Source organism: Rhizobium sp. BK379 (assembly GCF_014193955.1).
In the GTDB taxonomy this organism is placed as follows: domain Bacteria; phylum Pseudomonadota; class Alphaproteobacteria; order Rhizobiales; family Rhizobiaceae; genus Rhizobium.
The window spans coordinates 288,358-399,839 of sequence record NZ_JACIAD010000004.1; the positions used below are offsets into that span (position 1 = coordinate 288,358).

111 protein-coding genes and 1 pseudogene (2 of these 112 only partly in view) are annotated in these 111,482 nt (G+C 61.0%); 51 read left to right on the forward strand and 61 right to left on the reverse strand.

Annotated elements, in window-relative coordinates; all coding sequences use genetic code 11:
- Positions 1–25 carry the 3' end of a Crp/Fnr family transcriptional regulator gene (locus tag FHT93_RS20275; protein ID WP_348649797.1) on the forward strand. It extends 542 nt beyond the left edge of the window, so only the last 25 of its 567 coding nucleotides appear in the window; its start codon lies beyond the left edge, outside the window; the stop codon is at positions 23–25.
- 60 nt (positions 26–85) lie between these two features.
- Here FHT93_RS20275 and FHT93_RS20280 read toward each other — a convergent pair.
- Together FHT93_RS20280 and FHT93_RS20285 are read right to left on the reverse strand one after the other, a co-directional pair.
- Positions 86–801, reverse strand: a pseudogene (locus FHT93_RS20280) (Crp/Fnr family transcriptional regulator).
- Between the two features lie 37 nt (positions 802–838).
- The gene (locus tag FHT93_RS20285; RefSeq protein WP_112971344.1) at positions 839–1,021 is read right to left on the reverse strand and encodes a hypothetical protein; all 183 of its coding nucleotides are present in this window, start codon (positions 1,019–1,021) and stop codon (positions 839–841) included.
- Positions 1,022–1,164: 143 nt separating this feature from the next.
- Between FHT93_RS20285 and glgX the strand changes: the two genes are divergently transcribed.
- Positions 1,165–3,258, forward strand: a complete 2,094-nt coding sequence (glgX, locus tag FHT93_RS20290) for a glycogen debranching protein GlgX (protein ID WP_112971345.1) — start codon at positions 1,165–1,167, stop codon at positions 3,256–3,258.
- Positions 3,251–5,053: a malto-oligosyltrehalose trehalohydrolase gene (gene treZ / locus FHT93_RS20295; protein WP_112971420.1), complete on the forward strand. Its 1,803-nt coding sequence runs from the start codon at positions 3,251–3,253 to the stop codon at positions 5,051–5,053. Before glgX ends, treZ begins: the two co-directional genes overlap by 8 nt.
- Positions 5,054–5,131: 78 nt before the next feature.
- On the opposite strand, the gene FHT93_RS20300 is transcribed toward treZ, so the two are convergent.
- A complete protein-coding gene (locus FHT93_RS20300; protein ID WP_246781662.1) occupies positions 5,132–7,318 on the reverse strand; it encodes an EAL domain-containing protein in 2,187 nt (728 codons plus the stop codon).
- Between the two features lie 210 nt (positions 7,319–7,528).
- Between FHT93_RS20300 and FHT93_RS20305 the strand changes: the two genes are divergently transcribed.
- The 3 genes from FHT93_RS20305 to FHT93_RS20315 all read left to right on the forward strand — a co-directional run bounded on the left by FHT93_RS20305 (position 7,529) and on the right by FHT93_RS20315 (position 9,016).
- Entirely contained in the window at positions 7,529–7,666 is a 138-nt protein-coding gene (locus tag FHT93_RS20305) for a hypothetical protein (RefSeq protein ID WP_183849135.1), read from the forward strand.
- Between the two features lie 400 nt (positions 7,667–8,066).
- Positions 8,067–8,378: a PepSY domain-containing protein gene (locus FHT93_RS20310; protein WP_112971347.1), complete on the forward strand. Its 312-nt coding sequence runs from the start codon at positions 8,067–8,069 to the stop codon at positions 8,376–8,378.
- Between the two features lie 29 nt (positions 8,379–8,407).
- Complete coding sequence (locus tag FHT93_RS20315; RefSeq protein ID WP_112971421.1) at positions 8,408–9,016, forward strand: general stress protein; 609 nt, start codon at positions 8,408–8,410, stop codon at positions 9,014–9,016.
- 455 nt (positions 9,017–9,471) lie between these two features.
- Here FHT93_RS20315 and FHT93_RS20320 read toward each other — a convergent pair whose 3' ends face one another.
- On the reverse strand, positions 9,472–9,831 hold the full coding sequence (locus FHT93_RS20320; RefSeq protein ID WP_112543762.1) for a response regulator: 360 nt from the start codon (positions 9,829–9,831) through the stop codon (positions 9,472–9,474).
- Between the two features lie 487 nt (positions 9,832–10,318).
- Here FHT93_RS20320 and FHT93_RS20325 point away from each other — a divergent pair, with 487 nt between their 5' ends.
- Complete coding sequence (locus FHT93_RS20325) at positions 10,319–10,702, forward strand: response regulator (protein WP_112971348.1); 384 nt, start codon at positions 10,319–10,321, stop codon at positions 10,700–10,702.
- 915 nt (positions 10,703–11,617) lie between these two features.
- Here FHT93_RS20325 and FHT93_RS20330 read toward each other — a convergent pair.
- Both FHT93_RS20330 and FHT93_RS20335 read right to left on the reverse strand, forming a co-directional pair.
- Positions 11,618–11,938 (reverse strand): hypothetical protein, encoded by a 321-nt coding sequence (locus FHT93_RS20330; RefSeq protein WP_112971350.1) that lies wholly within the window; start codon positions 11,936–11,938, stop codon positions 11,618–11,620.
- 498 nt (positions 11,939–12,436) lie between these two features.
- Positions 12,437–12,970, reverse strand: a complete 534-nt coding sequence (locus FHT93_RS20335) for a response regulator (RefSeq protein ID WP_112543832.1) — start codon at positions 12,968–12,970, stop codon at positions 12,437–12,439.
- Between the two features lie 87 nt (positions 12,971–13,057).
- Here FHT93_RS20335 and FHT93_RS20340 point away from each other — a divergent pair, with 87 nt between their 5' ends.
- Entirely contained in the window at positions 13,058–13,471 is a 414-nt protein-coding gene (locus FHT93_RS20340) for a hypothetical protein (protein ID WP_113146700.1), read from the forward strand.
- Between the two features lie 21 nt (positions 13,472–13,492).
- Here the strand turns inward: FHT93_RS20340 and FHT93_RS20345 are convergent, their stop codons facing one another.
- The 8 genes from FHT93_RS20345 to FHT93_RS20380 form a co-directional block, all read right to left on the reverse strand.
- Positions 13,493–14,575 (reverse strand): exo-alpha-sialidase, encoded by a 1,083-nt coding sequence (locus tag FHT93_RS20345; RefSeq protein ID WP_113115999.1) that lies wholly within the window; start codon positions 14,573–14,575, stop codon positions 13,493–13,495.
- 16 nt (positions 14,576–14,591) lie between these two features.
- Positions 14,592–14,861 carry a SemiSWEET transporter gene (locus FHT93_RS20350; RefSeq protein WP_112543757.1) on the reverse strand — a complete coding sequence of 90 codons (270 nt, stop codon included), beginning with the start codon at positions 14,859–14,861 and terminating at the stop codon, positions 14,592–14,594.
- A gap of 4 nt (positions 14,862–14,865) precedes the next feature.
- Entirely contained in the window at positions 14,866–18,201 is a 3,336-nt protein-coding gene (locus tag FHT93_RS20355; RefSeq protein ID WP_246781663.1) for a DEAD/DEAH box helicase, read from the reverse strand.
- A 228-nt stretch (positions 18,202–18,429) separates the two neighbouring features.
- Complete coding sequence (locus tag FHT93_RS20360; protein WP_112971351.1) at positions 18,430–18,618, reverse strand: hypothetical protein; 189 nt, start codon at positions 18,616–18,618, stop codon at positions 18,430–18,432.
- Positions 18,619–18,926: 308 nt separating this feature from the next.
- Entirely contained in the window at positions 18,927–19,238 is a 312-nt protein-coding gene (locus tag FHT93_RS20365) for a hypothetical protein (protein ID WP_112543755.1), read from the reverse strand.
- Positions 19,239–19,370: 132 nt separating this feature from the next.
- The gene (nadE, locus tag FHT93_RS20370) at positions 19,371–20,198 is read right to left on the reverse strand and encodes an ammonia-dependent NAD(+) synthetase (RefSeq protein ID WP_112971423.1); all 828 of its coding nucleotides are present in this window, start codon (positions 20,196–20,198) and stop codon (positions 19,371–19,373) included.
- Between the two features lie 27 nt (positions 20,199–20,225).
- Complete coding sequence (locus FHT93_RS20375) at positions 20,226–20,483, reverse strand: hypothetical protein (protein WP_183849137.1); 258 nt, start codon at positions 20,481–20,483, stop codon at positions 20,226–20,228.
- Positions 20,484–20,521: 38 nt separating this feature from the next.
- Positions 20,522–20,767 carry a hypothetical protein gene (locus FHT93_RS20380; RefSeq protein ID WP_112543753.1) on the reverse strand — a complete coding sequence of 82 codons (246 nt, stop codon included), beginning with the start codon at positions 20,765–20,767 and terminating at the stop codon, positions 20,522–20,524.
- A 113-nt stretch (positions 20,768–20,880) separates the two neighbouring features.
- Here FHT93_RS20380 and FHT93_RS20385 point away from each other — a divergent pair, with 113 nt between their 5' ends.
- Complete coding sequence (locus tag FHT93_RS20385; protein ID WP_112543752.1) at positions 20,881–21,411, forward strand: DUF4142 domain-containing protein; 531 nt, start codon at positions 20,881–20,883, stop codon at positions 21,409–21,411.
- Positions 21,412–21,474: 63 nt separating this feature from the next.
- Here the strand turns inward: FHT93_RS20385 and FHT93_RS20390 are convergent, their stop codons facing one another.
- The gene (locus tag FHT93_RS20390) at positions 21,475–22,068 is read right to left on the reverse strand and encodes a cysteine hydrolase (RefSeq protein ID WP_281413465.1); all 594 of its coding nucleotides are present in this window, start codon (positions 22,066–22,068) and stop codon (positions 21,475–21,477) included.
- Positions 22,069–22,277: 209 nt separating this feature from the next.
- On the opposite strand from FHT93_RS20390, the gene FHT93_RS20395 reads away from it, so the two are divergent.
- The 4 genes from FHT93_RS20395 (at position 22,278) to FHT93_RS20410 (ending at position 24,892) form a co-directional block, all read left to right on the forward strand.
- Entirely contained in the window at positions 22,278–22,691 is a 414-nt protein-coding gene (locus FHT93_RS20395) for a CBS domain-containing protein (protein WP_112543750.1), read from the forward strand.
- A gap of 726 nt (positions 22,692–23,417) precedes the next feature.
- Positions 23,418–23,753 (forward strand): hypothetical protein, encoded by a 336-nt coding sequence (locus FHT93_RS20400; RefSeq protein ID WP_112971424.1) that lies wholly within the window; start codon positions 23,418–23,420, stop codon positions 23,751–23,753.
- A 154-nt stretch (positions 23,754–23,907) separates the two neighbouring features.
- Positions 23,908–24,180: a hypothetical protein gene (locus FHT93_RS20405; protein ID WP_112543748.1), complete on the forward strand. Its 273-nt coding sequence runs from the start codon at positions 23,908–23,910 to the stop codon at positions 24,178–24,180.
- 211 nt (positions 24,181–24,391) lie between these two features.
- Positions 24,392–24,892, forward strand: a complete 501-nt coding sequence (locus FHT93_RS20410) for a ferritin-like domain-containing protein (protein ID WP_112971354.1) — start codon at positions 24,392–24,394, stop codon at positions 24,890–24,892.
- A gap of 353 nt (positions 24,893–25,245) precedes the next feature.
- Here FHT93_RS20410 and FHT93_RS20415 read toward each other — a convergent pair whose 3' ends face one another.
- Entirely contained in the window at positions 25,246–25,728 is a 483-nt protein-coding gene (locus FHT93_RS20415) for a pyridoxamine 5'-phosphate oxidase family protein (RefSeq protein ID WP_112543745.1), read from the reverse strand.
- 185 nt (positions 25,729–25,913) lie between these two features.
- Here FHT93_RS20415 and FHT93_RS20420 point away from each other — a divergent pair, with 185 nt between their 5' ends.
- The 4 genes from FHT93_RS20420 to FHT93_RS20435 all read left to right on the forward strand — a co-directional run bounded on the left by FHT93_RS20420 (position 25,914) and on the right by FHT93_RS20435 (position 31,212).
- Positions 25,914–26,366 (forward strand): hypothetical protein, encoded by a 453-nt coding sequence (locus tag FHT93_RS20420; protein WP_112543744.1) that lies wholly within the window; start codon positions 25,914–25,916, stop codon positions 26,364–26,366.
- Between the two features lie 32 nt (positions 26,367–26,398).
- Entirely contained in the window at positions 26,399–26,665 is a 267-nt protein-coding gene (locus FHT93_RS20425) for a hypothetical protein (RefSeq protein WP_112971355.1), read from the forward strand.
- A gap of 386 nt (positions 26,666–27,051) precedes the next feature.
- Positions 27,052–28,836: a thiamine pyrophosphate-requiring protein gene (locus tag FHT93_RS20430; protein ID WP_113115997.1), complete on the forward strand. Its 1,785-nt coding sequence runs from the start codon at positions 27,052–27,054 to the stop codon at positions 28,834–28,836.
- A gap of 939 nt (positions 28,837–29,775) precedes the next feature.
- Positions 29,776–31,212, forward strand: coding sequence for a phospholipase D-like domain-containing protein (locus FHT93_RS20435; RefSeq protein WP_112543741.1), 1,437 nt, complete (start codon positions 29,776–29,778; stop codon positions 31,210–31,212).
- On the opposite strand, the gene FHT93_RS20440 is transcribed toward FHT93_RS20435, so the two are convergent.
- Positions 31,213–32,175 (reverse strand): lysylphosphatidylglycerol synthase domain-containing protein, encoded by a 963-nt coding sequence (locus tag FHT93_RS20440; protein ID WP_112971357.1) that lies wholly within the window; start codon positions 32,173–32,175, stop codon positions 31,213–31,215. It lies immediately after the preceding gene.
- An 84-nt stretch (positions 32,176–32,259) separates the two neighbouring features.
- Here FHT93_RS20440 and FHT93_RS20445 point away from each other — a divergent pair, with 84 nt between their 5' ends.
- Positions 32,260–32,985: an endonuclease/exonuclease/phosphatase family protein gene (locus FHT93_RS20445; RefSeq protein WP_112971358.1), complete on the forward strand. Its 726-nt coding sequence runs from the start codon at positions 32,260–32,262 to the stop codon at positions 32,983–32,985.
- Positions 32,986–33,019: 34 nt separating this feature from the next.
- Here the strand turns inward: FHT93_RS20445 and FHT93_RS20450 are convergent, their stop codons facing one another.
- The 5 genes from FHT93_RS20450 to FHT93_RS20470 form a co-directional block, all read right to left on the reverse strand.
- Entirely contained in the window at positions 33,020–33,820 is an 801-nt protein-coding gene (locus tag FHT93_RS20450; protein ID WP_183849139.1) for an SDR family NAD(P)-dependent oxidoreductase, read from the reverse strand.
- Positions 33,821–34,166: 346 nt separating this feature from the next.
- Entirely contained in the window at positions 34,167–35,648 is a 1,482-nt protein-coding gene (locus FHT93_RS20455; protein WP_112971359.1) for an HWE histidine kinase domain-containing protein, read from the reverse strand.
- The gene (locus FHT93_RS20460) at positions 35,645–35,941 is read right to left on the reverse strand and encodes a circadian clock KaiB family protein (RefSeq protein ID WP_112543828.1); all 297 of its coding nucleotides are present in this window, start codon (positions 35,939–35,941) and stop codon (positions 35,645–35,647) included. The genes FHT93_RS20455 and FHT93_RS20460 overlap by 4 nt, the downstream gene beginning before the upstream one ends.
- 11 nt (positions 35,942–35,952) lie before the next feature.
- The gene (kaiC, locus tag FHT93_RS20465) at positions 35,953–37,665 is read right to left on the reverse strand and encodes a circadian clock protein KaiC (RefSeq protein ID WP_246715664.1); all 1,713 of its coding nucleotides are present in this window, start codon (positions 37,663–37,665) and stop codon (positions 35,953–35,955) included.
- 97 nt (positions 37,666–37,762) lie between these two features.
- Positions 37,763–38,785 (reverse strand): YihY/virulence factor BrkB family protein, encoded by a 1,023-nt coding sequence (locus tag FHT93_RS20470; RefSeq protein ID WP_246781694.1) that lies wholly within the window; start codon positions 38,783–38,785, stop codon positions 37,763–37,765.
- 288 nt (positions 38,786–39,073) lie between these two features.
- Between FHT93_RS20470 and FHT93_RS20475 the strand changes: the two genes are divergently transcribed.
- Genes FHT93_RS20475 through FHT93_RS20485 form a run of 3 tightly spaced genes read left to right on the forward strand, consistent with a single transcriptional unit; the run spans position 39,074 to position 42,723 of the window.
- Positions 39,074–41,278 (forward strand): ATP-binding protein, encoded by a 2,205-nt coding sequence (locus tag FHT93_RS20475; protein ID WP_112971360.1) that lies wholly within the window; start codon positions 39,074–39,076, stop codon positions 41,276–41,278.
- Entirely contained in the window at positions 41,271–41,729 is a 459-nt protein-coding gene (locus tag FHT93_RS20480) for a response regulator (RefSeq protein ID WP_112543826.1), read from the forward strand. The genes FHT93_RS20475 and FHT93_RS20480 overlap by 8 nt, the downstream gene beginning before the upstream one ends.
- On the forward strand, positions 41,716–42,723 hold the full coding sequence (locus FHT93_RS20485) for an HWE histidine kinase domain-containing protein (RefSeq protein ID WP_112543734.1): 1,008 nt from the start codon (positions 41,716–41,718) through the stop codon (positions 42,721–42,723). The genes FHT93_RS20480 and FHT93_RS20485 overlap by 14 nt, the downstream gene beginning before the upstream one ends.
- On the opposite strand, the gene FHT93_RS20490 is transcribed toward FHT93_RS20485, so the two are convergent.
- Together FHT93_RS20490 and FHT93_RS20495 are read right to left on the reverse strand one after the other, a co-directional pair.
- A complete protein-coding gene (locus FHT93_RS20490; protein ID WP_112543733.1) occupies positions 42,720–43,109 on the reverse strand; it encodes a response regulator in 390 nt (129 codons plus the stop codon). The two genes, FHT93_RS20485 and FHT93_RS20490, sit on opposite strands and share 4 nt — an antisense overlap.
- Positions 43,110–43,236: 127 nt before the next feature.
- Positions 43,237–44,898 carry an alpha-amylase family protein gene (locus FHT93_RS20495; protein ID WP_112543732.1) on the reverse strand — a complete coding sequence of 554 codons (1,662 nt, stop codon included), beginning with the start codon at positions 44,896–44,898 and terminating at the stop codon, positions 43,237–43,239.
- A 226-nt stretch (positions 44,899–45,124) separates the two neighbouring features.
- On the opposite strand from FHT93_RS20495, the gene FHT93_RS35605 reads away from it, so the two are divergent.
- The 3 genes from FHT93_RS35605 (at position 45,125) to FHT93_RS35615 (ending at position 46,664) form a co-directional block, all read left to right on the forward strand.
- The gene (locus FHT93_RS35605; protein WP_246781664.1) at positions 45,125–46,021 is read left to right on the forward strand and encodes a cache domain-containing protein; all 897 of its coding nucleotides are present in this window, start codon (positions 45,125–45,127) and stop codon (positions 46,019–46,021) included.
- Positions 46,022–46,143: 122 nt separating this feature from the next.
- On the forward strand, positions 46,144–46,395 hold the full coding sequence (locus FHT93_RS35610) for a hypothetical protein (protein ID WP_246781695.1): 252 nt from the start codon (positions 46,144–46,146) through the stop codon (positions 46,393–46,395).
- A gap of 5 nt (positions 46,396–46,400) precedes the next feature.
- Positions 46,401–46,664 (forward strand): ATP-binding protein, encoded by a 264-nt coding sequence (locus FHT93_RS35615; RefSeq protein WP_348649791.1) that lies wholly within the window; start codon positions 46,401–46,403, stop codon positions 46,662–46,664.
- An 85-nt stretch (positions 46,665–46,749) separates the two neighbouring features.
- Here FHT93_RS35615 and FHT93_RS20505 read toward each other — a convergent pair whose 3' ends face one another.
- From FHT93_RS20505 to FHT93_RS20545, 9 genes are all read right to left on the reverse strand, one after another.
- Complete coding sequence (locus tag FHT93_RS20505; RefSeq protein WP_112543731.1) at positions 46,750–47,145, reverse strand: hypothetical protein; 396 nt, start codon at positions 47,143–47,145, stop codon at positions 46,750–46,752.
- An 8-nt stretch (positions 47,146–47,153) separates the two neighbouring features.
- Positions 47,154–48,020 (reverse strand): TIGR02587 family membrane protein, encoded by an 867-nt coding sequence (locus tag FHT93_RS20510; RefSeq protein WP_246781696.1) that lies wholly within the window; start codon positions 48,018–48,020, stop codon positions 47,154–47,156.
- Positions 48,021–48,134: 114 nt separating this feature from the next.
- Positions 48,135–48,365 (reverse strand): hypothetical protein, encoded by a 231-nt coding sequence (locus FHT93_RS20515; RefSeq protein ID WP_112543730.1) that lies wholly within the window; start codon positions 48,363–48,365, stop codon positions 48,135–48,137.
- A gap of 59 nt (positions 48,366–48,424) precedes the next feature.
- Positions 48,425–49,135 (reverse strand): Crp/Fnr family transcriptional regulator, encoded by a 711-nt coding sequence (locus tag FHT93_RS20520; RefSeq protein WP_112543729.1) that lies wholly within the window; start codon positions 49,133–49,135, stop codon positions 48,425–48,427.
- Between the two features lie 184 nt (positions 49,136–49,319).
- Positions 49,320–51,554 (reverse strand): 1,4-alpha-glucan branching protein GlgB, encoded by a 2,235-nt coding sequence (gene glgB / locus FHT93_RS20525; RefSeq protein ID WP_183849141.1) that lies wholly within the window; start codon positions 51,552–51,554, stop codon positions 49,320–49,322.
- A complete protein-coding gene (treS, locus tag FHT93_RS20530) occupies positions 51,551–54,844 on the reverse strand; it encodes a maltose alpha-D-glucosyltransferase (RefSeq protein WP_112543727.1) in 3,294 nt (1,097 codons plus the stop codon). Before treS ends, glgB begins: the two co-directional genes overlap by 4 nt.
- A 1-nt stretch (position 54,845) precedes the next feature.
- On the reverse strand, positions 54,846–58,052 hold the full coding sequence (locus tag FHT93_RS20535) for a maltotransferase domain-containing protein (protein WP_183849143.1): 3,207 nt from the start codon (positions 58,050–58,052) through the stop codon (positions 54,846–54,848).
- A gap of 160 nt (positions 58,053–58,212) precedes the next feature.
- Positions 58,213–58,620 carry a response regulator gene (locus tag FHT93_RS20540; protein WP_113207849.1) on the reverse strand — a complete coding sequence of 136 codons (408 nt, stop codon included), beginning with the start codon at positions 58,618–58,620 and terminating at the stop codon, positions 58,213–58,215.
- Positions 58,621–58,742: 122 nt separating this feature from the next.
- A complete protein-coding gene (locus FHT93_RS20545) occupies positions 58,743–59,027 on the reverse strand; it encodes a hypothetical protein (RefSeq protein WP_183849145.1) in 285 nt (94 codons plus the stop codon).
- Positions 59,028–59,237: 210 nt separating this feature from the next.
- Between FHT93_RS20545 and FHT93_RS20550 the strand changes: the two genes are divergently transcribed.
- The gene (locus tag FHT93_RS20550; protein WP_183849147.1) at positions 59,238–59,519 is read left to right on the forward strand and encodes a hypothetical protein; all 282 of its coding nucleotides are present in this window, start codon (positions 59,238–59,240) and stop codon (positions 59,517–59,519) included.
- Positions 59,520–59,536: 17 nt separating this feature from the next.
- Here the strand turns inward: FHT93_RS20550 and FHT93_RS20555 are convergent, their stop codons facing one another.
- Positions 59,537–59,914 (reverse strand): response regulator, encoded by a 378-nt coding sequence (locus FHT93_RS20555; RefSeq protein ID WP_112543722.1) that lies wholly within the window; start codon positions 59,912–59,914, stop codon positions 59,537–59,539.
- Positions 59,915–60,101: 187 nt separating this feature from the next.
- Here FHT93_RS20555 and FHT93_RS20560 point away from each other — a divergent pair, with 187 nt between their 5' ends.
- The gene (locus FHT93_RS20560) at positions 60,102–60,299 is read left to right on the forward strand and encodes a hypothetical protein (RefSeq protein ID WP_183849149.1); all 198 of its coding nucleotides are present in this window, start codon (positions 60,102–60,104) and stop codon (positions 60,297–60,299) included.
- Between the two features lie 31 nt (positions 60,300–60,330).
- Here FHT93_RS20560 and FHT93_RS20565 read toward each other — a convergent pair whose 3' ends face one another.
- From FHT93_RS20565 to FHT93_RS20595, 7 genes are all read right to left on the reverse strand, one after another.
- On the reverse strand, positions 60,331–61,191 hold the full coding sequence (locus FHT93_RS20565) for an alpha/beta hydrolase (protein ID WP_183849152.1): 861 nt from the start codon (positions 61,189–61,191) through the stop codon (positions 60,331–60,333).
- Positions 61,191–61,472, reverse strand: coding sequence for a hypothetical protein (locus FHT93_RS20570; protein WP_183849154.1), 282 nt, complete (start codon positions 61,470–61,472; stop codon positions 61,191–61,193). The genes FHT93_RS20565 and FHT93_RS20570 overlap by 1 nt, the downstream gene beginning before the upstream one ends.
- Positions 61,473–61,548: 76 nt before the next feature.
- The gene (locus FHT93_RS20575; protein ID WP_183849156.1) at positions 61,549–61,812 is read right to left on the reverse strand and encodes a hypothetical protein; all 264 of its coding nucleotides are present in this window, start codon (positions 61,810–61,812) and stop codon (positions 61,549–61,551) included.
- A 105-nt stretch (positions 61,813–61,917) separates the two neighbouring features.
- Positions 61,918–62,283, reverse strand: a complete 366-nt coding sequence (locus FHT93_RS20580; protein WP_112543719.1) for a VOC family protein — start codon at positions 62,281–62,283, stop codon at positions 61,918–61,920.
- A 116-nt stretch (positions 62,284–62,399) separates the two neighbouring features.
- Positions 62,400–65,666, reverse strand: a complete 3,267-nt coding sequence (locus tag FHT93_RS20585) for an error-prone DNA polymerase (protein WP_183849158.1) — start codon at positions 65,664–65,666, stop codon at positions 62,400–62,402.
- On the reverse strand, positions 65,663–67,177 hold the full coding sequence (locus FHT93_RS20590) for a DUF6504 family protein (protein WP_183849160.1): 1,515 nt from the start codon (positions 67,175–67,177) through the stop codon (positions 65,663–65,665). The genes FHT93_RS20585 and FHT93_RS20590 overlap by 4 nt, the downstream gene beginning before the upstream one ends.
- On the reverse strand, positions 67,098–67,853 hold the full coding sequence (locus FHT93_RS20595) for an ImuA family protein (protein ID WP_183849162.1): 756 nt from the start codon (positions 67,851–67,853) through the stop codon (positions 67,098–67,100). The genes FHT93_RS20590 and FHT93_RS20595 overlap by 80 nt, the downstream gene beginning before the upstream one ends.
- 831 nt (positions 67,854–68,684) lie before the next feature.
- Here FHT93_RS20595 and repA (FHT93_RS20600) point away from each other — a divergent pair.
- From repA (FHT93_RS20600) to FHT93_RS20610, 3 genes are all read left to right on the forward strand, one after another.
- Entirely contained in the window at positions 68,685–69,878 is a 1,194-nt protein-coding gene (gene repA / locus FHT93_RS20600; RefSeq protein ID WP_112543714.1) for a plasmid partitioning protein RepA, read from the forward strand.
- Positions 69,879–69,882: 4 nt separating this feature from the next.
- Entirely contained in the window at positions 69,883–70,890 is a 1,008-nt protein-coding gene (gene repB, locus FHT93_RS20605) for a plasmid partitioning protein RepB (RefSeq protein WP_112543713.1), read from the forward strand.
- 685 nt (positions 70,891–71,575) lie between these two features.
- The gene (locus FHT93_RS20610) at positions 71,576–71,869 is read left to right on the forward strand and encodes a DUF2934 domain-containing protein (RefSeq protein ID WP_112543711.1); all 294 of its coding nucleotides are present in this window, start codon (positions 71,576–71,578) and stop codon (positions 71,867–71,869) included.
- Between the two features lie 94 nt (positions 71,870–71,963).
- On the opposite strand, the gene FHT93_RS20615 is transcribed toward FHT93_RS20610, so the two are convergent.
- A complete protein-coding gene (locus FHT93_RS20615; protein ID WP_112543710.1) occupies positions 71,964–72,167 on the reverse strand; it encodes a cold-shock protein in 204 nt (67 codons plus the stop codon).
- Between the two features lie 478 nt (positions 72,168–72,645).
- Here FHT93_RS20615 and FHT93_RS20620 point away from each other — a divergent pair, with 478 nt between their 5' ends.
- Complete coding sequence (locus FHT93_RS20620) at positions 72,646–73,044, forward strand: DUF1236 domain-containing protein (RefSeq protein ID WP_183849164.1); 399 nt, start codon at positions 72,646–72,648, stop codon at positions 73,042–73,044.
- A 63-nt stretch (positions 73,045–73,107) separates the two neighbouring features.
- The gene (locus FHT93_RS20625) at positions 73,108–73,734 is read left to right on the forward strand and encodes a BA14K family protein (protein ID WP_183849166.1); all 627 of its coding nucleotides are present in this window, start codon (positions 73,108–73,110) and stop codon (positions 73,732–73,734) included.
- A 754-nt stretch (positions 73,735–74,488) separates the two neighbouring features.
- On the opposite strand, the gene FHT93_RS20630 is transcribed toward FHT93_RS20625, so the two are convergent.
- Together FHT93_RS20630 and FHT93_RS20635 are read right to left on the reverse strand one after the other, a co-directional pair.
- Entirely contained in the window at positions 74,489–75,403 is a 915-nt protein-coding gene (locus tag FHT93_RS20630) for a recombinase family protein (protein WP_112543706.1), read from the reverse strand.
- Positions 75,404–76,231: 828 nt separating this feature from the next.
- Positions 76,232–76,429 (reverse strand): hypothetical protein, encoded by a 198-nt coding sequence (locus tag FHT93_RS20635; protein WP_112543705.1) that lies wholly within the window; start codon positions 76,427–76,429, stop codon positions 76,232–76,234.
- Positions 76,430–76,771: 342 nt separating this feature from the next.
- On the opposite strand from FHT93_RS20635, the gene FHT93_RS20640 reads away from it, so the two are divergent.
- The 3 genes from FHT93_RS20640 (at position 76,772) to FHT93_RS20650 (ending at position 78,553) form a co-directional block, all read left to right on the forward strand.
- Positions 76,772–77,002 carry a hypothetical protein gene (locus tag FHT93_RS20640; protein ID WP_183849168.1) on the forward strand — a complete coding sequence of 77 codons (231 nt, stop codon included), beginning with the start codon at positions 76,772–76,774 and terminating at the stop codon, positions 77,000–77,002.
- A gap of 254 nt (positions 77,003–77,256) precedes the next feature.
- Positions 77,257–77,535, forward strand: coding sequence for an HU family DNA-binding protein (locus FHT93_RS20645; protein WP_112543703.1), 279 nt, complete (start codon positions 77,257–77,259; stop codon positions 77,533–77,535).
- Between the two features lie 706 nt (positions 77,536–78,241).
- Positions 78,242–78,553, forward strand: a complete 312-nt coding sequence (locus FHT93_RS20650) for a DUF736 domain-containing protein (RefSeq protein WP_113207828.1) — start codon at positions 78,242–78,244, stop codon at positions 78,551–78,553.
- Positions 78,554–78,651: 98 nt separating this feature from the next.
- Here the strand turns inward: FHT93_RS20650 and traG are convergent, their stop codons facing one another.
- Positions 78,652–80,562: a Ti-type conjugative transfer system protein TraG gene (gene traG / locus FHT93_RS20655; protein WP_113016851.1), complete on the reverse strand. Its 1,911-nt coding sequence runs from the start codon at positions 80,560–80,562 to the stop codon at positions 78,652–78,654.
- Positions 80,552–80,692 (reverse strand): hypothetical protein, encoded by a 141-nt coding sequence (locus FHT93_RS20660; RefSeq protein WP_183849170.1) that lies wholly within the window; start codon positions 80,690–80,692, stop codon positions 80,552–80,554. The genes traG and FHT93_RS20660 overlap by 11 nt, the downstream gene beginning before the upstream one ends.
- Positions 80,693–81,067: 375 nt before the next feature.
- Between FHT93_RS20660 and traF the strand changes: the two genes are divergently transcribed.
- From traF to FHT93_RS20675, 3 genes are read left to right on the forward strand one after another with little or no spacing between them, the layout of a single operon-like run.
- Positions 81,068–81,637: a conjugative transfer signal peptidase TraF gene (traF, locus tag FHT93_RS20665; RefSeq protein WP_183849172.1), complete on the forward strand. Its 570-nt coding sequence runs from the start codon at positions 81,068–81,070 to the stop codon at positions 81,635–81,637.
- Positions 81,627–82,823, forward strand: coding sequence for a conjugal transfer protein TraB (locus FHT93_RS20670; protein ID WP_246781666.1), 1,197 nt, complete (start codon positions 81,627–81,629; stop codon positions 82,821–82,823). Before traF ends, FHT93_RS20670 begins: the two co-directional genes overlap by 11 nt.
- Positions 82,824–82,839: 16 nt before the next feature.
- Positions 82,840–83,448 carry a conjugal transfer protein TraH gene (locus tag FHT93_RS20675; protein WP_210299353.1) on the forward strand — a complete coding sequence of 203 codons (609 nt, stop codon included), beginning with the start codon at positions 82,840–82,842 and terminating at the stop codon, positions 83,446–83,448.
- 28 nt (positions 83,449–83,476) lie between these two features.
- Here the strand turns inward: FHT93_RS20675 and FHT93_RS20680 are convergent, their stop codons facing one another.
- Positions 83,477–84,175, reverse strand: a complete 699-nt coding sequence (locus tag FHT93_RS20680; protein WP_112543699.1) for an autoinducer binding domain-containing protein — start codon at positions 84,173–84,175, stop codon at positions 83,477–83,479.
- Between the two features lie 383 nt (positions 84,176–84,558).
- Between FHT93_RS20680 and FHT93_RS20685 the strand changes: the two genes are divergently transcribed.
- The 7 genes from FHT93_RS20685 (at position 84,559) to FHT93_RS20715 (ending at position 90,928) form a co-directional block, all read left to right on the forward strand.
- Positions 84,559–85,596: an ABC transporter substrate-binding protein gene (locus FHT93_RS20685; protein ID WP_348649798.1), complete on the forward strand. Its 1,038-nt coding sequence runs from the start codon at positions 84,559–84,561 to the stop codon at positions 85,594–85,596.
- A 75-nt stretch (positions 85,597–85,671) separates the two neighbouring features.
- Positions 85,672–86,505: an ABC transporter permease gene (locus FHT93_RS20690; RefSeq protein WP_183849420.1), complete on the forward strand. Its 834-nt coding sequence runs from the start codon at positions 85,672–85,674 to the stop codon at positions 86,503–86,505.
- Complete coding sequence (locus tag FHT93_RS20695) at positions 86,502–87,305, forward strand: ABC transporter permease (protein ID WP_112543697.1); 804 nt, start codon at positions 86,502–86,504, stop codon at positions 87,303–87,305. The genes FHT93_RS20690 and FHT93_RS20695 overlap by 4 nt, the downstream gene beginning before the upstream one ends.
- Positions 87,302–88,384, forward strand: coding sequence for an ABC transporter ATP-binding protein (locus FHT93_RS20700; protein WP_183849174.1), 1,083 nt, complete (start codon positions 87,302–87,304; stop codon positions 88,382–88,384). Before FHT93_RS20695 ends, FHT93_RS20700 begins: the two co-directional genes overlap by 4 nt.
- 112 nt (positions 88,385–88,496) lie before the next feature.
- Positions 88,497–89,360: a TauD/TfdA family dioxygenase gene (locus tag FHT93_RS20705; RefSeq protein WP_112543695.1), complete on the forward strand. Its 864-nt coding sequence runs from the start codon at positions 88,497–88,499 to the stop codon at positions 89,358–89,360.
- A gap of 24 nt (positions 89,361–89,384) precedes the next feature.
- The gene (locus FHT93_RS20710; protein ID WP_183849176.1) at positions 89,385–90,038 is read left to right on the forward strand and encodes an RraA family protein; all 654 of its coding nucleotides are present in this window, start codon (positions 89,385–89,387) and stop codon (positions 90,036–90,038) included.
- On the forward strand, positions 90,035–90,928 hold the full coding sequence (locus FHT93_RS20715; RefSeq protein WP_183849178.1) for a carbon-nitrogen hydrolase family protein: 894 nt from the start codon (positions 90,035–90,037) through the stop codon (positions 90,926–90,928). Before FHT93_RS20710 ends, FHT93_RS20715 begins: the two co-directional genes overlap by 4 nt.
- A gap of 65 nt (positions 90,929–90,993) precedes the next feature.
- Here the strand turns inward: FHT93_RS20715 and FHT93_RS20720 are convergent, their stop codons facing one another.
- The gene (locus FHT93_RS20720) at positions 90,994–91,257 is read right to left on the reverse strand and encodes a DUF982 domain-containing protein (RefSeq protein WP_112543692.1); all 264 of its coding nucleotides are present in this window, start codon (positions 91,255–91,257) and stop codon (positions 90,994–90,996) included.
- 631 nt (positions 91,258–91,888) lie between these two features.
- Here FHT93_RS20720 and FHT93_RS20725 point away from each other — a divergent pair.
- The 3 genes from FHT93_RS20725 (at position 91,889) to FHT93_RS20735 (ending at position 94,829) form a co-directional block, all read left to right on the forward strand.
- Positions 91,889–92,965, forward strand: coding sequence for an ornithine cyclodeaminase (locus FHT93_RS20725; RefSeq protein WP_112543691.1), 1,077 nt, complete (start codon positions 91,889–91,891; stop codon positions 92,963–92,965).
- Entirely contained in the window at positions 92,953–94,299 is a 1,347-nt protein-coding gene (locus FHT93_RS20730) for an MmgE/PrpD family protein (protein ID WP_112543690.1), read from the forward strand. The genes FHT93_RS20725 and FHT93_RS20730 overlap by 13 nt, the downstream gene beginning before the upstream one ends.
- A 197-nt stretch (positions 94,300–94,496) precedes the next feature.
- Positions 94,497–94,829 (forward strand): hypothetical protein, encoded by a 333-nt coding sequence (locus FHT93_RS20735; protein ID WP_112543689.1) that lies wholly within the window; start codon positions 94,497–94,499, stop codon positions 94,827–94,829.
- 462 nt (positions 94,830–95,291) lie between these two features.
- Here FHT93_RS20735 and FHT93_RS20740 read toward each other — a convergent pair whose 3' ends face one another.
- Both FHT93_RS20740 and FHT93_RS36030 read right to left on the reverse strand, forming a co-directional pair.
- On the reverse strand, positions 95,292–96,683 hold the full coding sequence (locus tag FHT93_RS20740; RefSeq protein WP_183849180.1) for an amidohydrolase family protein: 1,392 nt from the start codon (positions 96,681–96,683) through the stop codon (positions 95,292–95,294).
- A 15-nt stretch (positions 96,684–96,698) separates the two neighbouring features.
- Complete coding sequence (locus tag FHT93_RS36030; protein WP_183849182.1) at positions 96,699–97,397, reverse strand: response regulator transcription factor; 699 nt, start codon at positions 97,395–97,397, stop codon at positions 96,699–96,701.
- Positions 97,398–97,596: 199 nt separating this feature from the next.
- On the opposite strand from FHT93_RS36030, the gene FHT93_RS20750 reads away from it, so the two are divergent.
- Together FHT93_RS20750 and FHT93_RS20755 are read left to right on the forward strand one after the other, a co-directional pair.
- Entirely contained in the window at positions 97,597–98,298 is a 702-nt protein-coding gene (locus FHT93_RS20750) for a response regulator transcription factor (protein ID WP_112543686.1), read from the forward strand.
- Positions 98,299–98,423: 125 nt separating this feature from the next.
- Complete coding sequence (locus FHT93_RS20755; protein ID WP_162710059.1) at positions 98,424–99,122, forward strand: autoinducer binding domain-containing protein; 699 nt, start codon at positions 98,424–98,426, stop codon at positions 99,120–99,122.
- 269 nt (positions 99,123–99,391) lie between these two features.
- On the opposite strand, the gene trbI is transcribed toward FHT93_RS20755, so the two are convergent.
- From trbI to FHT93_RS20810, 11 genes are read right to left on the reverse strand one after another with little or no spacing between them, the layout of a single operon-like run.
- Positions 99,392–100,705, reverse strand: coding sequence for an IncP-type conjugal transfer protein TrbI (trbI, locus tag FHT93_RS20760; RefSeq protein WP_183849184.1), 1,314 nt, complete (start codon positions 100,703–100,705; stop codon positions 99,392–99,394).
- Positions 100,706–100,715: 10 nt separating this feature from the next.
- Positions 100,716–101,144: a conjugal transfer protein TrbH gene (locus FHT93_RS20765; protein WP_183849186.1), complete on the reverse strand. Its 429-nt coding sequence runs from the start codon at positions 101,142–101,144 to the stop codon at positions 100,716–100,718.
- Position 101,145: 1 nt separating this feature from the next.
- Positions 101,146–101,973, reverse strand: coding sequence for a P-type conjugative transfer protein TrbG (trbG, locus tag FHT93_RS20770; protein ID WP_183849188.1), 828 nt, complete (start codon positions 101,971–101,973; stop codon positions 101,146–101,148).
- A gap of 14 nt (positions 101,974–101,987) precedes the next feature.
- Positions 101,988–102,647 (reverse strand): conjugal transfer protein TrbF, encoded by a 660-nt coding sequence (gene trbF, locus FHT93_RS20775; protein ID WP_183849190.1) that lies wholly within the window; start codon positions 102,645–102,647, stop codon positions 101,988–101,990.
- A gap of 10 nt (positions 102,648–102,657) precedes the next feature.
- Entirely contained in the window at positions 102,658–103,824 is a 1,167-nt protein-coding gene (trbL, locus tag FHT93_RS20780) for a P-type conjugative transfer protein TrbL (protein ID WP_183849422.1), read from the reverse strand.
- 29 nt (positions 103,825–103,853) lie between these two features.
- Positions 103,854–104,645: a P-type conjugative transfer protein TrbJ gene (gene trbJ, locus FHT93_RS20785; protein WP_183849192.1), complete on the reverse strand. Its 792-nt coding sequence runs from the start codon at positions 104,643–104,645 to the stop codon at positions 103,854–103,856.
- Positions 104,632–107,064 (reverse strand): conjugal transfer protein TrbE, encoded by a 2,433-nt coding sequence (locus FHT93_RS20790; protein ID WP_183849194.1) that lies wholly within the window; start codon positions 107,062–107,064, stop codon positions 104,632–104,634. Before FHT93_RS20790 ends, trbJ begins: the two co-directional genes overlap by 14 nt.
- Before the next feature lie 6 nt (positions 107,065–107,070).
- Complete coding sequence (locus tag FHT93_RS20795; RefSeq protein ID WP_183849196.1) at positions 107,071–107,370, reverse strand: conjugal transfer protein TrbD; 300 nt, start codon at positions 107,368–107,370, stop codon at positions 107,071–107,073.
- Complete coding sequence (locus FHT93_RS20800; RefSeq protein WP_183849198.1) at positions 107,367–107,738, reverse strand: TrbC/VirB2 family protein; 372 nt, start codon at positions 107,736–107,738, stop codon at positions 107,367–107,369. Before FHT93_RS20800 ends, FHT93_RS20795 begins: the two co-directional genes overlap by 4 nt.
- The gene (trbB, locus tag FHT93_RS20805) at positions 107,728–108,687 is read right to left on the reverse strand and encodes a P-type conjugative transfer ATPase TrbB (protein WP_183849200.1); all 960 of its coding nucleotides are present in this window, start codon (positions 108,685–108,687) and stop codon (positions 107,728–107,730) included. Before trbB ends, FHT93_RS20800 begins: the two co-directional genes overlap by 11 nt.
- Before the next feature lie 10 nt (positions 108,688–108,697).
- Complete coding sequence (locus FHT93_RS20810; protein ID WP_112971377.1) at positions 108,698–109,327, reverse strand: acyl-homoserine-lactone synthase; 630 nt, start codon at positions 109,325–109,327, stop codon at positions 108,698–108,700.
- A 370-nt stretch (positions 109,328–109,697) separates the two neighbouring features.
- Here FHT93_RS20810 and repA (FHT93_RS20815) point away from each other — a divergent pair, with 370 nt between their 5' ends.
- Complete coding sequence (repA, locus tag FHT93_RS20815) at positions 109,698–110,906, forward strand: plasmid partitioning protein RepA (RefSeq protein WP_113016850.1); 1,209 nt, start codon at positions 109,698–109,700, stop codon at positions 110,904–110,906.
- A 72-nt stretch (positions 110,907–110,978) separates the two neighbouring features.
- A protein-coding gene (gene repB, locus FHT93_RS20820; protein ID WP_112971379.1) for a plasmid partitioning protein RepB crosses the window boundary here: on the forward strand, positions 110,979–111,482 show its 5' portion. Its footprint extends 477 nt past the window's final position; only the first 504 of its 981 coding nucleotides appear in the window; the start codon lies at positions 110,979–110,981; its stop codon lies beyond the right edge, outside the window.

Below are 111,482 nucleotides of genomic sequence, written 5' to 3' on the forward strand. Positions count from 1 at the left end.
CCGACGGCTCATTGGCGAAATCTAGGCCTCAGCACCCACCGCGTCGGTCGTCCCCTTTGCTCCAGACGGCTAGAAGGCACGCTTGTTAGAAGACACCCGTCATCAGGCGACGGTAGGCTTCCTCGGGTCTGCCGTAGGCATCCTTGGCGAATTCTTCCAGCCCGGACCTGTTTCGAATGGTGATCATGGCGCGATCGGCTCGAATAAGACCGTTACCCTCCAGCATGTGAAGGGATGTCGTCACGCTCGGGCGGCGAACCGCCAGCATGAGAGCGATAAACTCATGGGTAAGGGCCAGCTCGTGTCCGGAAACCCTGTCGTGGCACATGAGCAGCCAGCGGGCGAGCCTTTGGTTAACATCGTGGATCGCATTGGAAATGGCTGTATAGGCCACTTGAACGGAAAAAGCCTCGGTTGATCGAGCGAGCGGCCTGGCGAAGTTTCGGTTCTGCTCCATCCATTGGCAAAATCGGGCGGAGTCGATCCGATAGCCCTCACCCTTGAGCTTGGACAGAAACGTCATGCGCGCTTAACGCCACGCCAGCGGCAGCTCGTCGGCACGAAGCCGTCAAAGCCAAAGAGGCCAGCCTCTGTCCGATGTCCGTCCGGCGTTGTGACGACGACCGAAGCGATACCAGAGGCCGGGAAATAGACGTGATCGATAAAGCCGCCAGCGCTCGTCAGCTTCAGCCCGCGAGGCAGATCGACGTGCTCGAATTCAGCCGCAAGCTGCGCATAATCTGGCTCCGGCAACAAGGCCAGAAGCTTGTTTCGCATCAGGGACTGCTTGGGAAGGCCCACGGTTTCTCCTTCGGCAGTATCTGCGCCGATCGCAGCATCATTGTGACTGGTTGATCGCGTGAGGAGCCGGTTGTCCTTGCTGCTTTTCCGGCGTGAACACGAAGAAGTAGAGGCCCGCGATCGCCAGGGCGGTGATAAACAGAACCACAATGAATGACAGCATGCCGTGTGAAGCGCGGCGATCGGTGTTTTGACGAGTGGTTTTTTCATGGCGCTCCAACCGCGCCCCACCGCGAAAGTTCCGGGCTTTGCGGCAAAAATCGCTGAACCGGCCTCCACCAGTCCCTGGTACGAAACAGGACAGGCCGGGAACTATCCAGCCCCATGCGGATTTAGAGGCTCGCAACACCACGAGGCGGAAACATGACACAATCAAAGCTGGAAATCTTGCCGGGAGAGCATACGCGTCTTGGCGCCAATTGCGACGACGAGGGCGTCAATTTCGCTGTGTTCAGCGCTCATGCGCAGCGCGTTGAACTCTGCATCTTTTCGGACGACGGAAAGTCGGAGGTCGAGCGCCTTGTTCTGCCAGAATTTACCAATGAGATCTGGCACGGTTACGTCCCCGGACTGAAACCAGGTACCCTTTACGGTTTGCGCGTGCATGGGCCTTACGAGCCTCAGAACGGTCATCGCTTCAATGCCAACAAGCTGTTGATCGATCCCTATGCAAAGGAATTGGTCGGGGACATCCGCTGGGGGCAAGCCCAGTTCGGTTACCAGATGGACAGCGACGACAAGGATCTTTCCTTTGACGAAAGCGACAGCGCCGCATTCATGCCGAAATGTAAGGTAGTGGATCCCTCCGCTTATGACTGGGGAAATGACACCGGGCCAGCGATCCCCTGGGCCAGGACGATCTTTTACGAGACACATGTCAAGGGATTTACGCAACTGCACCCGGCGGTGCCGGAAAAGCTTCGCGGCACGTTCGAAGGGCTCGGGCAGCGGGCAATCGTTGACTACGTAAAGAGCCTCGGCGTCACATCGATCGAACTGCTGCCGGTCCACTGGTTTGCCGATGATGCCCATCTTCTCGACAAGGGTTTGAGAAACTACTGGGGCTATAATAGCCTCGGTTTCTTCGCGCCGGCCTCCCGCTATTTCGGCGCGCAAGGCATTGCCGGTTTTCGTGACATGATCCGCGCCTTTCATGACGCCGGCATCGAAGTCATCCTCGACGTCGTCTACAACCATACTGCCGAAGGCAATGAGTTGGGTCCTACCCTGTGCTTCAAGGGCATCGACAACTTTTCCTATTATCGCACCATGCCGGACGAGCCGCGCTACTACATCAACGACACGGGAACCGGCAACACAGTCAACACCTCACATCCCCGCGTGCTGCAGATGGTCACCGATTCATTGCGCTATTGGGCGCAGGACATGCATGTCGACGGTTTTCGCTTTGATCTCGGCACCATCCTTGGTCGCGAGCCCGAAGGTTTCGACCAGCGCGGAGGGTTTTTCGACGCCGTCGGCCAGGACCCGGTCCTGGCGAAGGTCAAATTGATCGGCGAGCCTTGGGACATTGGCCCTGGCGGCTACCAGGTTGGGGGATTCCCGCCGGGATGGGCGGAGTGGAACGACAAATATCGCGACACCGTCCGTGACTATTGGAAGGATCAGGATGGAACCACGCAGGACTTTGCCGCGCGCGTTCTCGGCTCCGGTGATGTCTACGACCTGCGCGGACGACGACCATGGGCCGGCGTCAATTTCATCACCGCCCATGACGGCTTCACGCTGAACGATCTCGTTTCCTATAACGACAAGCATAATGATGCCAATCAGGAGGACAATCAGGACGGTCACAGCGACAATCGCAGCTTCAATTACGGCGTGGAAGGACCGACCGAGGACGAGGGTATCAACCTCGCCCGAGAGCGACAGAAACGCAACCTGCTCGCCACGCTCTTCCTGTCGCACGGAACGCCCATGCTGCTGGCCGGCGACGAATTCGGCCGCAGTCAGATGGGGAACAACAATGGTTACTGCCAGGACAGCGATCTCAGCTGGGTGCACTGGGACGGCCTGCCTGCAAGCGCCGAAGCGCTGCGCGAATTTACAAAAAAACTGATTGCATTGCGCCATGCACAGCCGATCCTGCGACGCGAGAACTGGCGCGATGGCATGGTCGTCTCGTGGCTCAATCCCGGTGGCGGGGAGCAGACCGACGAACAGTGGGCTGATGCGGGCAGCACGACCATCGGCCTCAGGCTGGAGCGACGCCAGACAGAACGAGACAGCGGACTGTGGGAGGACGTGTTGATCCTGTTCAACCCACATGATGGCGATGTTTCCTTCTTGCTTCCGCAAATCGACAGCGGTTGGACGGTCGTGCTTGAGACGGCCGATCCGGACGGCCACGCCCGAGCGGTCGACGGCTCGAACTACGTTCTGACCTCACGCAGCCTCGTGGTCCTGAAGGCAGGCATCGGTGGCGATCATGACTGAATACGACTTTGGCCCCCGTATCGCCGGGGAGGCCGTGCATTTTCGCCTTTGGGCGCCACTCCAGGCCGAGGTCTTTCTGGCGATTGAAGGTGGCGAAACAGTTCCGATGATGCGCTTTGACGATGGCTGGCACCGCTGCGAGATCGAAGGCGCGACGCCCGGGACCGCCTATTCTTTCATCCTGCAGGACGGTGTGTCCGTTCCCGATCCGGCTTCGCGATACCAGCCGCGCGATGTACATGGTCCGAGCGAGGTCGTCGATCCTAACGGCTTCCAATGGAAAACCGGGAACTGGAGTGGTCGCAGCTTGGAGGATCTCGTCCTCTATGAGCTGCACGTCGGAGCATTTACCCCCGAAGGAACCTTCGCCGCTGCCATCGATCGCCTCGACCATCTAAAATCGCTCGGCGTGACGGGCATACAGATCATGCCGATTGCCGATTTTCCCGGTCGTCGCGGATGGGGCTACGATGGGGTGTTGCCCTACGCGCCCGACAGCAGCTACGGCCGTCCTGAAGAGTTGAAACGGCTCGTCGACGAAGCCCATGCGCGCGACATCTGTGTTTTCCTGGACGTGGTCTATAACCATTTCGGCCCGGATGGAAATTACCTGCCGCTCATGGCGCCGCTTTTTACGGACCATCATAAGACGCCCTGGGGCAACGCCGTCAATTATGATGGGGAAGGCTCCCGGCTGATCCGGGAGTTCGTCGTTCAAAACGCCATCTACTGGATCAGCGAGTTCAGGTTCGACGGTCTGCGCCTCGATGCGGTTCACGCGATCAAGGATGGCTCCAAGGAGCACCTGCTCCACGAGTTGGCGCGGCGCGTGCGCTCGGCAGCCGGTGAACGAAAGATCCATCTCGTCGTCGAGAATGAAGACAATGATGCTTCGCTTCTCGTTCGCGACGACGAGGGTCGGCCACGGTTCTATTCGGCGCAGTGGAACGACGATGTCCATCATGTCCTGCACGTTGCCGCGACCGGAGAAACTTTCGGCTACTATGCCGATTATGCGGATGAACCGGAAAAGATCGGGCGAGGTTTGGCGGAAGGTTTCGTGTTCCAGGGGGAGCATATGCCCTATCGCGGAGACGAACGGGGAACGATCAGCAAACATCTGCCGCCCTCCGCATTCATCTCGTTCATTCAGAACCATGATCAGATCGGCAACCGGGCTCTTGGCGACCGCATGGTCGCCAGCCGGCCCGTCGCCGTGCTTCAGGCAATTGCTTGCGTCTACCTTTTGTGTCCGCAAGTGCCGATGATTTTCATGGGAGAAGAATGGGGTGCTGAAGAACCCTTTCCCTATTTCTGTGACTTCAACGACGATCTCAACGAGAAGGTCAGGTCCGGCCGCCGCCAGGAACTCTCCCGCCTGCCCGGTTTCGACGCCGACGACTTGCCGGATCCGACAGCGGAAGCGACCTTCGCCTCGGCGAAGCTCGACTGGACGAAACGCGAAACGGACAGAGGCAGACAGTGGCTCGAGTTTTATCGTGGCCTGATTGCGTTGCGCCGGAAGCATATCGCGCCGATGGCGACAGGGGCAACCGTTAGCGGGCGATATCGCGCGTCGAACGGGGGCGGCCTGAAAGTCGAGTGGCAACTCTTTGATGGGCGAAAGCTGCAGCTTCGTGCCAACCTCAGCGAACAGGCTGACAAGACCGATGAAGCGGCAGCCGACGAGCAGATCTTCTTCCAGTTCGGCTCGTTCGTGTCGGGTCAGCTGGCTCCATGGTCGGTCGTCTGGTCCTTGGTCTCGTCGCCCCAGGTCCCGAATATGCAGGAATGAGCGATGGCAGCCTGGATAGCGCTTGCCTCGCCGCGGCCTGTCTTTGCTTGGACGACAGTCAAAAGATCCACCGTTGGATCAGGCAAGGCCCGTTAAACGCGCCATATCGGATCCCTCGAGTGCCGGCGTCTTCACCATCGCGTCGATCCCGGCGGATTCAACGGGCCTCGACAGGAAGTATCCCTGGATCTCGTCGCAGCCAAGCTCGGCCAGTCGTCTGCTCTGGCACGCCGTCTCTATTCCCTCGGCCGTGGTCTTCAGGCCTCGGGCATGGGCCAGGTCGACGATCGCATGGACGATTGCTTCGTTGCTGCCGGCATCACCCATCTGATCGATAAAGCACTTGTCAATTTTGATCCGGTCGACGTCGAGCGCCTGAAGCCGACCGAACGAGGAGAAGCCGGTGCCGAAGTCATCGAGCGCGAAGCGCACGCCGAGCCGCCTTAAGGCCTCGATATTGCGTCGGCATGTTCCGTCATCGTCGATCACGGCGCTCTCGGTAATTTCAATTTCAAGCCTGCGGGGATCGAAGGCGTGCCTGTTCAGCGCAGCGGTGACACGCAGCGCATAATTGTCATGGCGAAGCTCGATTGGGGATGCATTGACGGCTAGACCGAGGTCCGGCCAGCGCTTGGCCGCATGGAGCGCCGCTTGAAGCACGAGGTCGCCCAACCGGTCGATAAGCCCCGCCTCTTCAGCAATCGGAATGAAGACGTCTGGGCAAATCATCCCCTTGGCGGGATGTCGCCAACGGGCAAGGGCTTCCACCGAGATCATCCTGTTGTCGCCGGCCAGGTAGACGGGTTGGTAATGGACCTCGATCTGGCGGCCCTCTAAAAGGGCCGTGCGCAGGTCTTGCTCCAATGCGCGTCTAGCGCTGATAAGGCCCTCCATGTGCTGCCCAAAGATCGCGTAGCGGTTTCGTCCTGCCGCCTTGGCGTGATAGAGTGCGATGTCGGCTTGGCGAACGATCGCCTGTGCATCGCTGGCCGCGGCCTCTGCGAAGGCAATACCGATCGTAAGCCCGATCAGGATCGGCTGCCCATCTATTTCGAAGGGCTGGCGGATCGTGCCGATCAGCTTCTCCGCAAGCGCCTCGACGGCGTCTCGTTGTTCGGCCGGCGCCACGGCCGTGAATTCGTCGCCCCCGATGCGCGCCAAGAAGACATCAACCCCTGCAACCGCGCTCAGGCGCTTCGCCACCTCTGCAATGAGCTTGTCGCCGGTCGGGTGTCCAAGCGTGTCGTTGACCTGTTTGAAACGGTCGAGATCGAGGAACAGCACTGCAGCCTGCCCCGCCGCCAGGCGCCGTGATACTTCCGCGGTAAACGAGGCGCGGTTTGGCAAACCCGTCAGGCTGTCAAAATGGGCAAGGTGAAATAGCCTGCTCTGGCTGTCCATGAGACGCTCGGAACGTTTGTGCAGCACCAGCGCAAAGCCTGACACCACGGCAAGCAAGAGCAGCGCACCTGCGACAAAGACGGGTTCCGTTTGCCTGAGCGCACGCGTTCCCGGCCGGAACGGCGTCCAGCTGAAAAAGCCGAGGGGATCGCCGGCGGTCGATTTGATGGGATAATAGAGCCGTTCGGCGTGACCACCCTTGGATCGCTCATAACGCATATCCGCAAAGAGATATTCTGCGCCCATCGTCTGAGCGAAGTCACCATCGAGATAGCGCAGCGCTATATGGATTGCTTCGGTGCCTTTGACCTGCGCCAGATCTCCGGTGTCGGATAGGACAGGTTTTGCGCTAAGGATGGCCGGCCTTCCGGAGATGGCGACGATTTCGGACTCTCCGATACTCAACGTCTGTTCTGTCTTGCCCTGCTCATCTCCCCGAGCCAATCTCTGCCGGAGCTTTTCGGCCAAGGGGACGACATAGGTATCGACCTTCGAGAACGCCTCGGCCGCGCCAGGTGCGTCGGAAAGATAAGAAAAGATCGGTGATCCGCTCGCATCGAGGACGAAGGCACCATCATGGCCGAAATAGGTCTGCATCCACCGACCAAGGTTGGCATCGATCCATTCCTGGTCGCGCGCGGCAACCTTGCGCACGGCGTCGTCCCAGACCGTGGCGCTTTCCTGGTCGTGAGCGATCGCCGCTTGCTGTTTTCCGACAGTCACATCGACAAGCCGCTCCTGGCGGGCAATCGACATCTGGTCAGATTGTCTGGTGGCCCACAGCATCGTGGCATAGATTGAGCCCAGGATCGCGCCCGCAAGCAAGCTCGGCAGGACGATCCGCATCGGCAGACGGGTCTTCATGAATTGCATTGCTGTCGCTCGCATCCCAGTGACGAGAGCAGTAACCGCGATGGGTTAAAAATATGGGCAAATACTAATGTACGAAAGCGTACGTAAGGATCGACAAGCCGCAGGGCGAGATGACAACTGAGGCGAGCTCGGCCTTTGCCGGGTGGGCTCGGCGTTTTTCCTTGCGGGCGCAACCTTCGTTTGATCAATAGTTACGCTGGCATGAGCAATACCGAGGTAAAGACCAGCCGGAGCATGATCAAGTTCGTGCTCACCATCTTCATCATCGCGATCCTTGTCGCACTCACCTATCTCCTGTTTTTCACGCCCGGGAACCGACCCCTGTCGCGCAGAGCGTGAATGAAGTTGCCCGCTGATCCTCAGGAACGAGCGGCACCCGAATGTCTGAGTGCCCTGCCAAAGGCTGCCTAGCTCGTGCGAGGACAGGATCGGCGGCCTCAAACCGAATGACGTTCCCGCATGTCTCACTGCCGAACCCGATATCTCGGCAAGTCCATTGCCCGTAGCAGGGATTGTCTGGTCGACCGGTGGCAGCGGCACCGGAAACCGCCACTTTTTTCGATGCCACGAGCGTGGCCCAGATCATTCCGGAGGCCTTCGTTCCCTTACCTTCGCTGCCGCCCGCTCAATGCTTCCGCCTTTGCCGCGCTACCCCGCAAAGCGCTGTGCAATCAATCGCCTAAGATCTGGAACCTTTTGCTTTTCTTGAAGTTTGTGTTGAGCAAACGAGGAGACCATCATGCATAAGATCGCGCTAGTTTCGCTTGGCCTGCTGCTTTCGCCAATCGCCGCTTTCGCCCAGAGCGAAACCCCGGCGACGTCGCAGACCACACCGGCCGTCAACACTGACCACAATCCTGGCGCGCCCGTCGCTGGCAAGAATAGTTTCACCGAAGACCAGGCCAAGTCCAGGATTGAAGCGGCTGGCTATACCGATGTTTCAGGCCTCAAGCTCGATGACCAGGGCGTATGGCGGGCAAGTGCCAAAAAGGACGGCAAGGAGTCCGGCGTCTCTCTGGACTTCCAGGGCAACGTGACAATGGCCAAGTGACACTCAAGAACCAGATCGAGGATACAAACATGCAGACGATTACGGGACTCTATGACAGCTACGACGATGCCAGGGCAGCCGTTCGGGCGCTGGAGGATGCTGGCATATCTTCGGATGATATCAGCATTGTGACGAATAAGGCCAATGGTGCCGAGGTGGAGGGACAGGGAAGCTATGCTGCCGAAGGCGCGGGCACAGGCGCAGGCGTCGGTGCCGTGGCCGGTGGCGCGGGTGGTCTACTTACAGGCCTGGGCCTGATGGCGATACCGGGGGTTGGACCAGTGGTGGCTGCGGGCTGGCTGGTGGCAACCGCCGCTGGTGCAGCTGCAGGCGCAATTGCCGGCGGCGCGGTCGGCGGGATGGTCGGGGCAATGATCAAAGAAGGTGTTCCCGAAGACGAAGCGAACTTCTACGCCGAAGGCGTCCGCCGCGGCGGCTCGGTCGTTACCGCAAGAGTGGACGAAACTCGGCTTGCTGAAGCCAGGACGATCCTTCATCAGTCTCGGCCGGTCGACTATAACGCACGCCGAGCCAGCTATCAGGCGCAGGGCTGGAGCCGCTTTGACGAGACCGCGCAGCCCTACACGCGCGAGCAGATCGATGCGGAGCGTCAGCGTTACGGCTCGAACCGCGTATAAGCGATAGCGCATCTTCCAGATCTGGCGGCTGTTGCGGCCGCCGCCAGATCATTTCGGGTGAGATCACGGTGCCGAAGCGTGCCTGGAATCCAGATCACGGGGAACGCCTTCGCCCTCTGTTTAAGCCGACGCTTCTTTTCAGGCGCCGCGAAATAGGTTTCAGCTACAACTCCTCCCGCCCCTTCCGCCTCTATGGCATAACCGCGTGCCTCGATCTTTTGCCGCGGACATGACGTCGCCGATATCTCAAGAATCGCAGACCATCAGCCGGCTGAACGTCAATGAGTGCCTTGGACGGGAGTGCGGCCCGTCCGCGTGTTTTTGGCAGGGCCGAAGATGACATGTCCGAGGCTAGCCGGCATGTCCAGATCATTGCCCGGTCTTGGACAAACATGATCCGCATCCTGCCTTTCTCAACATTCAGCTTCTTCGGCGGGGACCGGTCTTGTCTATGCCTATTCGATCGCGGAGCGCTGCGCAAACGCTCTCGCCAGGCTTCGGCGGACAGCGCTGTCGGAGAAGGGCTTTACGATGACGTCGAGCGACCCTTCGCGGCCAGAGCCGACGGCCCCTGGCGCGCCAGTGACGAAGATTACCTTGATCTGGAAACGGTCGATCAGTCGGCGCGCCAATGCAGCACCGCTTGGTCCGTCCGAAAGACTAAGGTCGACAAGCGCGGCATCCGTACGCGGAGCATGGGCAAGAGCCTGCTCCAGCGTCGTAACGAGCCCAACGACCTGGTGCCCCTCCTCCAACACGATCCGTTCAAGGTCCGCGGCAATGATCGGCTCGTCTTCGACGATAAGAACGCGCAATATTTCCTCCCTGACTTCACGCCGCCCGTCCCGTCATTTCCCGTCACGGCATCCGTAGCGATGGACCTCCCCAAGCGGGGCTCGAGCTTATAGCGGCGCACCCTCTCACGGCACTCGGCGAGCGACCGGATCCATAACCTGCACAGCCATTGACTGTTCCCATTCCTCGAGCGTTCAAAGAGATAATTTTGAGGGGCGAACGTGGATCGGCATGTCGCAAAATGTTGGATGGCGGCTTGATGAAAACTGTTTTGTTGGGCGCCAGGGCTGTCGGAGCGCCGCGCTTGCTGTATGTCAGGAGCTTGATCGGATTTTGCCGACTGTCGCGGCTCGCGCGCTCATCGCAGTCACAGGCCCGGGAGGAACTTCTTACGCTTTTCCGGATTAGGCGCTTATCGGCCTTGTGGCTGCGATGTAAAGGACAGAAGGTGGGATTCGGTACGAGTTTTAGAATTCGAGCACTGAAGCGAGACGAGGTTAAAAGCCAATGGGCGCCGAAATCGATCGCCTTCTGAACGGCAAGCGCGTCCTGATTGTCGAGGATGATTATTTCATTGCCGACGAGACGCGACGCGCTTTGGAAAGCGCCGGGGCAATCGTCATCGGCCCGGCCTCGTCAGTCGAAAGCGCACTCGCCCTGATCGACAGCACTACGCCTGATGGCGCCATCCTCGACATCAGACTGGACGGAGAACTGGTGTTCCCAATCGCCGAGCGGCTCCAGGAGACTGGGATTCCGTTCGTCTTCGCAACTGCCCATCTTGGAATCAATATCCCGGAGCGATACGGCGGTTATTACCTCTCTGCCAAACCGGGCGCACTGGATCAGATTTCGATTGCGCTTTTTAAACCTCGCTCTGCCGATCATTGAGCAACACTACTTCCGAGGCCGCACGACATCCAGGTATTCGATCGCCGTGTATTCGATCGCCGTCGCCTCTTCGCTGTGATAGCCTTGGGGCGAGGTTTCAGCTTCTCTGCCCGGATACGTCAAATAGGTCCAATCTTGATGACGTCTTCCGACAAGGTTCCTCATCATCCTGCTGTCGATATGCGTGCATGCCGTGAGGCGTATTGACGAGCGGGTCTGAGATTGGCAGCGCGAACCCTGAATGCGTGCGGCGGGGAACTGATCGTCGGCAGTAGTCGTGTAAGGCTCGCACTGCTGTCGGGGCAAATCCGGCGAAATTGTCCTGGCTACCATCCCGATTAGTGGGAACATGTCATCCTGGTCGAGGTTGCGTTCGCGTGAGACGATGGTCCCCCCTTCCCGACCTCCGGTCCGATACCGGCGTCGCCTCCACCTAGATGCCCTCTGGCATTCCTCCCGGCCAGGGGGCATCGCAAGTCGAGATCAATGAAGTGCAGCTGCAGATAAGCGCTGGTGGGGTAACTCGCGCCGACCGAAGTGATCCCTTCATCGTCCACTCGTATGAAGTCAATGGCGGTTTGTGGCTCTCCCGACTGACCTTGATCGTCTTTCAGGGTATTTGCGCCCCCGTCGAGGCTCCTTTTGAACGGTGCCTCGCCAGCACTGGTATAGCTTGTCGCTCGGGCCCGGGCAGTAACGTGCGTTGGTGTGGATCCTCCTTGCACTCAAGCATCGGAGACCCGTTCGGCTTTATTATCAACGATGAAGGACGTGGGGTGACGGCTGGAGGTGCCCCTGATCGAACCGGCAGCTTCATGACATCGAAACGAGGATCTGAAGGCCTGGGCGTGGCCGATGGCCTTGAGAGAAGGCAAATCAGCTGAAGGAGCAGGCTGCTCCTCCAGCTGGATCAGGTTAATTGTTGTGCGCCGCGCAGGCCTCGTCCATCGGCGTTGCGTTGCTGCTGCCGCCCTGTGTCTGCAGGTTGCCGGTGCCAGTGCTGCTGGCAGCTTCGTTGCCGTTGCAGTTTGCGTTGGCTGAACCATTGGAGCTCGTGCTGCCGGTCGTGGTGTTATCGGTAGACATGGGCTTTTTGACGTCGCTGGACGCGCCGCCGCCGGCATCGTTCGTGTTGCGGTCGATGGTGGCTCCTGTCGGCGCCGGATTGGACTGGGCCAAGGCCGGACCAGCAAGGCCGAGAGCGAAGAGAGACGCGATAATGATTTTCGTACGCATGTGATTCTCCAGGGGTTTTGCGTTGGTTGCAAGGTGTCAACCTAGATTTGGGCTCATTGTTCCGCCTTAAGACCAAAACGAATGCGGGGCAGCCAATCTCACGGTTTAGTCAGACGCAGGCGGCGCCTCGGAACCAAGTTCAGCTCTGTCGCTGCGTTCGAACGAGGACGGGTTCTGATGTTATCCAGGATCAATCGGTTGCTCCTTGCAACCGCGCTGATGACAATGCTTGGCCCATGCAATCAGGCTCGGGCGTTCAGCACCGACTGCGCCACAGCCTGATCTGACGACAGCGGCTCCTGCGTCCCGGTTCTCGGGGCGTGAAGAAGGTTTTTTGCCGGTGTGCTTCCCGATATCCCTCCTATCATCCGACCAGCGAGACCTGCCGGAAGAAAAGACGGGATGCTCGGCATCTGTCGCTGAGCCGGTTGATCTTGAGAGTACCGAAACCACAGATCTCGATGCTCGCAAGCAGCAGTCATGGCTGACGCCGTTTTGCTAGGCCATCAGCTTTAGAAGTTCCAACCCTGCCGTCGGCTTCGCGACAAAGGTGACGCCGGCGGCGACATCCTTATGCGAGAGCTTTACCAGCCCTGACGTCACGATTACCCGCGTCGACGGCCAGGATATGCGCACCTTGGCAACGAGCCCAAGGCCATCCATGCTTCCAGGCATGTCGATATCCGTATAGAGCGTGTCTATGACGTTGTTCTTCAGAAGGACAAGCGCCTCATCGGCATTGGCAGCCTCCAGGGTCCGGAAGCCGGCTTGATCGAGAAAGTCGACAATATTGTAGCGAAGCTGATGCTCGTCCTCGACAACGAGGACGCTGCGCGGCTCGTTTTGCGATAGCGCCAGCCTCGGACGCTCTATCACCTCCCTGCCGTCGGCGGACGCCTGCGTTTTTTCCAGGAGGTCGCGCTCAAGTACGGCTTGGCGCCAATGGATCTCATCCTGGCCAAAGGGTTTGCCAGCCTCCTCCCAAAGAGAATAGGCACGCTCGGCGATCCATTCGTTGCGATTGTTGCTCATCGGTACCATCCCTGTTTTGACCCGGCTATCAAACGTTTTCTGACCGCTCGAGTTCCCAGGCTATGGCTTGGAATGAGCGTCTGTACGATGGCAGACATTGCAGTGCTGTCTCCGGAAAATAGCGAGGTTACGGGCTCGCTGGGGACGCGACCTTTGGCTCGTCCGTCCGTCGATGTAAGCCTCGATTGCTCGGTGCGAAGCATCACGACCATCAGAACGACGCGAGGCCTGGAACTTGCGTGTCGTTTCGGTGTTCTTGCAGCGAAGGGAGTGGCGACGGCAATGGAAGCACCGATCATCATTGACCAATATATCGAAATCTACAGGCAGGGCGGGCTTACCGCTTTGAATGCGACCCTTGGTGCCATGGGAGCGGACCATCGGGCGGACATTCTGGCTGCGTTGGAACGGATAGGCTTTCAGATCGAGTGGCACGTGGAAGCCACGACAGGAACTCGATCCGGCATCGTCTGGGCAGGTCCCGATCCGCGTTCTGACTGAGCCTGTTGCGGCGCCGGGATCTCATATAAGCTCGCTCGTATCGATAATGGAGGCGGCGATATAACGCTCGTCGCCCTCGTTGAAGTAGTAGACGCAGACGAGGCTTCCGTCGGTGCGCAGGATCGAACGTACATAGCCAAGATCGGGCAGGCGCCCGTCGTTGCGGATGATGTGTTCCAAAGACCAGGTCCTGCCGCCATCCGAGCTTGTTTTCAGGCGCAGGCCGAAAGGCCGATCTCTGACACCATAGACCAAAAACAGGCGCCCCTCCGCCGACATAGCCAGACTGGGAGGGTTTCCGCCCTTGCCCGTGCTGTCGACGACCGTACCCAAGCGATGCCATGTACAGCCGCCATCCCAAGATCGATAGGCGTCAAGCCAGCCGCGACTGTCGACGCCGTGCCCACATCGCAGGATTGACAGGATGCTTCCGTCAGGAAGGCTGGCGCTTGCCGGCATGATCGCGTAGCCTTCGGGGTTTTGGACATGCGTTCCGACCAGGCGGAAGCGTCTTGCACCGTCGCACGTCTCCGCACAAAAGGTCTCCCCCTCCGTTCCGTCAGCCTTGGCGCGCGTCAACATGAACAGGGCTTTTTTTTCCGAAAGAGCGACGATGTCGGTGCGTGCAGCAAGACCGTCCTTCATCAATCCGTTGAAGGCATAGGGGCCATCCCAGCGTTTGCCGCGATCACGGCTGACGTAAAACCAGCTGAGTGCACTCCCGCCAAGCCCCGTGCGGGCGGCCATGACAATCGTTTCCCGATCGAGAAAATTTACCGGGGTCCGAAGAGGCCCCAACACGGCGCCATCGAAATGCACTCCCGCCTTTAGCCGCGAAGAAAGATGCTCGTCAGCCGACAAGCTTTCGCCGCCGGGAATGATGGCGTTGAAGGGCTCGATCGCCCATGTACGACCGCCATCGAGGCTGCGGGCCTGCAGCGGTGGAAAGGGGCTGTTCTTGTCTCGAGCATGCAATCTTCCCTGGGTTCCTTTCCATCCTGCGGCAAACACTGCAAGCACTTCCGCGTCCCAGGCCCAAGCTCCGTAGTTGGCCGGCCAGGCTGCAAATCGGCCCTTTCGGCGATAGATCTCGTAGTGTTCCATCCTCACGATGCGGCTTTCACTGCCGGCGCTTTGCGCGCGCGTGCAATTTGACGCCAAGTATAAAGGTCGAGAGACAGAAGCAGGCTGCGTTTGCCAGGATGATCGGCAGCTCGTTGCGGAGCAGACCAAACAGTGTCCACAAGGCAAAGCCTGTGACGGTCAGAAGGTACATTCTTGTCGAAATCGCCGCCGTCTCCTGGCTGCGCGCGATCTTGAGCGCTTGCGGCACGAAGCTTGCTACCGAACATAAAGAGGCCGCATAGCCGATCATTGTTACCATCTCCATGTCATTACCTCCGACGATGAGAATCTGCCTTGTCGAACGGTGGCGACATCATCAAAGGCGCAAACAGATCCTCAAAAAAGCCAATTCGCTCATTGCCCGAGTGCGTCGGGGTCGCAAACACGATGCGATCCGCATGCAACGCAGCGTCCCTTCCGCGCGACAGGACTTTCAGAAGGCTGGGTTTGGGCTTGGTGCGAAAGCCGACCGCCAGTCCTGTCGGGCCGGCCTCCAGCCTTTCGATACCGCATTTTCGGGCAACGGTCTTGAGTTTGGCGAGCCGCAAGAGGGTCACGATCTGCGGGGGCAGCTCGCCGAATCGATCCTCGAACTCCTCTGCAAGTTCATCGATCTGGCCGACAGACGACGCTTTTTCGAGACGAGCGTAAAGGTTCAGGCGCAATGTTGGATCGGGAATATAATCGGCGGGTATCGACGCGCTCTCGCCGATCGCCGTCGAAACCGGCCCATTTGACGAAGACGACCTCTTCGATGCTGCGGCGATCGCGTCTTCGAGAAGCTTCTGATAGAGGCTGATGCCGATCGCCTTTATATGGCCGGCCTGGTCCTCACCGGTTAGATCGCCTCCGCCCCTGATATCAAGATCCTGCAGGCTGATCGACAGCCCCGCTCCCAGCCGATCGTGTTCGACGAGGGCCGACAACCGAAGGCGCGATTCCTCCGCAATCTGATGCTGCGCTTCTGTCAGGAAATAGGCCACGGCTTGCGCCTGGCCGCGACCGACCCGACCCCGCAACTGATGCAATTGAGACAGACCGAAGCGATCGGCATTCCAGATGAGGATCGTGTTGGCCCGCGGTACGTCAAGGCCGTTCTCGATGATGTTGGTCGACAGAAGAACGTTGCCGTCGCCATTTGCGAAATCGACCACGACCCGGTCAAGGGCTGTTGCACGCAACTTTCCGTGCGCGATCCTGACCGTTAATTCGGGAACGATCTCCTTGAGCATCCCGGCAAGATGATCGATATCCTCAATGCGTGGAACGATGACGAAACTTTGCCCGCCTCGCCGGTGCTCACGCAGGAGCGCCGTGCGCATGGCGACTGGGTCGGCCTCGACGAGATGGCTCCTCACGGGCCTGCGGCGCGCCGGGGGTATGTTCAGCAGGCTGACATCCTGTATGCCAACCATCGCAGCCTGGAGGGTGCGTGGGATGGGCGTTGCCGACATGGTGAGCCGGTGAAGCCCGGGCGAAAGAGTATTCATTTTCTGCTTGGCGCGTGTTCCCAGGCGTTGCTCCTCGTCGATGACCAGCAGTGCGAGATCGGCAAATTTGATATCTCGCGCCAGAATCGCATGGGTCGCCACCAAGATGTCGATTTCACCGTCTGCCAGTCCGGCCTTGATCCTTGCCGCTTCTTTCCTGGACACAAGCCTGGACAACATGGCGATCCTGAGCCCGGTCCGCGCGAAACGACGTTCAAATGTCTCGAAGTGCTGGCGCGCCAGAACGGTTGTCGGCGCCACGATGGCGACCTGTGCGCCGCAAAGCGCCACAACGGCTGCAGCCCGCAGCGCAATCTCTGTCTTGCCGAAACCGACATCGCCACACACGAGCCTGCTCATCTGCCTCCCCGAGGCGAGATCCGTCAGAACGGCATCGATGGCTTCAGACTGATCGCGCGTCAAAATGTAGGGAAAATGAGAGACGAACTGCTCGTAGTCGCGAAGAGGAGCCACGAAGGAACGCGCTTTTGCCTCCTGTCTCTGCTTTTGGAGACGGCGCAGATGGCGAGCCGTAAGGGCGATGTCGCGAGCGATCGTCTGCCGGCGCTTGGCCCATGCTTCCGTGTGAAGGCGATCGAGCGGCACGGCCTCCGGCTGGCCGCCATATCGCCAGATCTTGCCGAAATCCTTCATCGGAACGAGGATCGATGCGCCGTCGCGATACTCGAGCCGGGCTGTGTCCTGGATCAGCCCATCAATCTGCAAGCTCTCCAGGTCAGCCAGAATACCAATCCCGTGATCCTCGTGAACCACCGCATCGCCCAGTTGCAGTTCGGGCTCGGAAAGCGCCTGTGCGCCTGCGGGCGATCGCAATCCAAGGACATCGCCAAGTCCGATAACGACGAGATTATCGGCGGCAGAGGCGAAGCCCTGCTCCAGGTCGCCGGCAAGTGTGAGCAGAGATCCAGGCGGGGCGTTTTCAACATCGGACCACTGCAGAACGGGCCTGGCGCGGAGATTTCCGGTCCGTTCGGCGCGCCTGCGCAGGGTGTCGAAGACATCCCCACGCCCTGCCAGCACCAGCTTTTGCTCATGGGCGAGCGCAGTTTCGATGAACTCGGCAACTGCCCGACGTGGACGTGGCGTCTCGAAGAATTTCGGGACAGGCTCGCCGCCCCGAAGATCCAATTCCTGTAACGCGACCTTCCTCCTCGCCGCCTGCCATTCTTTTTCGTCGAGATAGAGGGATTGTGCTTCTGCCAGCGTCCCTGCGCGCAAGACACGCTCGGCCTGCCTGGCGTCGTCGATGATGGCGAGGTAACGTGCGGCGCGCGCCTCGGAACCAGCTGCAAAGATCATTGGCACCTCGCCGAGCGCATCGAACGCAGTTTGAAGGTTGCCATAAAGACCAAACAGGTGCCGTGCGATGTCGGACTGCGATGGAGACGGCGCACTCTCGGTACTTTCGGGCTGCCCGTCGCAACGTATCGCTTCGGAAGCCGGTCCCAACGAGATCGTGTTGAGGCTCCCTTGCGTCCGTTGCGTCAGCGCATCATAGCTGCGCAACTCCCGGATCCTATCCCCGTGCGTGAGCAGGGCCCGCACAGGATGCTCCCCTCCGGCGGGAAAGATGTCGATCAATTCGCCACGAATGCCGTATTCGCCGTGATCATCAACGACACTGTCTTCTATATAGCCCGTTCGCTGCAGGAAACGCTCAAAGGCGAGGCGGTCAAATGGCTCACCCACCCTGAGTTCGTATCGGCTTGCCTCGATCACCGCTTGAGGCGGCACGCGTTGGAGGAGCGCATCGAGCGACGTTACCAGCAATCTTGATCCGTCACCGTGCGCCCATTGCCATAGCGCCTCCATTCTCAGTCCCATCGACTGCCGCGAGGGCGGTACCCGGTCGAACGGCAGACAGTCCCAGGGAGGAAAGAAGACAGGCTTCAGGTCTGCCGCAAGGCAGGCTACCGCATCAAAGATCGTGCGTGCGCTGCCCTCGCCCGATGCAACATAGATCAGTCCTTTTTCGGATTGCTCTGCCGCGACCAAAAGGCGAGCGGCGATGAATGCAGCTGGCGGACGTGAGGTCTTTTCCAAGGCCGGGTCACGTGTAAGCGGGGCACCCCCGGTCTGATCGGTCGTTCGCAACAAAAATCATCCTTTGCAAGGCGATACTCGGATCGCCGCCCTAAGATCGAGGCCACCGTCCGCCTCCGACAGCGCATGCCCCGCCCGCGTCGGTGGGCATCGTATCGCTTCCTGGTAGGGGTGGTTCAGCCAGCGCCTTAAAAACGGCGACGGCAGAATGGCGATGGCACGGCTTGTCCTGAAGGTGGCATCCTTTCGTGTCCGCCGAGCCTTCCGCGCTGCCTGCCGTCATGGGTCCGAACCCTGCTGTTGGGCCTGCTGCCTTGCCGCTTTCAATTTGGCGCTCTTCTCGCCGCGGCGCCGGCTTTCCTCCTCCACTGCGCTGCGCGCCACACGATCTGTTTCCTCGAAGGCTTCCCGCCTTTGTTTGGCTGATGTGGACAGGCGTGGTCGCGGCGCGGCAGTATCGTCAGCCATCTGAGCTCTCCCAAGAAGTCATGATCACCTGCAAACGCTTCAGACGCGCGATTGATGCATGCCTGTACGCTAGCGGACCGAACGCCAACCTCTCCTGGTTGTTCGCATTCTCGGCGCTTGTCGACCAAGACGCGCGCGCGGCTGGATACCTTTTGAACCCAGAGCAGGAGAAAATGGAAGATACTGTCGATGTTGGGGTCGCCGGGAGGCGACGAGGATCGAGCCGGCAGATCTTGATGAGCGCGCGCGATCCGACATCATCAATGAAGGCGCCTGTCTGAGCGGACCCGTCGACGCCCACCGCGGCGTTAGTGCAGGGTCGTCACCGCGCGCTGTTTTGCAATGCTCTGAAGCGCTGCCACCAGGTTTTCGCATTCTTCCAGGAGTAGCCGAAGGTGGTCATCGTCCATGCCAGCGATTTCGCTGGTTGCGGTTGACATGGCGGCGATAAGCCGGTCGATCGAAACGCAGTCGGCTGCGGGCGAATGCCCGAGCACGCCTTCGCGATGGCGCACCAGTTCACCGACGATCCGCAGGACGAGGGACCGGCGTTCTATCTCATTCAGAGAGGACAGAAAGCTTATTGCATGCCTTATATCGGCGAGCAGCGGTGTTCTCATTCGATCTCCCACCATGAGATCGAGACATATCACCGCCCCCCTCCTTGCAATACGGACCATGGTCCGATCTTAGGCTCTCCGTCATCCAGCGTACGATCAGTGGAACACCAGGTCGCATCAAATGGGCCAGCCTTAGCCCGGCGACAATGGCGGCTGGCGCTTGTGCTCGCTTGCCTGATAGGCAGCGAGGATCTTTTGCGCAGCCGCCTGCGTTACGTCCCTGCCCTCCAGGAAGTCGTCAATCTCATCATAGGTCACGCCATAGACATCCTCGTCCGGCCGCAAAGGCGCATCGGATTCAAGGTCGGCGGTCGGGATCTTGAAGACCAGATCATCCGGTGCACCGAGATGCGCTGCGAGCGCTCGCACGCGCCGTTTCGTGAGGCCCGCGAGCGGCAGGATATCGGCGGCGCCGTCGCCGAATTTGGTATAGAAGCCCATGACCGCCTCGGCCGCATGATCCGTGCCGATGACAAGGCCGCGCGTCGTTCCGGCGAGCGCATATTGAGCCACCATGCGCTGGCGGGCCTTGATATTTCCAAGGTGAAAATCAAGTCGCGTCTGTTCGAGGAGATCACTCGCCTCGCGCTTGACGCCATCGAGCGTGGCGTCGGCGGCAGGTTTGATATCGATGGTCACGACCCGATCCGGTGAAATGACCTCCAGTGCCTTTTGCGCGTCATCCTCGTCTGCCTGTTTGCCGTAGGGAAGGCGAACTGCGATGAACCGGAGGCTGTATCCAACGTCGCGAAGAGAGGCGGCGGCGTGTTGCGCAAGCAGACCTGCGGCGAGGGAATCGACGCCCCCACTGATGCCGAGCACAAGGGAGCGGCAGGATGCGGTGCGGGCATAGTCGGCGAGAAACCGTATGCGACGTTGCGCCTCTGTGGCTTGATCGAACCGATTTGCTACCCCAAGCCGCTCGGCAATCTCTCTCTGCTGATCGAAATTCATCGTCACCGTTCCGATCAAGGCCAGACGCCAAGTCTAGTTTCGCTCAACGAATTTGGCAAACCGGCTCGTTTTGCCATCCTTCGTCTCCTCCTGATAAAGAAATTCCAGCTTGTTTTCGTCGAAGATCTGAAAGAATTCGTCCCAGCCGATCTCCTCAAACGCCTCTTCCTTTTCGCCGAAATCGATGCGAAGCAGGCCTCCTTTACCTTTGGTGCGGATGACAGAGGGACGGCCTTTTCTCTCCCAGTCACGGATCGTCTGGTGATCGGTGGTCCTGTCAGAACTGCTCATGTTAGCCTCCTCTGGCTGCAGAAGATGCGCGAGTGCATCTACAAGAGTGGATGGGTTTTCTTCCAGTTTCGATAAGGGGCAAGTAGCTGTCCTGGAAACCGGGCTTCGATTTCCTCCTCCACCAGCGCGATGCGCGAGAGTATCTGCTCGCGCCCGGCGACGTCGACGGCCTCGCTGGCGGTCTCCAGCTGCCGCATCGCCAGGAAAACCTCTTCGATGCTCATGGCCGAAAGCTGCGATGCAATCTCTTCAACCGGTCGTGTGGAAATGTCGATGGCGGGCATTCGCGGCTCCTTTCTGATTGGCAAGCAACTTCGCTTGCGTCGCATTGTTCCTCGCGCCCGGGAACAACTAGCACCGATCCTTGTTTTGCATCCCGGTCCAAAAGGAGGTCCTCATGAAGAACATTCTAACCGCTTCGATCATTTTCGCCGCCGCCACTACCTCGGTCTTTGCACAATCGGCAGCCGAGAAAACCGGCGTGAACTCGGTCATGGGAATGGCGCCGAAAACAGAAGACTTCGTACTCGAAGCAGCCAGCAGTGACATGTTCGAAATCGAATCCAGCAAGCTTGCGCTCGAACGCGCCGATGACAAGACGAAGACATTCGCCCAGCAGATGGTGGCGGATCACCAAAAGACCTCCGAGGAACTGAAGGCGATGATTGCCGGCGGTAAGGTCAAGGCAGCTGTCCCGGCCTCCATGACATCGTCACACAAAAGCATGCTCGATGATCTCAGCAAGCTCCAGGGCGACGACTTCACCAAACTCTATCATTCCGACCAGGAAGACGTGCACGAGGAGGCCGTCGATCTGTTCAAGCGCTATGGCGAGGAGGGGGACAATCCCGAGCTCAAGGCCTGGGCCGCAAAAACCCGTCCTGCGTTGGAACACCATCTTCAGATGGCAAAGGATCTGAACAAGTAATCTCGATTGACCCTGTGGAGACGATCTCCGCGGGGTCGCCCCGCTGCATCCAAGGCGCGCGCCTCATCGCAACTGGACCCTTGATGCGTCCCTCAGAAAACTCTCGGTTTCCAGGAGCTCGAGTTGCACTGAGAAACGGTCTCCGAGCAAGGCAAGCGAGGCATCGTGCGTGTCGTCAGCGCCACTGCAGACCGCATCAGTCAGCAGGCGCACGCGATATCCAAGATCGATTGCGCCCAGTACCGCCGCTAGCACGCACACATCCGTTTCACCGCCCGTGACCACGAGTGTATCGACGGATTCTGCCTGCAGCGCTGCATGCAGCTTGCCGCTTATCCATGGCGAGTAGGTCATTTTGTCAAAGATTCGGGCAGGCGGTACGAAACGGCGAAGCTCCGGGACGAGATCGAGCATATCCTCGCCAATGCGCTCACGCGTCATATCCTCCCACTTGCGGTAATAAGCCTGCCACGCACCTGGCATCTGATCGGCGCGCGCAGGCGGGATGAAACGCGTGAAGAGAGTTCTTTCGGGGTGACGTGCGACAAGTTCTGCGACGGCAGGAGAGACTTTTGCCATCCAGGCAACATGCCAGGGCGTCTCTTCGGCAAACATCCGCTGCATGTCGATGCATAAATGGATCCAGTTTGGGTTCAAAATCGTCGTCTTTCGCTTTGGCCCTTTGAAGAACTGAACTTCGCTCCGGGGCCCAGGTTCCCGCTGCGCTGGAGACGTGCCGCGGCATCCAGAAGTGCCGGTCATATCCGTGCACAGCCGACCGGTCTCCATGAAGCGAACAGGCGCTTGAGTGGAACCACGAAGCTGGCCCGGGTGTTTTGGTTCGGGGGCCAAGCCAGGAGATCAGCATGCAAGTAAGAGACGTAATGACGAGACAGGTGGTGACTGTGGCGCCTCATATCAGCATCCGCGATGTCGCGCGGCTTATGTCGGAAATTGATTCCGGTGTCATCCCTGTCGTTGGGAATGAGGTCTTCGGGATTGTCACCGACAGGGACATCGTCGTGCGCGCCGTCGCCGAAAACGTCGATATCGCCGGGCCAATCTCGAAAATAATGACGAGCGGGATCGAAAGCTGCCTGGAAAGTACCGAGCTTCGCGAGGCGGCCCACCGTATGTCCGAGCTTCAGATGCGCCGCCTCTTGGTTTTTGATGATGGTGGAAAAATCACCGGCATCTTGTCGCTCGGCGACATAGCAAAACTGAACGAGGAACTTGCCGGCGTCACATTGGAAGATATTTCCGACGACGAGAGCCACTAGCGCCGACGGGTCGGCATTCGTTGGAGCTACAAGCGCTTACCGAACCTGCCATCGCCATCTCCTTACGCCTAGCCGCGGCCCGGCAATCGCCGATTAAAGAAGCCCCAGCAAGGTTTCATTCGCCACGATCGCTCGGCTGGCAATCACTCGCTTTTCGAGCGCGCGCCGGAACCGTAACGATACCTCGACGTTCGAAATGGGAAGAGGAGTTGCTGGCATGAACAAATTCAAGAGATCTGGCCTGGTAAGACATCCGGATGACGCTGGACTGACACTTGCTGGCGCGTTGACGCCAGGGATCCTCCCGATCTGGCTGATCAGAAAACGGATTGTATCGCCGCAAATCGGCCAGGCTGGGATGGCAGGGCCCGCGCCCGATCGGGCACAGGACCTCCGCTTTGGAAGGGATGATCCGAGGAAGCGAGCACCTGGCCCGGATTGCCGCAGGACGGCAGCTGAGTGAGGACGCACCTTCCGTGCGATCGCCATGATCGGTTATCGGTATGGGGCCCACTCAACAAAAGGCGATCGCGGCACGCGCGGCTTGGCAGCGTTGAAATTCGCTGAAGAAAAAATGCGCCCTGCAAGCTTGGGTCGAAAGGCAACCGGGAAATGGGCCCGCACCGCAGGATTGCCGCAGCGACCATCGGCAAGGGAGCGCCACCCGGATGCGATGGAACCAAAATTAATGTTGCAAGTTCGGATATCAGCGCCATGGAGGTAAATATGAATATCGCTTTCAAAGCAGTGCTTTTATCGTCGGTGATTGCCAGTTTCGCCGCACCATCGATCGCCGATGCGCAGGTCGAGCTGCGTCTCGGTCCTGGCGGTGTCGAGGTCCAGAACCACGATCGGGACCGTTACGATGATCGCTATTATGAGCGCGGCCCGCGCCGCCGCTGCGATCCGCGCGATGCGCTGGACAACGCCCGCGATGCGGGACTTCGCCGGGCGCAGATCATCCGCGAGACCCCGCGCAGCATTACGGTTCAGGGATTTACCCGAAGCGGCAGGCCAGACCGCATGAGCTTTGCCAATGTCAGGGGATGCCCCGAGATCTGAGCGCGCGTCCTCCGAAGCCAGACCATGCACATACCGTCGGCAAATGCCGAGCTGCGAAATCGGTTGGGTATGAACGGGCGTTGCATGCTATGTATTTTGGCGGCTGGTCGCCGTAGATCAGCAAGCATGCCTCGCAAAAGCCGGTGCCGAACGCATGGATAATCTCGACAGCGAAATGATAAGCCCAGCAATCCTTTGCGACGTCATCCTGACGGAATGGATGGGGCAAGGACGAACTGGCTTTGAAATCCGGGCCCTGCGGCAGGAAATGGAACTCTATTATCTAAATGCGGGACTGACAGTGCCGCCTGAGATCGGCGATCCTCGCAGGCTGGTGCCTGTGAGGCGGCTCCTCGAAGCCCGCCCGGATCGGGTCAGCTCGGTAGATCCGGCTGCCATTCACTGGCGCTTCACAACTGCGTCCTGATGGCAAACTTTGATCACTGCGATAAAAGCTTTCTGCGATCGAACAGGGCTTAGTGCTCGGCCATACCAACCAACTAAAACGTGTGTCACCGGTTTGTGTTCCGGTACGGCGGCGTACGGGAACATCAAGGCAGGGCGCGCATTGATCAAGGCCCTCGTACGGCGGCGAATGTCGGCAAGGAGCGATAACCCATTTGACAGGAGGAGCCACTATGGCAACCGCTAAGACATTGGATGACCTGTTTCTAGACACTCTGAAGGACATTTACTTTGCCGAAAAGCAGATCCTGAAGGCTCTGCCGAAGATGGCGCGCGCAGCCCAGTCCGAAGAAGGCAGGGCCGGCTTCATCCAGCATCGAGACGAGACCCAAGGACAGATCGAGCGCCTGGAGCAGGTGTTCGAGCTTGTCGGAAAACCGGCGCGGGGAAAGACCTGCGAGGCGATCCAGGGCATCATCGCGGAAGGTGAGGAAATCATGGAGGAGTTCAAGGGCTCACCTGCGCTCGATGCAGGGCTGATCTCCTCGGCGCAGGCCGTTGAACACTACGAGATCGCGCGCTACGGCACCTTGATCGCCTGGGCCAACCAGCTTGGACTGAAAGATGCCGTTCCTCTTCTCAAGGCTAATCTTTCCGAAGAGGAAGCGACCGACAAGAAGCTGACGCAGCTTGCGCAGGCGCAGGCCAACCCCAAGGGCCAAAAGGTCGCCTAAGGCAAGCACACCAAAAGGTCGCCCGGCGGGCGGCCTTTTTCGTTGTGCCCGCCGCTCTGGGCGACAAACAGCACCTCTGCCAGATGATGCGGATTGTTCCCGACAGGTGCCGGCGACGCCTTATGTTTAGTCCCGCCGGCGTCTGAACGCTTCGCGCAATTGCCGTTTTTTCCGGGCCTGTTCCAGGAAGTAATCGGCGTAGCCGAGACAGGCGTAGAGGAGTGGTCTGCCAGCAACGGCAAGGATCAACAACAGAGCGATCTGTAACATGGGTGGGCTGTCCGATTTCGTCTGTGTCAGGAACATGCAGCAAGGCGCGATGTTCCCGACTGATCGCTTCCCCGGCCATGCGATCAGAGATCAACCTCGACGTGATCCCCCATATCCGGTCGCGCTTTGCTGACCGCCGCGGCGGCCATCTTGATATAACTGACCAGCGTGCCGGGACTGTCCCAATATTCGGCGAAAGATGGTGTCACCTTGAGAATGCGGATGGACGGATCATCCGCGTCGTCCCACCAGGCCTTGGCGGGCGTTGCCCAGAACTCGCGGATCTTATCGCGGTCGTTCTGGATGACGGCTGTGCCAGAGATGGAGACATATTTCTGGTGGCCAGGATCGGCAAAGGCCAGATTGACGTGCGGGTATCGAGCAATTTCCTCATCCTTATGGCTTGCAACATCGGTAAGGAAGTAGATGGCGTTTTCCAGCCTTTCGACATAGGCCGACATTGGACGCGCTTTAAGGTCCAGGCCATTATGGGTCGTCAGCATGCAAAAGCCGATTTTTTCGATGAGATCCCAGAGCTTTTGTTGTTCGTCAACTTGATCGGGCATTTTACCTCCAATTTGGCAATGTGGGCTGACCGCGTGGAAACCTGGTCGACGCGGAAAGCGCCGGGATAGTGCGCGCAGCCCTCCGCATCCAAAACAGGCATCACGCGGCGGATGTTCACGCTAGCTCGATTACCGGGAACCAACTCCGCCGATGCTGGTTGTGTTCCCGAACGAGGAGAATAAGCATGTCGAATGTCTTGCGTGGCGGTGATGATGCCGTCAACAATGCCACGAGTACCACCCATTTCGGTCGCTCCGTGGAAAGCCTTGCACAGATGCTTGACGCGCAAGCGGAGGCGGCTGCCGGCGATCAGAACGAAGCCTTGAACCTCTATAGGCTCGAGCCGATCGCCGCTCCGGATGATCCGCGATGGGACAATAGCCTCAATCACGGGATTGTCCTGGTGGCAGCGCGCACGCCCGGTGATGCCCGTATCGTAGCCTCGGGCCGCGAACTGGATTTCATGGAAGTGGATTCGGCGCCCGCCGAAGACGTCACCACGATCAATGCAAGCGCTTTTCGCGACGACAAACTCTATACGGTCGTCGAGGTCGAGCGCAATCGTAGCGACCTCATACGCGGCGTGGTCGAGGGCGAGATCTCCGTTGCCACGATCAAGCCGGTGCAGCTGGATTAAGGCCAGCCATCTTCGGAAAGGCGCAGGACATCATGCAGATCATCAACTTCCGATCGCAGCCTGCCGCTGCAGACCGGCCGGACCACGATTACGTGTCGATCGACCAGAACGGGCAGGAAATCTACAAGTTCGCGTTGCAGTACCACTGGAAAGATAAGACCTGGGCTGCTGAAATTTGGGCCTATTCCCTGGATGACGCCGAGAGGCGCGTCCAGGCTATGCGGCAGTCTTTGATCGTCTCGGGACAGCTCTACAGCGATATCGGTTGCGAAGCGTTGCCCTTCATACCTGCGGGCTGACACCCGTCCGAGATTTGACAGGAGATCGCCGTGACAATCTTCACCGGATCGGTAAAACTTGATGACGAGGTCACCCTCGTTTTCCTGTCCCTGGCTATAACGATGATAGGGTAGATCCGCGGCTATGTCCGCAAGGTTGTCGCTTCGAAAGACGACGATGCTGTCTTCCCGGGCGAGGAGATGAGCCCGGCCGCCGCGTTCGAAATCGCACGCAGCCACGTGCGGGACGATCACCTTATTCTCATTGAACTTGCCGAGGGGGTCGAATGGGATCGCGCTTGGGGCGACCTGGTTGTCTGACAGCCTAAGCTCCAGCCGCAATCGACTTATCGACGGCGGTTGGCAACAGCGGCGCGATCAGGCGCCGTCCGGAATGGAGAGATTCGATGCCAAAGACTGTCGGCGATTTCGTCGTCTCGCGCCTGAAGGACTGGGGCGTACGGCGCCTGTTCGGCTACCCCGGCGATGGCATCAACGGCGTCTTCGGCGCCCTCCAACGCGCGTCCGGAAAAATAGAATTCATCCAGGCACGCCACGAGGAGATGGCAGCGTTCATGGCGAGCGCCCACGCGAAGTTTTCCGGCGAGCTCGGTGTCTGCATCGCAACATCGGGACCAGGCGCCACGCATCTGATCACCGGTCTTTACGATGCCAAGATGGATCATCAGCCAGTGCTCGCAATCGTCGGCCAGCAGGCGCGACATGCGCTAGGCGGCCACTATCAGCAGGAACTTGATCTTGCCTCCCTTTTCAAGGACGTCGCCGGTGATTTCGTCCAGCAAGCCTCGACCCCGGCGCAGGTCCGCCATCTGATCGACCGGGCTTGTCGCATCGCGCTCGCCAACCGGACGGTGACGACCGTCATCCTGCCGAACGACCTTCAGGAGATGCCCTATGAGGAGCCGCCGCGCAAACATGGGACAGTGCATTCAGGACCGGGCTACAGCCGTCCACGCATCTTCCCGCATGGTGACGATCTTCAGGCCGCCGCTGACATCCTGAACGCCGGTAAAAAGGTGGCGATTCTGGTCGGCGCCGGCGCACTGAACGCAACCGACGCGGTGATCGCCGTTGCCGACCGCCTGCAGGCAGGTGCGGCAAAAGCCCTTCTTGGAAAGGCTGCCCTTCCAGACGACCTGCCTTGGGTCACCGGCTCGATCGGCCTTCTCGGAACCAAGCCATCCTGGGATCTGATGCAGGATTGCGACACACTGCTCATGGTCGGATCCGGATTTCCCTATTCGGAATTTCTGCCCGCGGAAGGCCAGGCGCGCGGCGTGCAGATCGACATCGATCCGGACATGCTGTCACTGCGCTACCCGATGGAGCTCAACCTCACCGGCGATGCGGGCGAGACGTTGCTTGCGCTGCTGCCGCTCCTGACACAGAAGGCTGACAACAGTTGGCGCAAGACGGTTGCGAACAGCGTCGCGGACTGGTGGAAGACACTGGACGAGCGCGCAAGGGTGGACGCAAATCCTGTCAATCCGCAGCGTGTCGTCACCGAGTTGTCGCCGCGACTGCCGGACAACGCGATCATTACCAGTGACTCCGGATCCTGCGCCAACTGGTATGCGCGCGATCTGAAGATCCGCCGCGGCATGAAGGCGTCCTTGTCGGGCGGCCTCGCCTCGATGGGAGCTGCAGTTCCCTATGCTATTGCGGCGAAGTTCGCAGAGCCTGATCGGCCGGTGGTCGGGCTCGTCGGCGACGGCGCAATGCAGATGAATAACATGGCGGAGATGATTACCGTTGCCAAATACTGGAAGACCTGGGCCAACCCGACCTTCGTCATCTGTGTCTTCAACAATGAGGACCTGAACCAGGTAACTTGGGAACAGCGGGTGATGGAAGGTGATCCGAAGTTCGCCGCATCCCAGACGATCCCCGACATGCCCTATCATAAATTCGCCGAGCTGATCGGCCTTCGCGGCATCTTCGTCAATCGCCCTGACGACCTCGGCACTGCCTGGAAGTCGGCACTCGAGGCCGGTTGCCCCGTGATCCTCGAGGTAAAGACCGATCCGGAGGTGCCGCCGCTTCCGCCCCACATCACCTTCGAGCAGATGCGCAACGTCACGTCTGCTCTCATGACAGGCGATCCCCACGAGACCGGCATGATGGCCGGCATGCTCCGCCAGCTCTTCTCGGGCATTCTGTCGCGCCCTTAGCGATCGGGCCTCGCCGGGGACATTGGCGGGTGCCTGCTTAGGACTTACTTGCCTTCTCGTGAGGAGGTAGCCTGCGCCAGATTTGCCGGTTTAGGCGCCCTTGAGCGACGAACCGATGATTTTGGCAAATGCTGCAGGTCCGCCTCTGCCAAGCTCTTCGTGCCGATGCCTTTCTTGGCTCTCGAGGATCTGACGCCCTGACGATAGACACCCTGCTGGCGGGGCCCAGCCCGCGGCGAGACGGCGGCTGCATATGTCTCGGCTGTTCCTCAATGTCCTGGCAGCACATGCGATATTCTATCAATAGAGAAGTATCAGGCACATCACATGCTTGGCCGCAGTCGCATCAGACAAGCCTCTTCATGGGCCTCGCAAAGCTCTTGCAACAAGCCGTGGCTGTCGAAGAGACGCCGTAGATCCTGACGCAGATCGGGAAGCCTCAACATAAGCCGCGTCTTGCCGACATGTGCAAGGTTTTCCGTCATCCGTTCTGCCTCCCTGCGAACGGCAGCCTGAACAGGGCTCACCCGGTTTTGGTCCCACGGTGATCACGCGCGATCCGGATCGGCCGGCGCCCAGGATCTCGGTCTTAGGGTTCAGCCTCTTCCAGCTCTTGCCAATCGGTGCGACCTGCCTTGGCGGTGCGGCACGGACGCGGTCCGATCACTCTGCTCGATCATTTCGGTCTCGGGGCCAGCTCTCGCACGTCGTCGCCTTGCGCCTGGAGCACGCTGGCGGTCACATCGCTTGAACGACGCCGGCTCGAAGTCCTGGCGCGGGCTCCTTCGGTTGCATTGCGGATTTGCCCAGGGCAAAGATCGGCCGTTGCGGAAGCGGAGCCTTGACGCTTCATTCCAATTCGACCGAACAGCAGGTCTGTGGAACCTGCGCGGCCACGCTCGCGTTTGTGGATCAAATTGATCAGGACGCTTGTTGACCATGGATACCAGCTTTCCGACCGCATTGGCCTCGCATGAGACTTCGCCCAAAGATCTGTCACATGGCCATCCTCAAACATCCTTCGCCTTTCAGGGCCAGGCGGACGCCGTCGCGTTTCTCGTCAACGGTCAGGATTATTTCGCCGCTCTTGCTAAAACCCTGCGTCAGGCGCGCAATTCGATCCTCGTCGTCGGGTGGGACTTCAATCCCGACATCCTGCTGCAGCCCGGTCTGTCCAGTGAAAGCCTCGGTGACCTGCTGCAGGCCGCGGTCAGATCCAATCCCGACCTGGAGGTCAGGATCCTGGTCTGGGCGATGGGACCGATCTATTCGCAAAAGTCGCTGAGGCTATTTTTTCGGCGCGATTTTCCGGCCCATCCGCGTATCCGCATGCTGTTTGCCCGCCATGATGCATGGCATGCCTCGCATCATCAAAAGCTGGTCTGCATCGATGACGCTGTCGGCTTCATTGGCGGTATTGACCTGACGTCGCGACGGTTTGACGATCGACGTCATGCACCTTCAGACAGCCGTCGGCGCGATACGAGCGGTCGCTCCTATGATCCTCTCCACGATGTCCAGACGATGGTCACCGGCGAGGCTGCCCGACAGATCGGACAAATCATTCGGCGGCGATGGATCGAATGGGGCGGCGATAGCAATCTTGTCCCCGCGCCCGCCCCCGGCCGAGCGCCGGGCCAGCGTTTGCTTCACAGTCCGGTTGCGGCACGTCGCATGCCGGCAGCTTTCGCGCTGACCCAGCGGGAAGACTTGGCCCGTGGCGGTGTCAGCGAGGGCCTTCAAATGACGCTCGACATCATCAGATCGGCCAGCCGGCATCTTTATATCGAGACGCAATATCTGGCCTCGCAGACCATCGCAAAGGCCCTGGCCGCCCGCCTCCTCGAAGATGAAGGGCCGGAGATCGTGATCATCTGTACGCGCAGCTCGCATGGCTTCATCGAGCAGCTCGTCATGGGGCGCAATCGCCGCAGGGTGATCCGCCGGCTGAAACAGGCTGATCGCCATGATCGATTGCGGGTCTTTTATCCGGTGGTCCCCGATGACACCAGCGAGATCGAGGTCCTCGTTCATTCCAAACTCTTGATCGCCGATGACCAAAGTCTGCGGATCGGCTCGTCCAACCTCAACCACCGGTCCGAGGGTCTGGATACGGAATGCGACATGCGTCTGGATGCGACGACGCCGGACCATTTCGCGGCGATCGCGAAGCTGCGCTGCCAGCTCCTTGCCGAGCACCTGGGTACCTCGACGGAAATCGTCGCCGCAAAGGTGGATGAAGCGGGCTCGCTCATTCGGGCAATCGATGCGCTGAATGAAGGGCTCGGACGGTTGAAGGCTCTCGATGCCGATGTTGGTCCCGGGCCGCTTTGCCCTGTTATCGGAACCGCGCTGTTCGATCCGAAGACAGCCTGATCAGGCTGAGCTCGCCTGCGCAGGCTTTCCTGCTTGCGGTTCTTTCCCGGGGCGGGAACGGCCCGGGATAAATTCGCAGATAAAAAGAAGGCCCGTTCCCAGGATAAGAGGAAGGACGAAATAGATCGCCCGGAAGGCGATCAACGCGCCGATCGAGGCGGCATCGGGAACAACATGCTGGACGGTCGTCTCCAGCACCCCGAGTCCGCCAGGGACATGAGTTGCCAAAACGGCAGAATTGGCCAGTACGAAGGCCGTTACAGACTGAAGAAAGGCGACATTGCCGAAGGCTGCGAGAAGCGCGTGCAGACAGGCCGATACGAAGGCAAAATTTAACGTTCCGACGGCAACCTGCAGGATGGCAATGCCAGGCGACGGCAGCTGAAGCGACCAGCGCCAGAGATGGAGGCGCGCCCTGACCAGCGCGGCGACCACCACATAAGCCATCAGCACCAACAGCAGGCCCAGGCCTGCAACCCTGGCACTTGCCTCTGACAGGCCCAACAGCGCCGCAGCGTCGGCGGGGTTGACGATCAGCGCCATACCGCCGAGGCCAACCAGTCCCATGCCCACCGTCACGCCACAAAAGAGGATGATCTTCGCGACGTCCTCGGTCGACAATCCCCATCGCGAATAAAAGCGATATCGAAAGGCGCCACTACTCAGGCCGGCAAAGCCGATATTGTGTCCAAGGGACAGGCTCACGAAGGATGCAAGGGCAATGCGCCTATAGGCGATCTTCTTGCCGATGGAGCGGATCGCCAGGAAATCGAAGCCTGTGAGGCAGAGGTAGGAGCCCGCTGCAGCGAGTGCGGCCAGAAGGAGGTTGTAAGCAGGGATACGTGCAAAGGATTCGAGGATCTGGTTCGCGCTATATTGATGGAAAATCCGGTAGAGAAGGAAGCCGGCGAGGCCGAGCGCAGCCACGAACATCGCCTTCCAAAGCAATGATTTCATGCTCATTTGATTTCACCTGAATGCGAATGAGAACATTGAGGTGGAACGAATGAAGGCTTGTTGTGTTCCTTGCTGGTCAGAGGCCATGAAATGCCGTCACGTCAAACGATCACCCTCCTCACCTACAATGTCCACAGCTGTATTGGTACGGATCGAAAACTTGATCCGGCGCGCATCGCCGCGGTTATCGCGATGGCGAGGCCCGATATTGTGGCGCTTCAGGAAGTCGACGTTTTTCGATCCCGAACTGGCGGTGTCGACCAAGCAAAAGCCATTGCTTCACTTCTGAAAATGCAGGCCCATTTCCACCCGAGCATGACCGTCGCCGAGGAGCGATACGGCGATGCGATCATCACGGCGCTTCCGACCGGCACGATTAAGGCCGACGCCCTTCCCTCGATCGGCGAGCCGAGAGGCGCGATCGCGCTCGAGATCCAAGTCGCTGGTCATGAATTGCTGGTGATCAATACCCATCTCGGGCTGCGGGGGCGCGAGCGCATCCAGCAGGTGAATACACTGCTGGGAGCGGGCTGGCTTGGCGAGCGGAAAAGCAGCGCGGTTCTGTGCGGTGACTTCAACGCAGTTCCGAGCTCGGCAGCCTATCGAGCGGCGACGCGAACGCTTGGCGATGCGCAGCGCGCAAATCCCGCCGGCTATCGCCCGACCTTTCCATCGCGGTTTCCGATCCTGCGGCTCGACCATATTTTCGTCACCGCGGACATCGAGGTGTCGAAAACTTTTGTTCTCGACGATCCTCTTGCCAGAGTGGCCTCTGACCATCTTCCCTTGGTCTCGGTCCTTTCCTTGCCCGGATGAGCGAGCTGCAGTCGGCCCGCCAGGCGGCAAGCGCCTATTTCGCGCCCGAGCCAGGCTCAGCCATCTTGGCATGCTGGTGAGCGAGCATGCTGGCGGGGGTGACATTGGCGACGGCTGACTGCAACTTGTTTTTCCAGCCGCTGACGACATCGCCCTCGCCGTCGAGCATCGCGTCGTAGCCGATGCGGGCCACCTCGGCCGGATCGTCCTTCTTGGCCTGACCGACCGATGTGTCCATGAGGTCCGCGCGCTTGAAGAACTCGGTTTCGGTCGGACCGGGCATTAGGCAGCTGACGGAAATGCCGCTATCCTTCAGCTCCTCCCGCAGCGCGAAGGAGAAACTATTGATGAAGGCTTTCGTGCCATTATAGACTGCCTGATAGGAGCCCGGCATGAAGCCGGCAATCGAGCCGGTCAAAAGAATGCGGCCTTTTCCCCGCGCCCGCATGTGATTGCCGATCTGGTGAACAAGATAAATGGTGCCGGTGACGTTGGTGTCGACCACCTTGCGCGCTTCGGCGAAATCCTGATCAAGAAATCCCTTGCCGAGGCCGCGACCCGCATTCGCCATCAAAAGGTCGACCGAACGGCCGTCGGCCTCGATGCGTTCCATCAGCCTGTCGACGCCGTCAACGGTCGACAGATCAGCCTCGACCGCCTCGACGGCTCCGCCGACTTGGCGCAGATCGTCGGCTGCTTGCGCAATGCGGCTCTCATCTGCGGCGATGACAAGATCGTAGCCATCCTGTGCGGCGCATCTGGCGAGTTCATAGCCAATGCCCGTTGATGCTCCGGTGATAACGGCGAGGCCCTTTGCGGGTGCGTTGTCAGACATGTGCTTCTCCTGGCTTGAAATGAAGAGGGCTAACGCTGGCAAACCTCGTTATTGCCCCGTTGTTCCCAACGTCTTTGCCAATAGCGCACAGGCGCCGGTAAAGGGCGCGGCGGGGCCGGAGCGATCAAACGGAATCGCCGAATTGTCGGCGGCATGGGGTGGTCCGTGATGCGCTCAGGGGCATCGCCGGGCATGGCCGGGCCGTCAGTTGCTCGGGTCGATCCACACGGTTTACCCGTGCGGATGGCGCGAGCATCGAGCCCGGTAAATGCTCTAATCTGGACAGCGCTGGCGCATCCTGCGCCGGGGCGACCGCGGCCCGGTTAATGGGTCCTACCGGACCGGGTCAGACAGTCGCAACATCCTCTACCGGCACGCGGATGGCGCAACGAAGGCCCTCAGGATGAAAATCGAGCTTGGCCCCGCCATTCGGAGAATATTGCAGGCTGCGGTTGATGACCGTGTCCCCGAACCCTTTCCGTGTCGGCGGCGTGACCGGCGGACCACCGATCTCGGTCCAGCAGACCTCGATGGAGGCTGCCTCGCGCCTGACGGCGATCTCTATCCGGCCGTGATCGTTGGAAAGCGCGCCGTATTTGACGGCATTGGTCGCCAGTTCATGAATGACAAGACCGAAGGCGATGGCTGCGCGGGGCAGGATCTCGACATCCTCGCCGCTGATCTTCAGCTTGGCGCCGAGGTCGCTGACATAGGGTGCAAGCTCTGCAGCGAGGATCTCCGTCAGCAGAATGGAGGACCAGGATCGGTCGGCAAGCACGTTGTGGGTGGCCGCCAGCGCATGAATGCGACCCGAGAAGGCCTTGCGAAAACCCTCGATCGTATCCTCGGTGGAGGCGGTGCGATTGGAGATCGACACGACCAGGGCCAAGGTGTTCTTGACGCGATGATCGAGTTCGCCCATCAGCAGAAGCTGTTGCTTTTCCGCTGCCTTGCGGCGCGAAAGGTCGACGAGGGTCACAACCGTGCCCGTCACTTTACCGTCGCCGACGATGAGCGGCGAGGCGCTGACGAGGACGTCCTTGCCGCCGCGGCTCTTCGGCGCGATTGCCTCTATTCCCTGGATGGACTGCCCTTCGACGACTACGGCCAGGAAATCTTCGCCCTGCATGAGCCCGGTCGCACCGCGCACGTCAAGTGCGAAGGCCTTGTCGAAGGGCGATCCGATCGGGTCGCCGTTGGCAAGGCCGAAGGCCGCCGTATTGGCATGCGTGACGATTCCGGCGAGATCGCAAACGACGACCGCTTCTGCCGCAGACGACAGGATGGCGAGTACGGTCCGCTCGGCTTCCTTGCGCTCTTCGGCCCGGATGCGGGCGGTGATGTCGGTAAAGCTCATGGCGATGCCCGGATTCGTCCCGAGCATCATCCGGCCTGCCGAAATCTGTAAATAACGCGCCGCCTCGCCCTGTCCGAGCTTGATCTGCACCCCGGCCGCTCCTGACGTCGGCTTTTCGATCAAAGCGGCAATGACGGCGGAAGCCTCCGCACCGATTGCCTCAAAGAGCAGCTTTGCGTCCAGCGCGTCACGGGAAACGGCAAAGAGATCGCAAAGCGCCTGATTGGCATAAAGCAGGTTGGCGTGGCCATCGAAGGCAGCAGCGCCGAGATCCATCGCCTCCATGAAGGAGCGATAGGATTCGACGCCTCCCTCGAGCGTGAAGATCTCCTCCTCCCGCTTCTGGTTGCGAACGACCAGCGCATCGATCTCGCCCTCGCGGATCGCCCGGATGACCTCTTCGGCCTCCTCGAGCCGCCGGCGCAGATCCGCGTTCAGGGCCTCTGCTCGCGAAACTGCCTCGAGGCTCATTCACCCTCTCCAACCTGCAGATTGACGAGAACTTTCTCGGTATTCGACAGGTCGCCTATGATCTTGCGGATCGGCGTCGGCAATTCCCGAACCAGCGTCGGAATGGCGACGATCCCGTGTTCGCGCGCCAGCTGCGGCGATTTTCGAAGGTCGATCACCTCGATGACATATTTGCCCGGCAGGCTTTCGGCGCAGATGCGCTCGAGGTTCTGGATGGCCGCCAGTGATTTCGGTGTCTGACCGGCGATATAAAGGACCAGCTTCTTGGGTGCGCCCGCTGTTTCGTTTTCCATTTCACCCATCGTCATTGCGCCGAACGGCGGCTTTTCTCCATGGCCGCCCGATCAGAGGCCGCCTGATTCAAATAGGCCGCTTCCGCGTCCTGGACAGTGGTCAGCTCGGCCTCGTCCGACTCCAGTTCGGCCTGCAGCGCTTCGATCTGCGCCATGACCTTCCTGCGCTTCTGCTTGAGCAGTTCGGCCCGCCGTGCCACCTCGGCCTTCCGCTCGACCTCCGAGCGTCGGGCTTTGGCTTCCTCCGACTGTCTGAGAGTGCCGGTCAAGGCCCGCCCATCGCCGATATATGGCGCGAGCAATCGAATTCCATCTTTGGACATGACGAATTCGCGCACCTGGTTGGAATGGGCGGTGCCGCGGGCCTTCAGGAGGTAGAGTTCCCGATTGAACTCACCGCCAATCTCCCGATTGAGAAGCAGGATCCAGGCATCCATCAGCGAAGAAAGGCCTGCGTCGGTCTCCGTCGTCCCATCCTGCGAATGCATCAGATGGGTAAAGACGGCAGTCGTTCCGCGCGATTTCAGAAAATCCACCATGCGCAACAGCATGGACTGGACCTCGAGAACGTCACCGCTGCCCATGAAGGCCGAGATCGGATCGAGAACGACGAGGGAAGGATTGAAGCGGGCTATCTCGCGAAGCATCACCGCCAGATGCATTTCCAGACTGTAGAAGGTCGGGCGGACCGCGACATAATGCAACGATTTCGCATCGACCCATTTCCTGAGATCAGTGCCGATCGAACGCATGTTGCGCACGGTCTGGTCGAGCGATTCCTCGAAGGAGAAATAGAGCGCGCGTTCGCCGGCGGCGCAGGCCGCAGCGCAGAAGCTTGCGGAAACCGAGCTCTTGCCGGACCCGGCCACACCGCTGATCAGGATGCTCGTGCCGCGATGAAATCCGCCGCCGGACAACATTTCGTCGAGGGTCGCGATCCCGGAGGAAATGCGCTCCTCGGAGACCTTATGGGAAAGGCCGAGCGTGCTGACCGGCAGGACGGAAAATCCATCCTGGTCGATCAGGAAGGGAACCTCGTTCGTGCCGTGGGCCGTGCCGCGATATTTGACGATCCGCAGCCGGCGCGTCGAGATCTGGTTGTGGACGCGATGGTCGAGCAGGATGACGCAGTCGGAAACATATTCCTCCAGGCCCTGACGCGTCAGGGACCCATCGCCGCGCTCGCCGGTGATGATCGTCGTCAGTCCCTTGTCCTTCAGCCAGTCGAACAGGCGGCGGATTTCGGCGCGAAGAATGGCAGGATTGGTGAAGGCCGAAAACAGGCTTTCGATCGTGTCGAGCACAATCCGCTTGGCTCCGACCTGGTCAATGGCAAGTTCCAGCCGCAGGAAGAGGCCCTCAAGGTCGTAGTCGCCGATTTCCTCCAGTTCGGAGGGATCGATGGCGATGTGCTCGATATAAAGCTTTCCCTCGTCGATCAGCCCCTGCACGTCGAAACCGAGTGAGGCGACATTGTTGACGATATCGATGGGGCGCTCCTCGAAGGTGACGAAGACCCCGGGCTCGTCGTGATCGCGTGCGCCGTTCAAAAGGAACGTGGAGGCAAAGAGCGTCTTGCCGCAACCGGCGGTGCCGCAGACGAGCGTGGGGCGCCCGCTTGGCAGCCCGCCAAGCGTCAAATCGTCGAAACCAACGATCCCGGTCAATGATTTGGAGATGCCTTTCGGCTCGGACATGGCGTAGTTGATCCCGTTCCTGGCCATCGTAGGCCTTAAAGGGATCGAATATCGCAATGAGGCACGAATGGCAAATGACCGGCTTTGTACTCCAGCGTACCAAAGCGTTGGAATGTCGGTCGTTTCAGTCGACCGCGCGCCCGAGTGTGTCGGCGACATAGGCACCGCGTGCACCCATCGGCTCGGGCGCACCGGTCGTCGTATCCTTCCTTGTTTGATGCTCGAGCTCGGCATTGAGCTCGGCGCCGACGATCAGGATCGTCACGGACAGCCAGATCCAGACCAACAGGCCGATCAACGCGCCAAGCGCGCCGTATGTGGCATTATAATTGGCGAAATGCTCGAGATAGAAGCCAAAACCGAGCGACATGGCCGAGCAGGCGATCGTCGTCAGCGCCGCCCCCCAGGTGAGCCAGCGCAGCTTTGCCGGCTCCCGGCTCGGGGCAAAGCGATAGATCGTCATCACTGCGCCGGCGACGATGATGAGCAGCAGTGGCCAGCGGCCGATCAAAGCCAGGTTTTCCTTATAGGCGTCGAGCCAGACGGACGACAGGATAACCGGTATGGCTGCGACGAGACCTAAAACCGCGATCGCGCCGACGACAGCGCAAAGAGTAAAGACGAGGCCGATCAGGTTGAGGCGGATGAAACCGCGGCGTTCCTTTTCCTCATAGGCGACATTCATTGCATCAAAAAGGGCAAGTGTGCCGCTATGGGTGCTCCAGAGTGCGAAGGCCAGACCGACGAAGAAGGTGATGCCAAGGCTCTCCTCCCGACGCCCGGCGAGCGCGCGGATCTGCTCGGCAACGATATCGAAGGCGCCTGGCGGCAGCAGGATGGAGAGCTTTGCCAGGTGGTCGGCAATCGTCATCGGATCGGCGATGAGCCCATAAAGGGAGACGAGCGCGGCGAGAGCCGGGAACAGGGCGAGCAACAGATAGAAGGTCACGCCCGCCGCAATCAACATCACCCTGTCATCACTGACCTCCTCGACAAGGCGCCAGAATACGTCGCGCAGGCCGCGCACCGGGATCTCTTCCGGGACCTGCGCGCTCCGGCCCCGTTCGTCATCGGATGGCGGCGTCGCGTTCGGTGGCGACTTTCCTTTCGATCCTGCAAGTGCCAGCGCAAGGCCGGCAATCGCCATCAAACTGATCACGGCTCTGGAAGAGGTGGGCCGCTGGATTTCCATGATCGTTTCTCCATCTTCCGCGATCGGCCTGCCGGCAATCGGCAGGCTCCGGCAATGGTCGGAGGCTGCGGTTTCGGGCCTGCGCGCAACGTGCATTGCACTGTTGAGGCGCAATCGTGCGAAAGCGCGATTTGTTCCAATCGCCTCATGTCGAAAGAACGTCGGTTTTTGCAGTTTACAGGCCCGCGCCCGCGCCTATCTTTACGCAGCGGCAGATAGCGCTACGCGAAAGGACTTGAACAGATGCATGTCTTGACGGCTTCGGCTGCGGACCTCGATAGCTGCGCGAGCGAGCCGATCCATATTCCGGGGGCAATTCAGCCGCACGGCGCCCTGCTCGTCCTCGACATGCACACTCGTGCCGTCCTTCAGGCGAGCCAGAATTTGCTGTCCTTTACCGGCCTGGACCTGGCGGCAGACGGGGTCCTTGCCGCTAGCCTGCCAGATCTCGACAGCGCGCTCGCCGCCTGGAGCCCGGAGCGCAGCCCGTCACTGCAGGTCAGGCTGGAAGAGCAGGCACTCGTCGCCATTGCCCACCGATCCGACGCCGTTTTCATCGTCGAGTTCGAAAGGATCGAGAGGAGCGGAGCCGACAGTCTCGTTTCCCGTCTCGGCTCCTTTGCGCAATTGCTTTCGGGCGAGACCGACATTGTCGGCAGCTTGCAAGCCTGCGCGACCTTCGTGGCCGAGCTGACCGGCTTCGATCGTGTCCTTGTCTACCGCTTCGACGCCGAGTGGAACGGACATGTCGTGGCCGAGGCCAACAATGGCGGGCTTCCCTCCTATCTCGATCTGCGCTTTCCCAGTGGCGACATCCCCGCACAGGCGCGCCACCTCTACACGATCAACCGAGTGCGCATGATCCCGGATGCATCCTATCAGCCGGTTCCGATTGTTCGCGCCGACGGACAGCAGCCACGTGCCCACCTCGACCTGTCGCTGTCGCAATTGCGCAGCGTCTCGCCCGTCCACCTCGAATATATGCGCAATATGGGAACGGCCGCCTCGATGTCGGTCTCGGTGATCGTCGACGGCGCGCTTTGGGGCCTCGTCTCCTGTCACAGCGCTGCGCCTCATGGCGTTTCAATTTCCGTCCGCGATGCCTGCGATTTCGTCGTACAGTCACTTGCGATGCGCATAAGCGCCCTGGAACGGGCCGAAGCAGCAGCCGAAAGTGTCGAGCTCGCAGAGGTCCACTCACGCCTGCTGACCCGAATGAGCCAGGCACAAAGCTGGCACGTCGACTTGCTGGCTGCGCAGGACGATCTCCTGCAGCTGGTGGGCGCCGAGGGCGCTGCCATCCGCACGGACGATCAGATCGTCACGGCAGGCCGCGTGCCGGAGCGTGCTCACATTGCCGAAATCACCGACTGGCTGAAGTCGCGCGGCGAGGAGTTTTTTCATTCGAGCTGCCTTGCCGCCGATCTTCCGCAAGATCTGTCCTCTCCGATCGCGGCCGCCGGCATGCTGGCAATCAGTCTGTCGGGTCTTCATTCGAATTGGCTGGTCTGGTTCCGCCCGGAAATCGTCAGGACCGTAAAATGGGGCGGTGATCCTCACAAGCTGGTGCGTGAGGCAGGGCGCATCCATCCCCGCAAGTCCTTCGATACATGGCGCGAGCAGGTCCGCGACCAGTCAGCGCCATGGACGCAAAGTCAGATCGGCGCTGCCCGCAACCTGCGCGGCGCCATCGTCGGCATCGTGCTTCGCAAGGCTGAGGAACTTGCGCAGTTGACGGGCGAATTGCAGCGCTCCAACAAGGAGCTCGAGGCCTTTTCCTATTCGGTCTCACATGATCTGAGGGCGCCGTTTCGCCATATCGTCGGTTTTGCCGAACTCTTGCGCAGCCGCGAAACGACGCTTGACGAAAAATCGCTGCATTACCTCCAGACCATCTCGGACGCGGCCGTTGCGGCGGGCAAGCTCGTCGACGATCTCCTGAATTTTTCCCAGCTTGGGCGAACCGCCCTCTCCAAGAAACCCGTCGACATGAACAAGCTGGTCCTTGAAGTTCTTCGCAGCCTGAAGGCCGAACAGGAAGGACGCGACATCGACATCCAGGTGGCCGACCTGCCGCCAGGCTTCGGCGATGCGACGCTTCTGCGCCAGGTCTGGTATAACCTGCTCGAAAATGCCGTCAAATACACGCGCCCGCGCAGACGCGCTGAAATTGTCGTGGGCGGCCAATCTTTCTCCGACCAGACGGTCTATAGCGTCTCTGACAATGGGGTTGGCTTTGACATGCAATATGTCTCCAAGGTGTTCGGTGTTTTTCAGCGACTGCAGCGCGCAGAAGATTTCGAGGGCACCGGGATAGGACTGGCGCTTGTCAGACGGATCATCGAACGTCATGACGGCACGGTGTCGGCATCCGGCGAGGTTGACAAAGGTGCCAGCTTCTCATTTGCTCTGCCGCTCGAAAAACAAAAGGATGACATCCTTGCCTGAATTGCGTCCGATCCTCCTGGTCGAAGACAGCCCCCGCGATCTCGAACTGACCCTGGCCGCCCTTGAAAAATGCCAGCTCGCCAACGAGATCATCGTGGCAAGAGATGGCGCTGAAGCCGTCGACTACCTGTTTGCCACCGGGCCGCATGCCGGACGCGAAAGCGGCGATCCGGCCGTCGTCCTGCTCGACCTCAAGCTGCCGAAGATAGACGGCCTGGAAGTGCTTGCCAAAGTCAAGCGGGCCGAAGGCCTGCGCCACGTCCCGATCGTCATGCTGACATCTTCTCGCGAGGAACAGGATCTCGTGAGGAGCTATGAGCTCGGGGTCAATGCCTTTGTCGTCAAGCCCGTGGAATTCAACGAGTTCTTCAAGGCAATTCAGGACCTCGGCGTCTTCTGGGCGTTGCTGAACGAACCACCTCCTGGACATCGTGGAAATGGCTACAGCTGAATTGATATCCCTTACGCCCACAGTTCTTCTTCTGGAAGACAGCCCGCTTGACGCCGAGCTTGTCGCTGAGCAGCTGCGCACCATGCAGCCCGAGCCGCAGATCATACGCGCCGCACGCCGGGCAGATTTCATTGCAGCGGTGTCGCAAGGTGGTTTCGATATTATTCTGGCAGACTTTTCCTTGCCCGATTTTGACGGCATGTCGGCCCTCGATATCGCCAGCAAGGCCTGTCCCGACGTGCCATTCATCTTCGTGTCGGGGGTTTTGGGCGAGGAGGCCGCAATCGAATCCTTCCGGCGGGGAGCGACCGATTATGTCCTCAAGCAGCGCCTGATCCGCCTGCCCGCCGCCGTCTCCAGGGCCCTTGCAGAAGCGCGCGAGCGGCGCGACCGGCGCCATGCCGAGGAGCAGCGCGAGATCCTTGTACGCGAACTTAGCCATCGGGTGAAGAACACGATGGCGATGGTCATGTCGATCGTGCGGCGAACGGCCCGCGGGCGCCTCTCCGTCGACGATTATGCCGACAGCTTGTTGCAACGGCTTGATGCCATGGCCCAGGCGCACGCACTTCTTTTCCAGTCGAATTGGGAAGAGGCACGCCTTGCCGATATTGTCGAGCGCATCGTTGCTGCTCATGACCGCAACGCTCGTTTCGACCTCGGCGGCAGCCAGGACGTCACGCTAGGCCCGAAGAGCGCCCTTGCCGTCAGCATGGTGCTGAACGAGCTCGTGACGAATGCCAGCAAGCATGGGGCGCTATCGAACGATGCCGGTCAAGTGCGCCTGAAATGGCGCCAGCATACCGATCACGCCGGGGTCGATGTGGTCGACATCGAGTGGCGGGAAAGCAACGGTCCGATCGTGGTCCCGCCTGAGGCAGCCGGTTTTGGAACGGCGCTGATCGAACGCTCCGTACAATATGAGCTGGAAGGGGCAGTCGATCTGCACTATCTGGCCGACGGGCTCACCTGCTCCATCAGCTTTCCGCTCTAGCCTCTTTCGGTCATGCGCGTGTTCAGCGCCTCGTCGATGCGTCTGGTCAGCGCCTGTGGCGACCATGGTTTTGCGATGAGGGGCAGGTCGGCGAGTTTGGAGCGGATCTCCGGCAGTTCGGCATAACCGCTGCAGACGATGATAGGTGTTTCCCGGCGCCTGAGGGTGTCGATGAGCGGAAAGGATAGCTCGCCCGCAAGGTTGAGATCGACGATCGCAAGATCGACAGGCTGTCCTGAGAGCGCCTGGAGGGCCTGCGCCAGTCGGCCAAACGGACCGACGACCTGATAGCCCTGATCGACAAGGAAATCTTCCATGTCCATTGCCAGAAGAAGATCATCCTCGACGAGCAGCACGCGTGTTTCGGAATTTGCTCTTAACGTCATACGTACCTCAATAATGCCGTGCGGCCTTTAACTGTTTGTCTGCGAATGAAAGTCAAGCGTCGGATAATAGCGGCGCCGGCAAAGTGTCCACGGGCGTGAACCTGTGAGGACCGGCCCTGCCATTCCTCTAGACCTCCGTGCGCTTGAGCAGGTAATCGAGGCCGCCGACGCGAAACCATTTGTAGGCGTATCCATCAAGATAGAGGCAGTGGCGACCGGCCGCGTCTGCCCGGCTGTCGGTGCCATCGGCAATGTCGATCAAGAGGTCACCACCGTCCTTAAGGCCGGGATCGATCGTGACCTCGACCGGGTTTTCGTTGAGGTTATGGACGATGAGGACTGCGTTGTTGCGCCAGTCGTAGCGGATGGCAAGGATGCCGCTCTCTTCAACGTCAAGGACGCTATAGTCTCCCCACCCGACTTCTGGAGCTTCCTTGCGCATCCTGATCAGGCGCTCCATCCAGTTCAGCATGGATTGCGGGCTCCTGCGCTGGTCGGCGACATTGATATGCTCATACCCGTAGGGGCCGCCCGAGATGACCGGCAGGATCGGCTTTTCGCTCTTGGTGAAGCCGGCCTGCGGTTCCGTCGACCATTGCATCGGTGTGCGGGCGCAATTGCGTTCGGGCAGGGACAGATCGTCGCCCATGCCGATCTCGTCGCCGTAGCGCAGCACCGGCGTGCCCGGCAGCGAAAACATCAGCGAGTAGGCCATGCGCAGACGGTCTCGGTTGCCGTCGAGCATCGGCGCGAACCGCCGTCTGATGCCGCGATCGTAAAGTTGCATGGTCTTTTCGGGTCCGAAGGCGGCAAAGACGAGCTTGCGCTGGGTCTCGCTCAAGCGGCCGAGATCGAGCTCGTCATGGTTCCTCAAGAACTGGCCCCATTGTGCCGATTGCGGGCGCATGCGGGTCGCCTCGAGCGCCTTTGCAAGTGGCGCACAGTCGCTGCTTGCAAGCGCGTAAAACAATGTCTGATTGACTTGGAAGTTGAACATCATGTGCATCCGGTCGCCGTCCTCGCCGAAATAGTCGAGATCCGTCTTCGGCAGCACGTTGGCCTCTGCAAGGATGATGGCGTCGCCCTGGCGCCATTGCAGGAATTCGCGGAAGGTGCGCAGCATGTTGAACTGTTCGCGCGGCTTCTTCAGGCCGGCGCCCTTTTCGGCGATCACGAAAGGAACGGCGTCCATCCGGAAGCCGGAGACACCGAGCTGGATCCAGAAGCCCATGATCTTCAGGATCTCGGCCTGCACATGGGGATTTGAGGTATTGAGGTCCGGCTGGAAATCGTAGAAGCGGTGGAAGTAATATTGACCGGCGACTGTGTCGCGGGTCCAGGTGGTTTTCTGAACGCCTGGAAAGACCATTCCCTGATCGGCGTTGTCGGGCTTTTCTTTCGACCAGACATACCAGTCGCGGTAGATCGACTGCTCGTCCTTTCGCGCCTCCTGAAACCAGGGGTGTTGGTCGGAGGTGTGGTTGACGACAAGATCGATCAGAACGCGGATGCCGCGCTGCTTGGCCCCATGGGTGAATTCGACGAAGTCGCCGAGCGTGCCGTAGCGGGGATCGACATTGTAATAATCCGAAACGTCATAACCGTCGTCCCTGCCGGGAGACGTCTGGAACGGCATCAGCCAGATCGCGGTGATACCGAGGCCGGCGAGATAGTCGAGTCGCCTGGCAAGTCCCTGGAAGTCACCGACGCCGTCGCCGTTTCCATCCATGAATGTCTCGACTGACAGGCAATAGACGACCGCGTTCTTGTACCAGAGATCGTTGATCATCCGTTTCTCCCTTGTGCTGGAGACGCAAATGGTTCGTGCGGTCGATTTGTTCCGCAAGCCACAGCGCCCTGCCCGCAAGCGCCGACTGTCGGGACGCGGTGGGGAGCTTGCCCTGCCTTGCAGCGCCCTGAGCGCCGAGCGTGCCCGAAGGACTCCTACCGTACTGATCCTTGACACCGATAGCCTGCTATCCGACAGTCCGATTGTGTCGGATCATGAGGGTCGCATGGACCTGACCAGAGGCTTTACGATTGTCGGCAGGGCTGCCATCGCCGCAATCGTGTGCCTGTTTGCCGCCTTTTGCGTCGTTTTGGCTGTTTGGCTGCATTCGAGCTATTCCTCCGCGGTCCGGCGCGGCGAGGAACAGGTCGTTGCGACTGCAAAGATCGTCGCGGCAAACGCAGTCTGGATTAACTCTTTGGCGCGTCAGACCCTCGATCGCATGGACAATGCCTTCGGCTCGGCGATCGACCCCGACGATCGCGACCTGTCGAGGCGGCTGAACCAGGCGACTGCAGCACTTCCGACGAACGCCACCGCCTATGTGATTGCCGCCGACGGCACGCTCATCTATTCGACCGACCGAGAGGGGTCGCCTGCCGATATCCTCGATCAGACCTATTTCCGCCGGCTCGCCAACGGGGCGGACGCCTATACGTCGGCAATGACGCAGATGGGCAATACCGGACGACGCATATTTCTTTCGGCCGCCCGCATCGAGCGTGATCACAGGTTTCTGGGCGTGGCGGTGCTTGCCTTCGACATCGGCATGCTGCGTTCCATCTGGGACGCCTCGCCGCTTGGCCCCGGCTCGACCGTCAGTTTCTTCCGGCGTGACGGCAAGCTGATCGCGCGTCACCCCGAGCCGCCGGACATGGTCGATCTCGGCAACTATGTGCTGTTTACAAACTACATGCGAAAGGCGACGTCGGGCTCCTATTTATCGACTTCGCCGGTCGACCAGGTCAAGCGCCTGGTGGCCTATCGCATCGTCGAGCGTACGCCCTTCGTCGCGATCGCTTCGGCCGATATCGGCCTGATCCTGAAACCGTTCTGGAACGATGCGCGATCGCGCTCCTCGTTACGGCGCTCGTATCGGCCGCGACTGTTGCTGCGGGACTGAAAATCCTTACGCTCGCGCGCACGGATGCCCGCCATACGGCCGAGCTTGCCGAAGCGCTGCGAACGAACCAGGTCCTGATGCGCGAGATCCACCACCGCGTGAAGAACAACCTGCAGACCGTGATGGGGCTCGTACGACTGCAGGGGCTGAAGCCTGAAACCGTCCAGAGGTTGAACGACAGGATCCTCGCCATGGCGGCTGTGCACGAGCAGATGTACGGTTCGATCAGTTCGACAGCGTCAACGCCCGCCAGCTCGTCCCGACCCTTTCGCGCACGCTGGTCGGGCTGCACGAGCAAGCTGTCGATCTCGTCTTCGAACTTGACGATATCAAGATCGATGCCGAAAAGGCGACGCCCTTTACGCTTCTGCTGAACGAGTTGCTGACAAACAGCATGAAATACGCTTTCGCCGGCAGGAAGCAGGCACTGATCCGGATTCGCCTCCTGCGGCAGCCAGACGACAAGGTGCTTTTCGAACTTTCCGATGACGGGATCGGCTACGATCCGGCGGCTGCAAGATCGGGCATGGGCAGCCGGCTGATCAAGGCCTTGGTTGCTGAAATGGGTGGATCTTTTACCATTGCGCGTGTCGACGGTACGGTGTTCACGGCGCAGCTGGCGCTGGCGCGAGCGCTGGCCTGAAGAAGCGCGACCGGTGAACCCGCCGGTTCCTCCCGATTGCGGATCTTGGACGTGGGACCCTTTCTGCTGCCATTGTGGCGTCTTCTTAGGGATCCATGTAGCCGGCCGGCCGGATCGTCACGTCGGCATCGGTGACGTCGGTCGAAAAGATCAGGGCGCCTGTGGTGCGCGAGCGGCCTGGCACATAGTCGAAGGTGGTCTCGGCAACTTCGACGCTACCGTCGGGCTTCCTCGCCTCGCCATGGACGAGGACCGAGGCGGCTGTCCTGTCGGCATGGTTCCTGATCTCGAAGCGCACCTGGTGGTCTGCCGTGGGAGCATCGATCCTTTTGACGGTCAGGCGGGGCGGCAGGCTTGAATAGCTGGCTGCCTGATAGGCCACAGACGCAATCAGGGCAGCGACGAGCACCGTGCTCATCAACCCGACAACCCATTCGACGGGATGGGATCTGTTTCTGGCCTTGTTCGGTTTATCGCTCACACGCACCCTCACAATATCAGCCGCGCGGCAGCCGCGCCAATGGAACAGGGCAGGCCGAGGACGATGACGGTCGCAAGCACCGGCCAGGGGGAAGAATCGCCGAACTGCTGGAAGGTCCACAGCGCGTAGGCGCTGACGAGAAGGGCGATGACATATCCGGGCAACGTGAAACGGATGACCATATGCCAGGCGGCGACATCCTCGCCGATCTCGTGCCCGCCCTTGAACGAGACGGCATAGACGAAGCCATGCATCACGATCAGAGACATGACCAGGACTGCAAGGACATGCGATGGCGTCATCTTGTAGGAGAGCAGGATCATCTCCTCCGTCGGGGCGACATTCAGCCCGAGAAACAGCGCCCCGATCGCCATCAGGAACATCTCGCGCGCGTAGTCGCGCGGACCATTTTGCACCGGATCCTCGTCGTCCTCGTCGTCCTCGTCGCTGTCGCCGTTCAGCTGGCTGCGGGCAAGCAGCGCGCCGATGCTGGCCGGGACGGCCTGCACGGCGATCTTTCCGACGATCTCGATGAAGGGTTGATCAAATTGCAGGACGCCGACTGCAGCAAGGATGGTTGCAGAAGAGACGATGCCGATCGCGTAGGCGATTGCCGCATCGCGCAAAGCGTCGCCCCATGTGTAGGTGGCTTCGAAGCCTACCTCGTTCGACAGGAGGACCAGAAGCGGGATGTTGACGATCAGCAAGAGCAGCAGCCGGCCGCGATCCATGGAAAAGCCAAGCTCCCACATTTCCATCGTCATGAACATCGGCAAGGCAAAGATCAATGCCCCGGCAAAGCCGCGGCCAAGGCCGGCGGCAAATCGCCAACCGTCGAAGTCAAAATTCCTGGTCTGCTGCGCGCGCTGGTCCATCATCGGCCTGAAATTAGGAGGTCGCTGTTGCTTTGCCAGTGCGCGAAGGATTGCAAGCAGGCCAGGATGATCCAATTTGGCTCGGGCCGGCTGCGCGTGCGGCAGCATAGCAGCTCATGACGGCAGGGCATCCTTGAAACGAACGACGGCAGCCAGCGCGCCGGCGACATCGACGATCTCGAAAGCCTGCCCGTCGAGCTCCTGGCCGGACCTCAGGCGTTCCGCCATGAGTTCTCGCGCATGGGCCTTGGCCTCCTCGATGGCGATCGCCAGACTGGCGCAATCACTCCCGTCGGGATCCAGGATCAGGTCCTTGCCGTCACGAATGTTGAAATAATATCGCATGCGTCACCATCAAATACTGTCTGTTGCTTCCTGCGCGCTCATGCCGTCGTCTGCTTGCTTCAGCGGCCTCCGATGAGCCGTTCGAATTCCTCCTCCGGAACCCCGTAGGAGCCGGCTGCGAATTTTTCGAGGCCGGCGCGGTTGAGGACGACGATCGATCCGCGCACCGAACGGATCAGACGATGTCCTTCCAGGACGTGAAGCGAGGTGGTGACGCCGGGTCTGCGGGCTCCGAGCATCAAGGCAATATAGTCATGGGTGATCGCCATCTCGTCGCTGCGAAGGCGATCGTGACACATCAGGATCCAGCGCGCGAGGCGCTGATCGAGCAGATAGCGGATATTGGCGAGTGCGGTATAGGCAACCTGCGTGGCAAAGACATGCATGTATTTGATGAGCGGAACCTGGAAAGAGGTACTCTGCATGGTCGCCTGACGCATCGCCTCGATCGGCACCCGGTACCCGGAGCCGGCGACGTTGATCTCGACCCTGTAGGGAACTTCGTCGTCACCGACGATGGTGGCCGTCGGTACGAAGCCCTCCCAGCCGAACATTCCTGCTTCGGCGGTCTGGCCGTTGGCGGAGACCGTCATCACCGCACCGATACCCGTTTCGAGAAAATAGACGTGATCGAGCTTCTTGCGCGGCTCGGCGATGCAGAATTGCGCCGGCAGATCGACCCGCTCCAGGTGCGGGGCCAGGAGCGCGAAGTCCTGCGGCTCGAGCGCGGTCAACATGCGGTTCGAAATCTGTGTCTGACTTGGCGCCATATGCCTCTCCCACACTGCCTGACGAGCTTCGGCAATTGTACCCATTGAACTATCGTTGCAGCTTCTGGTTCCGCATGCCGAAGAGATCCAGCATCGGCTTTCCCATCAAGGCTGAAGCGTCAACGCTGGAAAACCCGATGCCTCAGGCGGCCCGCAGCCGCAACGACGGTGTTCCCGGGCCTGTTCAACCAGGCGCCTGGCCCCCGGGGGTCTCCTCATGCAGAAAGATCATCGTCGACAGTCCCGGTAGATCAAGGCGGACCGACTGGTTGCGCCCGTGTGCGCCGATCTCTTCGCTGTGGCGGTCGCCGCTGCCCGTGCCGGTGCCCGCATAGATCGATGCATCCGTATCGAGGATCTTTCGCCAATGGCCGGCAAAGGGGACGCCGATCCGGTAATCCATGCGGGCAACCGGCGTGAAGTTCGACACGACGAGGGCTGTCTGGCGGCGCTCGCGGTCATAGCGCAGCATGGCAAGAACCGAATTATGGGCGTCGTCGGCGACGGCCCATTCGAAACCGGAGGGCTCGCTGTCGCCATAGTGCAGGCAGGCGAAATGGCCGTAGATGCGGTTGAGGTCGCGCACCAGCCGTTGCAGGCCGGCATGGATCGGGTCATCGATCAGATCCCATTCTACCGACGCGTCGTGGCTCCATTCCGATATCTGGCCGAGCTCACATCCCATGAAGATGAGCTTCTTGCCGGGATGGCCCCACATGAAACCGAAGAGCGCGCGCAGATTGGCCATTTTCTGCCAGGCGTCGCCCGGCATCTTGGCGAGCAGCGATCCTTTGCCGTGAACGACCTCGTCGTGGGAAAATGGAAGGATGAAATGCTCGCTATAGGCATAGATCATCCCGAATGTCATCGAGCCATGGTGATATTGGCGATAGACGGGATCGTCAGACATGTAATGAAGCGTGTCATGCATCCAGCCCATGTTCCATTTCATGTCGAAGCCGAGCCCGCCTTCCTCCGGCGAGCGGGTAATGTTTGGAAAGGCCGTCGATTCCTCCGCTATCATCAGCGCATGCGGAAATCGTTCGTGCACGATGCTGTTGAGATGCTTGAAGAACTCGATCGCCTCGAGGTTTTCGCGCCCGCCGTAACGATTGGGAATCCATTGACCCTCGGCCCGGCTATAGTCGCGGTAGAGCATGGAGGCGACCGCATCCACGCGCAGTCCGTCGATGTGATAGTGCTCGAGCCACTCCAGGGCGCTCGCGATCAGGAAGCCTTTGACCTCGTTGCGGCCGAGATTGTAGATCAGCGTGTTCCAGTCCTGGTGGAAACCTTCGCGCGGATCTTCATGCTCGTAAAGGGCGGTTCCGTCGAACCGTGCCAGTCCCCAAGCGTCGGTCGGAAAATGCGCCGGGACCCAGTCGAGAATGACGCCGATCCCGGCGCCATGGCAGCGGTCGACAAAATAGGCAAAATCTTCCGGGGTGCCGTGGCGGCCGGTCGGCGCAAACAGGCCAAGTGGTTGATAGCCCCAGGACCCGCCGAAGGGGTGCTCCATGATCGGCAGGAGCTCAATATGGGTGAAGCCCATGTCGCGCACATAGGGAACGAGCCGCTGCGACAGCTCGACCCAGTTCAGCATGCGCGCGCCATCGCCCATGTCACGCAGCCAAGAGCCGGCATGCACCTCGTAGACGCTGATCGCCTCGGCTTGTTTGTCGACGGCGCGCCGTCCCTCCATCCAGGCCGCGTCGGACCAGTCGAAGGGATCGGTGGAGGCGACCACGGAGGCCGTCGATGGTGCCGGCTCGGCCGCCCTTGCCACCGGATCGGCCTTCTGAGGCAGAAGATTGCCGTGCTGATCGAGGATTTCGAACTTGTAGCGCTCGCCGACGGTCAAATGCGGGATGAAGATTTCCCAGACCCCGGCCTGGGGCCGCAATCGCATCGGATTGCGCCGACCATCCCAGCTGTTGAAGTCGCCGACCACGGAGACGCGCTTGGCATTCGGCGCCCATACGGCAAAACGCACGCCTGCAATATCGTCGATCGTCATCGGATTGGCGCCGAGCGCGCGTGTCAGGTTGTAATGCGTGCCTTCGCCGACGAGGTGGAGATCGAGGTCGCCGAGCAAGGGGCCGAACCTGTAGGGGTCGTCGGTCAGCTGGACCGCGTCGGGCCAGCGCACCCGCAGACCGTAGGAAGAAGGCTCCGGGACGATTGCGCCAAACAGGCCGGCCGGATGGACGAGCTCGGCAGACGCCAGATGCAGACCGGTCTCGCGCGCAACGAGCTCGACGGAGGACGCGCCGGGCAGGAACAGCCGGACACTATAGCGGCCGTCCGCGCACCGATGCGGGCCAAGGATTGAAAACGGATCGCCATGGCGTCCCTCGATGAGGGCCTGGACCGCATCCGGCTCCACACCGAAGAAGATGTCGGCGAAGTCTGTCGTCATGAGCGGCTCTCCGAGAGGCGGGTCAGGATATTGGCAAAACCGTTCAGCGGGATCGGCAGCCATTTGGGACGATTGCGCGCTTCGTAGGCGATCTCGTAGGCAGCCTTCTCAAGCAGGAAAATGTCGAGGACCTTCCTGATGTCGCCGGCCGAGCTGGGCAGGTCCGCAGACAGCGACAGTGCCTCGCTATAGGCCTTGAGAAAGACCTCTTCGGCTGTCGCGCCGAAGCGGGTGATGACTTCGCGCCGGCGGGTGTCGTGATGATCGGAGATCGCGTCATTTTCGAGCATGGCGGTCGCCGTCAGGTAATCGAGCGAACGCAAGAGCCCGGCCGCATCGCGCAGCGGACTGGTCTTGGCCCGCCGTTCGGCAAGATTGCGGGCAGGTTCTCCTTCGAAATCGATGATGACGGCGTCGCCTTCCGTCACCAGGATCTGGCCGAGATGGAAATCGCCGTGCGCGCGGGTGAGCAAGGTTCCCCTCGCTCCCTCGGCAAGCGTGCCTGCCTGCGCGACGATTGCCTCCTGTTGTTCAAGAAGCGATGCGACCCTTGCCGCCATGCCCTCGTCCACCTCCGCGCCAAGATCGGCAAGCTTGGAGAAGGCATAGGCGATTTCGCCGGTAACGGATTTGCGAATGGTTTCGACATCTGCCGCACCTGCCCGGCGCGGTGAAAAGGCCTCGTCTTCTGATGGCTGGGCAAGCAGGACATGGAGTTCGCCCAGACGCTCCCCGACCATGGAAACGAAATTGAGCAGCGGTTGCAGCTCCTCGTCAGCGGCCTCGACGGGGGCTTCCGTCATGACGATCTCATCGGCGACACGCCTGAGATTGGAAAGCATCCAGTTCCAGGCGTCCCCCTGGTTGCGGATGGCGCCCTGGACGATGATCAGGGTCGAACGCCGGCCCTCGCCATCGGTGCGTACCACCTCGCCCAGCAATGGCGCGGTATGCTGATAGCCGTGCTGCGTCAGATAGCGGGTCATTTCGACTTCGGGATGAATGCCGATGAATATGTGCCGGATAAGCTTGATCATCGCCGCGTCGCCGACGATCAGCGAGCTGTTGGATTGCTCTGCCGAGAGCCAGTGGATCGGCATGTCGTCGGATAGAGCCAGGCCGTCGAGCTGGTCGGTGCCGATGAACTCGATCTGGCCCGTGCGGCCGCTGACGACCGAGCGGTCGCGCAGGCCGCGCAGGATGCCGCGCGCCATTGTCTCGACGGCAAAACCATCGGTGAGGAAGCCGACGCGGCGCCCCTGCCTGATGCGCGCAAGCGACAGCTGCTGGCCGAGCACGTTCGGCGGCGTGTCGTCCCATTCGGCGGCAAGCGGCAGCTGGTAGCTTTCGACATGGTCGGGAAGGACCGCCTCGAGCTCGCCAAGAACGACCCCTTCGGCAAAGGGTATGGGTGTCGCAGATATCAGGCGGGCTTCCTGAAGCGGCTGATCCTTGGCGCCGAACCAGCGCCGCTTCGACAGGTAGGCCGGCAGGATGTCGCGGCTGAGCATGGAAGCATGCTGGGGCTGTTCGACGAGTTCGCTCAGGCTGCGCCGCACGACGACCGTCACGAAGTCGGCCAGCTGCTCGGGCGGCGCCGTGCGCCACGCCGGACCGTCGGCTTCCTTGTTGAGCTGGAACCAGAAGAAGCCATAGGGCGGCAGGGTCAGGAGATAAGTGAGCTGGCCGATCGGCGGAAAGGGCGACATGCCGGTGAGTTCGATCGGAATGCGGCCTTCGAAGGCCGACAGATCGAGTTCGACGGCCTGGGGAAGGCGCGACAGGTTGGCAACGCACAATAGGACCTCGTCGCCGTGCTCGCGCAGGTAAGCAAGGATGCGGCGGTTGCTTGGCGCCAGGAAGCGCAGCGAACCGCGCCCGAAGGCGCTGTGCCGGCCGCGAAGCGCCAGCATGCGCCGTGTCCAGTTCAACAGCGAATGGGCATCGGCGACCTGGGCCTCGACGTTGAGCGCTTCGAAACCGTAGAGCGGATCGGCGACCGGCGGCAGGACGAGGCGGGCCGGGTCTGCCCGCGAAAAGCCGCCATTGCGGTCGGGCGACCATTGCATGGGCGTGCGCACCCCGTCCCGGTCGCCAAGATAGATGTTGTCGCCCATGCCGATCTCGTCGCCGTAATAGACGACAGGCGTGCCGGGCATCGACAGGAGCAGGCCGTTCATCAGTTCGATGCGCCGCCGGTCGCGCTCCATCAGTGGCGCCAGGCGCCGGCGGATGCCGAGATTGATCCGCGCCCGCTTGTCGGAGGCGTAGGTTTCCCAGAGATAGTCGCGCTCGGCGTCAGTCACCATTTCGAGCGTCAGCTCGTCATGGTTTCTCAGGAAGATCGCCCATTGGCAGGTGTCGGGAATGTCTGGCGTCTGACGCATGATGTCGGTGATCGGGAAACGGTCCTCCTTGGCGATGGCCATGTACATGCGCGGCATCAGCGGGAAGTGGAAGGCCATGTGGCATTCGTCGCCGTCACCGAAATATTCGCGCGTATCCTCCGGCCATTGATTGGCCTCGGCAAGCAGCATGACGCCCGGATGGGTGGCATCGAGGGCAGCACGGATCTGCTTGAGGATCGCGTGGGTCTCCGGCAGGTTCTCGTTGTTGGTGCCCTCACGTTCGACGAGATAGGGAATCGCATCGAGCCTGAAGCCGTCAATGCCGGTTTCCAGCCAGAAGCGCATGATGTCGATGAGCTCCTCCATCACCTTCGGATTGTCGAAGTTGAGATCGGGCTGGTGGGAATAGAAGCGGTGCCAGTAATAGGCGCCGGCGACGGCATCGAAGGTCCAGTTCGACTTTTCGGTGTCGAGGAAGATGATACGGGTCTCCGGGAACTTCTGGTCATTGTCGGACCAGACGTAGAAATCGCGCTCGGGGCTACCGGCAGGGGCCTGGCGGGCGCGCTGGAACCAGGGATGCTGGTCGGACGTGTGGTTGATGACGAGCTCGATGATCACCTTGATATTGCGCTCGTGGGCGGCTGCGACGAACCTGCGGAAATCCTCGATGGTGCCGTAATCCGGGCTGACGCTGCGATAGTCGGCAATGTCGTAGCCGTCGTCGCGGCGCGGCGATGGAAAGAAGGGCAGAAGCCAGATTGCGGTGACGCCGAGCGCGGCAATATGGTCGAGCTTCTGGTAGAGGCCTTCGAAATCGCCGATGCCGTCGCCATTGGCGTCATAGAAGGACTTGATGTGCAGTTGATAGATGATCGCGTCCTTGTACCAGAGCAGGTCCTCGGCGATCGTCTTCTTGTCTTCGATGAAGGCTATGTCCATTTCAGGTCTCTCCTGCCCTGACCCGCCATATGGCGAATGGCAAAGAGGCCGGGTCCAGCCTGATCGTCTGCCACTTTCCGCTGCGCTTGAAATTCTGGCCGCTGACGAGGTCTTCGAAGGCGAGCGTCGCGCCGTCGCCGAGGCCGAACCGCCAGAGCGGAAACTCGACGTTGCTTTCCTCGATCCCGTGCGGATTGAGATTGACGGCGATCAGCAAGACGTTATGACGCCCGCTGTCGGCTTTTTCGAAGAACATGACGTTCCTGTTCGACGAGGGCAGAAGCGTCAGCCCGAGATGCGAATGCAAGGCGGCGTTGTCCCTGCGGATGCGGTTGAGCATGGCGATTTCCGCCTTGATATTGCCCGGGCGATCGTAGTCCCAGGCGCGGATCTCGTATTTTTCGCTGTCGGCATATTCCTTGCGCTTGGCGTCAGGCCGTCCCTCGCAAAGCTCGAAACCGTTATAGACGCCCCAGAGGCCCGACAGGGTGGCTGCGAGCGCGGCGCGGATGAGATAGGCCGGGCGCGGCGCGTTCTGCAGGAAATCCGGGTTTATGTCATGGGTGTTGACGAAGAAATGCGGCCGGAAGAATTCGCGCGCCTCGCTCGTGGTGAGTTCGCTCATATACTGTTCGAGCTCCCAGCGCTCGTTGCGCCAGGTAAAATACGTGTAGGATTGCGAAAAGCCGATCTTGGCAAGTCGGTACATGACCTTGGGCCGCGTGAAGGCCTCCGACAGGAAAACGACGTCGGGACGGCGCGCGCGAATGTCGCCGATCAGCCACTCCCAGAATGGAAAAGGTTTGGTGTGAGGATTGTCGACACGAAACAGCCGCACGCCCTCTTCGACCCACATCTCGACGATATCGCGCAGTTCGACCCATAGGTCCGGTATCGCATCCTTGGCGTAGAAGTCGACATTGACGATGTCTTCGTATTTCTTCGGCGGGTTTTCGGCATAGCGGATGGTGCCGTCCGGCCGCCAGTCGAACCAGCCGGGATGTTCTTTCAACCAGGGATGATCGGGAGAGGCCTGGATTGCCAGATCGAGCGCGATTTCCAGACCTGCCTTTCGCGCCTCCTCGACCAGATGCTCGAAATCGTCGAACTCACCGAGCTCGGGATGAATGGCGTCATGGCCGCCGGCTTCAGAACCGATGGCGTAGGGACTGCCCGGATCGCTCGGTGCGGCGCTCAGCGAATTATTGCGGCCCTTGCGGTTGGTGCGGCCGATCGGATGGATGGGCGGGAAATAAAGGACGTCGAACCCCATGTCGCGAATGGCCGGCAGACGTGCGATCACATCCTCGAACGTGCCGTGACGATTGGGGTCTCCGCTCTGTGAACGCGGGAAGATTTGGTACCAGCTCGCAAATCCTGCCTCGCGCCGCTCCGATTCGACGCCATAGGTGCCGCTGCGCGTGGCAAACGGGCGCCGGTCGGCGCGGGCCATGAGTTCGGCGGTGCGCGGCGCCAGCAGGATGTCGAGCTTGGACATGCCTTCCCGGCGCTCCAGTTCGGCGACAAGCGCGTCGAGCTCCGCGCGCTCCTCGGCAATCATCGCGGCGGCCGGATCGGCTGCGCCAGCGCGGATCAGTGCCTCGCCTTCGATCAATTCCAGACGCAGGTCGAGCCTGGCTTCATGTTTCTTGACCAGTTCGTAGCGAAATATCGCGAAAGGATTTTTCCACGCCTCGACGCAGAACTCGAAGCGGCCGACCCGGTCGAGCACGAAGCTTGCCTGCCATCGATCGTTTTCGGCAAGCGTCATGCGTTCCTGGCGCCATTCGACCTCGCCACGCGGACGGTGGAGAAGGGCTGCCGCCAGAAGGTCATGCCCATCGGCAAAGATGTCGGCTTCGACGACCATCGTATCGCCGACGATGCGCTTGACAGGGAAGCGACCCTCGTCGACCTGCGGGGCAATCTTTTCGATGGCGATGCGCGCTGACCTCGTCGCTTCCGCAAGCGGCAGATCTCCCTGCTCTGCCGTGACGGAGGCGCGCGCCCGCGTTGGTATCAGGCGCACCTCGCCCGGCTCCAGGCGCTGGCCGGAGGCGCCAGGGTCCACCGGCACGAATGGAGAAACGGCGCGATTGAGGATCGTTTCGGGAAGCAATGCCGATCGACGAAGGTCCCTGTTGACGGCGATCAGTCTCACCGTGGCGGCGGTGCGAAGATCAGCCGCATCGGCCTGCGACAGGATGCTCACCTGGCTCGTGGTATCGCAATTGACGAGCTGCATCGCCTGGCTGCTACGGACCGCCATCAATTCACGCAGTGCGCTCGTCAGATCGAAGGCGCCTTCGGCTCTTAGCCTGCGCAGCCCCTCGCCGTGCCCATGCGTTGGATCGAGCGGCAGCCCGGCACCGAATTCGAATCCCATCGGCACGAGGAGACCATCGCCGATTTCCGCCGCCAGTCGCAGCGCCCGGCGCGAGCGATGCTCGCGGATCTCCCTGCTCTCGGTGCCATGCGCAAGCCGTCTGGCAAAGGGGGCCTCGGGAAAGGCGATCTGCGGTGCGAGCCCATGCTGCAGCCGGTACTCCTCGATAAACCAGCTTTCGCGCAAGTCCCACCAGGCAAGCGAGGTGAAGGTGGCGTCGAACCCGCACGCCCGCAAGCCATTTCGCAGCCCAAAGTCGGTCCCGGGCGTATAGGCAAGAAAACGCGTTGCCGCATTTGCGGCCCTGGCTCCTGCGATCAGCTGCTGCCATTGACCGGCCGCGAGCCTTTCGAGGCCGATAACCCGGTAGCCGCTGATTCCAGCAGCAACCAGACGTAAAAGCCGCGCCTGCCATGCCTCGACATCGCCGGATGGGGGCGACCCAACGAGCGGCATAAGAGGCGACCGTCTCGGATCAAGGGATAGCAGGCGGGCATCGTCGTTTGCGACGCCTGCGCCGATCGCAAGGTCGAGCATGAAGCTGATCCCGCGGCTTTCAGCCTCTGTGGCCAACCCGGCAAGCGCCTCTTCAGCTCCCCCCTCAAGGCCGAGCGCCGGGTCGAGGGCGTCATAATCAACGGTTGAGAACAGGCTCTCTGCCATCCTTCGAAAAGGAGGGGCCGTCAGGACGGTGTCGAAGCCGAGGAAGGCCGCGTGATCGAAGACCTCCAGCCAGCGATCCCGGCCAGACAATAAAAGCGGGTTGACATAGTAGATCCGCGAAACGTGAAGGGAAGCGGTCGAAGGGGATGCTGTCGTCATCACTCGGTCTGTCTCCGCGCGTCCGGTCCATGAACGATGTTTGAAGGTTGCGGAGATGAACCTTCAAGCGCTTTACTTGTTCCCTGGCGCCGCCTCAGATGATGCGCGTGGGGACCAAGCACCGGGACCGGAATGAAAGGCGGCGCCACGCGCTGGCGCGTCAAAGGGCGCGGTAGCGCGCCGCCGGAAGAGCAGGCCGCAAGCCTGTCTTTTGCCCGCCTTGTTCAAGACGTTCGCTTAGCCTTCGAGCAAGCGCTGCAAAATCATAAGGCTTTGCAAGAAAGGCGGCGCCTTCGAGGGCGGAGAGGTCGATCACGCGTCCAGAGGTCACGATGAGCGGGACCGAAGGCCTGGTCTTTCTGACGAGGGCGGCAAGATCGAGGCCGCTCAGGCCCCCCGGCATGTCGACATCGGTCACGACCGCGGCGATATCGTCATGCCTGGCGAGTGCTGCCACGGCCTCGAGCACATTCCCACAGTCGACCACCACATGACCCGCGTCGATCAACGCGTCGGCAAGTGAAAAACGGATCAGTGTTTCATCTTCGACGATCAGGACCTTTGCCATTCCCGCACCTTTCTGTTCAGTCAGGAAGGGAACGCCTGTTGTCCCAAATCGATACAGCCGCCCGCTGTTCGTCTCCTTTTATGGTGAAGAGAGGGTTAACAGCCGGAGGCAGCGCTTGGTCTTCACCGCGTGGCGCCGAGGATCCATGCCACCACGGCAGTCATGGCGACAGCTGCGATTGGGTTCTTCTTGATGAAGCCGCGCGCGCCCTCGACAAAGGTTTCGCGCTCGGCAGCGTCGCTTTTTTGCGGCGCGCCGGCCACCGACGTAATTGAGTGCGATACCGGATCGGAGGCTGGAAACGTATCCTCCAGCGCCTGGTCGAGCTCGCCCTTGGCTTCCCGCTCCTGCCTGTTGGCCTTGTCGAGTTCATAAGCTTGAACGGCGGGTGATTTGGATTGGCTCATGTCTTTCTCCATCTGTTGGCCGCTTAACGCCGGCAATCCGTCGAAGTTCCGGGTGTCATGGACAGCCTTCGTCGGCCGGCGGCTTGGTGGATACAGGCGACAAGGCCACTGACACGGCGATGCCTGCCCTTTGCCGGCGCCTTGAGGAGAATGTGTGGAACGGTGCGCGCCAAGCCGCGTTCATCGATCAACTGATCAGGAGGATTGACCATGACATTCACGACCTATGTTGCATCGCCGACCTTTTGGCCCGACGCAGCTTCGCGCAAAACAAACTTGAAGCAATGTCTTGATGTTGCCCGCCGGCGTCTCGACGAGACCTGCGGGGCGAGCGAGACCGAAAAGAACGCCGCGCTTGTCGCCTCCGCCGTTTCTGCCGGGTGGGAGGAAAACGAAGTCAGGGATCTCCTGCAGGGGTCGTCTTTGGGTTTTGCGCCAGAGCTTGGTCAGCAGCCAAGGCCGATCGGCCTGGTCCCCTCCTCTTCGCTATGAGGAGCGTAGAGCCTTCGTTAATCAGAGTAGCCATAGACGAGCGTCCGGATCAGAGCGACAAGCTGGCGGATCTCATAAGGCTTTGCGATGTAACGAACGGCCCCGGGCAAATCGCCGGGCCGTAAGGGGCGGTCTCCCGACATCAGCACGACTTTCTTGTCTGGCCACGTCCGGACAACTGCTCTGGAAAGAGCAAAACCGTCGATCGCTCCCGGCATCCTGATGTCGGAGACCACGACATCGATATCTTTGTCTTCGTTCAGGTGCTTGAGTGCATCTGCGCCATTCATCGCCTCGATCGTTGTAAAACCTGCGTCCTGAAGCTCTGTCGACAATGCCATGCGCACCATGATCTCGTCATCGACGATCAGGACGACAACGCGTTGCTCGTGCATATCGCCTCCCTGCAGTTGAACAGGACATGGCGCCCAAGTCACGACTTTCCATGGCGCTTGTCTGCATGGCTGCCCTGACCTTGATGCGCGGCTGTCGATCCGTCACCCGGACGTGCCGATTGCCGGAACCATTCGGGCTGGAGGAAAGTTATGCCGGTCCAAAGATCGACGCGAACGGAGACAGGCGATGGGTCAAGACAGGCAAGCGCGCGAGGCGGTGGAACAGGCTCGGTCGGACCTCGACAAGCTCGACAAGCCAACTGAAGGCGCGCTGCCCGCTGCCGGGCCGCATGCGAAGAAGGCGCTAACAGACGAGGCGAAGACGCCGGGAAGTGGAGCACTGCCCGAAAATGACGACAAATCCGTCATGCCGGGATCCGGTTGAGACCAGCGACCTGGGTCGCGTCGCGGCGATCTCAGGCGATGAAATCGGCAATCGCGCGTGCCAAAGCTGCCGGATTTTCCTCGGCGACATGATGGCCGCTGTCGATTCCAAACCCATGCACGTGGCGTGCCCAACGGCGCCAGATGGCGACCGGATTTCCGTAGATCTGTTCAAGGTCGTCCCTGAGCGACCACAGACATAGGGTCGGTGCTTCCACCAGACGGTTACTGTCGCGGTCCTGGCGCTCATGCACGTGGTCGATGCGAAGACCGGCTCGATAATCCTCGATCATGCCATGGACGACCGCCGGGTCGCAGAGGGCAGCGACCAGGTCTTGGTATGCGGCGGGTCCCATGCGATCGGGAACGACCTGATCGTACCATGCAAGTGGATCAGCGTTGATGGCGCGTTCCGGCTTGTCGGGCTGCGCAAAGAAGAACCAGTGATACCAATCCCTGGCAAAGCACCAGTCGGCACGCTCCAGATGTTCGAGCACCGGCAGCCCGTCGATGATGATGAGCTTGCTGACGGCGTCTTGATGATCGAGTGCCATCCGGAAGGCCGTCAGGCTGCCGCGGTCATGGCCGGCGACCACGAAGCGTTCGTGGCCAAGCCTGTTCATCATGTCGACAAGCGCTTCGGCCTTGGCTTTCTTTGAGGAGAAACGGCTTTCAGGTGCATCGGCAGGCAGGTAGGAGCGCCCAAAACCCGGCAGGTCCGGGCAGACGAGCCTGACGGAGGGAGCAAGCAGGTCCGCCACGCCGCCCCATGTCATGTGGGTGCGCGGATGACCATGCAGCAGCAACAGCACCGTATCACCCGATCCCCCGTGCCTGACGCGGATCGACCCGTATCGCGTTTGCACGAAATCCAGCGCGAAGCCGTCAAACATCACGTCAGCCTGCCGATCTGCGCTGCATAGTCGGAAAAAGTGAAGCGTTCGCCCCGTTCGTGCGCCTGGTTGGCAAGACGCAGAAGGTGGATCGGAAACAGGATCGCGTTCTGGTTGGCCTCCGACAGATGGTGACTGTCATCGCCTTCGACAGCGTCTCTTGCCTGCGCCAGGGCCGCGTCTATTGCCTCGTGGCTGAGCAGTTGCTTTTCGGCAAGCGCCTGGCACAGCGCTGCAAGAGCCATCACCATGCCTTCCAATTGAAGATTTGCTGTATTCACGGGAACTCCTGTCCGATAACGGGTCCTGTGCGGGGCGGCTTGTCCGTCGCAATGGCGGCCGACCGGCACTGCCAGATCAGGCCCCGTCAGCCGATCTCGCCTGCGCCATCTTGGGAATTTCCTCGAGCAGCAGCCGGAATTCCGCGATCGGAACCCTGTCTTCGTCGAAAAGCTCGACCGAGATCATGTTGAGCGGAGCTTCCGGCAGGCCCTCGCACGCCATTTCGGCAAGCGCCAGCCGTGCCTCCTTCTTGGCTTCTTCGAGGCTTGGAAACTCATGGGCAAGTTCGGTCGGTTCCGGGCTCGTACGGTCGATGACCTGAAAGAAGAATTTCGGCATGTGCACCTCCTTGCCCGAAAACATCAAGCCGGTCTCTTTGTTCCCGCAAAGGGCAGCCGAGGAGATTTGGCTTCAGAGAACGAGAGGCCCGGTGCCGGAAAGGATCTAGCGCCGATGGAAGACGGCTTCGATATTGTTGCCGTCCGGGTCGAGCACGAAGGCTGCATAATAGCCGGGATGGTAGTCGCGATAGCCGGGCGCGCCATGGTCTGTTCCACCCGCATCGAGGGCTGCTGCGTAAAACCGGTCCACCTCCTGCTGGTCGGCGGCCCGAAACGCAAAATGGACCCTGGAGACCTGTCCGTCGGCCGTGTCAACCCACAATGGATCGCAGGCAAAATGCCTGTCGCTGTGCGAGGTGAACGTCCGGCCAAGGGCAGCAAGCGCCGCACGATAGAAACGACGACTGGCCTCAAGGTCGGCCACGCGCAGATGAAGGTGGTCGATCAGTTCGCTATGCGGATCGGTCATGGTTGTAGCTCCGTTGGGACGAGATTGTGGACATGTCCCGGATCGTGACGGCGTCAATAGCGTGGGGCCGGCGCATGTTCCTGCCCTTGCGCGCAACCGGGCGACAAATTCCGACCTCAGTGGAAGTTTCGGCTTTTGACCTTCAGGCTGTCGATATGCAGATCCGGGATGAAGATGTCGCGTGCCTTGATTGCAGTTGCCGGCGGTTCGCGCGTATCGGGTCGTCCGGGCGAACCATGCGCAAATTCGTCTCCCCTGCCCGTTGCCGCTCGGAATTCGATATCCCGATCGGCAAGGCCGTTCAAACCGGCAGAGAGGTCGAAAAGCTGCTGGGCGACGAGATGGACGACGTCGCCCTCCCGCTGGATACGTCCGTTGATCGCCATCATCGAGGCGCCGAGCGCAATCGGCCGCGTCCGCTCGAAGAGCGTCGGCCAGATGACGACATTGGCAACGCCCGTCTCATCCTCGATCGTCAGGAAGATGACGCCCTTTGCCGATCCGGGCCGCTGGCGCACCAGCACCAGTCCCGCCGCCATCAGCCAGCGACCGTCCCGTGCCGACATTGCCTCTGCGCAGGTGACGATGCAACGCTTCGCAAGGTCCTGGCGAAGGAATGTGACGGGATGAGCGCGAAGCGTCAGTCCGGTATGCCCGTAGTCCAGGACCACATTATGGCCCTGCGTCATCTGCCGCAGTTCGACATCCGGCTCCTGTTGCTCGGCAACGGTCCTCGTCTCGCGAATTCCTGCAGCGGCAAACAGCGGCAGCGGTTCGTCTCTCAGCGCCTTGATCGCCCAGAGGGCGTCACGGCGCTCCAGTCCGAGCGACGGCCCGAAGGCGTCCGCCTCGGCGAGCTCGACCAGCGAGGCAGCCGGGATGCCGGCGCGCCGCCACATGTCGTCGACGTTCTCGAAGGGCTGATCGGCGCGCGCGGCCACGATCCGGGCCGCATCCGCCGTCGCCAGGCCGCGGACCATGCGCATGCCGAGCCGAACCGCAAACCGATCGTTTCGCCCATCGATCGGTTCCAGCGTGCAATCCCATCGCGAGCGGTTGACGCAGACGGGCGTCACGGTAATGCCGTGCTGGCGCGCATCGCGCACGATCTGCGCCGGCGCGTAAAAGCCCATCGGCTGGCTGTTCAGCAGTGCGGCGCAGAAAATATCGGGATGATGGCATTTCATCCAGTTCGAGGCATATGCGATCAATGCAAAACTGGCGGCATGGCTTTCCGGAAAGCCATAGGAACCGAAGCCTTCGAGCTGGCCAAAGGTCTTTTCGGCAAATTCGGGCGTATAGCCGTTGCCGATCATGCCCGATATCAGCTTGTCCTTGAAGCGGCTGACGCCGCCGGTGAACTTGAAGGTCGCCATGCTTTTTCTGAGCTGGTCGGCCTCACCGCCGGTAAAGCCGGCGCAGACCATGGCGACCTTCATGGCGCTTTCCTGGAAGAGCGGCACGCCAAGCGTCTTGCGCAGGACCGTTTCGAGTTCCGGTGTCGGGTAGTCCGGTTTTTCCTTGCCCTCCCGCCGTCTCAGATAGGGATGGACCATGTCGCCCTGGATCGGGCCGGGGCGGACGATCGCCACCTGGATGACGAGATCGTAGAAGGTTTCCGGCTTCAGGCGCGGCAGCATCGACATCTGCGCCCGGCTCTCGATCTGGAAGGTTCCAAGCGTGTCCGCCTTCTGGATCATGGCATAGGTCGCCGGATCTTCCTGAGGGATATCGGCAAGGTCAAGGTCGATGTTCTTTGCCTCGCGCAGGAAGGCGAAGCTCTTGGCCATGCAGGTCAGCATGCCGAGTGCCAGAACATCGACCTTCATGAATTTCAACGCCTCGACATCGTCCTTGTCCCATTCGATTACCTGCCGGTCGACCATCGAGGCCGGTTCGATCGGGACGAGATCGTCGAGCCGGTCATGGGTGAGCACGAAGCCACCGGGATGCTGGCCGAGATGGCGTGGCGCGCCCATCAGCTGCTGTGCAAGCTGGAGGGTCAAGGCAAGGCGGCGATCCTCCGGATTGAGGTTGAGCTCCCTGACCTGCTTTTCGCCGACCACCTCGCTCCAGGCCCAGACGCCCGACGACAGCGCCTTGATCAGGTCTTCAGGCAGACCGAGCGCCTTGCCGACGTCGCGGATGGCGCCCTTCGTGCGGTAGCGCGTGACCGTAGCGCAGAGTGCCGCCTTGTGATGCCCATAGGTCTTGTAGATCCACTGGATGACCTCCTCGCGCCGCTCGTGCTCGAAGTCGACGTCTATGTCGGGCGGCTCGTCACGCTCCTTGCTGACAAAGCGCTCGAACAACAGATCGTTTGTATCGGGATCGATGCTGGTGATGCCGAGGATGTAGCAGATGGCGCTGTTGGCGGCCGACCCCCTCCCCTGGCAGAGGATATTCTGGCTGCGGGCGTAGCGCACGATCGAAAAGACCGTCAGGAAATACGGCGCGTAGCGCATCTCCCTGATGAGATCGAGCTCGTGGCGGATCGACCGCAGCACCTTTTGCGGCAATCCTTCGGGATAGCGTGTCGGAATATATTGCCGGACATAATGCTCCAGCGATTGCTGGGCATCCATACCGGCAACGATTGCCTCCTGCGGGTATTGATAGGTCAGTTCCTCCATCGAGAAGGTGCAGCGCGCGACGATCTCCGCGGTGCGGGCAAGTGCGTGAGGGTAACGCCCGAATAGTCGCTGCATTTCCTCCGGCGGCTTCAGGTACCGGTCGGCATGGCGCTCGCGCTCGAAGCCGACATCGTCGATCGTCGTGCGATTGCGGATGCAGGTTACCACGTCCTGCAGCTGACGGCGGGACGGTTCATGGAACAGCACGTCATTGGTGACGACGGTGCGGACCTTGTAGCGGGCCGCCATGGCGGAAATCTCGTGCAGGCGCAACTGGTCGTTCGGCCGGCGGCGGAGACTGAGAGACACATAGGCCCGGTCCTGGAATATCTCGGCCATTTTTCTCAGCCGGACGGCGCAGGTCTCGTCGGCAAGATCCGGCACCAGAATGCCGATCAGCCCTTCTGCGTAGAGGGAGACGTCGTCGAGGCTCAGGATGCACTTGGCTTTCCCGCCCCTGCTCTTTCCCAGCGTCAGCAATCGCGTCAGCCGCTGATAGGCAGCGCGGTCTGTCGGATAGGCCAGGATCGACATGCCCTCGCTCAGATCGAGACGGCAGCCGACGACGAGGCGAAGTCCTGTGGCGCGCGATGCCTCCAGCGCCCGAACGATCCCTGCCAGCGAATTTCGGTCGGTTATGCCAAGCGCCGCCATGCCCATCGCCTTGGCCCGCGCAAACAGTTCGTCGGGCGAGGAGGCGCCTCGCAGGAAGGAAAAATGCGTGGTGACCTGCAGCTCGCAATAGGTCATGAGAAGGTTCCGTGCAGGAACCAGCGATGCGATCCAGTCTCGGGATCGACACCGTCGCCGGCGCGATAGATCCAGTAGCGTTCGCCATTTTCGTCGGCGACCGTGAAATAGTCGCGCACGGCGAGCCATTCGGACGATCGCTGCCACCATTCTCCGAAGATGCGCTCAGGCCCGTCGGCCTGTTTGACACGGTAGCGCTTGCCACGCCAGGTAAACCAGACGGGAGGATGATCCGGCATGAGGGCCATGACCTCGATCATTTCCGGGCGATCGAGCAACCGGACCGGACGCGGCCAGATCAGCGGCCAGTTCTGCCCCTGCTCTTCTGCGACCGCCGAGATGGCTTTCAGCGATCGTTCGGCAACATCGCTTGCTACCGGTGCCACCCGGTAGATCCGAAATTTTCCGCGATTGGCGAGAATATCGACGAAGGCGGCGATGTCGACCTTGTCATCATCGATCAGGTTGGAGGCGATCTGCCGGTCTTCCAGCGGCTCGACGAGCGTCGCGGCAAGCGAGAGCTTTTCGATGCCGAAGCCCGGCTCGATGCGCTCGATCCGGTCGTGAAGAAGCTTCGTCAGCCAGGCAACGTCGCGCACTGGCTTGGCGGTACCGGCTCGCAAAGCCTGGACGCTATTGTCGACCCGGTGGACGATGAGATCGGCGCGGCGTACGCCAAGACCCTTTTCCTGAAGACCATGACAGAGCCTGCGCACCAGAACGGCGATATATTTGGCGATCGTCTCCGGCGCACCGATCGGTTCTGCGAAGGACCTGGAGACTTCGACCCATTCGGGCGCGCGAAGCGGATCGATAGGTTCTGCCAGCCGGCCAAACATCTGGTCGAGCCTGCGGACGATTTCCGGCCCGAAGCGCTGCGTCAGCGGTGCCCTTGGCGTTGCAGCAAGCTCGCCGACGGTGCCAAACCCAAGGACGCGCAGGCCGGTGATGATCTCCGTGTCGAGACGAAGCGATGAGATCGGCAGATCGATGACGGCCTCGGCCGTCTTGCCTTTGGCGACCACCCGTGTCTCTTGCGCGATCGTGCGCGCCAATGCGTGGGCCGCTCCCCAGCTGTCGGCAACGACGGCGCGCGCGGGCAGGCCCTTGGCGCGGAAGCTGTTGACGAGGCGTGACAGCATCGGCCCTTCCCCGCCCTGCAGGTGGTCGGCCCCTTCGGTATCCATGACGATGCCGTCAGGCGGGTCGACCGCAACGATTGGCGAATATTGAGAGAGCGCCCAACGGGTGATGCGCTCCAGAGCAGCTCGATCAGCGCAAGGATCGGCATCGACCATGACGAGACCCTGCACCAGCGCCTGGGCCTTGGCCGCCGGCATGCCGCTTCGCAGGCCGAGCCTTTTGGCGTTGGCATCGACGGCCGACAGCCACCGCTTCGAACCGCTGCGGGCGACGACGACGAGCGGCGCCTCAGCGGGAATGGACGGATCGGCGCGTCTGATGCGATCCGTCGGCAGCGTCGGAAGAAATACGGAGACGACCCTGACCATCACATGCCTCGAGGATGAATTCTGCACTTTCGCCGGCCTTGATCCGGATCAGCTCGACATGCCAGCGCGTCCTGCCGATGCCGGGAACCGGAAGCGGCTCCGACGGCAGGACGCATATGCGCCAGCGCGAGACGGCAGCCGTCGGGCGCCCGAACTCGCCGGCCTCGGCCGGACGGCGCCAGCGCCGGATGATGAGGCCGAGCGCACCGGAGGCTTCGGCCGCCAGCTGAAGGCGCCGCGACGCGACCATAGGCAGGCGCGCCGTCTCGGCGACGACGGCGCCAAGCCCGCCGAAGCGCAGGGCCTCCTCGCAGGCTTCAAGCACATAGTCTTCGCGGATTGCCTCGACATAGATGACCCGGTCCGGATGCAGACCGGTCTGCGCCAGCGCAGGAGCAAAAAGGTCCGCTCGCGCCAGACACCAGACGACGATGCCGCGCGTGCGGGCAGCGATGCCGGCGGCAAAAAGCGCGGCTGCAGCCCCATTGACGGCGCCGGCCCCACCGCCGGCAATTTCATGGATTGCACCATAGGCAAGTCCGCCACCTGGTAGCGTTTCGTCGATCTCGCTGACGCCGAAGGGAAGGACGTTCTTGGGACGGGCAGCCATTCCATCAAGGTGCTGAATGCGCGCCCGAAGCTCAGAAATCACAGGGTTTGCATTTGGGCGAGCCATGTCCGGTCTTCATCAAGGTTTGCAGAGTGCAGAAAAGCAGATATGTTCTTTATTTGTTCCTAATTGGAATGTGAGTCAACGCGCATGGTCTCGAACGGGATTTCGACAGGATGCGCTGTCCACATTGCCGGAAAGATAAAAAATCAACGAACGCAGCCAACTACGGACAATGGATGGACCGAAAAAAAATATCGACATATGCCACCGATGAGCTGACGCTGCGCCTCGTCCGGCAGCCTTCCATCACGGTCGCCTGTCTCATCTGCAATCGTCACGGCGCTTTTGACCGACAGGCGCTGATCAGGCGGCATGGTGCAGGCCTGACCTTTCACGCATTGCGCCGGCGGGTGGCGATGGGATGTGCAAGGATGCACGAACCGGACGGCGTCGACCGTTGCGGAACCCATTTTCCCGGCTTCACCTCCGCCGGATCGGATCGGAAGTCTTAGTCGATCCTCTCCGCTGCTCTGACCCTGGCTGGAAAATGACGCTCGCAACGTTGTCCGCGGACAACATTGTACCGCTGATCGAAGATTTCCGCCGCCCCTTGTTGGTGAGGATGATCGCCCATGCGCATCCACATGCCGTCGATCCAGCGCGGACAACGCGTCCGACACTGTTCGAATCCTGGCATGGGCTGGACGACGCCCGCCGCTAACCGCTGCAGCTGCGCTAAACGCAGCTGCAGCGGTTAGGCGAGGTGCCTGTCACAGGTCCCTGTGGATAGGCGCGTGGTTAAGGGTTTGTGAAACTGTAACGAATCGGGCGATAATATAACTGCGCAGTTGGCCTCTTATTATCGAAAATTGCGCAGTTCGATTGGAAACCACGATGCTAGCGAATCCAGTTCTGAAAGACGATCAAGAGCACCTTCCGTCGCTTTTGGCAGCGGATGCTCAGGAGCTCGCCTATCAGCTCCAGCAGCACCAGGCAAAAATTTTCCCGCCGCTGTCTCGAAAGACGATGCGGCTGTTTTCCCCGACGGAAGCCGCCGGCTTCATCGGCATCGGCGAGGGTTATCTCCGCCAGATCGCCAAGGAGGGCCACGGACCGGACCCCCTTGCCAACGGCCGGCGTCAGTATGGTGCCGAAGACATGAACCGCATCCGTCAGGCACTCGACGAACGCAACGGTACGCCGAAATATGTACCGGTGCGACGTGGCGCTGAAAAACTGCAGGTCGTCTCCGTCATGAATTTCAAGGGCGGATCCGGCAAGACGACGACCTCAGCGCATCTCGCCCAATATCTGGCACTGCGCGGCTACCGCGTGCTTGCCATCGATCTCGACCCGCAGGCGTCGCTATCGGCGCTCTTCGGCCACCAGCCGGAACTCGACGTCGGCGAGGGAGAAACGATTTACGGTGCCATCCGCTACGAGAGCCCGGTATCGATCTCGGAAGTGGTGCGCTCGACCTATACGCCGAACCTTCACATCATTCCCGGCAATCTCGAACTCATGGAGTTCGAACATGAGACACCGAAGGCCATGGCGGGTGGTACTGCCGAATCCCTGTTCTTTGCCCGGATCGGTCAGGCGCTGACCGATATCGAAAGTCTTTACGATATCGTCGTCATCGATTGCCCGCCGCAGCTCGGCTTTCTCACGATGTCGGCGCTCTGTGCTGCGACCTCCGTGCTGATCACCGTGCACCCGCAGATGCTTGACGTCATGTCGATGTCGCAGTTCCTGACGATGACAAGCGAACTGATGTCGGTCGTCGAGCGGGCGGGCGGGCGCACGAGCTATGACTGGATGCGTTACCTCGTGACGCGCTTTGAACCCAATGACGGACCGCAGAGCCAGATGACCGGTTTCATGCGGGCGATCTTCGGCAACCGCATGCTGCAGAACGCGATGTTGAAATCCACCGCAATCTCGGACGCCGGCGTCACCAAGCAAACGCTTTATGAGGTCGATCGGGCACAGTTTATTCGAGGAACCTACGACCGCGCCCTGGAATCGATGAACCTCGTCAACGGCGAGGTCGAGGCGCATATCCGTTCTACCTGGGGCAGGAGATAGCTCAATGGCGCGCAAAAATCTCATCGAAATCTCGAACGCGAACGAAGCCCGGCCCGATCCGTCAGTGTCGCCAGCGCGCGACAGCCGGCCGATCGCCGGCTTCATCCCGCAGACAAGGAGTGCGGGCCTCGTCGGGGGGATTACCAAGACGCTTGGCAGCATCACCGAAAAGGTCGAGCGGGCCAACGATCTGGAGCGCCAGCTCGCCGAGGGTCGCACAATCGTCGAAATCGATACGGCCTTGATTGATGCCTCCTTTGTCGCCGACCGTCTCGATATCGACGCGGCGGAGCTTGCGCAGCTGACGGAGCAGATCCGGGAACACGGACAGCAGGTTCCGATCCTGGTGCGGCCGCACCCGCAGGCCAAGGGTCGCTATCAGGTCGCCTTCGGTCACCGGCGCCTGGCAGCGGCCAAGGCGCTCAAGATCAAGATCAAGGCAGTCGTGCGCGCCTTGACCGACGAGCAGCTCGTCGTCAGCCAGGGCCAGGAGAACAATGCGCGCGCCGATCTGTCCTATATCGAGCGCGCTCTTTTCGCCCATCGGCTGGAGGAGAAGAACTTCGGCGGGGCCGTGATCACCGCAGCTCTCAATATAGACAGGGCGGCGCTGGCCAAAATGCGCGCTGTCACACGCCAGGTCCCGATTGCTCTGATCACCGCGATCGGCTCTGCGCCGGCGATCGGTCGCCGCCGATGGATGGAGTTTGGTGAGCATCTGGAAAAGGTCGACATCGATGCGCTTATCGAGATGTTGTCCGCGGACAACATTGGCCAATTGTCGAGCGATGACCGGTTTCAGCGAGCATTTGCCTTCGCAACGGCAAAGCAAGTTGCCCTGAAGGCGACTTCGGCCGCACAGATCGCTGATCTTCCAGTGAAGTTCAAACGCACGCCGACAACCGCCACCTTTGTCTTCGACAACAAGGCGGCGCCCGGTTTCGACGAATTCGTGCAGGAGAGACTGGAGCGCCTCTACGCACAATACCGGCAGGAACGGGACGCGGGTTAGGCCAGAGGCAGGCTCTCCTACCTTTCAGGCGTGCGAGCTTTTTGCGCGATAAGATCGGCAATCGTATTCTACGAATGCACTTGCATCTCACGCCAGCGCCTGATGAGCGCGGTTGTTGCCCCGCGTAAGGCCGGATGCAGCGCTTCAACTCAATGACTGCCAGATCATGAAGCCGCAGGCGAGGCGGACGACGCTTTTACGCACAAACGGCCGGCAAGCGGCAACTGGGTCGAGGACAACAGACGACATGCCCGTCAGGGCCTGGGTTGGCGCGGGCGCCGTCTTTGGCCGATTCTTGGGAAAGTCGTTTCAGAATTTCATCTGCCACCAGACGAGAGCAAAGGAGGCGAAGGCGAAGGTCGTTGCCAGAAGTGTCTCGTGATCCATAAAATATCCCCGTGAAGTTGGCTGATAATGCGGACCGGGGGCTTAGGGTTCCAAGCTGCGCCTTCCTCTCGAGAAGACGCATTCCTTCCGACACAAATGACGTTTGCGCTCCTCCTGAGGTGAAGGAAACAGGCCGCTGGCGGCGGGCCCGAGAGATAAAGGCGGATCTGCCAGTGCGAAGCTGCATCGGGGCTGCGGAGGCAGTCGCGCCATCATCAAAAACACGACCATACCGTTGTCGTCATGTCTGATCGCGCCATTTACGTCGTTCGAAAAGAGTTTGCCGAGGAGAAGACGCATGGCAGCGAATGAAGATCGTATCAGACAACGGGCCTATGAAATCTGGGAGCAGGAGGGGCGGCCGCACGGGGAGGACATGAAACATTGGCTGCAGGCGTTTGAGGAAATTGCCGCAGGCGCTGCGACGAGCGGCCAGGCGGTCAGGAAGAAAGCGACGAAGAAGGCAGCGGTTCCGAACGTATCCGGCAAGGCCAAACAGGCGGGAACGTCAAAAGCAGGCGCCCAGAGCGCAACGACGACAAAGCCGCCGGAAAAAACAACGCGAACGACGACCGGCGCGACCAAGCATTGACAAGCCGCTCTTGAGCGGTTGGCCGATTGGCGGCGATTGTGTGGGCGGAGCGCGCCAACGACAGGGCGCTCCGAAAACGTCCTTGAGGGATGCGTTACAGCAATCTGACGTTTTCGGCCTTGGACTTGCCGGTCCTGCGATCCTGCCCAACCTCATAGGAGACATTCTGGCCTTCCTTGAGGAGGTTTCCCGATAGCAAGGCGGTCACATGGACGAAGATATCCGGTCCGCCCGTTTCCGGGGTAATGAAGCCAAACCCCTTGTCGGCATTGAAAAACTTTACTGTGCCAGTCGGCATGACGGTACCCTTGGCTGCTCGTTGCTTGAGGCAGCCTAGCAACCAAACACTCCCTGTTCAACCGGACCTGTCGCAGGTTGGGCCGGTCTGCAAGCCATAACCAGCGGAGGGGCGGGATGGGCAGGCGGTTCGTTGTCATGGCTCAACCCTTCATGGGACGCAGAGGGGTGCGCAGCGTTGACTTAGGTGCCCGCTTGCAGCGCCGTCTTGTCTGGTCGTCGGAAATAGACCTTTCCCTGACCAAGCCTCTGGCTTGTCAGTCTTTTCTCGGTATGCCGCTTTGCGTGCGGCCGCAAAGCCGGCGAAGAAGCGGGCCGTCAGTGCAAGGGACTGCAAGAGCAGGCAAGGCAGATATTTGGGTTGATAGGCAAAGCAGCGATTTTCACCCCGGACCAAAGTCCGATACGTGGAACAGGGTGAGCATTGGCCCGTTCTTTGACCACGGTCGCCAGACCGGTATCAGTCAAAGGAGGATAAGATGTTTCATAAGATCATGATCGGTGCGGCCGTGTCGGCTGCCCTCATGTCGGGCGCAGCCTTCGCCCAGTCGTCTGCCGTCAATGGGGCAGCAGGCGGCGCCGTCACCGGCGCGATTGTCGGCGGTCCGGTCGGCGCAGCTGTCGGCGGTGTGGCCGGTGCAATCGTCGGTACCGCGATCGACCCGCCGCCGCAGAAGGTCGTCACCTATGTCCAGGAAGCGCCGGCCCCGTCCACGCGTGTCGTCGTCAAGGAGAAGGTTGTTGTCGGCCAGGCGCTGCCCGAAACGGTGGTCGTGACGCCAGTGCCCGAAAACCCGAAATACGCCTATGCGATCGTGAATGACGAACGCGTCATCGTCGAACCGTCTTCCCGCAAGGTCATTCAGGTCATCAACTGATCTGGCGCCAGGACGCGGCTTGCGCCGCGTCCATCTCCTTCCAAACAAGCAGGATATTGGATCATGAAGGCCATCGCTTCCGCCGCGTTCGGCATTGCGAGCTCTATCGGCATAACCGTTGCAGCCGGCTCGCTCGCCTCCGTTGTGCTGGCCAATTCCGAGGCTCACACGTTCGAAAGCCTCTCGCAACCCGATCTCTGGACGACCAAACCGGTTCGTGTCGACATTGCCCACCAGAATTACGAGCGCATCCCCGCCGTCTATTCCAGCTATGTCACCGACGCGCCGAAGGTCGCGGTGGCGTCTCGCGCGAAGGCGACGCTCCCCCAGGAACCCGAGGCAACGGCGCCGACGCTATCGGCGGAGCATCTCAACTGGTGCGCCGGCCATTACCGCTCGTTTGATGCCGCCACCAACAGTTACCGGGCCTATAGCGGACAGATGAAGACCTGTATGTCGCCCTTTGCCGCCTCTTCAGGCACGGTTGCCACGACCGGGGCGGTATCGAATGGTGCAGATAGCGCCGCGGCGGCATGGTGTGCCGCCCGCTACCAGTCCTATCGCGCCGAGGACAACAGCTACCAGCCCTATGACGGGCCGCGCAGAGCCTGCGTGCCGCCGACGCGGCAGGTCGTGGCCTCGACGGCAGGTTCAAACGGGAATGAGGCAAGCACATTGGCGTCGAACTGAGACCGAGCGCCGGGCTGACAGGGCAAAGATCCTGCAGGCTTGAGGACGGCGGCGCTCTCTGAAGGCAGGCGACGCGCGGGGCTTCTCAATGTTCGGCTCGAACGGCATGCAAATCCTAAAAGCTCGATCCGGCCTGCCTGCGCCCAAGATCGGACGCGCAGCTGAACGCTTATAATTTTCCGTTTTCAATTGCAGCTGGACCGAAACTCAATGCGCAAGCGGCAGGGCGGATAAGCAGGCTTCGTAGCAGCGCCTGCATGCCTGTGCGCAGATCCGGCAGTGTCGATGCATTTCGCCATGTTCATTGCATTCGCTCTCGCAGGCGTGACATGCCAAGGCGCAGGTATCGATGAGCATGTGGACGACCTCCATATTGGAGCCGGTCATCCGAGATGCGATCATGCCGGTCGTCGCGCAGATATCGCCGCAATCGAGGTTGAGGCGTATGCATTGGGCAAGTCCGGCCGGGGATGGTTCTGCAAGACAGGCATCCGCGCAGCTCGTGCAAGCCTGAGCGCAGGCGTAGCATTCTTGGATGCACCTGAGCAGAGCGTCTGCCGATCGGCCATGGACATTAGGGTGGTTTTCGATCATTTCGCGAACATGCATCGACGATCCTCCTGCGAGATGAGGGTTTCTAACTGCCAGGCGTGCTTCAGGTTCCAAGCCTGCGGGACATGAGAAACAACACGAGCCCGCCCTTGCGCTCGTTCCCTGAGAAGCGAGTGCAACAGGTCGATCGATGATGCTGCCTTCAGCGCGGCATGAGGCCGAACCGATGGGCTTCGTCGAGCAAATGGCGAACCGAGGACGGCTGCCATTTCTGGCCACCGCGAGCTGGGCGCTCCCCCATCTGATCGAGCTGCGCTGCGATCTTTCGAAGCGAGAGATCCGGGTCAGCGATCGCAATCGCCGCGACCAACTTCATCAGACGGTCCTCTGCGGACCGGCGAGGAGCGCGCGCCAGGAGTTCCTGTTCTGCCAGTTTTTCGCCAACCATGCGATGCACGGCGCGACGCAGGCGTTCCACACTCCAGTCCTGGCCGCGGCGACTGAGTACCTGTACGACATTGTCCCAGCTGTGCTGGGGCCGAAGTTGCCGCACGACTGGCAGCCATGTTTGCGCGGATGCCGTCAGTTCGTCGAGGTAAAGTTTTTGTCTCGCCTGCGAGACGGCCCTGATCGCTTCCGGGCGCCGCTCTCGCAGGCCGGGGTTCCCAGGACGCTTGCCCCGCGACTTTGCCGCCTTTATGCCGGCTTTGGTCCGTTCGGAGACCAGCGCGCGTTCGAGCTGCGCCACCGCGGCGAGCACCTGGAGGGAAAACCTGCCCTGAGGCGCTGCGGTATCGATCGGATCGCCGATCGACCGGAAATAGACGCCGCGGCTCTCTAGATCCTCGAGCACTGTCATCAGATGGCCTATCGAGCGCGCCAGGCGATCAAGACGAACAATTACGAGCACGTCCCCGGCGGTGAGTTCGCCAAGCAGCCTTGTCAGCACCGGTCGCGCCTGCGATGCGCCGGAGCCATGTTCCTCGTAGATCCGATGACAGCCTGCGGCGCGCAGTTCCTCCATCTGTGCGTCGTGGACCTGATCCTCGCTCGAGACGCGGGCGTAGCCGATGAGCCGGCTTGGGGGCGGCCGTACGTCGTCGAATGTTTTTACCATGTTGGACGGTCCGTTCGCAGTCGCTTGTACAAACAAGAACTGCAGGAGAAAATAATCATTTGCAAGCGTGTTTTATTATCACACTGCGAGGCCGCCGAAGGCGAAGTTCGGCTAGCCGCGAGCAACTGAGCCTCGAGTTACTCCATGCCTGTCCGCGGGCTTCTGTGGCGGAAATCGCCGAACAATGGCAGTATGAGGGTACTAATTGCCGAGAACGGTCCGAGGAGGCCTCATCAAGCCCCTTTTGGCAGACGCGCGTTATCCTGCTAATCTACGAACGAAGCACTTTGCAGACATACCATCCGAGGACGCCGGGACAACGGCTTCCACTGCGTGAGAGAAGTAAACCGTAAGATAACTTCCGTGTGCGGAAATACCTGTTGCAAACCCGGCACTTGTTTCCAGAAGGAAATGCGTCGGATCCATCGGCGAGTGCTAGCCGCGCCGTTTAAGACCAGGATTGCAGTAACGGAGCCGCCGCAGGCGGGCAACAGGCGGAGGTCGAATGGAGAAGGGGCCGCAACAGGATGGAATAAGCCCCTTCTCCGACTGATAACGCAGTATCAGCAGTTGAGAGCTAATGTCGCCTGCGACACTGTCGAGCCAGGGTACGCCAGCGTACGAAAAGGGATTGCGTGACCGCCAGTTTGCGCTGAGCCGCCTTCAACACGGTTGAATAAGGAATCTCGTAATTACGAAAAGGACAAATGAACCAGAATTTGGGGACCTCGGCTCGGACGCGGGTACGCGATATGCTTCTGTTTCAAAATTGCATTCTATCGCCAGGGGAGCAGAATTGCCGCATGCAAGCCTTGCAGCACCAACAGCTTACTGAGTTGCCGCCGGCTTATCGACATGTTCCGTCACGGGCTGTCCATTGATCATCGGCCGCAGCTCATAATAGGCGCAGGCCACGATCAGCACGGATATCAGGACTGCAAGCAATGACCACCAGACCGCGCGCTTGCCATACAGCCGGTGCGGTGTCGTCCTTAGATCCAGGTCGTTTTTGTCGGACGCGGGCATTTTGGTTCCTTGAGTGACAAGTGATCAACATCAGAGCTGCCGGTTCGTTCCCCGCCCCGGACTTCAGTCCGATGTGGCCAGGCCAGCATCGCTGGCTGTCCGGGATTTGTCAAAGATGCCACGGATGGCGGCGGCAGCGATGGAAAGGCCGTGGCGTCACGTGACGGATCCAATGGTCGTCACGCATGGCGGTAGCGATGACGATCGCATCGTCAAGGCTGGGAAAAGCCAACCGAGTAAGGTTGCCCGCCAGAGAGCGCCGTCGGACAACGAACCTGGATTGGTATCGTGTCTTTGATGCCGCGAGGATCGGGAGGACGCGAAGTGACGCTTGGAGAATTGATGGATCGATACCGGCCGGGCCTTGCCTGCGAGACCTCTGCTGTCCGCCGCAGCTGGGAGGAAATGTTCACCTTCACGCTACGGCACTACACCCGGGAGACGCCCATGGTCACTTTCGACCCCGATTTCCTGTCTAGGCGGCTTATCTTGGCGGGGCTGCATCATCTTATCGTGGCTGGATACGTCATAAGCTGGCGCCACATGCTGTCCATGGCGCATGAGCGTAACTGAGACCACGCGGATTATCCTGATCGCATCCTTCGCGAGGGAAAAACCTCCTCTTGGGGGGCGCTCGCTCCTTGGCTTTGGCCGGTCGGGCATCATCGCCCATATTTTCCGGCCATGCGACACGAACAGCTGGCGACGACGCATGGGCCGGAAGCTGTGGATAATCCTGCCGCCGGCCTAAGGATCAGCCCCGGCCTCATGACAAAGAGATTTGCCGATGGCAGAGATCTTGTCCCACAGATGACGCGGAGACCGACATGACGACGACGAATGAAATTGCAGACAAGATCGCCGGCGCGCACGGCCTGACAAAGGTCCAGGGCAAAGCGATCGTCGAGGCCGTCCTGGCATCGATCACCGAGGCGGCCCTTGCCGGAAACGAGACATCGCTGCCTGGCTTTGGCAAGTTCAAGGTGAAGGCGACGCCGGAACGCGAGGCGCGCAATCCCGCGACCGGCGCCACGATCAAGGTTGCGGCCGCAAAGAAGCTGAGCTTCCAGCCGGCCAAGGCCCTCAAGGATGCGATGAACAAGTGATGCGAGCCTGAGGGGCAAACGCCCCACCTCTGCCCGCGGCAATGCCGGGGCAGAGGCACCGTTTCCTCCCAGACACTCCAGACGACAGCAGCCGCTGCTGCCGCCCTGCGTCAAGCATCCACCGCATTGCGACTAGGCAATTCGATCGCCAATCGCCATCTGAACCCGATCGCGTCATCCATTGCCTTTCCGAGTTTTCGTTCCCGTGTCCGCCGCATGAGATCCACAGGCAGCCGTAGCGCCTCGAAACTGGCCGGGGTGTCGTTTGCTATAACGTCAGACGCAGCCCCGCTGCACCGATCAGCCAGGAGCGGGCAACGTAGGCCTGTGACGGGAAGGTTCCGCCGAGGCCGCCTCTCTGGTGTCGAACGTATCTGGTGCGGCCGCCGCGCCGCTTCGGCGCAGGCGCAGGCGCAGGCTTTGCCAATGCCCGTTCCCGGATTGTTTTTTGTCGCCCCCATGCGCGGGCTCGATGCCCCTGTCTGACCGGAAAGCGGCTACGCCTCGATCGTCCAGCCGCAACGGCAGTCGCAATTTTCTGACCCCTGCCGGCTATCGCCGTCATTCCGCGCCCACTCACAAAATTGCGACTTGCCGTCCTCCATTGCATTTCGGCCCTATGGGTGCGGTCCGCTCGTTCCCGGTCTTTTCGACAGCCATCGAGGCCGCGATGGGCGCGGCCCGAAACAGCGAAAGGAACAGGAAAATGGCAAGCATCGGTACCTTCACCAGCATCGAAAATGGCTTCTCCGGCTCGATCCGCACCCTCGCCCTCAACGTCAAGGCCCGCATCGCCCGGATCGACAATCCCACGGATAAGGGCCCGCACTACCGCGTCTTGGCTGGTCCCGTCGAACTCGGCGCCGCCTGGAAGAAAACCTCCGAGCAGGGCCGCGACTATCTCTCGGTCAAGCTCGACGATCCGAGCTTCTCAGCTCCGATTTACGCAACGCTCTCGGAGATCGAGGGGGAAGGGGGATACCAGCTGATCTGGTCGCGCCGCGTCAGCCAGGACTGAGACCGAGCGCCCCGCCGAAAGGCGGGGCCTTGCCTGCACCATCAGGATGTCGAAGCGGCGATCGCGTCGGCAGTTCCTCGGAGGTAACGGCCCCCGAACTATCGCGGCGTGTTTCTGTGGAAGCGGTTTTCGTGCACGCAGACGCGCATGTCGGCTCTTCGGAACCAGATCGCTCGCCCGCAGCGAAGCGGGCGGTTGCCCGCTGTGAAGATGATCTGCTCGTCGGCGCGCATCTGCAGCACTTCGTGAGGCAGGATCAGCGGGCGTGGCGCCAGCTGTTTCGAGCGCGTGCGCGATGATCCCCTCGCCTGCACGCTGCGGCTTTCCTGGTCGACCTCCACGGTCGTCATGCCGCAGCGGCGCGAAATATAGTCGGCGGTCTCCGGATCGTTGATCGCCGCAAACGAAATCCAGCTCGCGCTCTCGAACCATTTGCTCGCAGCATCCCGACCGCCATAGGTTTCCCGCATCTGGCCGATCGACTGGTAGATCATCGCCAGCGTGATGCCATATTTGCGGCCGGCGTCCCTTGCCGTTTCCAGGACGCGCATGTAGCCGAGACGGGCCGCCTCATCGAGGAGGAAAAGCGAAGGTTCGCTCACGACGCCGTCGCGATTGTAGATCGCGTTCAGGAAGGAGCCGATGATCAGGCGCGCGAGTCCGGCATGCGTCTCGAGCGTCTTAAGGTCGATATTGATGAAGACGTCGGTTGTCCCGGACGCGAGATCATCGGTCGAAAAACTCGAGCCCGACACCAGGGCTGCGTAATTTTCATAGGAAAGCCAATGCGTTTCCTTGACGGCATTGGCATAGACGCCGGAAAAGGTTTCCGGCGTCATGTTGACGAAGACGGCGACGTTGCTTCGCACGAATTCGGAACCCGACCTCTCGTAGATCCCCTCCAGGCGCCGGCGCAGTTGCGGTTCGGGTTCGGCAAGGTTGGCGCGCACCTGCCGCAGCGTCTGCCGGTCCCCGTCGGTCTGCCCCGACAGGCAGGCATCGGCAATCATTGCGGTCAGCAGCTGCTGCCCCGATGCGCGGAAGAAATCGTCGCGAAGGCCGCCGCTCCGTCCGCTGTCGCTCATGATCCAGGAGGCGATCGCTGCTATATCCTCCTCCTTCGACGCGCCGAAGCGGCCTATCCAGTCGAGCGCGTTGAAGCCGACAGCGGGCTGATGCGGATCGAGGATCTTGATCCGGCGACCTGCCGCCTGCCGGTGCGTTGCTACCATCGGGGCTACCTCGTTGGAAGGATCGAGCAGGACGAGCGTGCCGCCCCATTTGAGGGCGGTGGGGATTGTCACCGACGTCGTCTTGAAACCGCCGGATCCGGCAAAGACGATTCCATGGGTCGAACCGAACGAGCAATCAAAACAGAGAAGTGGCTGCCTGCCGCCGGGACCCCAGCTCTCCTTGTCGATTGCCCGAAATGGCCGGCCGGCAACGTCGGTCCGATCCACGCGGTAACACTCGCCGATGACGATGCCACCGGTCGGGGTAAAGAGCGCTTGCGCTTGGGACAATGACATCCATTCGGCCTCGCCGTGAACTGCACGTTTGCCACGGGTCCGCCTCGGGGTCGGGCGGACAAAAGCTGCGTTGCCTGAAACCACGACCCGCAAGCCGAAAGCAGCCGAGAGCAAAAGCGCACAAGCGCCGATCATCGTCGCGGGATCGAGATAGGGTGGGACTGACCGGGCTGATGGCATGACTGTGGCGTGTCGCGCGGCCTGCTCGAACGCTGCGATAGCGAGGCTCGACATGGCGCCTGTAACGACACCCGCGCCGGCGTGCCGGATTGCCGCCGACCCGGCACAGGCAAAGAGCAGGGCAAGACCTGTCGCCGCGGCAGAGACAAAGGGCAGAGCCAGGCCGATGCCTGCCAGAGCGCGCCGGCTGGCGCCGGTCTTGCCCAAATCGGCAAGCGTCACATCCATGCCCATCGTCAGGAGCGTTGCGCTCAGCATCAGCCCAAGGGCAAGAACCGGCAGGATGATCCTATGTGCCATCGCAGACGACCTTGCCGCCGATTGCCGCCGCAAGACGGCCGATGCCCTCGTCTTTGCCGGTCGCGGCTTGTTTCACATCGTTCCACAGGCCGGCAACCGCGGCGCGGATCGTGCAGGATGGCCTCCTCATTCGAGATGCTCCTGTCGGGCAGTTTCGACCCTGCGACGATCCTTCAGATCGGCCCGCCCATCTACTGACAGAAATGCGAGTTGGCCCAGTCGACCGCTTTGGCCATGATCCGGACCGTAGCGAAGGGACAGATCGAAGGGCGCGCCAGACTGACCGAAAATGTCGTCCCGTTGCGGCTGTCGCAGCCGGGATCGCGCCGAGAAAGCCCGTCAACCCGAACGAACTCATGTCGGAGAAGGAGGCTTAACCGATGGTAGCCGGAATCATGAAATCTGCCCGACCTGACGCGGTGTCCGGTGACGACAGTCCGCGCACCGATCGCCGCCTCAGCGTTTTAGGGCAGGAGGTGCTGCGAGGTGGCGAGGCAGGTTCACGATGATCCAGGAGGCAAGGTCGATCGGCGGTCACATTTTTCCTGTCGCATGGGCTCGTGGCACCCACGCAATTTCGGTGTTCGTCGGATTGGCCGCGGGTCTCGCCCTTCTCCATCAGTTCGGGCTGCGGCTCAATCTGACCCCGAGCGAGCCGATCGGCCTTTGGCGTATCGCACCGCTCGACAGGCAGGCGCTCGCCGGCGCGCGCGTCTTCATCTGCCCGCCGCAGCGCGCGGACATGCGCGAGGCCAGAAGGCGCGGTTACCTGCGGCCAGGCCCGTGCCCTGGAGGCTACGCGCCGCTCATCAAGTCTGTCGTCGCAACCGCCGGCCAGACAATCAAGCTCAGCGGCGTCGTCGTCATCGACGGCGCCCTGCTCGAACAATCCCGGCCGATGGCGGCCGATGGACGCGGCAGGCCCCTGACGGCCTGGCCGGGAGGGCCGGTGCCGGCCGGTCAGGTCTTCCTCCACTCGCCTTTCGAAGCCTCCTTTGATTCGCGCTATTTCGGGCCGGTCCCGGCCTCAGGCATTCTGGGGCTGGCAAGAGAGGTCGCAACCTATGCGCCCTGACCGAAAGCGCCGCTTGCGCCCGCGCATGGAACCGCTGCGCTTTCCCCTACTCGTCGTCACCTCTATCGCGGCGGGCTGGATCGGCTGGTGCGGTGCCGTCGACATGCTTCCTGCGGCCATGGCGTTTCCGGCGATCTGGTCGCTCTGCCGCGACCGCCGGCAGGCCGGGGCCATATCCTGCTTATATTTCCTGTCGGCGTCGCGCGCCCTGCCGCAAGGCGTGGCAACCTATTACGCAACCGACCTCTGGCCGGGACTTGTCCTGTGGCTTGCAGCCTCGATCGTCTTCGTCGGCGTCCACATGCTCTCCTGGACGCAGGCGTCAGGATGGAGGAGAGCCTGCCGCTACCTTTTCGCCACCACCCTCATGATGGTCCCGCCCTTCGGGATCAGCGGCTGGGCGAGCCCGTTGACCGCGGCCGGAGTTCTCTTTGCAGGCTGGGGCCTTGCGGGGCTGTTGGCCGGCGCTGCCGGTCTTGCGGTTCTTGCCACGGGTTTTCGCCCGCTCGGCGCGATCGTGCTTGCCGGTGCCTGGCTCTGGTCGGCCTCGACCTGGAAGGACAGGCCGGTACCGGTGGGCTGGCAGGGCGTCGACCTGCAATTGGGATCTGCCCTCGGCCGCGACCTATCTCTGCCGTTGCAGCGGGATCTCATCGCGACGGTTGGCAAGGCGCAGGCTGGCGGCAGCAGCATTGTCGTCCTGCCGGAAGGCGCGCTGGGCTTCTGGACGCCGGCCGTCGATCACCTGTGGCGCAACGCGCTTGCTGATTGGAACGTCACCGTCCTTGCCGGCGCCTCCCTCGCCGACGCATCCGGCTACGACAATGTCGTCGTCAGCATCGGCAAGGCCGAAAGCCGCGTCGTCTACCGCCAGCGCATGCCGGTGCCGATTGCCATGTGGGCACCCTGGCGAGGCTGGATGGGAGAAAGCGGCGGCGCCAATGCACATATGCTTGGGAAGGCCGAGCAGACGGTCGCTGGTCAACGCGTGACCATCCTGATCTGCTACGAACAGCTGCTGATCTGGCCGATCCTGCAGTCCATGTGGTCCGACCCCGATCTGGTGGTGGCGATCGGCAACGGCTGGTGGACGTCGGGCACGTCGATCGCTGCAGTCCAGCGCGCCACCATCCTTGCCTGGGCGAGGCTCTTCGGCAAGCCGGCCCTCTTTTCCTTCAACACATGATTCAAGGACTGTCATCATGGACGCCAGCCTGATTGCGCAATGCGCCGACCCCACTTTGACACCTGCCGTCGTCGAGCGTTTTCTGGCGGCAGCAGGATCTGCGGATCCGCTCGCGGTCACGGTGATGTCCGGAGACCGGCTGCTGGTGCTGCCAAAGCCGGCCGATACCGGCCAGGCGATATCCCTGGTGCGCCAGTATGCCGGTCACGCCGTCGTCAGGGTGGGCGTAACGCAGATGCCGGCCGGACTTGGCGCGAGGCAGGTCGAAGAGATCGATGCGGATCTTTTCGACCCGTGCCAGAACCTGAAGCGCGGCTCGGGCCTTTTCAGCCATGTGATGCGCGTCGTTGCGGATTGGTATGGAAATCCCCAAGGAAGGGAAGCGTCCCGGTTGATCTTCGAGGACGCGGTGCTTTCGTGGAAATCCGGATATTTCGAGGGTTCGAAGGTTTTCGAGGGCGTCAAAACAGCCGAGCAGGCGCCGGCAAGAACACTTGTTCGCGACGAAGACGCCAGCCGCCAACCGGCCCCTGCCCTGTCGCCGACAGATGATCCTATGCGTGAGGGCGACATTGGTGGCGCGGTCATGCGTGTGGACCTCTCCAGGCTTGACGAAAGACGCTAGGGCCTGTCTTGGGGCTCGGGCTCGTGCCTCAGATCAATCCGAATTCCTTGGCGAGCGCTGTTGCCTGCGGCAACGTGGTCGCCCCGAGTGCTGCCTTGGCGTTTCGAAGATGGAAGACCACATTGGCGTAGGCCATGTTCTCGATGACGGCTATTGCTTCCATCGACTTGCCCTCCGCCGACCAGCGCAGACAGCAAAGCTCTTCGAGCTTCAGCCTGATATCGGGCCTGGTCGTAGTGTGAAGCTTGAGCATGCTGAGGCGGACGTGGAGCTGCGCGATCGTTGCGGCGGCGATAACGGGATCGAGGCCGGGTAGCTGACCGGCGTCGCCTTCGCCCGAGGCCAGTGTAAACAATGCAAGACCGCCATAGCCGGTATGCACCGGGATGGTGAGGCCGGACCGGATCCCGAACTCGACCGCTTCGGCCATGAACCGGCGCTGCTCTTTCGCACCGTCGAAGGTCGTGCTCGACCACCGGAAGGCTTTCATCCCTGCTCTGGCGCCCCGGATCGCCGGATCGACATGGGCGTAACATCGCTCGAGATATCGCCTTTGCCATTCGGAAGGATAGTTGGAAAGCGCCGCCGCGTGATCGGCACGAAGGACGAGATAGGAATATAAAGTAAAGCCCGCCTCGGCGGTCAGCCGCGCAAGGACCGATGTGGCACTGACTTCGTCACGGGCAAGAGAAAGCCCTTCCGTCAACCTGTCGAACCAGATCTCCATCGTCGCGTCCCTCGCTGACGCTGCACCCGGGCCCCTTGCGACAGCATAGGATGTTTTTCGTGAAAATTGCAACCTCTGATGCAGAGGGGAAGACCTCAGTCCGGCGTGGAAAGCTCGACGGGCCCGTCACCACCGCCTGCGTCGCGCGACGCCGACGGCCATTGTCGTTTCGAGGCAGGAGCACGCGGGGATGCTCATGTGATGTCACGGGCTGCGTTCTTCTTCGCCGCATGGGGCGCTCGGCCGCAGTCCTGCTGCTTCGAGCCTCTGTTATCAATGGAGATCAGCCGTTAATTCCTGGCGGTTCCGATTAGACCAGTGGAGTCCGTACCGTCACTCTTTTTCCGGGAACTTATCCAACCGGGAGAACAGACGTGCCGACCATCCAGCCCTCAGCCATATTCTATGCAGCCCTGGCGATCTGCCTGCCTGAGCTTGCCAATGCCGAGACACTTGTCGTCAACAGTTATGGCGGCCCCTATGAAGCGATCATCCGGCAGGCCATTATCGAGCCCTTCGAACGCAAGACTGGCATCGATGTCGTCTACGATGCTGTCGGCTCTGCTTCCCAGGACTACGCCAAGATCAAGGCGAGCGATGGACATCCGGGTTTCGATGTCGTCGTCATGACGGCCTCCCAGTCGCTGCAGGGCTGCCGCGACGGTTTGCTGGACAAGCTGGACGTCTCCGAGATCCCCAACCTCGGGTCGCTGACGCGAAGCCTTCAGAACGCCGCCGGCCCCTGCGGCGCCGTGCATGAAGTCCAGTACATGGCGCTGCTCTACAGGACCGACAAATTGGCCGCTGCGCCGACGTCCTGGGCCGATCTGCTTTCGCCCGATCTCAAGAAAAAGGTGGTTCTGCCGACCTTCCAGAACATCATGGCCGTCTACCTCCTGGAGATGATGTCCGTCACCGAGGGCGGTGGACTCATCGACAATATCGATCCCGGTTTTGCGGCAATGGCCAAGCTTTCCGGGCAGTCGATCGGCTTCGAGCAGTCTTCCGCCATTCTCGAAAGCTATATCAAGGACGCAACCGTCTGGGCAATGCCGTTCTGGAATGGTCGCGCCCAGCTGCTGGTGGACGAGGGCCTGCCGGTCGACTATGTCCGGCCGAAGGAAGGGACGATCCCGCTTCTGGCGACATTGAACATACCTGCCGGCTCCGAACACAAGGCGGCAGCGAGGTCCTTCATCGATTTCTTTCTCGAAAAGACCAGCCAGGAGGCCTGGGTAGCAGGCTACAAGGTCGGCAGCGCGCGCATGGATATCGAGGTGCCCGAGGCACTTCGCAGCCGCCAGGTCACAACCCCCGAGGCCATGAGATCGCTCCGGCTGCCGGATCTGACGGTGCTGGGCGACAGGCTTGCCGAATGGGGCCAACGATGGGAGCGGGACGTCGTCTCGCAGGCCCGGTGAGGACGTGTCATGACAGTGCTTGTCGCAACCGCCCCGCCCTCACCCGGGCGTCTTTCCGTCCGAGCCACGGCACCGATGCTGCTGGCCCCCTCCTGTCTGCTGCTGACGGTCTTCTTTGCCCTTCCAATGGGCGTGATGATCGGCATGAGCTTTCTCGACAGCCGTTCGCTGACGCCAACATTTGCAAACTACGAGCGCTTCTTCGTTGATGGCCTGTCTCTCGTCGGATTTGCCCGCACAGCCGTCATGTCCGCCCTGGTTGCCGTCGCCGTTACGCTTCTCGGCTATCCCGTGGCCTATTTCCTCGCCCGCTCGCGATCACGCTGGCGCACGCTCGTTTTTGCCCTGGCGCTGACGCCCGAACTCGCAGGCGTCGTCCTGCGCACCTATGGCTGGCTGATCATTCTGGAAGATCGCGGCTTCATCAATGATGTCCTGATCCATGTCGGCCTGATAACGGCGCCTCTTCCCCTGTCGAAAAGCCTGTTTGCCGTCGTCGTCGGGCTTACCCATGTCGTGCTGCCTTTTGGCATCCTGTCGCTGATGACAAGCATCCAGGGCATCGACGTCAACCTGGAACGGGCAGCGCAGATGCTGGGCGCCTCCAGGGCCTCCGTTATGCGCCATATCGTCCTGCCGCTGTCGGTGCCCGGCATCGTCAGCTCGCTGCTGATCAGCTTCACCATGGCGGCCAGCGCCTATGCGACGCCGGCTCTGCTTGGCGGCGCGCGTTTCAAGGTCCTGGCGACGATGATCTCGGAACAGGTCCTGTTCTACATCGACTGGCCGTTTGCAAGCGTCATGGCGATCGCATTGCTGGCGATGATGCTCACCGTTTCGCTTGCCGGACTCGGCCTTGAGGCGCGTCTCAAAAAGCGCCGGTCACAACGAGAGGGAGACGGGAAATGACCAGGACAATCGCATTCGGCTTCTGGCTCACGCTGGCACTGGTGCTGGCCTTCATCACGCTCCCGCTCGTTGTCGTCGTCGCGGCGTCGCTGAGCCCGACCGCGGCCGTAAGCTTTCGGCCATGGGATTGGACGCCGATCTGGTATGGCGGCCTTTTCGACGAGCGCTGGGTTCAGCCCTTCCTGTTGAGCGTCAGGATCGCCGTGCTCGTCGCAGCCATCAGCGGGGTGCTTGGAACCCTCGCAGCCCTCGCCCTCGTCTATGAGCGGGTTGCGGGCTCGAGCGTCATCATGGCGGCGCTGCTGTCGCCCCTTTCGGTTCCACAGATCGTCAAGGGGGTGGCAATCGTCCTGTTCCTGTCGATCATCGGCCTGCAGAACCTGCTCGGCACGCCGGCCCTGATTGCAGCCCATGTCGTGCTCGCGCTGCCCTTCGTGATGCGAATGGCGGTTGGCGCGCTCGTAAACTTCGACGATAATCTCGATCGGGCGGCACAGATCCTCGGTGCAAGCAGGGCCCAGCGGCTGTTTTATGTCGTCCTGCCCCTGATCAAGCCGGGTGTGCTGTCGGGCGTGACCTTCGCCTTCATCATCTCGTTCAACAACATTCCGCTGTCGGTCTTCCTGGTGCGCCCCGGAGACACGACGCTGCCGATCGCCGTTATCAATCACCTCGAATACAGCCTCGATCCGATCATGGCGGCCGTCAATGTCGCTTCGATGGTTTTTATCCTCGTGGTGATCCTGGCTTTCGAAAAACTTGGCGGCTTTTCGGCGCAACTTCATGGAGGAAGCAAATGAGCGAATTCGATATCGAACTGCAGCAGGTGAGAAAGTCCTTCGGTCAGGTTTCTGTGGTCCGGGATATCGACCTCCAGATCCCCAAAGGCGAATTCGTCAGTATTCTCGGCCCTTCCGGCTGCGGCAAGACGACCACCCTGAACATGATCGCCGGCTTCAGCATGCCCAGTCGCGGCGATATCCGCATCCGCGGACGCAGCCAGGTGAACGTGCCGCCGGAAAAGCGCAATCTCGGCCTGGTGTTCCAGAACTACGCGCTCTTTCCCCACATGACCGTCGCCGAAAATGTCGGCTTCGGACTGCGCATGCGTGGCGTCGCCCGTCCCGAGATGAAGGCCATTGTCGAGAGCGCGCTTCGCAGTGTCCATCTCGAGGGTTTTTCCGACCGCTATCCCAGGGAGCTCTCCGGCGGCCAGCAGCAACGTGTTGCGCTCGCACGGGCGATCGCGCCCCAGCCCTCGGTGCTGTTGCTCGACGAGCCCCTGTCCAATCTCGACCTCAAGCTGAGGGAGGCCATGCGCGCTGAACTCAAGGAGATCCACGAAAGGCTCGGCATGACATTCGTGTATGTGACGCACGATCAGGAGGAGGCCATGGCCATGTCCGACCGTATCGTCGTCATGGAGGGTGGAACGATCGCCCAGCAGGGCGTACCGGGCGACATCTACCGCCATCCCGCTTCACGCTTCGTTGCCGAATTCATCGGGCAGTCGAACATCCTGCCGGTATCGGCCTATTCCCGCTCAGCGGCGGGCTACAAACTCTCGATAGAAGGCGGTCCCGTCATCCTCGCCGGCGCGGGCGCTGACAGTCCCGCCTCTGTCGGCTTCTGCTCGGTCAGGCCCCAGAATGTAAGGCTGGTCGGCGTCGACGACGTGCCGCCCGGCATGAACCGGCTCGAAGCCACGTTGCGGCGGGTGACGGACTTCGGCGCCCATCAGGAACTGGAGGTCGTCATCGGCCTTGGGCACCGGCTGGTCCTGCAGCATCCCCCGATCGCCGCCGGACACGCTCTGGCACCTGGTCAGATGGTGACGCTCGCCGTCAATCCGTCCGATGTGCGCCTCCTGGCAGTCTGAGGGCATCTATCGGTCGTCGCCATCAATCACCGGGCAATGACGTTGGAGCCCCGCACTGAGCAGACGTAGCGTCATGATGACCTCGACAGGGGGCAACAGAAGGAGAATGGAAATGCTGAAGAAAAGACTGAAGGCGGAGCAGGCGCAAAGTAATGTCTGCGCCGACATCGAGGGGTTCGATTTCAACGATTACGATGCGCATGATATCGAGGAAGTGCGCCACTACTGGCTGACATATGGTGTTCTGCGCTTCAAGAACACACGCATCACCGATGCCGACCAGGTGGCCTTCTCGCGTAATTTCGGCGAGTTCGTCATTCACCCGAAGCAGCTCCAGGAAGGCGGCCACCCGACCCATCCGGAAATCCTCGTCATCAGCAATGCGACGCAGGACGGCAAGCCGACCGGCGCCATGGGCAACAGCGAGGCGACCTGGCATACCGATACCTGGTTTTACGAAAGGCCACCTGCCGGGGCAATTCTTCGTGCCGTCAAGGTTCCGCCGTCGGGGGGCGACACCTATTTCCTCTCCACCTACATGGCCTACGAGACGTTGCCGGCTGCCCTGCAAAAGCTCGTCGACGGCCGGCAGATCTTCTTCCAGAACGTCTATGACAAGACCGGCAAGCTCAGGCTTGGAAAGACCGAGCCGACGAGCAAGGATTTCCGCGAGTGGAGCGGCATGGTCCATCCGCTTGTGCGCACCCATGGCGAAACCGGCAGAAAGGCACTCTATCTCGGCGGCACCGCCGACAAGGCCTGGATCGTCGGCATGCCGCTCGACGAGAGCGAGGCGCTGCTGGCCGAGCTTTGGGATCACACCACCAATGAGCAGGAGGTCTTCGTTCAGCAATGGGAGGAGGGCGACATCATGATGTGGGACAACCGATGCACGATGCATCGGCGCGATTCCTTCGATCCGGCGTCGATCCGCATCATGCACCGCACGACCACGTCCGGCGAACGCCCCATCTGACATCGTTTCAGGAAAGACCGTGACATGACACCCTTCTACCGGGCCCATGAACACCTGCTAAGCCTACCCCCGGATCTCCTCGACATGCTTCCGGCCGTCGAAACCGCCACGATCGGACATGTGGAGCATCTGGGCTTCGTGGGTGACAATGTCCGTCCCGTCTTTCCCTGCCGGGCCTTCGGCCCGGCCTTGACCGTCGCGGCGCCAGGCCGCGACGGCACCATCATCTACCGGGCAATCGACATGTTGAGACCGGGAGACATGCTGGTCATTTCGCGGGTCGATCGCGACGAAATCGCCTGCGTCGGCGGCGGCGTGGCGACGGCCGCAAAGGCGAAAGGCGCCAGCGGTATCGTCATCGACGGGCCCTGTACCGATATCGAGGAGATCGCTGCGCTCGGCCTGCCCGTCTGGTGCCGCGGTGTATCGTCGCGCACGACAAACCGGGCCGTCTCCGTCGGCGGCTCGATCAATGTTCCGATCGCCTGCGGGACGGCGGCAATCCTGCCCGGTTATGCGGTTCTCGCCGATAGTGAAGGCGTCTTCGCCGCCGAAGTCGAGCGCATGCGCGAACTTGCGGACCTGGCGATTGCTCGCCAGCGGCGGTCGGCAGTGCTGCGCAAGCACCTTGCCGCCGGCCGCTCCATCTTTGCCTTCGAGCATGAGGACCTTGCATGAAAATCTCGATGATCCAGCTGAATGCCCGCCCCGACCGCGCCTATAATCTCGCCGAGGCCCGGCGCCTGATGCTGAAGGCCGTCCAGAAGGAAAAACCGGATCTGATCGTGCTGCCGGAACATTTCGACTGGACAGGGGGAACGGTGGCCGAGAAGACGGCCGCTGCCGATCTCGTGCCCGGCGGGCGGGCCCACCAGATGATCCAGCGCTTCGCTGCCGAACATGGGGTTGCGATCCATGCCGGCAGCATATTGGAAAGCGTGCCGGGCCATGACCGGATCTTCAATACGAGCGTCATCTTCGATGCCAATGGAAGCCAGATCGGAACGTACAGGAAGGTCCATCTCTTCGACATCATCGCCCCGGATGGGAAACGCTACGCCGAATCGGAGACGGTTGCGCCGGGCAACCAGCTGCTGATCTACGAGCTCCGCGGATTCAGGATTGCCTGCTGCATCTGCTATGATCTGCGTTTCTCGCGATTGTTCGATCGACTGGCAGCCGAGAAAGCAGACGTCTTCATCCTGCCGGCAGCCTTCACGACACAGACCGGGAAATTTCATTGGGAGGTCCTTTGCCGCGCGCGCGCCATCGAGTTCCAGGCTTTCATGGTCGCCTGCGGTCAATGCGGGTCCTACACGATGCCTGCGGGCGAGGAACGGCACATGTTTGGGAATTCGATGATCTGCGATCCCTGGGGACAGATCCTGGTGCGAGCGCAGGACACGCCCGGCGTCTTCAGTGCCCGAATCGACCCTGACCGCTTGCGGCAGGTGCGATCGTGGATTCCCATGGAGGCACACCGTCTCGATCTTGACGTCTTTCCGGTTGCGACGGCCAAGGCCGGTCCGAAGCGCGAACTGTTGGTCGCAACGCAAGACAAGTCTTAGAACCGATCCAGTCCCGGTGACGCGTCTGGATCGGAACTTCTGCGGAGCAACCCGCCGAACGCGGATCAATGGACGATCGAAAATGCCGTAATGCCCGCCTCGCCGGCGGCGCGAATAAGACGTTTGCGGAATTCGGCCGGCTCGATCTCGCCGCTGATTGCGTCCGCGCAGGCCTTGACCGCAGTCTTATATTCCTCGCCGTCGTCGGACGGCCAGTCTCGAAGGAGAGTGGCTGCCGCATCACCAAGGGTGCGAATGATCCTGCTGCGTCGACGGTCTGCGAAAACCAGGCCGATGGGAGCAAACTCCGTCATCCTGTTCCAGGTCATGGCTCTCTCTCCGAAGCGCAATACTGCTCGAGCCCACGCCACGATCTCATCGAGGGTCATGACGACGGGTTTCAAATTGCACGGCTCTCGAATGGCGAGCCAGCAAAGGGTGGCTCAATGCGCGAGCCTCTTGAAATGGGTCTCAAGCCTTGAAGCGAGCTCGGGCGAGCGTCAGGATAGCGTACGAATGCTCGATATCAATTCATCCAAAGGGGCTAACGTCCACCCATGTTCCCCCACCAGTGCCTGGCTTTGACAAAGGGCGAGTGTCTTGATGAAAGCTGGACGGTGATCGATGTCGGCGGCCGGGTCTTCACGGCGACCACTTTCCTATCATAGGGCGCCGACGCCCAACACATGTCACTGCCATGATTAGGTGCCAAAGCCTTTGCCGCACGGACCTGAAGCCAGTCGAAGCGAGTGGCCCAGTTTCCTGTCCACGTGACGGGCGGCAGACATATCGTGTCACCTGTTTGCGGCTGCGGACGCAAACGTCATCGAATTATTTCCCGCTTGTTGCCAAACAAGCGGGCGGCAAACCCAAACGTCTCCGAATATTCACCCGCAGAAGTCGCTTAAATCCATAGACTGCACGCTCCTACACCAGGGTCGAGCAGAGGAGGAGACGACGATGGATGCAACCGCCAACATAACCTATTTGAAGGCAGCCGATCTGGAGGCGACCCAGCAGGCGCTGACGATGGGAGAAATTCATCAGGCCGTATCGCGCGCCTGGACCGAAATCCGCTCTGGCCAAGCGCGCGGCGGAAAGGCGGTGCTTTCCCTTGGCGAAGAGGAGTTCTGGTCGACGCCCGACTTTGCCGCCTTCAGGGAAGAATTTGCCGACGAACGGCTCGGCTGGAAATTGTCATCCCTCTACAGCGTCAGCTCGACGCATGGCGGGGTGAAGATCATCGGAGCGAATGCCTTCAATCGACGTCTCGGTCTGCCGAGGTCGACCTCCACCTTCCTGCTTCTCGATAAATATACGTTGCGGCCCATCGCCATTCTGGACGAAACCGGGCTGTCTGCGGCACGCACCGGAACCTATGCCTCGATCGTTGCCGATCGATGCCTTGCCAAGGCCGGCATGGCCCGCGTCTTCCTGATCGGATCCGGGCCGGTCGCCCGTAGCGTCATCCGATCGCTTTCCTGCTCCTGTGGCGACAGGATCGAGCAGATCTTCATCCGCAGTCGCAGGATCGAAAATGCCCGAGCGCTCGCAATCGCTTTGGCAGAAGAGACAAGCATCCCGCTTTCCTGCGTCGAAGACAACCGGATGATGGCCAGCTGCTCGCTCGTCATCACTGCCACGAACGCGCGCCAGCCGGTCTTTGACGACGAGGAGCTGGAAAGACATGCGACCACGCTTCATCTCGGTGGCGACGAAGTCCCGGGCGCATACCTGCAGCGCTGTCTGCGGACCGGCCTCGTCGTCTGCGACGACCTTGCGACGGTTTCGCGCCGCAACTCGCAAAGCATCGCTCTTCATTTTTCGCGAAACGGCCTCTCCTTGGAGAGCATTGGCCCCTTGATCGGCATCCGCTCATTGTCCGAGCCCAAGGAGTGGTACGAGCCTGTCGACGGCCCGACCTGCATTACCTGCGTTGGTCTTGGCGTCCTCGATCTCTTCGTCGCCGAGGCGAGCTACGAGAAATACTGCCGGATCAACGCCGATCGCGATCGGATCGCCGCATGTCTCCCCTGACCCAAATGCTCGCCGAACACGTCTTTGCCGGCCCACGCGATCATTCCGCCGATCTCGTCGATATGGTTCGGCGCTGCGTCCTCGATCTTGTCGGCGCGGCAATTGCCGGATCCGAAAGGGCAAGCGCTGTTGCCGCATGCAATATGGTTGGGCCCGTCTTCGGAGCCGGTAATGCCCGCATATGGCTCGGCGCAACGAGTGCGCCGGGCGGCGCGTTATTGTGCAACGTGATGGCGGCAACCGCGCTCGACATCGACGACGGGCATCGCGCAGCCAGGGGGCATCCCGGAGCAGCGGTCATTCCGACCGCACTCCTGCTTGCCGCCGAGCTCGGCGCCACAGGCTGCGACCTGATGAACGCGATCATCTGCGGCTATGACGTCGGCGTCAGGATTGCGGCTGCGCAGACGGCCGAGGGCATCCGGACCCGTCAGTCGGGGCGATGGGCATCCTTTGCTTCCGCCGCAACGGCCGGGCGCCTACTTCGGCTCGAGCCAGGTCGCCTCGCCCACGCCCTGGCGATCGCCGGCGTGCTTGCGCCAAACCAGCTTGCCAACGGAAGTTCGGGATATTCGCGGATGACCGGCAACGATGTGAAGGAAGGTATCGCCTGGGCGAGCGTTCTTGGCTTGACGGCCGCACGACTTGCCGAAAGCGGCTTCACCGGACCGGTAGACCTCCTCGACCATGGCGACTATTACGACGGCGGCCGGATCGTCGGCTCACTCGGCCAGCGCTGGGAAATAGCCGACACCTATTTCAAGCCCTACGGCTGTTGCCGCTATATCCATCCGGCATTGGACGCCTATCGTGAAATCGCGGGCGACGATATGATCGGTGCTGATGACATCCTCGAGATCGAGGTCCAGACTTTCGCCTGGGCGGGGAGACTGGCCAACCGTACCGATCCGCAGACCCTGGTCGACGTGCAATACAGCCTGCCCTATTGCATGGCACTGATTGCGGTCGACGGCCCACAGGCGCTTGCGCCGGTCGATGAAGGCGTGTTGGGGCGCAGGGAGCTGCAGATGCTGGCGGGCAAGGTCAGGATCAGCATCGAACCTGACCTCGACCGGTCCTTTCCCGCGCAGACGCTTGCGCGGGTGATCCTTCGCACCAGGACACTCGAGCTTGGGTCTGCCGTTCATACACCACGGGGCGAAAAGACGCGGCCCATGGACTGGAAGGCCATCTGCAACAAGTTCGAGATTGTGACGCGTCATCGCTTGCGGCAGCAAGAACAGCGCCGGATCATCGAGGCGGTCTCGGCCCTGCCCTGCGGCGCTCCGGCGGCGCTGATCGCCGCACTTGAGCCCGCAAGCGCGGTTGCATGAGAAGCGGCGAAAACGGTGCCGTCCAACGGACGGGCCTGTTGAGGACAAGCGTCATCCTGGCCATCAGCGCTCGATACGTTGCAATCGACGAATCTTTGCGCGCTTGACTCTGATCCTTGCAAGAACATAATGAGAACGACGTACAGGTGGGCCGTGAGGTTCCGCCTTGTCCTACGTCCAATCGCATCGCGTGGCCCATGACCAACGACCAACCCCGATACAAGTGGCGCGAAACCTGGCCGGGCGAGGGCAAGCCGGATTTCGTCGGCTATGACGGAAAGGAAATTGTGGGCCGCGTCAGGTTGGACACGACCACTGCGACCAAAACCGGCTTATGGCGCTGGAACGGCGGTTTTGCCTCCTTTGTGAGACGGAGGGTCATGCCGCAGCAGGGGTGGGCGGAGACAGCGCGAGCGGCCTCACGCATGGCTGAGGTACATTACGACAGGTTGAAGGACGTGCATTGCCAGGCGCAGTCGCAAGCGAGTGATGTGCTCTCCACCCAATTTGGCAGCACGGATCACCGATAGACACCATCCTCAGTAGGAGAGCCACGCCTGGCCCGCCACTGCGGCTCGTTTGCTGGTCGGCGACAAGGCGCATCTTTCTTGCATGTGTCGTTCGGCATCCTCTCCGGCCCTGCCCTTGGACCAATCTCGACCGCAGCGCGCCGGCGCCGAAAGCGGCGATAATTAGCCTGGAACATTTCTTCCGCATCCTGGTTGGAGGCCTGGATCGCGCGACAGTTCAATCCTGCGGCCCCGCAGAAATCGCGCGATCAGTTCCCGTTGCACCCCTTAAATTGCCCGCTTCGGCGGGCTTTTTTCTTTGATCTGAGGGGTTGGACCCCCGGCCTTGCGTCGCTTGTCTCATTCGAGACAAAGATCTGCACGGGAAAACAGGGCGCGAGGCGATCAGGAAAATTGCATACCGGCTTGAAGAGCCGGGTGCCGCTCGTCAGATCACAGGCCCTGGGAGCAGGTCCGGGCTCGCTAGCGATCGGTCTCTGGCCTGGGAGCGACAACGATACTGCCGTTCTTGACAACGACCCTGCCCCGGCAAATGACATGACGGACGCGGGCAAGATTGTGGGACTGGCTGATAACGATATCGGCACGCTTGCCGCTTTCAATCATGCCACGGTCGCCAGCGAGCTCCGGAAAGATCCTTGCGACGTTCCCCGTCGCCTTGGCGATAGCAGCGGCCGGCGTCAGGAGCTTGCGGCAAATCATCCGGTGGATCGCTTCCAGGATCATATCCCAATCGCCGCCGCCGAAGTCGGTCGAAATCGTATCGACAAGCCCTGCATCGATGAGGCAGTCAAGATTGTCGGGGCCGTTGCGCCAGCGGGTCGCGATGCAGTCGAGTGTCGAGACATCGATGCCCACGCCGAGGGTGCGAAGCGCGGCAGCCGTTTCCACCGCTTCGGCACGCGTGAACGACGGATGATTGCTGTGGCCGGCGACCATTCTTGCCCTTGGAAACCTTCCGGCAAGTTCGATGAGCTGGGCTGCCGTCGGCGGGGCATTGTGAAAGATCGCCGGCATGCCGGTGCGCGCAGCTTCCGCGGCGATTTCGGCAAGACCCTGACGGGCAAGCGCAACGGACGTCATTACGGTCTTGCGCACGAGGCTTGTTATGCTCTCGATCGCAAAATGCCCTTCAAGCCCGTTCTCCTTCAACAGCGACGACAGGGTTGCGCCGTCGGGATTGGTGTTTGCCTCCAGCCTGCGTCCGAGTGCAGCCTCCTTGAGCTTTCGCGCAAGATTGGGATGGACGACGAGACCGCTGGCTTTCTCGATCGCCTCCGGCAGGAACCGGTAGTCCTGGGCGCCGCCGCCGAGTGTCTGGCCGCCGCCCGCTTCACCGAGCGCCTTGGCACCAGCTTCGAGCAGATGGTCGATCCTTGCGGCGAGGTGACGGGGTGAAAGCCCGCTTCCATCGGCCGCCTGCGCCGCCGCAAGGCTCGCCGGCGTATGGGCCGTGCTGATATGGATGTCGAGCGGATGGGGATGTTGCGCGATGTCGTCGACGTCCTCGGCAAGGGCGAGCCCGCAAACGTTGAGAAGGGTCGTCGTCCCGGATAGAAGATGGCGGTTTTTCTGATAGTCGATTTCCTGACGGTCGAAGGAGGCGGATCCGCTCGGCATCGTCGGGCCGCAGACGCAGCCATGGGCGTGGGCATTGATGAGGCCTGGCAGAACTGTACATCCGGCAGCATCGATCAGCGCATAGTCTTCTGACAGCGACGGCCTCTCCGTCTGGACGACAGCCTCGATGCGGCCCTCGGCAAGAAGCACGCTCGCCCGTTCGAGCGAGGTGACACCGTCACCGGTGATGACACACGCTGCATTGATGATGGCCATCGGACGGATCTGGCTCATGCGTTCAACCCTTCTCTAATCCTTTCCGGCTTCCAGGCCATAGCCAATGCCGCGAACCGTGCGCACGATGTCTGTCTTCATGACCAGGCCAAGCGCCTTGCGCAGTCTGGCGATATGGACATTGACTGTTTTCGGATCGACGAAGACCCCATTCGGCCAGGCAAGGCGAGCAAGCTCGTCACGGCGGAAGACGCGACCCGGCTCGCTCATCATCCGGTGCAAAAGGGCAAATTCGATCGGACCCACATGGACGTCACGCGCGTCATAGATGATGCGATGGGCGCGGGCATCGATGCTCAATCCATCATGGTGGAGCACCTCCGGCCGCTCCTGCTGCGGCATCTGGCGCGCCTCGGTGCCGAGAAGACGGTTTAGCGCACGCAGATAGCGATCGGGCGCTATCGGTCGCATAAAGGCCTCGTCGACGCCCGCTCTCAAGAAGGCTTCAAAGCGGTGTTCGGCCTCGACAGGGACAAGCGTGACAATACGAACATGGTCTGTCGCCGCATCCTCCTTGAGCGCTCTGCACAAATCGATTGCAAACGCGCTCCTGCCGTCGACGATGAGCCCGACGGGCATCTTGTCCCTAATCGCCGCAGCCGTTTCTGCCGGGCTCATGACAAGGTCGGTGGCAAAGCCTTCTGCCTCAAGTATATGTCGAAGAGACAGCGAGAAGTCGGCATCAAGCGAACTTATGACGACGGTGGGTTTCACGACGCAACCACGACAAATCGACATGCTCTCGAGTTCGACAACTCATGGCTGCAGGATGCCACGGAGAGCGTGGGACCGCAAAGGCAATGATGTTAAATTTCGTTTCCTGACGGGCGGGGTCTCCGCTTCCCCGCACAGCGAGGAACATCCTCCCAGATCTGTGACTTGAAGCGGTGGTCTAGTGTGTTTTTCTCCCGCGATGGAAACACGAGAACCAGCCATTCTGGTCGTCACCGAGGACGTCACGCTCGCCAAGCCGATCGTCGATGCGCTGGAGGTTGCAAACTTTCAAAGCAGGGTGGTTCAAACCGCTCTTGCAGCGCATCAGGTCAGCGCCGATCACGGCTTTCTTATCTTCGTCATTGCGACTGGCGATTCAGGCGATCTGAGCGTCGATCTCTGTCGAGACATCCGCAAATCGAGCGCGATACCGATCATTCTCCTTGCCCCGGATGTTCGCCAGCTCGCCGGGATCGATACCGGTGCAGACCATTGCCTGCCAGGCAGTGCCAATCCTCACCATCTGATGGCCGAGGTTCGCGCCTGTTTGCGCGGACTGGAGCGCGGCGAGCGGCAAAGACTGCGCGTGCTGACCTTCGAAGGCTGGCGCGTTGATACCCATCGCCGCGCCGTCACGGCGCCCGACGGATCGAAGGTCAGGCTGCTCGCTGCCGAATTCGATCTCCTGGTCGCCTTCTGCCGGAGCCCTGGAACAGTACTCTCTCGCCGGGTGCTGCTGGAGGCAACCCATATCGGTCTTGGCAGGCCGCTCGAACGCAGCGTCGATGTCCACGTCTGCCGGCTTCGCCGCAAGCTTACGGAGGCCGGCAACGGGGGCGAGCTGATCCAGACCGTGCGTCTTGGCGGCTATGTTCTCGTTTCGCCAATCAACCCTGAATAAGTAAGGGTTCCAATTTGCTTCTCATAGGTGTTTACTTTGGAGCCGCATGCATATGTCCGTTGAGATTTCAGCTTCGGTCGCCGACCTCGCTTGAACGTCGCGGCCGTTTAAGGGAGCGATGTGTCTTGAAGAAGAGACTGGATCATCTGATTGACGTCTTGAGCCTTTCGTCCGATGAACACTCAATACGGCTGGCCTTGTTGACGTTTGCGCAGCAATGCGGCTTCGAGAAGTTCGCCTATGTCAACCTGCGCTACGGCGATACGGAAGCGTTTTCCAACTACCCGCAGGAATGGCAGGAGATCTATCTTTCCAACGACTACCAGCGGATTGATCCGGTCGTCACGGCAGCCAGGCGCGCCTTGAAGCCCTTCTACTGGTCAGCCCCGCCCCAGCGCCCCGAGCCCATGTCGGAAGAGCGCGAATTTTACAAGCACGCCAGTCGGTACGGGATCGTGTCCGGCCTTTCCATCCCGATACGCATCGGCTTCGGTCGAACCGCCATCCTGACGCTCGCCTCGCACCTGCCCGCGTTTAAAGGGGAGGGAATAATCGACGACATACAGGCGATCACGGCCACGACACTCGTCCATGCCAAATTGAAGGGCCGAAGCGTCATGGCCAGGCCACGGGTCCAGTTGTCGGGACGGGAGAAGGAATGCCTCAACTGGGCCGCGCTCGGCAAAACCATACCGGTGACGGCGGACATCCTCGGCATCAACCACCATACCGTTCGCTACTACCTCGGCAAGGCGAGGCGGAAGCTGCGTGCCCACAACACGGTGAACGCAGTCTATCTGGCGGCGCGCCATGGATTGATCTGAGCCATTGGCCGCGGTCTTGAAGGCAGCGTGATGCCGGCCATGGGTATCGCGCCGAAACCTCGGCTGGATGTTGCGTTCGCCGGGGAACGCCTGCCAGACGCCTTATATTCGGCCAGTCGCCAGAAGCCGGTATCAACGACCTTCTCGCGTTGGTCTGACCAGAAAACGGCCAGCCGCTTGCGATCGCCTCTCAGTGCCTTTCGTGTATGAGGTTTGGCTGGACGCCATTCATCTCGAAGACAACCTAGAGGTCAGAGCTGGACATCGAGTCATCTGCTCACCCCTCCGTCGCGCTCGACATAGGCTCCGGGGAAGATGATGTCCTGGTCGACCAGGACATTGAACCTGTAGCCGGGGCGAATTTCGAGGGTTGGCTGCACGTTGAGGTTCCTGTCGATCGTCCGCTCCGCCACGCGACCGAAGCTTTCGGCAAAATTACGCCTTGCCGCGTCCGAGGCCGTGTCCTGGGTCGCCCTGGTCGAGCTTTCCGGCATGGAGGCATCGATGCCGGTGCCGATCAGAGCGATGAGAGCGGCCGCGGTGAACGTGCGGATCGTGTGATTGTTGACGCGGTCGCGAAAGCCGCCATAGCCCTCCGGATCCGAACCTGCCATCCCGCCAATCTGCAGCGTCTGGCCGTTTGGTAAGATCAGATCGGTCCAGACGACCAGCACGCGTGCCTGGCCGAAGGCGACCTTGGAATCATAACGCCCGAAAAGCCTGGCCCCTTGGGGGATCAAGAGCCGGTAGCCGGTCGTGCTGTCGTAGACGTTCTGGCTGACCTGAGCGATGATGCGTCCAGGAAGGTCGGAATTGATGCCCGAGATCAAGGTCGCCGGTATGACCGAACCGCGTTTGAGTTCGAAGGGCGATATCTGCGGCACGACCCTGTTTGGCAGATAGCCGAGCTCCTTAATGTCCTTGTTGAAAAAATCCTCCTTCAAGACCTGCCCGTTCGGATCGGCGTTCTGTGCGAGGGACCCGGCCTGCAGCGCGGCCTGATAAAGATCGAGCGGCCCTGTCTTGGCGCCTTCGCCTGATGGGGCAGAGTTATCGGCCGGCGCGTCACGGGCCTCGGCGTGACTGATGTCGACCTGAAGCGGCGAATCCAATGCGGCGTCGGCAGCCTGCAGGCGCGCCATCCTGCGACGCTGCAGTTCACGCAGATAGCGTTCGCGCCCTTCTCTGGCGAGCCGGGTTTCGAAATCGACCTCCGGCAGCGCCTGCCCCACAGGGTTGGCAAGGCCTGGCTGCTCGGGAGGCCGGCTGGACAAGGTTTCGCGCGCCGGTGCCGGGTCGCCGGCGACCTTCGGCTCCAACGGACCGACCGGCTGAGCCTCACCGATGATGCCGTTCTCAATGCCGCGCTTCAGCTGGTCGCCATAGGTCGATGCCGGAAGACTGGCGCCCGTGACCGGCGCGGATTGCCTGAAGGGAAATCCGCGCCCGGAGAGACCGAAAATGATCACCGCAGAAAACAGGACCAGCAGGCCGATCGCGATCAGGATCGGCAACCTGTTGAGACGACGCATGGTCTGCGCCTGTTGGCTTTGCGGGCTTCCAAGTTGCAGCGACTGGGCCATGCGAGGCCTCCTATTGCAGTATCATCACGGAGAGTGGGCTTGCCGGCGTGGCCTGAGACCCTGAGACGAGATAGAGCCGGGCAAGCCGCAGCCGCGGCGTCGAAAGACTTGCGAGAAGCTCTGAGCCCGATCGATCAAGACGATAGGCGAGCGCGATTGTCTGTGGCTGCGGCTGCGTGCCGCTTGCGATCCGATAGCCCGATGTCTTGAGAGATGTTGCAAGCGCAATGGCAAAATCTGAGGCCTCGTCTGCAAGCTTCAGCGGGCCGGACGATCGGGGAAGCTGTTCGCTCAGGCGGCTCGCCATGTCGCTTGCAATCAAAGCGGCGACATCGGCCGGCAGCGATGCAGCTGGCGCGTCGGCACTGCCTCCCGCAGTCGACGTCTGGCAGCCGCAGAGGTAGGCGCAATAAAGGATAAGAAGAACAAGGCGGCCCATCTCAGCTGCTCCGGCGGATCGTGATCTTCTGGCGTCGCCACCCGCCCCCCGAGACGAGCACGGCGCGAGCGACATTGTAGTCGACCACCATCATGTTCCTTGTCATGCGATAGTTGACGATACGGTTCTTGCCCCCCGACACGATGAAGAGGACGGGTGCATCCTCTCCGGCCACAGAGCGAGGAAACTGGATGTAGGTTTTCAGGCCATCCGAATAGACGCGTGTCGGCTTCCAGGCCGCGCTGCCGCTTACCGAATAGGAAAAGTCGAGCTGGTCGGGAGGCGTTGCCGTGCCGGGCGCTCCCCTGAAGTCAAGGCGCGCGTTTGCCTCGGCGAGTTTTTCGGTGACGTCCTGCGAATAAGAAAAGCCGACCCGGGCCATGTAGCGGCTCGAATGGGACTTCAACTGGATATGATAGGTTCGCCGCGACGTCGTCACTACCATCGATGTCGACAGGCCGGCTTCTGCCGGTTTGACGATCAGATGGATCGCCTGGCCACCGACTGGCCCGGAGGTTGCCGGCTCGACCTTCCATCTGACCGTGTCGCCGACAAGCACGTCGCGCACCACCTCCCCGGTCTCGAGCTCGATGTCGCACACCTGCAGAGGCGAGCAGACGACAAAGGGTTGGCTTTGGCCGTAAAGGAAGATGACTTTTCCGTCGGCCCCCTTGGTGACGAGGCCGGCGCCGTCGCGCCATTGCGAAGACAGGCGCGTCGCCTTCGTCTCGTTGTCGCTCATCGACTGGGCCGGCGCGATCCTTGTGGAGGCGAGCGTTGCGAGCATCGCGCAGCAACCGGCGACCGCTCGATATGTCACGTGTCTCATGGCGTGTCCTCGTTCTATAGCTGTGCGGTCCAGTCGAGATCCTTGAGATAAAGCCCGATCGGATTGAGCCTGATCGTTGCCTCATCCTGGGGGGCGGTGATCGTCACCGTGGCAATCGCGCGAAAACGCCGCGTGCCGGTTTCCTTGCCGCGCCGGTCGCGTTCGAACTCCGTCCAGTCGATCTGGTAGGACTGGTTCGACAGCGCGACGATATTGTTCACCTCGACGGCAATAGTGGCGGCCTTCGCCTTCTCGAAAGGGGAATTGCTGCGAAACCAGGCATTGACTTTCTCGGTCGACGGATCGGCGGTGCGCAGCAGCGCATAGGTCCGGTCGATATATTGCTTTTGAACGACCGCGTCGGGCGTAACCGAACGAAAGCTGGTGACGAAACCACCGAGCGTGGCGCGCACCACACGGGCGTCGGCATATTCGATATGTTCGGGAAAGCCCGCCGAAACCGGCGTGCCCAATCTGTCGACCTCGACAATATAGGGAACAAGCTTGACCTGCGTGCTGAGGAACAAGGCATAGCCCACCCCGACGATTGCAAGAAGAAGCGCAAGCATGGCGACGATGCGCCAGGCTGCTGCCGCCCGCACATATGATCCATACCGCTCGTTCCACTCGTTGCGCGCGGCGAGATAAGGATTTTCCGAAGAGTCTGGCGTCATGGCGAAATCCTCATTTCGATTGGCCCGACCGGAGCGACGACGAAGACGGTCCGGCCGCCCCTGGCCTTGTCTGGTCCAGTTTGGCATTGGCCAGACCAAGCAGGGAACTTGCATGCGCGCCAGGGGCTCCGATCGCCTTGTCCTTCATGGCCGAAGCCGTGGCGGAGCCGGCGGCGCCTATGCCTTCCGTCAGGCCGCGCATGGCGGCTTCGCTGATCGATGCGCCTTGGGCCCGTGCGGATCCGGCCGCCTCCGCCCCCTTTACAGCGCCGCCGATCATCAGGAATAAGGCGCCCATGCCAAAGGAGGCAGCCTGGCCGCCGTGACGCATCACCTCCATTCCGTTTCCGACCGAGACGCCCTGGATGACGCCCTGGATGATGTTCGGCACATAGATCGCGATGACGAAGACAACGACGGCAATGCCGGCTATGGCAAGCAGCGTCTGGAACTGCTCACCGATCTCCGGGCTGCCGGCAAGCCCGATCAGCACCTCCGATCCGATGCGAGCGATCATCACCAGCGCCATCAGCTTCATGCCGACGCTGAAGGCGTAGACCAGATAGCGGATGGCGAAATCCTTGGTGAAGGATGACCCGCCGAGCCCGAGCATGATCATGCCGGCCAGTAGCCCGATATACATCTCCGCCATGATCGATACGAAGATCGCCGCGACGAGCGAAAAGGCAATGACGACGACGATCATCGCGAAGGCGGCCGCAATCGCCCACACATTGTCCTCGAAGAGGCCAAAGCGGATCTTTTCCGCCATCTTGGCTGCGACAGCGAGCCCTGCATTGAAAATATCGGCCGGCGAGGCATCGCCGCCCGACGCGCCGATCTGGAAGAGACTGTCGACGACGGCTCTGGCAAAGGCCGGCCCCCGGTCGAGAAGGAGCGCGAAAAAGCCGACGAACATGATGCGACGCACGAGTTCTGCGAACCATTCCTGCAGCGACGGCGCCTGCAGCGCGAGCCAGATCGCCGCAAGGCCGATCTCGATCGAGGCGAGGATCCAGAAGAGCGATCGCGCCGCGTTCAGGACCGTCTGCTCCCAACCCTGCGCCGCCCTGGCGATCTCGTCCTGCAAGGTGGTGATCAGGGCGCCTTCCTGGGCACGAACCGGAACGACGAGAAGCACCAAGATTACCATTGCCGCAACGGCAGGCCGCGTCATGGCAGGCGTTACGAGAGAAGATGGGCGGCTCACCAGCGCGGCTCCATGGTTCGGCCGCCACCCAAGGGCGGAACGGTGCCGCGGAAGAATAGCTCGCGACGCGCCTGCGCCAGATCCCTGTCGGTCTGGTTGGTCTGAAGCCAGGTTCCCATCATCGTGATCTGCTGGGAGACGAGCCCGCGCAGCTTCTGCATCTGGGCGACCTGCTGGGCGGCAATGTCGTGGCCGACCTGAAGCGCCTTCACCTGGCCATCTGCGCTTTCAGACAGCGCGCGAAGCGTTGCCATGGTCGCTTCCTCGCTATCGAACTGCGAGGCCGTGAGGCTGGCAGCACGAAGAGAAGCGGCGATTGTGTCACGATTGGTGTCAGACCACGCCTGGTAGCTGGTCGAGAAGCTGTCTTCATCTGCAATCCTCGTCTTCAGGCTTGCAAAGCTCGGGAAACGCTGCCGCAAGACATCGTCGGCATTGGCCATGGAGAAGGCAACGCCCTGGCCGTCCGCAACGATTCCTCGCAGCTGATTGAGGTCGCTCTCGACCTCGCCCCAGACATGGGCAGGCAAAAGGGCCGTGTTCTGCAACATGTTCTGATAGATCCTCAGCTGGTTTTCGATCTGTTCGGCAAGCTGGGTGATCTGCGTCAGCTGGTTGTCGACCTGAACGCCTGAGCTTTCGAGCAGCTTGATGAGCTCCCCGTTGTTGGCAAGCTGCGTGAATTCGGTCGCAGCTCCGGTCGCAGCCCCTGCCGCGACCGGAAGTGGCCTGCCGGCGGCAAGAAGGATTGAAAGGACGATGGCCAGTCGGTATCTAGATCGTGACATCTGATATCCCTCTCTCCTTGAGCCAGATCGACGGCCAGGCGCTGCCATGCTCCTCGGCCAAGGCGCGGATCCGCTTCAGATCGTCCTTGCCGGAAGCGCCGACGAAGGAGAGCGCCAAGGGGCCGAGGGCCATGTCAAAGAGGCGCCGGCCCTCGGGCGAGACGACGTAGTAGTCGCGTTTGGGGATTGCCGTTGCGACGATCTCCAGCTGGCGCTCGTTAAAGCCGATCCGCTCGTAGAATTGGCGCGTTCCCTGCTCGCGGGCCGAACCGTTCGGCAGGCAGATTTTCGTCTGGCAGCTTTCCTTCAGGACGTCGACAATGCCCGATCTTTCTGCGTCCGAGATCGACTGGGTCGCAAGCACGACGGCGCAATTGGCCTTGCGCAGCACCTTCAGCCACTCGCGGATCTTCTCGCGAAAGGTCGGGTGGCCGAGCATCAGCCAGGCCTCGTCGAGAATGATCAGGCTCGGGGCTCCCGTCAGCCGCGTTTCGATGCGCCGGAAGAGATAGGTCAGGACGGGAAGCAGCGTGCGTTCGCCCATTGCCATCAGCTCTTCGATCTCGAATGTCTGGAAATGCCCGAGCCTCAGTCCGTCGCTCTCGGCATCGAGAAGCTGTCCGAGCGGACCATCAACGGTGAAGTGGTAAAGCGCTTCCTTGATGTCGCGCATTTGCACGCCGCTGACGAAGTCCGACAGCGACCGGCCGGGTGCGCGGGCCATCAGCCCGACCTGGCGGGCAATGGCGTTGCGATGGTCCGGGGTGACGGCAAGACCCTGCAGGCCGACCAGCATTTCGATCCAGCCGCAGGCCCAGGCGCGGTCGGACTCACTCGAAAGCGTCTCCAGCGGGCAAAAACCTGGCGTCCTGACCTCCCCATCGCTGCCGATCTCGTAATGATCGCCGCCTGCCGCAAGCGTGAGCGGCATCATCGAGCCGCCCTTGTCGAAGACGAAGAGCTGCGCCTGCCTGTAGCGCAGAAACTGGGCGCCGATCAGAGCGAGCAATGTCGATTTTCCGGACCCGGTCGGTCCGAAGATCAGGGTGTGCCCGACGTCATCGACATGCAGGTTGAGGCGAAACGGCGTCGAGCCGGAGGCAACCTGCATCAGGGCTGGCGCGTTCTTGTCGTAGAAGGGACAAGGTGCGTTCTGATCGCCCGTCCAGACCGAATTCAACGGCACGAGGTCGGAAAGATTGCGCGTCGTGATCAGCGGCTCGCGAACATTGCAATACCAGTTGCCGGGCAGACTGCCGAGATAGGCGTCGGTGGCGTTGAGCGTTTCGATCCGGGCGCCGAAGCCTTCGGCCTGGATCACGCGGCGAACGCCCTCGGCCTTGTTTTCAAGCCTCTCGACATGATCGTCGAAGAGCACGATGACCGGCGTGTAGTAGCCGTAGGCGACAAGCTCGGAGGCAGCCTCGGCAATCGCCTCTTCCGTCTCCGCCACCATCGACAGCGCGTCCTGGTCGATGGACCGGCTCTGCGCCTGGAACAGCTGGTCGAAGAACGGCCTGACCTTCTGCTGCCATTTCTTTCTGGTGCGCTCCAGACGATCCCTCGCCTCGCCGGCGTCAAGGAAGATGAAGCGAGAGGACCAGCGATAAGATAGTCCCATCAGGTCGAGACTGTTGAGGATGCCCGGCGAACTTTCCGCCGGCAGTCCGTCGATCGCCACGATCGCGATGTAGCGATTGTCGATCTTCGGCGTCAGACCGTGCTGCAGTTCTCCCGTCACGATGCAGTCGAGGTACATGGGCATGTCCGGAAGGCGGACCGGGTGATTGTCGCCGGTGATGCAGAACCTGATGAACTGCAGGAGATCGTCATACCGGGCGCCATCACGGCTGTCGGTCGATGCGCTTTGCGTCTTCATCCTGCGGATCGACAATGTGATCGAAAGATATTGTTCGATCTCCCGGGCGGTCGCCTGGAAACTGGCAAGGGCGATGTCGGCATGGCTCTGCTTGCGGCTGGCAGCGTCGGAATAGACGTATCGGCTCAGCGTCGAGCGGCGGGGCTCGGGCGGCCTGTAGGTCAGGATGATGGCGTGATGGCTTTCGAAATGACCGCGTTCGGCTTCGAAATGGCGTCGCCGCTCCTCATCGATCGCCCGCGTCACCCGATCGGGAAAATGCGAGCGGCCGGCGGGTGCATAATCGTCCGTCGGCAGGCGAATGGCCTCGACCTGGATCATCCATCCGGAGCCGAGCCGTGCCAGCACCTGGTTGATCTGACGCGCAATCTCGTTGCGCTCGGTCTCGGTCGAACTTTCGCAATCCGGACCGGCGAAATACCAGCCGGCCATCAATGAGCCATCCTTCAACAGGAGGACGCCGTCTGCGACAAGACCGGCATAGGGGACGAGATCGGCAAAGGATGGTCCAGCGTGGCGGAAAGAGCGAAGCGCTACCATGGCCCCTCAGCTCCTTCGCCACGGCGTGGAGGTTGCGCGGTAATAGGCGCGGTAGCGAAGATGGCGCAGATAGACCTTGCGCATCAAGGGATCGGCCTTCGCCATTCGGCGCAGCATACCGACGATCGTAACCCAGATCGCAATGCCGATAATGGCCGAGTAGACCGTCAGAACGACGAAGATGAGGATAATGGCCGCAAGTCCGGTCATGAGGACGAGCTCGCGGTCAGCACCCATCAGCAGGTTTGGCCGCGACAGCGCACGATGAATGCGATTGACGTCAAGTGCAGGGACTGTGGCGGTCATGAGCGCTCCCCTCCCCTCTCCGCTGCTTTCTGATCGATCGACATCGACAGTCCGACCGAGGCGCCCGTAGCGTTGAAAAGGGCAACGATCTGGGTGGCGCCAAGCAGGACGCCGGCGACGAGAACCAGATACATGAGGCGTCGCGCGAAATCGTTGAGTTCGCCGCCGAAGATCAGCATGCCGCCGGCAACCGCAACCGCGGCAAGCGCGATGAACCCTGCAACCGGGCCGGTGATCGATTCCTGGATCTGTTCGAGCGGCGCTTCCCATGGAAGACCGCCGCCGCTGCTTGCAAGGACCGGGTTGCAAAGGCTGATGCCTGCCAGAACGACGAGGCCGGCGAGCCCGACACGATAACTAGGCTGCATGAGGTTCCTCCGTTTCGGATTGGAGATGATAGCTGCCGTTCGAAAACCCCTTCACATGAAGGAGATCTTCAATGCGTCGTCCGGCGCTCGTGCGTTCGATCGAGACGATGAGATCAACCGCCTGCCCGATAACCTCCCGCATCGGTTGACGACTGGCCTCGCCGGTCAGTTGCTCGAGGCGCTGGAGTGCCGAGCGCGCATTGTTGGCGTGAAGGGTGGTGACGCCGCCCGGATGACCGGTATTCCAGGCCTTCAGAAGCGTAAGTGCCGCGCCGTCGCGCACTTCGCCGACGATGATGCGGTCGGGCCGCAGCCGCAGGGTGCTTTTAAGCAGCTGCGCCATGTCGACGTGATCGCTTGTTCGCAACGACAGGACATTGGCCGATGAAGAGCGCAGCTCGCGCGTATCTTCGAGCATGACGAGCCGCTCCTGCGGGCATTGAGCGGCGATTTCAGTCAGGATTGCGTTCGACAGCGTCGTCTTGCCAGAGCCGGCACCGCCCGAGACGACGACGTTCAGCCGCGCGCGCACGGCCCGGCGCAGAATCTCCGCCTGACATTCCTTCATGATGCCGGAGGCCACATAGTCGTCGAGCGCAATCAGCCGTCCGGCGTGTCGGCGGATCGAGAAAGAAGGTGCCGTAACGATGGGAGGCAGCAGGCCTTCGAACCGATGGCCGCCGATCGGCAACTCCCCGGAAATGATGGGGTGAGCGCGATCGACCTGCGTGTGGAGGACGTGAGCGACGGCGCCGATCACGATCTCGGCCGGCCCTTCGGCCATCCTGCCGGCATGAACGATGCCGGCCCCGAGGCGTTCGATGAACAGGTGACCATCCGAATTGAGCATGATCTCGATGACCGACGGGTCTGAGAGCGCCGTCATGAGCGGCGGGCCGAGCGCCTCCTCCAGCTTGCGCACGAGCCGGGGTAAAGAAAGGGCGTTCATGTCGTCCCCCTCAGGCGGCACTGCAAAACCTGTTCGAAAGGTTCGAGCGGTAGGCGGGCGGGCGTATCGCTTGGAAAAGTTCCCGCGAGACCGGCAGGCATCCCGCCACGCTCCTGACCTCGCCGATCAAACGGGGCTCGCCATAGCGCTGCAGCGGCCAGGACACGCGTTTCAGGATGCGTTCGAACCTGACGTCGGTCACCGTTGCGATCTCTGTCTTGCCGTTTGCCAGGCACCATTCGAGAATGCCGGCAAACAGGAAGAGCGTCGCCTCGTTCAAGCCGGACGATCCGCGCTTTGCAGCCTCCGCCTGCGTGTCGACGCAGAAACGCGAGCTTTCCACCATGTCGGGATGGGCCATGAAGGGATTGCCAGCAAGCAGCACCGAAAAGACATCTGCCAACATGGTCGGTCCCGAGGCGGCAAGCAGCCGCGCTGAGGCGATCGCCTCGCCATCGTCTCCGACGACGATGATGTAATGGGGATCGAACGCATCGAAACGGTCGCGCTCCCTCCCCTCCTCGACCGAGACGCGCCATGCGAGACGGCCGCCGAAAACGCGCGCCCTCAGACGGAACATGCTGTCGAGAAGAGAAGCGTGCGATGCTCTATCCGCAGGTCCAATCGCCTTCACAAACATGTCGTCCTCCGCGCCCAATTCACATGCGCTATGGTGAGCATGAAGCACGCGACTTGTCAGACCCCCGGATGCGGGGGGCACTGAGTCGCACAGTTTTCGGAAACGGTCGGCGACAAACGCTGATTTTCAGCCTCGAAGGCCCGGCCGATAAGGGGGGCGAAAAATTGCCACGCGCCTGATTGCGCCCCCAGGCTAAATGTCTATGAAATCACATGATTTAGGCAGAAACGGATCGACCCCTCCGGCTGTTTCGGCAGCCCGGTTAAAACTCTGTTAACCTTAAACTCCTTGCTGGCTGAACGAAATCGGAGATAATAACGGTTGTGAGGGGATTTCAGCCCTAAAATCGTTATCTGGAAGATCGATCGCCATGAACGCTAATTCGATGCCTTCCGCGAATCGGCCTGTCAGTTTCGAGGATCAGATCCTCGAACAGGGAGATCTGATTTCGCAGAAGCTACACCTTTTGAGCGTGCAGCGATTTCCGCCGAACGCCCAGAAGACCCTGCGCAGTTTTTCGCTTGCCGAGGTCGCCTCCTATGTCGGCGTCTCCCAAAGCACGCTGAAGAAGTTGCACCTGGAGGGCAAAGGCCCCTGCCCCAGGACCTCGTCCTCTGGCCGCCGTTCCTATAGCGCCGAGCAGATGCTTGAGCTGCGACAGCATCTCGATGCGCATGGGCGTTCGGAAAGCCGCATGTATGTTCCCCATCGCCGGCCGGGCGAGAAGCTGCAGGTCATCGCTGTGGTCAATTTCAAGGGCGGTTCCGGCAAGACGACGACGGCAGCCCACCTTGGCCAGTACCTCGCGCTGACCGGCCACCGCGTCCTTGCCGTCGACCTTGACCCGCAGGCCTCGCTGTCGTCCCTGCACGGCTTCCAGCCGGAGTTCGATCAGGCCTCTTCACTCTATGAGGCCATTCGCTACGACGGCGACAGGAAGCCTCTGTCGGATCTTATTCGTCCCACGAATTTTCCAGGCCTCGACATCGTGCCGGCCAATCTCGATTTGCAGGAATATGAATACGACACGCCGCTGGCGATGGCGGACAAGTCGTCCAACGAGGGCAAAACTTTCTTCACCCGGCTGTCGCGGGCGCTCGCAGACGTAGACGATCGCTATGATGTCGTCGTCATCGATTGCCCGCCGCAGCTTGGTTATCTGACGCTGACGGCGCTGACGGCAGCGACAAGCGTTTTGATCACCATCCATCCGCAGATGCTCGACGTCATGTCGATGGGTCAGTTCCTCCTGATGCTGGGCGGCATCCTGAAGCCTATCCGCAACGCCGGCGCAGAGGTCAATCTGTCCTGGTATCGCTACCTGATCACGCGTTATGAACCAGGCGACGTGCCGCAGGCGCAGATGGTCGCCTTCATGCGGACCATGTTTCACGAGTTCATGCTGAAGAACGAGATGCTGAAGTCGACGGCAGTCTCCGATGCGGGCATCACCAAGCAGACGCTTTACGAGGTCGACCGCGCTACCATGAACCGCGCAACCTATGACCGCGCGCTCGACTCGCTCGACGCCGTCAATGGCGAAATCGCCGCTCTGATCCACCAATCATGGGGGCGTTGAAGTTGTCAGCCGACAAAAATCGACTTTTCTATCGGAAAATCAGTTCTCTAACCATCAAGTGGAGGCCGTGAGATGGCACGAAAAGGCCTGCTGACGGGATTGGCCGATCTTCCGAGCGATCCGGCGACGAGCCCGTCCTATCCGATGCGTGGCGCCGGCAAGTCCATGGTCCGCTCGCTCGACGATCTGGCGCAACAGGCCAATAAGTATCTGGAAGGCCAGGTCATCGTCGAGCTGGATCCTGAGCAGGTCGATGCCTCCTTCGTTCAGGACCGTATCCTCGGCGACGAAGCGGAATTCGAGGAGCTTAAGGAGGCAATCCGCGCCCGCGGACAGGACAGCCCCATTCTCGTTCGTCCTCACCCGTCTGTCGACGGCCGTTATCAGGTCGTTTTCGGCCATCGGCGTCTCAGAGCTGCCCGCGATCTCGGGTTGAAGATCAAGGCGGTCGTAAAGCAGATCGACGACCGCACCCACGTGATCGCGCAGGGACAGGAAAATTCCGCTCGCGCCAATCTCACCTTCATCGAGCGGGCCCTGTTTGCACGGCGCCTGGAAGACCTCGGATACGACCGC

What these genes read in the sequence shown, in the direction of transcription:
- FHT93_RS20725 (WP_112543691.1), top strand. Translation starts at nt 91,889, where the DNA reads ATGGATGCAACCGCCAACATAACCTATTTGAAGGCAGCCGATCTGGAG.
- FHT93_RS20675 (WP_210299353.1), top strand. Translation starts at nt 82,840, where the DNA reads ATGGACGCCAGCCTGATTGCGCAATGCGCCGACCCCACTTTGACACCT.
- traF (WP_183849172.1), top strand. Translation starts at nt 81,068, where the DNA reads ATGATCCAGGAGGCAAGGTCGATCGGCGGTCACATTTTTCCTGTCGCA.
- FHT93_RS20450 (WP_183849139.1), bottom strand. Translation starts at nt 33,820, where the DNA reads ATGTCTGACAACGCACCCGCAAAGGGCCTCGCCGTTATCACCGGAGCA.
- FHT93_RS20585 (WP_183849158.1), bottom strand. Translation starts at nt 65,666, where the DNA reads ATGACCTATTGCGAGCTGCAGGTCACCACGCATTTTTCCTTCCTGCGA.
- FHT93_RS20515 (WP_112543730.1), bottom strand. Translation starts at nt 48,365, where the DNA reads ATGCGATATTATTTCAACATTCGTGACGGCAAGGACCTGATCCTGGAT.
- FHT93_RS20415 (WP_112543745.1), bottom strand. Translation starts at nt 25,728, where the DNA reads ATGCCCGATCAAGTTGACGAACAACAAAAGCTCTGGGATCTCATCGAA.
- FHT93_RS20765 (WP_183849186.1), bottom strand. Translation starts at nt 101,144, where the DNA reads ATGGGCCGCCTTGTTCTTCTTATCCTTTATTGCGCCTACCTCTGCGGC.
- repA (WP_113016850.1), top strand. Translation starts at nt 109,698, where the DNA reads ATGAACGCTAATTCGATGCCTTCCGCGAATCGGCCTGTCAGTTTCGAG.
- FHT93_RS20635 (WP_112543705.1), bottom strand. Translation starts at nt 76,429, where the DNA reads ATGCCCGCGTCCGACAAAAACGACCTGGATCTAAGGACGACACCGCAC.
- trbJ (WP_183849192.1), bottom strand. Translation starts at nt 104,645, where the DNA reads ATGTCACGATCTAGATACCGACTGGCCATCGTCCTTTCAATCCTTCTT.
- FHT93_RS20610 (WP_112543711.1), top strand. Translation starts at nt 71,576, where the DNA reads ATGGCAGCGAATGAAGATCGTATCAGACAACGGGCCTATGAAATCTGG.
- FHT93_RS20560 (WP_183849149.1), top strand. Translation starts at nt 60,102, where the DNA reads ATGGGTCAAGACAGGCAAGCGCGCGAGGCGGTGGAACAGGCTCGGTCG.
- FHT93_RS20360 (WP_112971351.1), bottom strand. Translation starts at nt 18,618, where the DNA reads ATGGCTGACGATACTGCCGCGCCGCGACCACGCCTGTCCACATCAGCC.
- FHT93_RS20430 (WP_113115997.1), top strand. Translation starts at nt 27,052, where the DNA reads ATGCCAAAGACTGTCGGCGATTTCGTCGTCTCGCGCCTGAAGGACTGG.
- FHT93_RS20350 (WP_112543757.1), bottom strand. Translation starts at nt 14,861, where the DNA reads ATGGAGATGGTAACAATGATCGGCTATGCGGCCTCTTTATGTTCGGTA.
- FHT93_RS35610 (WP_246781695.1), top strand. Translation starts at nt 46,144, where the DNA reads ATGGGGCTCGTACGACTGCAGGGGCTGAAGCCTGAAACCGTCCAGAGG.
- FHT93_RS20495 (WP_112543732.1), bottom strand. Translation starts at nt 44,898, where the DNA reads ATGATCAACGATCTCTGGTACAAGAACGCGGTCGTCTATTGCCTGTCA.
- FHT93_RS20470 (WP_246781694.1), bottom strand. Translation starts at nt 38,785, where the DNA reads ATGGCGATTGCCGGCCTTGCGCTGGCACTTGCAGGATCGAAAGGAAAG.
- FHT93_RS20640 (WP_183849168.1), top strand. Translation starts at nt 76,772, where the DNA reads ATGGATCGATACCGGCCGGGCCTTGCCTGCGAGACCTCTGCTGTCCGC.
- FHT93_RS20485 (WP_112543734.1), top strand. Translation starts at nt 41,716, where the DNA reads ATGGCTACAGCTGAATTGATATCCCTTACGCCCACAGTTCTTCTTCTG.
- FHT93_RS20310 (WP_112971347.1), top strand. Translation starts at nt 8,067, where the DNA reads ATGCATAAGATCGCGCTAGTTTCGCTTGGCCTGCTGCTTTCGCCAATC.
- FHT93_RS20435 (WP_112543741.1), top strand. Translation starts at nt 29,776, where the DNA reads ATGGATACCAGCTTTCCGACCGCATTGGCCTCGCATGAGACTTCGCCC.
- kaiC (WP_246715664.1), bottom strand. Translation starts at nt 37,665, where the DNA reads ATGGCCAGGAACGGGATCAACTACGCCATGTCCGAGCCGAAAGGCATC.
- FHT93_RS20330 (WP_112971350.1), bottom strand. Translation starts at nt 11,938, where the DNA reads ATGCGTACGAAAATCATTATCGCGTCTCTCTTCGCTCTCGGCCTTGCT.
- FHT93_RS20735 (WP_112543689.1), top strand. Translation starts at nt 94,497, where the DNA reads ATGACCAACGACCAACCCCGATACAAGTGGCGCGAAACCTGGCCGGGC.
- FHT93_RS20680 (WP_112543699.1), bottom strand. Translation starts at nt 84,175, where the DNA reads ATGGAGATCTGGTTCGACAGGTTGACGGAAGGGCTTTCTCTTGCCCGT.
- FHT93_RS20650 (WP_113207828.1), top strand. Translation starts at nt 78,242, where the DNA reads ATGGCAAGCATCGGTACCTTCACCAGCATCGAAAATGGCTTCTCCGGC.
- FHT93_RS20705 (WP_112543695.1), top strand. Translation starts at nt 88,497, where the DNA reads ATGCTGAAGAAAAGACTGAAGGCGGAGCAGGCGCAAAGTAATGTCTGC.
- trbL (WP_183849422.1), bottom strand. Translation starts at nt 103,824, where the DNA reads ATGACGCGGCCTGCCGTTGCGGCAATGGTAATCTTGGTGCTTCTCGTC.
- trbG (WP_183849188.1), bottom strand. Translation starts at nt 101,973, where the DNA reads ATGAGACACGTGACATATCGAGCGGTCGCCGGTTGCTGCGCGATGCTC.
- FHT93_RS20535 (WP_183849143.1), bottom strand. Translation starts at nt 58,052, where the DNA reads ATGACGACAGCATCCCCTTCGACCGCTTCCCTTCACGTTTCGCGGATC.
- FHT93_RS20795 (WP_183849196.1), bottom strand. Translation starts at nt 107,370, where the DNA reads ATGACCGCCACAGTCCCTGCACTTGACGTCAATCGCATTCATCGTGCG.
- FHT93_RS20575 (WP_183849156.1), bottom strand. Translation starts at nt 61,812, where the DNA reads ATGCCGAAATTCTTCTTTCAGGTCATCGACCGTACGAGCCCGGAACCG.
- FHT93_RS20645 (WP_112543703.1), top strand. Translation starts at nt 77,257, where the DNA reads ATGACGACGACGAATGAAATTGCAGACAAGATCGCCGGCGCGCACGGC.
- FHT93_RS20425 (WP_112971355.1), top strand. Translation starts at nt 26,399, where the DNA reads ATGCAGATCATCAACTTCCGATCGCAGCCTGCCGCTGCAGACCGGCCG.
- FHT93_RS20710 (WP_183849176.1), top strand. Translation starts at nt 89,385, where the DNA reads ATGACACCCTTCTACCGGGCCCATGAACACCTGCTAAGCCTACCCCCG.
- repA (WP_112543714.1), top strand. Translation starts at nt 68,685, where the DNA reads ATGCTAGCGAATCCAGTTCTGAAAGACGATCAAGAGCACCTTCCGTCG.
- trbI (WP_183849184.1), bottom strand. Translation starts at nt 100,705, where the DNA reads ATGGCCCAGTCGCTGCAACTTGGAAGCCCGCAAAGCCAACAGGCGCAG.
- FHT93_RS20700 (WP_183849174.1), top strand. Translation starts at nt 87,302, where the DNA reads ATGAGCGAATTCGATATCGAACTGCAGCAGGTGAGAAAGTCCTTCGGT.
- FHT93_RS20730 (WP_112543690.1), top strand. Translation starts at nt 92,953, where the DNA reads ATGTCTCCCCTGACCCAAATGCTCGCCGAACACGTCTTTGCCGGCCCA.
- FHT93_RS20550 (WP_183849147.1), top strand. Translation starts at nt 59,238, where the DNA reads ATGACATTCACGACCTATGTTGCATCGCCGACCTTTTGGCCCGACGCA.
- FHT93_RS20810 (WP_112971377.1), bottom strand. Translation starts at nt 109,327, where the DNA reads ATGTTTGTGAAGGCGATTGGACCTGCGGATAGAGCATCGCACGCTTCT.
- FHT93_RS20460 (WP_112543828.1), bottom strand. Translation starts at nt 35,941, where the DNA reads ATGGAAAACGAAACAGCGGGCGCACCCAAGAAGCTGGTCCTTTATATC.
- FHT93_RS20405 (WP_112543748.1), top strand. Translation starts at nt 23,908, where the DNA reads ATGGATAATCTCGACAGCGAAATGATAAGCCCAGCAATCCTTTGCGAC.
- FHT93_RS20620 (WP_183849164.1), top strand. Translation starts at nt 72,646, where the DNA reads ATGTTTCATAAGATCATGATCGGTGCGGCCGTGTCGGCTGCCCTCATG.
- FHT93_RS20445 (WP_112971358.1), top strand. Translation starts at nt 32,260, where the DNA reads ATGCCGTCACGTCAAACGATCACCCTCCTCACCTACAATGTCCACAGC.
- FHT93_RS20595 (WP_183849162.1), bottom strand. Translation starts at nt 67,853, where the DNA reads ATGGCTCGCCCAAATGCAAACCCTGTGATTTCTGAGCTTCGGGCGCGC.
- FHT93_RS35605 (WP_246781664.1), top strand. Translation starts at nt 45,125, where the DNA reads ATGGACCTGACCAGAGGCTTTACGATTGTCGGCAGGGCTGCCATCGCC.
- FHT93_RS20395 (WP_112543750.1), top strand. Translation starts at nt 22,278, where the DNA reads ATGCAAGTAAGAGACGTAATGACGAGACAGGTGGTGACTGTGGCGCCT.
- FHT93_RS20580 (WP_112543719.1), bottom strand. Translation starts at nt 62,283, where the DNA reads ATGACCGATCCGCATAGCGAACTGATCGACCACCTTCATCTGCGCGTG.
- FHT93_RS20720 (WP_112543692.1), bottom strand. Translation starts at nt 91,257, where the DNA reads ATGACCTGGAACAGGATGACGGAGTTTGCTCCCATCGGCCTGGTTTTC.
- FHT93_RS20345 (WP_113115999.1), bottom strand. Translation starts at nt 14,575, where the DNA reads ATGGAACACTACGAGATCTATCGCCGAAAGGGCCGATTTGCAGCCTGG.
- FHT93_RS20380 (WP_112543753.1), bottom strand. Translation starts at nt 20,767, where the DNA reads ATGCCCGCCATCGACATTTCCACACGACCGGTTGAAGAGATTGCATCG.
- FHT93_RS20300 (WP_246781662.1), bottom strand. Translation starts at nt 7,318, where the DNA reads ATGAAGACCCGTCTGCCGATGCGGATCGTCCTGCCGAGCTTGCTTGCG.
- traG (WP_113016851.1), bottom strand. Translation starts at nt 80,562, where the DNA reads ATGGCACATAGGATCATCCTGCCGGTTCTTGCCCTTGGGCTGATGCTG.
- FHT93_RS20375 (WP_183849137.1), bottom strand. Translation starts at nt 20,483, where the DNA reads ATGAGCAGTTCTGACAGGACCACCGATCACCAGACGATCCGTGACTGG.
- FHT93_RS20410 (WP_112971354.1), top strand. Translation starts at nt 24,392, where the DNA reads ATGGCAACCGCTAAGACATTGGATGACCTGTTTCTAGACACTCTGAAG.
- FHT93_RS20340 (WP_113146700.1), top strand. Translation starts at nt 13,058, where the DNA reads ATGGCAGACATTGCAGTGCTGTCTCCGGAAAATAGCGAGGTTACGGGC.
- FHT93_RS20545 (WP_183849145.1), bottom strand. Translation starts at nt 59,027, where the DNA reads ATGAGCCAATCCAAATCACCCGCCGTTCAAGCTTATGAACTCGACAAG.
- glgB (WP_183849141.1), bottom strand. Translation starts at nt 51,554, where the DNA reads ATGACGACAGACTTCGCCGACATCTTCTTCGGTGTGGAGCCGGATGCG.
- FHT93_RS20315 (WP_112971421.1), top strand. Translation starts at nt 8,408, where the DNA reads ATGCAGACGATTACGGGACTCTATGACAGCTACGACGATGCCAGGGCA.
- FHT93_RS20475 (WP_112971360.1), top strand. Translation starts at nt 39,074, where the DNA reads ATGCATGTCTTGACGGCTTCGGCTGCGGACCTCGATAGCTGCGCGAGC.
- FHT93_RS20555 (WP_112543722.1), bottom strand. Translation starts at nt 59,914, where the DNA reads ATGCACGAGCAACGCGTTGTCGTCCTGATCGTCGATGACGAGATCATG.
- FHT93_RS20510 (WP_246781696.1), bottom strand. Translation starts at nt 48,020, where the DNA reads ATGGACCAGCGCGCGCAGCAGACCAGGAATTTTGACTTCGACGGTTGG.
- FHT93_RS20565 (WP_183849152.1), bottom strand. Translation starts at nt 61,191, where the DNA reads ATGTTTGACGGCTTCGCGCTGGATTTCGTGCAAACGCGATACGGGTCG.
- FHT93_RS20630 (WP_112543706.1), bottom strand. Translation starts at nt 75,403, where the DNA reads ATGGTAAAAACATTCGACGACGTACGGCCGCCCCCAAGCCGGCTCATC.
- FHT93_RS20615 (WP_112543710.1), bottom strand. Translation starts at nt 72,167, where the DNA reads ATGCCGACTGGCACAGTAAAGTTTTTCAATGCCGACAAGGGGTTTGGC.
- FHT93_RS20455 (WP_112971359.1), bottom strand. Translation starts at nt 35,648, where the DNA reads ATGAGCCTCGAGGCAGTTTCGCGAGCAGAGGCCCTGAACGCGGATCTG.
- FHT93_RS20520 (WP_112543729.1), bottom strand. Translation starts at nt 49,135, where the DNA reads ATGGCGCCAAGTCAGACACAGATTTCGAACCGCATGTTGACCGCGCTC.
- trbF (WP_183849190.1), bottom strand. Translation starts at nt 102,647, where the DNA reads ATGACGCCAGACTCTTCGGAAAATCCTTATCTCGCCGCGCGCAACGAG.
- FHT93_RS20740 (WP_183849180.1), bottom strand. Translation starts at nt 96,683, where the DNA reads ATGAGCCAGATCCGTCCGATGGCCATCATCAATGCAGCGTGTGTCATC.
- FHT93_RS20385 (WP_112543752.1), top strand. Translation starts at nt 20,881, where the DNA reads ATGAAGAACATTCTAACCGCTTCGATCATTTTCGCCGCCGCCACTACC.
- FHT93_RS20420 (WP_112543744.1), top strand. Translation starts at nt 25,914, where the DNA reads ATGTCGAATGTCTTGCGTGGCGGTGATGATGCCGTCAACAATGCCACG.
- trbB (WP_183849200.1), bottom strand. Translation starts at nt 108,687, where the DNA reads ATGAACGCCCTTTCTTTACCCCGGCTCGTGCGCAAGCTGGAGGAGGCG.
- FHT93_RS20660 (WP_183849170.1), bottom strand. Translation starts at nt 80,692, where the DNA reads ATGAGGAGGCCATCCTGCACGATCCGCGCCGCGGTTGCCGGCCTGTGG.
- FHT93_RS20490 (WP_112543733.1), bottom strand. Translation starts at nt 43,109, where the DNA reads ATGACGTTAAGAGCAAATTCCGAAACACGCGTGCTGCTCGTCGAGGAT.
- FHT93_RS20590 (WP_183849160.1), bottom strand. Translation starts at nt 67,177, where the DNA reads ATGGTCAGGGTCGTCTCCGTATTTCTTCCGACGCTGCCGACGGATCGC.
- FHT93_RS20325 (WP_112971348.1), top strand. Translation starts at nt 10,319, where the DNA reads ATGGGCGCCGAAATCGATCGCCTTCTGAACGGCAAGCGCGTCCTGATT.
- FHT93_RS20335 (WP_112543832.1), bottom strand. Translation starts at nt 12,970, where the DNA reads ATGAGCAACAATCGCAACGAATGGATCGCCGAGCGTGCCTATTCTCTT.
- treZ (WP_112971420.1), top strand. Translation starts at nt 3,251, where the DNA reads ATGACTGAATACGACTTTGGCCCCCGTATCGCCGGGGAGGCCGTGCAT.
- repB (WP_112543713.1), top strand. Translation starts at nt 69,883, where the DNA reads ATGGCGCGCAAAAATCTCATCGAAATCTCGAACGCGAACGAAGCCCGG.
- FHT93_RS20670 (WP_246781666.1), top strand. Translation starts at nt 81,627, where the DNA reads ATGCGCCCTGACCGAAAGCGCCGCTTGCGCCCGCGCATGGAACCGCTG.
- FHT93_RS20305 (WP_183849135.1), top strand. Translation starts at nt 7,529, where the DNA reads ATGAGCAATACCGAGGTAAAGACCAGCCGGAGCATGATCAAGTTCGTG.
- FHT93_RS20800 (WP_183849198.1), bottom strand. Translation starts at nt 107,738, where the DNA reads ATGCAGCCTAGTTATCGTGTCGGGCTCGCCGGCCTCGTCGTTCTGGCA.
- FHT93_RS20750 (WP_112543686.1), top strand. Translation starts at nt 97,597, where the DNA reads ATGGAAACACGAGAACCAGCCATTCTGGTCGTCACCGAGGACGTCACG.
- FHT93_RS20695 (WP_112543697.1), top strand. Translation starts at nt 86,502, where the DNA reads ATGACCAGGACAATCGCATTCGGCTTCTGGCTCACGCTGGCACTGGTG.
- FHT93_RS20690 (WP_183849420.1), top strand. Translation starts at nt 85,672, where the DNA reads ATGCTGCTGGCCCCCTCCTGTCTGCTGCTGACGGTCTTCTTTGCCCTT.
- FHT93_RS20365 (WP_112543755.1), bottom strand. Translation starts at nt 19,238, where the DNA reads ATGAGAACACCGCTGCTCGCCGATATAAGGCATGCAATAAGCTTTCTG.
- glgX (WP_112971345.1), top strand. Translation starts at nt 1,165, where the DNA reads ATGACACAATCAAAGCTGGAAATCTTGCCGGGAGAGCATACGCGTCTT.
- FHT93_RS20440 (WP_112971357.1), bottom strand. Translation starts at nt 32,175, where the DNA reads ATGAGCATGAAATCATTGCTTTGGAAGGCGATGTTCGTGGCTGCGCTC.
- FHT93_RS20400 (WP_112971424.1), top strand. Translation starts at nt 23,418, where the DNA reads ATGAATATCGCTTTCAAAGCAGTGCTTTTATCGTCGGTGATTGCCAGT.
- FHT93_RS20790 (WP_183849194.1), bottom strand. Translation starts at nt 107,064, where the DNA reads ATGGTAGCGCTTCGCTCTTTCCGCCACGCTGGACCATCCTTTGCCGAT.
- treS (WP_112543727.1), bottom strand. Translation starts at nt 54,844, where the DNA reads ATGGACATAGCCTTCATCGAAGACAAGAAGACGATCGCCGAGGACCTG.
- FHT93_RS20715 (WP_183849178.1), top strand. Translation starts at nt 90,035, where the DNA reads ATGAAAATCTCGATGATCCAGCTGAATGCCCGCCCCGACCGCGCCTAT.
- FHT93_RS20540 (WP_113207849.1), bottom strand. Translation starts at nt 58,620, where the DNA reads ATGGCAAAGGTCCTGATCGTCGAAGATGAAACACTGATCCGTTTTTCA.
- FHT93_RS20625 (WP_183849166.1), top strand. Translation starts at nt 73,108, where the DNA reads ATGAAGGCCATCGCTTCCGCCGCGTTCGGCATTGCGAGCTCTATCGGC.